The 113,290-nt window shown below is 63.2% G+C and carries 108 protein-coding genes and 2 tRNA genes (2 of these 110 running past the window's edge); 57 read left to right on the top strand and 53 right to left on the bottom strand.

Annotated features, from left to right (window positions below):
* The 6 genes from NKH93_RS01095 to NKH93_RS01070 all read left to right on the top strand — a co-directional run.
* Positions 1–191, top strand: the 3' end of a protein-coding gene (locus tag NKH93_RS01095; protein ID WP_352742062.1) for a homospermidine synthase. 1,255 nt of this gene lie to the left of the window's left edge; only the last 191 of its 1,446 coding nucleotides appear in the window; its start codon lies off the left edge, out of view; the stop codon is at positions 189–191.
* A gap of 187 nt (positions 192–378) precedes the next feature.
* Positions 379–753: an outer membrane lipoprotein Omp10 gene (gene omp10 / locus NKH93_RS01090; RefSeq protein ID WP_023720183.1), complete on the top strand. Its 375-nt coding sequence runs from the start codon at positions 379–381 to the stop codon at positions 751–753.
* A 190-nt stretch (positions 754–943) separates the two neighbouring features.
* Complete coding sequence (locus tag NKH93_RS01085; RefSeq protein WP_352767132.1) at positions 944–2,971, top strand: 5'-nucleotidase C-terminal domain-containing protein; 2,028 nt, start codon at positions 944–946, stop codon at positions 2,969–2,971.
* A 150-nt stretch (positions 2,972–3,121) separates the two neighbouring features.
* The gene (gene hemH / locus NKH93_RS01080) at positions 3,122–4,186 is read left to right on the top strand and encodes a ferrochelatase (RefSeq protein WP_352767130.1); all 1,065 of its coding nucleotides are present in this window, start codon (positions 3,122–3,124) and stop codon (positions 4,184–4,186) included.
* Between the two features lie 131 nt (positions 4,187–4,317).
* Positions 4,318–5,268 (top strand): SPFH domain-containing protein, encoded by a 951-nt coding sequence (locus NKH93_RS01075; RefSeq protein WP_352539357.1) that lies wholly within the window; start codon positions 4,318–4,320, stop codon positions 5,266–5,268.
* A 10-nt stretch (positions 5,269–5,278) separates the two neighbouring features.
* Positions 5,279–5,743 carry an NfeD family protein gene (locus NKH93_RS01070; protein ID WP_352454064.1) on the top strand — a complete coding sequence of 155 codons (465 nt, stop codon included), beginning with the start codon at positions 5,279–5,281 and terminating at the stop codon, positions 5,741–5,743.
* A gap of 7 nt (positions 5,744–5,750) precedes the next feature.
* On the opposite strand, the gene NKH93_RS01065 is transcribed toward NKH93_RS01070, so the two are convergent.
* A complete protein-coding gene (locus tag NKH93_RS01065; protein WP_352777220.1) occupies positions 5,751–6,752 on the bottom strand; it encodes a KpsF/GutQ family sugar-phosphate isomerase in 1,002 nt (333 codons plus the stop codon).
* Positions 6,753–6,929: 177 nt separating this feature from the next.
* Here NKH93_RS01065 and NKH93_RS01060 point away from each other — a divergent pair, with 177 nt between their 5' ends.
* Positions 6,930–8,669, top strand: coding sequence for an outer membrane beta-barrel protein (locus tag NKH93_RS01060; RefSeq protein ID WP_502896416.1), 1,740 nt, complete (start codon positions 6,930–6,932; stop codon positions 8,667–8,669).
* Positions 8,670–8,801: 132 nt separating this feature from the next.
* On the opposite strand, the gene galU is transcribed toward NKH93_RS01060, so the two are convergent.
* On the bottom strand, positions 8,802–9,707 hold the full coding sequence (gene galU, locus NKH93_RS01055; RefSeq protein ID WP_352469528.1) for a UTP--glucose-1-phosphate uridylyltransferase GalU: 906 nt from the start codon (positions 9,705–9,707) through the stop codon (positions 8,802–8,804).
* Between the two features lie 207 nt (positions 9,708–9,914).
* On the opposite strand from galU, the gene NKH93_RS01050 reads away from it, so the two are divergent.
* Positions 9,915–11,141, top strand: coding sequence for a lytic murein transglycosylase (locus NKH93_RS01050; protein ID WP_352564889.1), 1,227 nt, complete (start codon positions 9,915–9,917; stop codon positions 11,139–11,141).
* Between the two features lie 26 nt (positions 11,142–11,167).
* Complete coding sequence (locus NKH93_RS01045) at positions 11,168–12,415, top strand: SGNH/GDSL hydrolase family protein (protein WP_352818145.1); 1,248 nt, start codon at positions 11,168–11,170, stop codon at positions 12,413–12,415.
* A 22-nt stretch (positions 12,416–12,437) separates the two neighbouring features.
* Here the strand turns inward: NKH93_RS01045 and NKH93_RS01040 are convergent, their stop codons facing one another.
* Positions 12,438–13,892: a glutamate synthase subunit beta gene (locus NKH93_RS01040; protein ID WP_352818148.1), complete on the bottom strand. Its 1,455-nt coding sequence runs from the start codon at positions 13,890–13,892 to the stop codon at positions 12,438–12,440.
* A gap of 143 nt (positions 13,893–14,035) precedes the next feature.
* A complete protein-coding gene (gene gltB, locus NKH93_RS01035) occupies positions 14,036–18,766 on the bottom strand; it encodes a glutamate synthase large subunit (protein WP_352918243.1) in 4,731 nt (1,576 codons plus the stop codon).
* 475 nt (positions 18,767–19,241) lie between these two features.
* Between gltB and NKH93_RS01030 the strand changes: the two genes are divergently transcribed.
* On the top strand, positions 19,242–20,294 hold the full coding sequence (locus tag NKH93_RS01030; RefSeq protein ID WP_352767672.1) for a threonine aldolase family protein: 1,053 nt from the start codon (positions 19,242–19,244) through the stop codon (positions 20,292–20,294).
* Between the two features lie 90 nt (positions 20,295–20,384).
* On the opposite strand, the gene NKH93_RS01025 is transcribed toward NKH93_RS01030, so the two are convergent.
* Positions 20,385–20,849: an Hsp20 family protein gene (locus tag NKH93_RS01025; RefSeq protein WP_352918245.1), complete on the bottom strand. Its 465-nt coding sequence runs from the start codon at positions 20,847–20,849 to the stop codon at positions 20,385–20,387.
* Positions 20,850–21,321: 472 nt separating this feature from the next.
* On the opposite strand from NKH93_RS01025, the gene NKH93_RS01020 reads away from it, so the two are divergent.
* Positions 21,322–22,296, top strand: coding sequence for an alpha/beta fold hydrolase (locus NKH93_RS01020; protein ID WP_352918247.1), 975 nt, complete (start codon positions 21,322–21,324; stop codon positions 22,294–22,296).
* A 133-nt stretch (positions 22,297–22,429) separates the two neighbouring features.
* The gene (locus NKH93_RS01015) at positions 22,430–22,888 is read left to right on the top strand and encodes a styrene oxide isomerase (RefSeq protein WP_352469520.1); all 459 of its coding nucleotides are present in this window, start codon (positions 22,430–22,432) and stop codon (positions 22,886–22,888) included.
* A 145-nt stretch (positions 22,889–23,033) separates the two neighbouring features.
* Here the strand turns inward: NKH93_RS01015 and hisN are convergent, their stop codons facing one another.
* Together hisN and NKH93_RS01005 are read right to left on the bottom strand one after the other, a co-directional pair.
* A complete protein-coding gene (gene hisN, locus NKH93_RS01010; RefSeq protein WP_352564879.1) occupies positions 23,034–23,807 on the bottom strand; it encodes a histidinol-phosphatase in 774 nt (257 codons plus the stop codon).
* A 327-nt stretch (positions 23,808–24,134) separates the two neighbouring features.
* Positions 24,135–25,076, bottom strand: coding sequence for an N-formylglutamate amidohydrolase (locus NKH93_RS01005; RefSeq protein ID WP_352539364.1), 942 nt, complete (start codon positions 25,074–25,076; stop codon positions 24,135–24,137).
* A 153-nt stretch (positions 25,077–25,229) separates the two neighbouring features.
* On the opposite strand from NKH93_RS01005, the gene cpdR reads away from it, so the two are divergent.
* The gene (gene cpdR / locus NKH93_RS01000; RefSeq protein ID WP_006199474.1) at positions 25,230–25,592 is read left to right on the top strand and encodes a cell cycle two-component system response regulator CpdR; all 363 of its coding nucleotides are present in this window, start codon (positions 25,230–25,232) and stop codon (positions 25,590–25,592) included.
* 104 nt (positions 25,593–25,696) lie between these two features.
* Positions 25,697–25,771, top strand: a tRNA-Val gene (locus tag NKH93_RS00995).
* Between the two features lie 67 nt (positions 25,772–25,838).
* On the opposite strand, the gene fcl is transcribed toward NKH93_RS00995, so the two are convergent.
* Positions 25,839–26,801, bottom strand: a complete 963-nt coding sequence (gene fcl / locus NKH93_RS00990) for a GDP-L-fucose synthase (RefSeq protein WP_352767123.1) — start codon at positions 26,799–26,801, stop codon at positions 25,839–25,841.
* 162 nt (positions 26,802–26,963) lie between these two features.
* The gene (locus tag NKH93_RS00985) at positions 26,964–28,118 is read right to left on the bottom strand and encodes a dihydrodipicolinate synthase family protein (protein ID WP_352918248.1); all 1,155 of its coding nucleotides are present in this window, start codon (positions 28,116–28,118) and stop codon (positions 26,964–26,966) included.
* Between the two features lie 242 nt (positions 28,119–28,360).
* On the opposite strand from NKH93_RS00985, the gene NKH93_RS00980 reads away from it, so the two are divergent.
* From NKH93_RS00980 to NKH93_RS00920, 13 genes are all read left to right on the top strand, one after another.
* Entirely contained in the window at positions 28,361–29,416 is a 1,056-nt protein-coding gene (locus NKH93_RS00980; RefSeq protein ID WP_352448238.1) for a LacI family DNA-binding transcriptional regulator, read from the top strand.
* On the top strand, positions 29,413–30,429 hold the full coding sequence (locus NKH93_RS00975; RefSeq protein WP_352918249.1) for a Gfo/Idh/MocA family protein: 1,017 nt from the start codon (positions 29,413–29,415) through the stop codon (positions 30,427–30,429). The genes NKH93_RS00980 and NKH93_RS00975 overlap by 4 nt, the downstream gene beginning before the upstream one ends.
* The gene (locus NKH93_RS00970) at positions 30,426–32,027 is read left to right on the top strand and encodes an acyl CoA:acetate/3-ketoacid CoA transferase (protein ID WP_352918250.1); all 1,602 of its coding nucleotides are present in this window, start codon (positions 30,426–30,428) and stop codon (positions 32,025–32,027) included. Before NKH93_RS00975 ends, NKH93_RS00970 begins: the two co-directional genes overlap by 4 nt.
* Positions 32,020–32,796 carry an enoyl-CoA hydratase/isomerase family protein gene (locus tag NKH93_RS00965; protein ID WP_352918252.1) on the top strand — a complete coding sequence of 259 codons (777 nt, stop codon included), beginning with the start codon at positions 32,020–32,022 and terminating at the stop codon, positions 32,794–32,796. Before NKH93_RS00970 ends, NKH93_RS00965 begins: the two co-directional genes overlap by 8 nt.
* 15 nt (positions 32,797–32,811) lie before the next feature.
* On the top strand, positions 32,812–34,323 hold the full coding sequence (locus NKH93_RS00960) for an aldehyde dehydrogenase family protein (RefSeq protein WP_352682494.1): 1,512 nt from the start codon (positions 32,812–32,814) through the stop codon (positions 34,321–34,323).
* A gap of 59 nt (positions 34,324–34,382) precedes the next feature.
* Positions 34,383–35,636, top strand: coding sequence for an ABC transporter substrate-binding protein (locus NKH93_RS00955; protein WP_352918253.1), 1,254 nt, complete (start codon positions 34,383–34,385; stop codon positions 35,634–35,636).
* Positions 35,637–35,780: 144 nt separating this feature from the next.
* The gene (locus tag NKH93_RS00950) at positions 35,781–36,740 is read left to right on the top strand and encodes a carbohydrate ABC transporter permease (RefSeq protein ID WP_023675368.1); all 960 of its coding nucleotides are present in this window, start codon (positions 35,781–35,783) and stop codon (positions 36,738–36,740) included.
* On the top strand, positions 36,737–37,681 hold the full coding sequence (locus NKH93_RS00945; protein ID WP_023675367.1) for a carbohydrate ABC transporter permease: 945 nt from the start codon (positions 36,737–36,739) through the stop codon (positions 37,679–37,681). The genes NKH93_RS00950 and NKH93_RS00945 overlap by 4 nt, the downstream gene beginning before the upstream one ends.
* A gap of 4 nt (positions 37,682–37,685) precedes the next feature.
* Positions 37,686–38,801: an ABC transporter ATP-binding protein gene (locus NKH93_RS00940; RefSeq protein ID WP_023675366.1), complete on the top strand. Its 1,116-nt coding sequence runs from the start codon at positions 37,686–37,688 to the stop codon at positions 38,799–38,801.
* A gap of 5 nt (positions 38,802–38,806) precedes the next feature.
* Complete coding sequence (locus tag NKH93_RS00935) at positions 38,807–40,321, top strand: GMC oxidoreductase (protein ID WP_352767108.1); 1,515 nt, start codon at positions 38,807–38,809, stop codon at positions 40,319–40,321.
* The gene (locus NKH93_RS00930; protein ID WP_352767106.1) at positions 40,318–41,079 is read left to right on the top strand and encodes a 3-ketoacyl-ACP reductase; all 762 of its coding nucleotides are present in this window, start codon (positions 40,318–40,320) and stop codon (positions 41,077–41,079) included. Before NKH93_RS00935 ends, NKH93_RS00930 begins: the two co-directional genes overlap by 4 nt.
* A gap of 12 nt (positions 41,080–41,091) precedes the next feature.
* Positions 41,092–42,720, top strand: a complete 1,629-nt coding sequence (locus NKH93_RS00925) for a GMC family oxidoreductase (protein ID WP_352918255.1) — start codon at positions 41,092–41,094, stop codon at positions 42,718–42,720.
* Positions 42,721–42,730: 10 nt separating this feature from the next.
* Positions 42,731–43,042 carry a Dabb family protein gene (locus NKH93_RS00920; RefSeq protein ID WP_352918257.1) on the top strand — a complete coding sequence of 104 codons (312 nt, stop codon included), beginning with the start codon at positions 42,731–42,733 and terminating at the stop codon, positions 43,040–43,042.
* Here the strand turns inward: NKH93_RS00920 and NKH93_RS00915 are convergent, their stop codons facing one another.
* The 13 genes from NKH93_RS00915 to NKH93_RS00855 form a co-directional block, all read right to left on the bottom strand.
* Positions 43,043–43,888: an EamA family transporter gene (locus tag NKH93_RS00915; RefSeq protein WP_352918259.1), complete on the bottom strand. Its 846-nt coding sequence runs from the start codon at positions 43,886–43,888 to the stop codon at positions 43,043–43,045.
* 7 nt (positions 43,889–43,895) lie between these two features.
* Positions 43,896–44,810, bottom strand: a complete 915-nt coding sequence (locus tag NKH93_RS00910; protein ID WP_352918261.1) for an endonuclease/exonuclease/phosphatase family protein — start codon at positions 44,808–44,810, stop codon at positions 43,896–43,898.
* A gap of 89 nt (positions 44,811–44,899) precedes the next feature.
* Positions 44,900–46,450: a cation:proton antiporter gene (locus tag NKH93_RS00905; RefSeq protein WP_352918263.1), complete on the bottom strand. Its 1,551-nt coding sequence runs from the start codon at positions 46,448–46,450 to the stop codon at positions 44,900–44,902.
* A gap of 148 nt (positions 46,451–46,598) precedes the next feature.
* Positions 46,599–47,663, bottom strand: a complete 1,065-nt coding sequence (locus tag NKH93_RS00900) for an ABC transporter ATP-binding protein (RefSeq protein WP_352469503.1) — start codon at positions 47,661–47,663, stop codon at positions 46,599–46,601.
* Positions 47,664–47,679: 16 nt separating this feature from the next.
* Entirely contained in the window at positions 47,680–48,471 is a 792-nt protein-coding gene (locus NKH93_RS00895; protein WP_352454042.1) for an ABC transporter permease, read from the bottom strand.
* The gene (locus NKH93_RS00890; RefSeq protein ID WP_023675356.1) at positions 48,468–49,382 is read right to left on the bottom strand and encodes an ABC transporter permease; all 915 of its coding nucleotides are present in this window, start codon (positions 49,380–49,382) and stop codon (positions 48,468–48,470) included. Before NKH93_RS00890 ends, NKH93_RS00895 begins: the two co-directional genes overlap by 4 nt.
* A 64-nt stretch (positions 49,383–49,446) precedes the next feature.
* Complete coding sequence (locus NKH93_RS00885; protein ID WP_352918265.1) at positions 49,447–50,553, bottom strand: ABC transporter substrate-binding protein; 1,107 nt, start codon at positions 50,551–50,553, stop codon at positions 49,447–49,449.
* Between the two features lie 242 nt (positions 50,554–50,795).
* A complete protein-coding gene (locus NKH93_RS00880; protein ID WP_352469501.1) occupies positions 50,796–51,968 on the bottom strand; it encodes an iron-containing alcohol dehydrogenase in 1,173 nt (390 codons plus the stop codon).
* Positions 51,969–52,006: 38 nt separating this feature from the next.
* Complete coding sequence (locus NKH93_RS00875) at positions 52,007–52,492, bottom strand: DUF2569 domain-containing protein (protein ID WP_352918267.1); 486 nt, start codon at positions 52,490–52,492, stop codon at positions 52,007–52,009.
* A gap of 42 nt (positions 52,493–52,534) precedes the next feature.
* On the bottom strand, positions 52,535–53,923 hold the full coding sequence (locus NKH93_RS00870; RefSeq protein WP_352918269.1) for an aldehyde dehydrogenase family protein: 1,389 nt from the start codon (positions 53,921–53,923) through the stop codon (positions 52,535–52,537).
* A 180-nt stretch (positions 53,924–54,103) separates the two neighbouring features.
* Entirely contained in the window at positions 54,104–55,474 is a 1,371-nt protein-coding gene (locus NKH93_RS00865; protein ID WP_352918271.1) for a glutamine synthetase family protein, read from the bottom strand.
* Positions 55,475–55,574: 100 nt separating this feature from the next.
* Positions 55,575–57,137, bottom strand: coding sequence for an amino acid permease (locus tag NKH93_RS00860; RefSeq protein WP_352539379.1), 1,563 nt, complete (start codon positions 57,135–57,137; stop codon positions 55,575–55,577).
* A gap of 22 nt (positions 57,138–57,159) precedes the next feature.
* Positions 57,160–57,984, bottom strand: coding sequence for an N-formylglutamate amidohydrolase (locus NKH93_RS00855; protein WP_352918273.1), 825 nt, complete (start codon positions 57,982–57,984; stop codon positions 57,160–57,162).
* A 146-nt stretch (positions 57,985–58,130) separates the two neighbouring features.
* Between NKH93_RS00855 and NKH93_RS00850 the strand changes: the two genes are divergently transcribed.
* The 3 genes from NKH93_RS00850 to NKH93_RS00840 all read left to right on the top strand — a co-directional run bounded on the left by NKH93_RS00850 (position 58,131) and on the right by NKH93_RS00840 (position 60,814).
* The gene (locus NKH93_RS00850) at positions 58,131–58,958 is read left to right on the top strand and encodes a MurR/RpiR family transcriptional regulator (protein ID WP_352469495.1); all 828 of its coding nucleotides are present in this window, start codon (positions 58,131–58,133) and stop codon (positions 58,956–58,958) included.
* 506 nt (positions 58,959–59,464) lie between these two features.
* On the top strand, positions 59,465–60,280 hold the full coding sequence (locus tag NKH93_RS00845; RefSeq protein ID WP_352918275.1) for an SDR family oxidoreductase: 816 nt from the start codon (positions 59,465–59,467) through the stop codon (positions 60,278–60,280).
* Positions 60,281–60,319: 39 nt separating this feature from the next.
* Positions 60,320–60,814, top strand: coding sequence for a MaoC family dehydratase (locus NKH93_RS00840; protein WP_031211357.1), 495 nt, complete (start codon positions 60,320–60,322; stop codon positions 60,812–60,814).
* 41 nt (positions 60,815–60,855) lie between these two features.
* Here NKH93_RS00840 and NKH93_RS00835 read toward each other — a convergent pair whose 3' ends face one another.
* Positions 60,856–61,557 (bottom strand): hypothetical protein, encoded by a 702-nt coding sequence (locus NKH93_RS00835; RefSeq protein WP_352469493.1) that lies wholly within the window; start codon positions 61,555–61,557, stop codon positions 60,856–60,858.
* Positions 61,558–61,746: 189 nt separating this feature from the next.
* Between NKH93_RS00835 and NKH93_RS00830 the strand changes: the two genes are divergently transcribed.
* Together NKH93_RS00830 and NKH93_RS00825 are read left to right on the top strand one after the other, a co-directional pair.
* Entirely contained in the window at positions 61,747–62,388 is a 642-nt protein-coding gene (locus NKH93_RS00830) for a TetR/AcrR family transcriptional regulator (protein ID WP_352469491.1), read from the top strand.
* 177 nt (positions 62,389–62,565) lie between these two features.
* Positions 62,566–62,805, top strand: a complete 240-nt coding sequence (locus NKH93_RS00825) for a DUF680 domain-containing protein (RefSeq protein ID WP_352469490.1) — start codon at positions 62,566–62,568, stop codon at positions 62,803–62,805.
* Positions 62,806–62,906: 101 nt separating this feature from the next.
* On the opposite strand, the gene NKH93_RS00820 is transcribed toward NKH93_RS00825, so the two are convergent.
* The 6 genes from NKH93_RS00820 to NKH93_RS00795 are packed head-to-tail and all read right to left on the bottom strand — an operon-like array spanning position 62,907 to position 68,714.
* Entirely contained in the window at positions 62,907–63,131 is a 225-nt protein-coding gene (locus NKH93_RS00820; protein ID WP_023675341.1) for a hypothetical protein, read from the bottom strand.
* A gap of 53 nt (positions 63,132–63,184) precedes the next feature.
* Positions 63,185–63,763 (bottom strand): sarcosine oxidase subunit gamma, encoded by a 579-nt coding sequence (locus NKH93_RS00815; RefSeq protein WP_352918277.1) that lies wholly within the window; start codon positions 63,761–63,763, stop codon positions 63,185–63,187.
* On the bottom strand, positions 63,756–66,749 hold the full coding sequence (locus NKH93_RS00810; protein WP_352918279.1) for a sarcosine oxidase subunit alpha: 2,994 nt from the start codon (positions 66,747–66,749) through the stop codon (positions 63,756–63,758). Before NKH93_RS00810 ends, NKH93_RS00815 begins: the two co-directional genes overlap by 8 nt.
* Positions 66,746–67,042 carry a sarcosine oxidase subunit delta gene (locus tag NKH93_RS00805; RefSeq protein WP_023675338.1) on the bottom strand — a complete coding sequence of 99 codons (297 nt, stop codon included), beginning with the start codon at positions 67,040–67,042 and terminating at the stop codon, positions 66,746–66,748. The genes NKH93_RS00810 and NKH93_RS00805 overlap by 4 nt, the downstream gene beginning before the upstream one ends.
* Positions 67,042–67,452: a hypothetical protein gene (locus NKH93_RS00800; RefSeq protein ID WP_352767718.1), complete on the bottom strand. Its 411-nt coding sequence runs from the start codon at positions 67,450–67,452 to the stop codon at positions 67,042–67,044. Before NKH93_RS00800 ends, NKH93_RS00805 begins: the two co-directional genes overlap by 1 nt.
* Before the next feature lie 8 nt (positions 67,453–67,460).
* Positions 67,461–68,714, bottom strand: a complete 1,254-nt coding sequence (locus tag NKH93_RS00795) for a sarcosine oxidase subunit beta (protein WP_352448264.1) — start codon at positions 68,712–68,714, stop codon at positions 67,461–67,463.
* Between the two features lie 205 nt (positions 68,715–68,919).
* Between NKH93_RS00795 and NKH93_RS00790 the strand changes: the two genes are divergently transcribed.
* The 3 genes from NKH93_RS00790 (at position 68,920) to NKH93_RS00780 (ending at position 70,648) form a co-directional block, all read left to right on the top strand.
* The gene (locus NKH93_RS00790; protein ID WP_352469484.1) at positions 68,920–69,288 is read left to right on the top strand and encodes a DUF2568 domain-containing protein; all 369 of its coding nucleotides are present in this window, start codon (positions 68,920–68,922) and stop codon (positions 69,286–69,288) included.
* 106 nt (positions 69,289–69,394) lie between these two features.
* The gene (locus tag NKH93_RS00785; RefSeq protein WP_352814416.1) at positions 69,395–70,153 is read left to right on the top strand and encodes an SDR family oxidoreductase; all 759 of its coding nucleotides are present in this window, start codon (positions 69,395–69,397) and stop codon (positions 70,151–70,153) included.
* 108 nt (positions 70,154–70,261) lie between these two features.
* Positions 70,262–70,648, top strand: coding sequence for an SET domain-containing protein (locus tag NKH93_RS00780; protein WP_352454023.1), 387 nt, complete (start codon positions 70,262–70,264; stop codon positions 70,646–70,648).
* Between the two features lie 134 nt (positions 70,649–70,782).
* On the opposite strand, the gene NKH93_RS00775 is transcribed toward NKH93_RS00780, so the two are convergent.
* Both NKH93_RS00775 and NKH93_RS00770 read right to left on the bottom strand, forming a co-directional pair.
* Entirely contained in the window at positions 70,783–71,073 is a 291-nt protein-coding gene (locus tag NKH93_RS00775; RefSeq protein WP_352448268.1) for an addiction module antidote protein, read from the bottom strand.
* 1 nt (position 71,074) lies between these two features.
* The gene (locus tag NKH93_RS00770) at positions 71,075–71,362 is read right to left on the bottom strand and encodes a type II toxin-antitoxin system RelE/ParE family toxin (protein WP_352448269.1); all 288 of its coding nucleotides are present in this window, start codon (positions 71,360–71,362) and stop codon (positions 71,075–71,077) included.
* A gap of 207 nt (positions 71,363–71,569) precedes the next feature.
* On the opposite strand from NKH93_RS00770, the gene rpsU reads away from it, so the two are divergent.
* The 4 genes from rpsU to NKH93_RS00750 all read left to right on the top strand — a co-directional run bounded on the left by rpsU (position 71,570) and on the right by NKH93_RS00750 (position 75,327).
* Positions 71,570–71,842, top strand: coding sequence for a 30S ribosomal protein S21 (gene rpsU, locus NKH93_RS00765; protein WP_023675331.1), 273 nt, complete (start codon positions 71,570–71,572; stop codon positions 71,840–71,842).
* A gap of 161 nt (positions 71,843–72,003) precedes the next feature.
* On the top strand, positions 72,004–72,849 hold the full coding sequence (locus NKH93_RS00760) for a tetratricopeptide repeat protein (protein ID WP_352469482.1): 846 nt from the start codon (positions 72,004–72,006) through the stop codon (positions 72,847–72,849).
* Between the two features lie 136 nt (positions 72,850–72,985).
* Positions 72,986–73,459, top strand: a complete 474-nt coding sequence (locus tag NKH93_RS00755) for a DUF992 domain-containing protein (RefSeq protein WP_352918282.1) — start codon at positions 72,986–72,988, stop codon at positions 73,457–73,459.
* Positions 73,460–73,869: 410 nt separating this feature from the next.
* Positions 73,870–75,327, top strand: a complete 1,458-nt coding sequence (locus NKH93_RS00750) for an MFS transporter (RefSeq protein WP_352918284.1) — start codon at positions 73,870–73,872, stop codon at positions 75,325–75,327.
* Here the strand turns inward: NKH93_RS00750 and coaBC are convergent.
* From coaBC to ubiE, 3 genes are all read right to left on the bottom strand, one after another.
* The gene (gene coaBC, locus NKH93_RS00745; protein ID WP_352767729.1) at positions 75,324–76,781 is read right to left on the bottom strand and encodes a bifunctional phosphopantothenoylcysteine decarboxylase/phosphopantothenate--cysteine ligase CoaBC; all 1,458 of its coding nucleotides are present in this window, start codon (positions 76,779–76,781) and stop codon (positions 75,324–75,326) included. The genes NKH93_RS00750 and coaBC overlap by 4 nt on opposite strands.
* Positions 76,782–76,846: 65 nt before the next feature.
* Positions 76,847–78,421 (bottom strand): 2-polyprenylphenol 6-hydroxylase, encoded by a 1,575-nt coding sequence (ubiB, locus tag NKH93_RS00740; protein WP_352918286.1) that lies wholly within the window; start codon positions 78,419–78,421, stop codon positions 76,847–76,849.
* Positions 78,422–78,485: 64 nt separating this feature from the next.
* Positions 78,486–79,262, bottom strand: coding sequence for a bifunctional demethylmenaquinone methyltransferase/2-methoxy-6-polyprenyl-1,4-benzoquinol methylase UbiE (gene ubiE, locus NKH93_RS00735; RefSeq protein ID WP_352469477.1), 777 nt, complete (start codon positions 79,260–79,262; stop codon positions 78,486–78,488).
* A 167-nt stretch (positions 79,263–79,429) separates the two neighbouring features.
* Between ubiE and NKH93_RS00730 the strand changes: the two genes are divergently transcribed.
* The 3 genes from NKH93_RS00730 (at position 79,430) to NKH93_RS00720 (ending at position 81,823) form a co-directional block, all read left to right on the top strand.
* Positions 79,430–80,404, top strand: a complete 975-nt coding sequence (locus NKH93_RS00730; RefSeq protein ID WP_352918288.1) for an adenosine deaminase — start codon at positions 79,430–79,432, stop codon at positions 80,402–80,404.
* Between the two features lie 128 nt (positions 80,405–80,532).
* Complete coding sequence (gene upp, locus NKH93_RS00725; protein ID WP_023675320.1) at positions 80,533–81,162, top strand: uracil phosphoribosyltransferase; 630 nt, start codon at positions 80,533–80,535, stop codon at positions 81,160–81,162.
* A gap of 100 nt (positions 81,163–81,262) precedes the next feature.
* Entirely contained in the window at positions 81,263–81,823 is a 561-nt protein-coding gene (locus tag NKH93_RS00720) for a TIGR02281 family clan AA aspartic protease (protein WP_352767076.1), read from the top strand.
* A gap of 110 nt (positions 81,824–81,933) precedes the next feature.
* On the opposite strand, the gene deoA is transcribed toward NKH93_RS00720, so the two are convergent.
* Genes deoA through NKH93_RS00690 form a run of 6 tightly spaced genes read right to left on the bottom strand, consistent with a single transcriptional unit; the run spans position 81,934 to position 88,108 of the window.
* Positions 81,934–83,253 (bottom strand): thymidine phosphorylase, encoded by a 1,320-nt coding sequence (gene deoA / locus NKH93_RS00715; protein WP_352918290.1) that lies wholly within the window; start codon positions 83,251–83,253, stop codon positions 81,934–81,936.
* Positions 83,253–84,071, bottom strand: coding sequence for a purine-nucleoside phosphorylase (locus NKH93_RS00710; RefSeq protein WP_352539395.1), 819 nt, complete (start codon positions 84,069–84,071; stop codon positions 83,253–83,255). The genes deoA and NKH93_RS00710 overlap by 1 nt, the downstream gene beginning before the upstream one ends.
* Positions 84,068–84,460 carry a cytidine deaminase gene (cdd, locus tag NKH93_RS00705; protein ID WP_352488680.1) on the bottom strand — a complete coding sequence of 131 codons (393 nt, stop codon included), beginning with the start codon at positions 84,458–84,460 and terminating at the stop codon, positions 84,068–84,070. Before cdd ends, NKH93_RS00710 begins: the two co-directional genes overlap by 4 nt.
* A gap of 6 nt (positions 84,461–84,466) precedes the next feature.
* Positions 84,467–85,438 carry an ABC transporter permease gene (locus NKH93_RS00700; RefSeq protein ID WP_352469471.1) on the bottom strand — a complete coding sequence of 324 codons (972 nt, stop codon included), beginning with the start codon at positions 85,436–85,438 and terminating at the stop codon, positions 84,467–84,469.
* Position 85,439: 1 nt separating this feature from the next.
* A complete protein-coding gene (locus NKH93_RS00695) occupies positions 85,440–86,579 on the bottom strand; it encodes an ABC transporter permease (protein WP_352539396.1) in 1,140 nt (379 codons plus the stop codon).
* Positions 86,576–88,108, bottom strand: a complete 1,533-nt coding sequence (locus NKH93_RS00690) for an ABC transporter ATP-binding protein (RefSeq protein WP_352682437.1) — start codon at positions 88,106–88,108, stop codon at positions 86,576–86,578. The genes NKH93_RS00695 and NKH93_RS00690 overlap by 4 nt, the downstream gene beginning before the upstream one ends.
* Before the next feature lie 180 nt (positions 88,109–88,288).
* Between NKH93_RS00690 and NKH93_RS00685 the strand changes: the two genes are divergently transcribed.
* Entirely contained in the window at positions 88,289–88,498 is a 210-nt protein-coding gene (locus NKH93_RS00685) for a SlyX family protein (RefSeq protein ID WP_031211352.1), read from the top strand.
* A gap of 84 nt (positions 88,499–88,582) precedes the next feature.
* Here NKH93_RS00685 and NKH93_RS00680 read toward each other — a convergent pair whose 3' ends face one another.
* The 3 genes from NKH93_RS00680 to NKH93_RS00670 form a co-directional block, all read right to left on the bottom strand.
* The gene (locus NKH93_RS00680; RefSeq protein ID WP_352918293.1) at positions 88,583–89,572 is read right to left on the bottom strand and encodes a BMP family lipoprotein; all 990 of its coding nucleotides are present in this window, start codon (positions 89,570–89,572) and stop codon (positions 88,583–88,585) included.
* 215 nt (positions 89,573–89,787) lie between these two features.
* The gene (gene msrA, locus NKH93_RS00675; RefSeq protein ID WP_352918295.1) at positions 89,788–90,450 is read right to left on the bottom strand and encodes a peptide-methionine (S)-S-oxide reductase MsrA; all 663 of its coding nucleotides are present in this window, start codon (positions 90,448–90,450) and stop codon (positions 89,788–89,790) included.
* Positions 90,451–90,516: 66 nt separating this feature from the next.
* The gene (locus NKH93_RS00670; protein ID WP_352469464.1) at positions 90,517–90,840 is read right to left on the bottom strand and encodes a hypothetical protein; all 324 of its coding nucleotides are present in this window, start codon (positions 90,838–90,840) and stop codon (positions 90,517–90,519) included.
* Positions 90,841–91,270: 430 nt separating this feature from the next.
* Between NKH93_RS00670 and NKH93_RS00665 the strand changes: the two genes are divergently transcribed.
* Positions 91,271–91,360 (top strand) — tRNA-Ser (locus tag NKH93_RS00665).
* A 201-nt stretch (positions 91,361–91,561) separates the two neighbouring features.
* Here the strand turns inward: NKH93_RS00665 and NKH93_RS00660 are convergent.
* The 4 genes from NKH93_RS00660 to NKH93_RS00645 all read right to left on the bottom strand — a co-directional run bounded on the left by NKH93_RS00660 (position 91,562) and on the right by NKH93_RS00645 (position 94,114).
* Positions 91,562–91,969 (bottom strand): hypothetical protein, encoded by a 408-nt coding sequence (locus NKH93_RS00660; protein ID WP_352677553.1) that lies wholly within the window; start codon positions 91,967–91,969, stop codon positions 91,562–91,564.
* Between the two features lie 264 nt (positions 91,970–92,233).
* Positions 92,234–92,506 (bottom strand): hypothetical protein, encoded by a 273-nt coding sequence (locus tag NKH93_RS00655; RefSeq protein ID WP_352469463.1) that lies wholly within the window; start codon positions 92,504–92,506, stop codon positions 92,234–92,236.
* Positions 92,507–92,968: 462 nt separating this feature from the next.
* Complete coding sequence (locus NKH93_RS00650) at positions 92,969–93,568, bottom strand: YdeI/OmpD-associated family protein (RefSeq protein WP_352918296.1); 600 nt, start codon at positions 93,566–93,568, stop codon at positions 92,969–92,971.
* A gap of 120 nt (positions 93,569–93,688) precedes the next feature.
* Positions 93,689–94,114: a cupin domain-containing protein gene (locus NKH93_RS00645; protein ID WP_352465923.1), complete on the bottom strand. Its 426-nt coding sequence runs from the start codon at positions 94,112–94,114 to the stop codon at positions 93,689–93,691.
* Positions 94,115–94,435: 321 nt separating this feature from the next.
* Here NKH93_RS00645 and NKH93_RS00640 point away from each other — a divergent pair, with 321 nt between their 5' ends.
* The 13 genes from NKH93_RS00640 (at position 94,436) to NKH93_RS00580 (ending at position 107,258) form a co-directional block, all read left to right on the top strand.
* Positions 94,436–94,870 carry a DUF3597 domain-containing protein gene (locus NKH93_RS00640; protein ID WP_352539401.1) on the top strand — a complete coding sequence of 145 codons (435 nt, stop codon included), beginning with the start codon at positions 94,436–94,438 and terminating at the stop codon, positions 94,868–94,870.
* A gap of 372 nt (positions 94,871–95,242) precedes the next feature.
* Positions 95,243–95,473 (top strand): hypothetical protein, encoded by a 231-nt coding sequence (locus NKH93_RS00635; RefSeq protein ID WP_352469460.1) that lies wholly within the window; start codon positions 95,243–95,245, stop codon positions 95,471–95,473.
* Between the two features lie 233 nt (positions 95,474–95,706).
* A complete protein-coding gene (locus NKH93_RS00630; protein ID WP_352918298.1) occupies positions 95,707–95,895 on the top strand; it encodes a DUF3606 domain-containing protein in 189 nt (62 codons plus the stop codon).
* Entirely contained in the window at positions 95,895–96,077 is a 183-nt protein-coding gene (locus NKH93_RS00625) for a hypothetical protein (RefSeq protein WP_352814468.1), read from the top strand. The genes NKH93_RS00630 and NKH93_RS00625 overlap by 1 nt, the downstream gene beginning before the upstream one ends.
* Before the next feature lie 107 nt (positions 96,078–96,184).
* Positions 96,185–97,666: a hypothetical protein gene (locus tag NKH93_RS00620; protein WP_352918300.1), complete on the top strand. Its 1,482-nt coding sequence runs from the start codon at positions 96,185–96,187 to the stop codon at positions 97,664–97,666.
* A gap of 333 nt (positions 97,667–97,999) precedes the next feature.
* Positions 98,000–98,089 carry a K(+)-transporting ATPase subunit F gene (locus NKH93_RS00615; protein ID WP_023675300.1) on the top strand — a complete coding sequence of 30 codons (90 nt, stop codon included), beginning with the start codon at positions 98,000–98,002 and terminating at the stop codon, positions 98,087–98,089.
* Positions 98,090–98,114: 25 nt separating this feature from the next.
* Positions 98,115–99,818 (top strand): potassium-transporting ATPase subunit KdpA, encoded by a 1,704-nt coding sequence (kdpA, locus tag NKH93_RS00610; protein WP_352539403.1) that lies wholly within the window; start codon positions 98,115–98,117, stop codon positions 99,816–99,818.
* A 213-nt stretch (positions 99,819–100,031) separates the two neighbouring features.
* A complete protein-coding gene (kdpB, locus tag NKH93_RS00605) occupies positions 100,032–102,125 on the top strand; it encodes a potassium-transporting ATPase subunit KdpB (RefSeq protein WP_352539404.1) in 2,094 nt (697 codons plus the stop codon).
* A 12-nt stretch (positions 102,126–102,137) separates the two neighbouring features.
* Positions 102,138–102,707 (top strand): potassium-transporting ATPase subunit KdpC, encoded by a 570-nt coding sequence (gene kdpC, locus NKH93_RS00600; RefSeq protein ID WP_023675296.1) that lies wholly within the window; start codon positions 102,138–102,140, stop codon positions 102,705–102,707.
* Positions 102,708–102,760: 53 nt separating this feature from the next.
* Positions 102,761–105,502: a DUF4118 domain-containing protein gene (locus NKH93_RS00595; protein WP_352767753.1), complete on the top strand. Its 2,742-nt coding sequence runs from the start codon at positions 102,761–102,763 to the stop codon at positions 105,500–105,502.
* Complete coding sequence (locus tag NKH93_RS00590; protein ID WP_352818277.1) at positions 105,499–106,191, top strand: response regulator transcription factor; 693 nt, start codon at positions 105,499–105,501, stop codon at positions 106,189–106,191. Before NKH93_RS00595 ends, NKH93_RS00590 begins: the two co-directional genes overlap by 4 nt.
* A 121-nt stretch (positions 106,192–106,312) precedes the next feature.
* Positions 106,313–106,618, top strand: coding sequence for a hypothetical protein (locus tag NKH93_RS00585; protein WP_352818280.1), 306 nt, complete (start codon positions 106,313–106,315; stop codon positions 106,616–106,618).
* Positions 106,619–106,748: 130 nt separating this feature from the next.
* The gene (locus NKH93_RS00580; RefSeq protein ID WP_352469451.1) at positions 106,749–107,258 is read left to right on the top strand and encodes an NUDIX hydrolase; all 510 of its coding nucleotides are present in this window, start codon (positions 106,749–106,751) and stop codon (positions 107,256–107,258) included.
* A gap of 79 nt (positions 107,259–107,337) precedes the next feature.
* On the opposite strand, the gene NKH93_RS00575 is transcribed toward NKH93_RS00580, so the two are convergent.
* The 6 genes from NKH93_RS00575 to NKH93_RS00550 all read right to left on the bottom strand — a co-directional run.
* The gene (locus tag NKH93_RS00575; protein WP_352469450.1) at positions 107,338–108,189 is read right to left on the bottom strand and encodes a citryl-CoA lyase; all 852 of its coding nucleotides are present in this window, start codon (positions 108,187–108,189) and stop codon (positions 107,338–107,340) included.
* A 19-nt stretch (positions 108,190–108,208) separates the two neighbouring features.
* On the bottom strand, positions 108,209–109,393 hold the full coding sequence (locus NKH93_RS00570; RefSeq protein ID WP_352469449.1) for a CaiB/BaiF CoA transferase family protein: 1,185 nt from the start codon (positions 109,391–109,393) through the stop codon (positions 108,209–108,211).
* Positions 109,394–109,408: 15 nt separating this feature from the next.
* Positions 109,409–110,932: a tripartite tricarboxylate transporter permease gene (locus NKH93_RS00565; RefSeq protein ID WP_352469448.1), complete on the bottom strand. Its 1,524-nt coding sequence runs from the start codon at positions 110,930–110,932 to the stop codon at positions 109,409–109,411.
* 4 nt (positions 110,933–110,936) lie between these two features.
* Positions 110,937–111,470: a tripartite tricarboxylate transporter TctB family protein gene (locus NKH93_RS00560; protein WP_352469447.1), complete on the bottom strand. Its 534-nt coding sequence runs from the start codon at positions 111,468–111,470 to the stop codon at positions 110,937–110,939.
* 155 nt (positions 111,471–111,625) lie between these two features.
* Positions 111,626–112,603, bottom strand: a complete 978-nt coding sequence (locus tag NKH93_RS00555; RefSeq protein WP_352453995.1) for a Bug family tripartite tricarboxylate transporter substrate binding protein — start codon at positions 112,601–112,603, stop codon at positions 111,626–111,628.
* Positions 112,604–112,810: 207 nt separating this feature from the next.
* Positions 112,811–113,290, bottom strand: partial view of a GNAT family N-acetyltransferase gene (locus tag NKH93_RS00550; protein ID WP_502896413.1) — the 3' portion only. 66 nt of this gene lie beyond the right edge of the window; only the last 480 of its 546 coding nucleotides appear in the window; the start codon falls outside the window, past its right edge — the gene reads right to left on this strand; it ends in the stop codon at positions 112,811–112,813.

Genomic DNA, 113,290 nt, shown 5'->3' with positions numbered 1-113,290 from the left:
ATCCCGAGGCCGGCATCGTCGAGGCCGACGAGATGGATTACAAGCGCTGCCTCGACGTGCAGGGCCCCTATCTCGGGCCGGTCAGGAGCTATTATACCGACTGGACACCGCTCGACAATCGGCCTGGTCTGTTTCCCGAGGATCTCGATACCAAAGACCCGTGGCAATTCCGCAACATCCTCGTTCGATAGCAGCGTTGCCTCGACACTCGGCCAGCTTGCAATCGCCCGGAAATCGGGCGATTGAAGAGGGGCGGCCTAGAGCCACGTGCGTCCATTTGGACGCACAAAGTACGCTCTAGCACTTTGAATGTGCGCATCGTGCTTTCCGAAAATCGGATCGATTTTCGGGCCGATGCGAGAGGAGAGGATCTTGAAGATGACGATTGCGCAAAGACTGCTTTCGGCTGGCATTGCCGCGGCCGCTACGGTCGCGTTGGCGGCCTGCACGACAACCGGCCCAGGCGAGCCGCCGGTGATCACGGCCAAGGGGGTTGAAGGCTCCTGGATCGACGCGCAGGGCACGGGCTTGTCCACCTTCAAGGGCGGCAGCTTCGCGACCGTCGCAACCGACACCGGCCAGAAGCTTGCCGATGGCAGCTACACCATGACCGGCGGCACCTCGGTCGAGATTCATGGCACTTCGCTGATCCGCCAGACGCCGATCAGCTTCAACTGCCTGATGGTCTCCACCAGCCAGCTCAATTGCACCAGCGCGAGCGGGCAGAATTTTGTGCTGACCAGGCGCACCTGAAATCCGATTCCGAATTTACTTTGCACAAGGGCGGCGGCTTCAAGCCGCCGTCTTCTTGCGCCGGCAAAGCTGATGCCGATTTCCGCTTGCATCGACTGAAACGCGATGTGAACATAGCCCAAGAGGGCTGTTACATCCCAGTCAAACAAGAGCGTTAAACGCCTCTGGTCAAGTTATCCGGGAGACGAGAATGAAGAAGATTGCTGCCATCGCCGCGCTGTCGGCATCGGCGCTTGGCCTGTCGGCAGGGGTATCCTTTGCCGACTACACGCTCAACATCCTGCACATCAACGACTGGCACAGCCGCATCGAGAGCAACAACAAGTACGAATCGACCTGCTCGGCCGAGGAGGAGACCAAGGGCGAATGCGTCGGCGGTGCCGCCCGCCTGGTCACCGCGATTGCGCAGGAGCGCAAGAAGCTGGAGGGCCAGAACGTGCTGCTGCTCAGCGCCGGCGACAATTTCCAGGGCTCGCTCTTCTACACGACCTACAAAGGCAAGACCGAAGGCGAATTCCTCAACCAGATGAAATTCGATGCCGAGGCTCTCGGCAACCATGAGTTCGACGATGGCGAGTCGGCGCTGGCGCCGTTTCTCGACATGATCCAGTTTCCGGTGCTCGGCGCCAATGTGAAGGCCAATGCGCAATCCAAGCTCGGCGACCGCGTCAAGCCGTCGATCGTGGTCGAGGTCGGCGGCCAGAAGATCGGGATCGTCGGAGCGGTCACCAACGACACGCCGGAGCTTGCCACCCCTGGCCCGAACATTGCCATTGAAGATGACGTCAAGTCGATCACCGCTGAGGTCGAGAAACTGAAGCGAGAGGGCGTCAACAAGATCATCGCGGTCACCCATATCGGCTACAAGCGCGAGCGCGACGTGATCGCCAAGATCCCGGGCATCGACGTGGTGGTCGGCGGCCACAGCCATTCGCTGCTGTCCAACACCGACCCCAAGGCGGAAGGCCCGTATCCGACGATGGTCGACAATCCGGACGGTTACAAAGTGCCGGTCGTGCAGGCGGCGTCCTATTCGAAATATCTCGGCGAGTTCAAGGTCGTGTTCGACGACAACGGCGTCGTCAAGGAGGCAAGCGGGGATCCCATCCATCTCGACAAATCGATCACGCCCGACCCCGCCGTGCTTGCCCGCATCAAGGAACTCGGCGCGCCGATCGAGGCCTTGAAGAACAAGGAAGTCGCCGAGACCACCAAGGCGATCGACGGCAGTCGCGAAAACTGCCGCGCCCGCGAATGCGAGATGGGCAATCTGGTCTCCGACGCCGTCCTCGACCGGGTCAAGGGCCAAGGTGTCGAGATCGTCATCTCGAATGGCGGCGGCTTGCGCGCCTCCATCGACCAGGGCACCGTCACCATGGGCGAGGTTCTCACCGTCCTGCCGTTTCAGAACACGCTGGCGACCTTCCAGATCTCCGGCAAGGATTTGGTTGCCGGCCTCGAAAGCGGCCTCAGCCAGGTCGAGGACGGCGCCGGGCGCTTCCCGCAGGTTGCCGGCCTGAAATATGCGTTCGACAAATCGGCGCCGCCTAACGGACGCGTCAAATCGGTCGAGGTCATGGAAGGCGGCGCCTGGACGCCGATTAAGCCGGACAAGGATTACCTGGTCGCCACCAACAACTATGTCCGCCAGGGCGGCGACGGCTACAAGGTGTTCGCCGAGAAGGCCAAGAACGCCTATGATTACGGCCCGGGGCTGGAACAGGTCGTCGCCGACTACCTAGGCGCGCACCGGCCCTATACGCCGAAGCTCGACGGCCGCATCACCGAGATCGCCGCGACCGTGGCCCCGGCCGCAGAACCTGCCAACCCTGCCGAACCGCCAAAACCTGCTGAGGCTGCGCCGGCAAAGCCAGTTGAGCCGGCAATGCCCGAAATGCCGGCCGGCTCCGGCGACATTTCCAAGACGCCGCCGGCCGTCCCGGCTGAAACAGCGCCGGCACCCGCACCCGCCGAGCCGGCCCAGCCGGCGGCACCTGCGGCTCCGGCCACACCGGCTCCGGTGACCCCTGCTCCGGCTGAGCCGGCACCGGCCGAAAGCAGCCATGTAATCGTCGCCGGCGATACCTATTGGGATCTCGCGGTGAAGGCTTATGGCGACGGCACCAAATGGAAAATAATCTCCGATGCCAACAATGCCTACGAGCCACGCCGCCTTCCGGTCGGCGCAACCTTGACGATCCCGGCGGCCTCGAAGTAATCCGGCCGCAGGAACGCAATGCACCCGCCCGGCAGACCGGGCGGGTGTTGCATTTCTGGGATAAGGTGCGGCCAGACGCAGCATTTGAAAACCGGCGCGGCATCGCTACTTTCGCCGCGGCACCGTTGGTTCGCGGTGTTGGAGAACCTCATGACGCTTGCCAACCCTGCTGAAATCAAAGCCGAGCAGACTGCCGCCTCGCCGTCGGCAGGGCGCCCTCTGGTCAGGACCGGCAAGGTCGGTGTCATGCTGATCAATCTCGGCACCCCGGACGGCACCGGGTTCAAGCCGATGTGGCGCTACCTCCGGGAGTTCCTGTCCGATCCGCGCGTCATCGAGCTCAACAAGGCGATCTGGTATCCGATCCTCTACGGCGTGGTCCTCACCACCCGGCCGAAGAAATCAGGGGCCAACTATGCCAGGATATGGAACCGGGAGCGCAACGAGTCGCCGCTGCGAACCTACACCCGCGCCCAGGCCGAGAAGCTCGGGCTCGCGCTCGGCGAGCTACCCAATGTCGTCGTCGACTGGGCGATGCGCTACGGCAACCCTTCGACCGAGAGCGTGGCCGAGAGACTGGTCGAGCAAGGCTGCGACCGCATCCTGTCTTTCCCGCTCTATCCGCAATATTCGGCGACGACGACTGCGACTGCCAACGACCAGCTGTTTCGCGCGCTGATGAAGATGCGCCGCGCCCCGGCCATTCGCAGCGTGCCACCCTATTACAACGAGCCGGCCTATATCGAGGCGCTCGCCCGTTCGATTGAAAAGCATCTGGCTAGCCTCGACTTCGAACCGGAAATTGTCATCGCTTCCTATCACGGCATTCCGAAACCCTATTCCGACAAGGGCGACCCCTACCAGGCCCATTGCCTCGAGACGACCCGACTGCTGCGCGAAAAGCTCGGCTGGGATGAAAACAAGCTGATTACCACCTTCCAGTCGCGCTTCGGCGCGCAGGAGTGGCTGCAGCCCTACACCGACAAGACGGTCGAAAGACTAGGGCGCGAAGGCGTGAAATCGGTCGCCATCGTCAATCCAGGATTTTCCGTCGACTGCATCGAGACGCTGGACGAGATCGGCAGGGAAGCGTCCGAGACCTTCCATCATGCCGGCGGCGAAAAGTTCGCACACATCCCTTGCCTCAACGACAGCGCCGAGGGCATGGCGGTAATCGAGGCGATGGTGCGGCGCGAGCTGTCCGGCTGGGCCTGAACAGATCACCCGTCTATGCACCCGCAATCCGTGATCACCTGATTGTAACATTGCTGAAACACACTTAAGTGTTTGATGGGAATCGGTCGCGTGGAATATCCAACATGGCCGGCCTTTGAGGGGAGAGCCAAATGGGTTTCAGTGGTTTTGATATCGCGCTTCTTGTTCTTGTCGCCCTTGTCGTGCTGGTGCTTATCAAGGGCATCCGAACAATTCCGCAAGGCTATAATTATACCGTCGAACGTTTTGGCCGTTACACCAAGACATTGAACCCAGGCCTCAACCTGATCGTGCCTTTCGTCGACCGTGTCGGCGCCAAGATGAACATGATGGAGCAGGTGCTCGACGTTCCGACGCAGGAGATCATCACCCGCGACAATGCCACCGTTGCCGTCGATGGCATCGCCTTCTATCAGGTGCTCAACGCGGCGCAGGCCGCCTACCAGGTCTCCGGCCTGCAGAATGCGATTCTCAATCTCACGATGACCAACATCCGCACCGTGATGGGCTCGATGGACCTCGACGAACTTTTGTCGAACCGCGACGCCATCAACGAGCGCCTGCTGCGCGTCGTTGACGAGGCGGCGCATCCCTGGGGCATCAAGATCACTCGTGTCGAGATCAAGGACATCAACCCGCCGGCCAATCTCGTCGAATCGATGGGCCGACAGATGATGGCCGAGCGCAATAAGCGCGCGCAGATCCTCGCCGCCGAAGGCCTCAAGCAATCGCAGATCCTGGAGGCCGAAGGGCGCAAGGAAGCCGCCTTCCGCGATGCCGAGGCGCGCGAGCGCTCGGCCGAGGCTGAAGCACGCGCCACGCAGGTGGTGTCGGAGGCGATTTCCAAAGGCGACGTGCAGGCGCTCAACTACTTCGTCGCGCTGAAATACACCGAAGCGCTGACCAGGATCGGCTCAGCGACAAACAGCAAGCTCGTGCTGATGCCGATGGAGGCCTCATCGCTGATCGGCACGCTCGGCGGTATTGGCGAAATCGCCAAGGAAGTTTTCCGAAGCGAAGGCACCGCCGGTGCCGCACGACAGGCCGCCCGCCCGCCGGTCGTTCGTCCGAGCGAAACCTGAGGCCACAGCCATGCTCGACCGCATTGTTTCCGAACTCGGCCCGTGGAGCTGGATGGTCCTCGGCTTCGTCCTGCTGGTAATGGAGGTCATCGCGCCGGGCATTTTCATGCTGTGGATCGGCATTGCCGCGCTGTTGATCGGCGTCGTCTCACTGCTCATCTGGGATGCCGGTTTCTGGACCTGGCAAGTCCAGGTCCTCGCCTTCCTCGCTCTGTCGCTGGTCTCGGCCTATGTCGGCAAGCGGCTGGTGGGCGGGCGCCATGATGAAACCGACCAGCCCCTGCTCAACCGTCGCGGCGCACAGATGGTCGGCCGGACGGCGACCCTTGCCGAGCCGATCAAGGACGGGCGCGGCCGCATAAAGCTGGGCGACACGTTGTGGCGCGTCTCCGGCCCTGACCTGCCGGCCGGCACGCAAGTGCGCGTGACGGGCGCCGCTGATACCGACCTGGAACTGACGGTCGAGGCGGTCTAGAAGCCCGCTAGGCAGCACCGATGCGCAGCAGGTCGTGCAGATGGACGAGCCCGATCGGCCGCCTGCCTTCGACCACCATCAGGCTGGTGATAGCCGAGTCGTTGATTGTCTGCAGCGCCGTCGCAACAAGCGTGTCGGGCGAAGCCATTTTCGGCTCTCTGGTCATCACCTGATCGACGCTCATTGCCAGGAGATCGCTGCCGATATGGCGCCTGATGTCGCCATCGGTGATGATGCCGATCAGCTTGCCGTCCGCGGCAGTCACGGCCACGCAGCCAAACCCCTTGCGCGACAATTCGAGGATTGCCTCGCGCATGCCGGTACCTGACGACACCAGCGGCAGCCTGTCGCCGACATGCATGATCTCGCGGATCTGCGTCAGGTTGGCTCCGAGCTGGCCGCCGGGATGGAACGTGCGGAAATGGTCCGGGGTGAAGCCGCGTGCCTCGAGCAGCGCGATGGCCAGCGCATCGCCCATCACCATTTGCAATAGTGTCGAGGTCGTCGGCGCAAGCCCGTGCGGGCAGGCTTCCGGTGCTCGCGGCAGCAGAAGCACAACGTCGGCCGCGCGCGCCAGAGCCGATTTTTCACCCGCGGTGACCGCGACCAGCGGGATCGAGAAGCGCCTCGAATAGGCGATGATGCCCTTGAGCTCAAGGCTTTCGCCCGACCACGAAAGCGCGATTATGGCGTCGTTTCTGGCGATCATGCCAAGGTCGCCGTGATTGGCTTCGGCAGGGTGGACGAAAAAGGCCGGCGTGCCGGTCGAGGCGAGCGTTGCGGCGATCTTCGAGCCGATATGGCCGCTTTTGCCAACCCCGGTGACGATGACGCGGCCATCGATCTGCGACACCATGCCGACGGCTCGTGCGAACGGCTCGGCCAGCCCGTTTTCGAGAGCGTCTGCCAGTGCCGCGACGCCGGCCTGCTCCGTCGCCACGGTTCTCAGCGCCGAGGCAATCGCGGCCTGCCCGTCATGCCGCTTCCTGTCTGGGGATTTCACGTTCATGGACGATGCGATTAGCGCTTCGGCGCGCGCCTGTCCAACGGAATTGCCGTGCCGAACCTCCTGATGGGCCATGCCTCAACGCTCCGTTAACCATCCCCATTTACGGTTTCGTAAGTATGGCGCGCGTGCGCCGCGCAAGCAGTGGTGCCGATGTCCGGGTTTCAGCCTCAAAACAAAATGGGACGAAAGGGCAAGGCGGTCTGCGCTTTGCTGCTGGCAACCAGTGTCTTTGCGTTGTCGCGGCCGGCACTGCTTTGCGCCCAGGAAACCGAGCTGCGCGGCGAGGTTTCGGAATCGACAATCCTGGACGAACAGCAGTACAAGATCAGGCAATCGAGCATAGCCGGAACCCAAGCCGCGCAGGCTGCTGCAACCGCCAACGACAATACGCCGCTGCCTACCTATCGCCCGGCCAGCCAAGGGGCGTTGCCTGACGACGGCACGGGCGAGGCGGCCACAACCGGCGGCACTTTCGATCAACCAGCGGCCAGCGGCGACCCATTTCCCGACAACCCTGCTCCGCCACCCCGACGGCGGCCAAGCGCGACGCCACGCGCCGCCAATGCGGCCAACGCCGAAGACGAGACCGCTGACAGCCAGAAGCGCAAGAGAGCCGCGACTGCAGCCGCGGCGGCGACCGATGACACCGATACCGCCGCTATAGACGAGCAGGATACGGTCAACCGCCGTGCCGTCACCATCGATTCCGCCGAGAGGCTCAGGCTCGACCCCGGTGCCGAGCGCACCGAAGCCATCGAAGGCCAGAACAAAAAGAACGAGGACGACCCGTTCGCCGCCACCGGCATCAAGCTCGGCTCTTTCGTAATCCGGCCGACGCTCGAGCAAGGCCTGACGTCTTCGACAAACGCCGATTCGAGCAGCCTCGGCAAGCCGGCCTTGCTGTCGGAAACGACACTGCGCTTCAACGCCGTCTCCGACTGGAGGGAGAATTCGGCGACGGTTGAGGGCTATGGCATCTTCCGCGAAACCTTGTCCGGCTATGACATTCACGAGGCGCAAGGCCGCGTCGACGGCACACTCAACATCGATCTCGACAATGATCTGCGCGCCATCGCCAAGCTGGGCTATGAGGCCGTGCCCGAATCGGCCTCGGCGCCGGACGCGGTCGTCGGCGCCGTTGGCCAGCCGGTGCGCCAGACCGTGAACGGCAGTCTCGCCGTCGAGAAGGATGCCGGCAAGATGCGCTTCGCGCTGACCGGCGCGATCGAGCACGACATCTTTGGCGACGCCAAGCTTTCGTCGGGCGGATCGCTGTCGCAGAAGGGCCGCGACTCGACGCTCTACACGGCCATTTTGCGTACCGGTTACGAGATCTCGCCTGCCATCACCCCGTTCACCGAAATCGAGATCGGCCGGCGCGCTTATGATTTGCGCGTCGATCCAAACGGCTTCCAGCGCTCCTCGACCAGGCTTGGCGCACGGGCCGGCGTCGAGCTCGATCTCCGCGAGAAGCTTACCGGCGAGTTCTCGGTCGGCTGGCTGCGCGAAGCTATCGACGACGATGCCCTGCCGGCTATTTCGGGCGCGACGGTCAATGCCGATCTCAAATGGTCGCCGGAACGCGGCACCACGATCGGGCTCACCGCACAGACGACCGCCGAGAACACGACGAATGCGGGCGAAAGCGGCGACATGCTCTATTCCGGCAGCCTCACCGGCGAGCGGCAGATCCGCGCCAACCTGACCGGAAATGCCGCTCTCGGCCTCGAATGGCGCGACTATACCGGCTCCGACGATCATGATTTGACGCTGAGCGCCGAGGCTGGGCTGACGTGGTGGCTGAACCGCTACACCGGGCTCACCACCCGCGCCAGGACTGAAAAACTGACCAGCAACCTGATTGGGCGCGACTACACGGCCAACAGTATCTTCGTCGGCTTGAAGTTGCAGCGCTAAATGCATGTCGCGCAAAAGTGTGCAGCGGTTTTGCGATAACGACTTGCCTAAAACAAGAACCTAAAGCGCGTCGCATGAGGCCGGTCGAACGCGGCGCGCTTTAGCCGATCAGCGCGGCAACCGGTGTTGAAACTACAAGGCTATGCCGCGGCGTTCTGACGGCGCGAGTTCGTCGAGAAGCGTGCGAATGACACCGGCCATGCTCGCATTCATGTCTCTGCGCCACAGTGCGAAGGCAACGTTGGCCTCGACGAAGCCTTCGGGCGAGCCGCAGTCGAACGTCCGCCCGCGGTAGTGGTAGCCGTAGAAGGGCTGTTGCTTCTGCAGCTTCAGCATTGCATCGGTGAGCTGGATCTCGTTGCCGGCGCCTTTTTCCTGACCTTCGAGTATCTTGAATATCTCCGGCTGCAGGATATAGCGCCCGTTGATGTAGAGGTTCGACGGCTCCGTGCCGGTCTTCGGCTTTTCCACCATGCCGGTGATGCGGAAACCGTGATGCGCGTCCTCGCCGCGGCCGACAATGCCGTATTTGTGCGCCTCGGCCGGATCGCATTCCTGCACGGCGACGATGTTGTTGCCGGTCTCGGCGTAAAGCTCGACCATGTCCTTCATGCAGCTTTTTTCCGACTGCATGATCATGTCGGGCAATAGCAGCGCAAAGGGCTCGTCGCCGACGAGCTCGCGCGCGCACCAGACGGCGTGGCCAAGGCCGAGCGGTACCTGCTGGCGGGTGAAGCTGGTCTGCCCCGGCGCCGGTTGCAGCCGCTGCAGGCGGGCGAGCTGGTCGTCCTTGCCGCGCTGCGCAAGCGTGTCGTAGAGCTCGAACTGGACATCGAAGTGATCCTCGATGACCGCCTTGTTGCGGCCGGTCACGAAGATGAAATGCTCGATCCCGGCATCGCGCGCCTCATCGACCACATACTGGATGACCGGCCTGTCGACGACCGTCAGCATTTCCTTGGGAATGGCCTTGGTAGCAGGGAGAAAGCGCGTGCCGAGACCGGCAACCGGGAACACTGCCTTGCGAACTCTCTTCATGTGCCAATTATCCATTTGCATGCCTGTTCGGCAATCCCGATTCGAGACATTTTCATGCCGAAATCGAGGATTACTGAACGGCGGGTCATAAATCTCAGCTGGTAAAGCATTGACGCATCTTTTCACCCCGCACGGCACCTATGGTAAACCAAATGCTAACCGGGTTCGGCGATGAATAGTCTTCCTGAGATGAAGAAGGAGGAAAAGATGTCCGTTCGCAACGCCGCAAGGCGCTTCACCAGCGTCCTGACGGCCGCCAGCCTCTCGCTTGCTTTGCTCATGCCCAGCGGGCCGGCTTTTGCCGATGCCGGCTTCCGCCAATGGGTCGCCAGCTTCCGTGCTACCGCCGTGGCGAGCGGCGTTTCCGGCTCCGTCTACGACCAGGCATTCAAGGGCATCAACGATGCTGACCCGGTGGTACTGGAAAAGGCCCGTACTCAACCCGAATTCACCGCACCCGCCTGGGATTATTTCGACAACCGCGTCCATGACCAGTCGGTCGCCGTCGGCCAGCAGATGGCAAGGAAATGGAAGCCTTGGCTGGACAGGATCGAGGCAAGATACGGCGTCGACCGCTACATCCTGCTGGCCATCTGGTCTATGGAATCGAACTACGGCGAAACTCTCAAGCGCGATGATATCATGCGCAATGTCGTGCGCTCGCTGGCGACGCTTGGTTATGCCGATCCGAAGCGAGCGAAATTTGCCCGCACCCAGCTGATCGCGGCGCTGAAGATCCTGCAGACCGGCGACATCGACGAAAGCCATCTCAGCGGCTCATGGGCCGGCGCGATGGGCCATACCCAGTTCATCCCCACCAGCTACCAGTCCTATGCGGTCGATATGGACGGCAACGGCAAGCGCGACATCTGGAATTCGATTCCCGACGCACTGGCGACAGCCGCCAATTTGCTGAGGAAGAACGGCTGGCAGGCAGGCAAGACCTGGGGTTATGAGGTCAGCCTTCCGGACGGCAAGAAGCTGCCCGGAGGCTCAAAGTCGCTGTCGCAATGGCAGGCGCTGGGGGTCAGCCGTGCCAACGGCAAGCCGTTCAAGAACGGTGCGGACAAGGCGACGTTGAAGCTGCCCGGCGGCAGCGGCGGGCCGGCTTTCCTGATGATCAAGAATTTCTCGGTCATCAAGCGTTACAACAATGCCGACAAATATGCGCTCGCCGTGGGCCTTCTTGCCGACGAAATTGCCGGCTATGGCGGGCTTGTGCAGGACTGGAAGCGACCGTTTACCAAGCTCTCCTTCGAGGAAAGGCAGGAGCTTCAGAAGCGACTTTCCGAGCACGGCTATTACGACGGCAAGTTCGACGGCAAGATCGGTGACGGATCGAAAACCGCCATCATGGCCTTCCAGGCAAAGGCTGGCTTGACCCAGGACGGGTATCCGAGCAAGGAAGTGCTGAAATGGCTCAGGCAGAACTAGAGCCGGTTGCGGGATGGAGAGGGTGATTGGTTTCGGCTGCGCGCATCCGGTTAATCGTTCGTCGCGTGCCGATCCTCGTTCTGGCGATCGCCGTTCTGGCGGTCGGCGGCGCCAGTGCCTTTCATACCGCGGCCATGGCGCAGGAGCCGGAAAGTCGTGGCTGGTCGCTGCGCGACCTGTTGTTTCCGCGCAGAAGCGAGCGGTTTGAGCAGCCGCCGCCCGAATACCAGCGAGAATTCCAGAGAACAAAGCCCAGGCCCAAGCTGAGAAAGCCCCGGTCAGTTAGCCGGCCGCCGCCGGCCGAGCCGACAACCCCAGTGGCCGAGAAGGCGCCGGGTGCACGCGTCGTTCTGGTGGTCGGCGATTTCATGGCGTCTGGGCTGGCTGAGGGGCTCGACGCCGCGTTTGCTGAAAACACCGGCGTCAGGATCGTCGTCCGTGCCAACGGATCGTCGGGCTTCGTGCGTGACGATGTCTACAACTGGCCAGAACAGGTCAAGTCGCTGATCGCTGCCGAAAAACCGGCAGCCGTCGTCGTCATGCTCGGATCCAACGACCGGCAGCAGATGCGCGTCGGCGATGTACGCGAGCAGCCGCGATCCGAAAACTGGACCAAGGAATACGAGCGCCGGACCGATGCGTTCGGCAAGGCCATCGCCGCAACCAAGGTGCCGTATCTGTGGGTCGGCATGCCGGCCTTCCGGGTCTCGAAAATGACCTCCGACATGCTGGCCTTCAACGACATCTTCCGCTCGTCCGCCGAAAGCCACGGCGGCGAATTCGTCGACGTCTGGGACGGGTTCGTCGACGAGAACGGCGCCTTCATCACCAGCGGACCGGACATCAACGGCCAATCGGTGCGCCTGCGCTCCGACGACGGCATCAACATGTCGAAGGCCGGCAAGCGCAAGCTCGCCTTCTATACCGAAAAGCCGCTGATGAAGATCCTGGGGCTGGCCGCGCCAGGAAGCGTGGTGACGGCTTCTGCCCCGGCCGGCGCTCCCGTCGAGGCGCCGGCACCTGCCGCGGCACCGATAGCTGTCGATCGCACCGTGCCGATGCTGCTCAGCGATCCGGCGCTGGACGGCGGCTCGGAACTTCTCGGCGCCGCCCCGCCGGCAAAAGCTGACAAGAATTTGCCGGGCGAAAGGCTGATCGTCGAGGGCAAGGCGCCCGACGCCTCACCGGGCCGCGCCGACGATTTCTCCTGGCCGCCCAAGACACAGCCTGCGACGGCGGCCGCATCCGATACGACGACGGCGATCCGCCAGTAAACAGAACCTCTTCGGAACGGGCTCAGCGCGGCAGCACGCTCGATCCCATCAGCGCCTCGTCGATGGCGCGCGCCGCCTGGCGACCCTCGCGGATCGCCCAGACGACCAGCGACTGGCCGCGCCGCACGTCGCCCGCCGCATAGAGCCTTTCGACGCTGGTCCTGTAGTCCCGGTCATTGGCCTCGACATTCTTCGAACGGCGGCTGTCGATGACGATCTTCATCTGCCCGTCGAGTTCCGAGATCGGCCCGCGAGCGGCTGGCCCGGCAAAGCCGATGGCGATGAACGCGAGATCGGCGCGGATGACGAATTCCGTGCCCGCGATCGGCTTGCGCTTTTCGTCGACCTCGCAGCATTTGACCCCGGTCAGCTGGCCGTCTTCGCCGATGAATTCAAGCGTCGCCACCTGGAATTCGCGCTCGGCGCCTTCGGCCTGCGACGACGACGTGCGCATCTTGGTCGCCCAGTAGGGCCAGACCGACAGCTTGTCCTCCTTTTCCGGCGGCTGCGGCCGGATGTCGAGCTGGGTGACGCGCACCGCGCCCTGGCGGAAGGCGGTGCCGACGCAGTCTGAGGCAGTGTCGCCGCCGCCGACGACGACGACGTGCTGGCCGCCGGCGACGATCGGGCGCGACGGCCATGCCACCGACTGGATCGGCTCGCCGCCGATACGCTTGTTCTGCTGCACCAGATACGGCATGGCGTCGTGCACGCCGTCGAGATCGTCGCCCGGGATGTTGGCCGGACGCGGCGTTTCGGAGCCGCCGCAATAGAGCACGGCGTCATATTCGGCGAGCAGTTCGGCGACCGGCTTGTCGACGCCCACATTGACGCCACAATGGAAGCTGACACCTTCGCCCTGCATCTGCTCGATGCGCCGGTCGATATAATGCTTCTCGATCTTGAAATCGGGGATGCCGTAGCGCATCAGCCCGCCCGGCCGGCTCTCGCGCTCATAGACGTGAACGTCATGGCCTGCGCGGCCGAGTTGCTGGGCAGCCGCCATGCCTGCCGGCCCCGAGCCGATGATCGCGACGCGCTTGCCGGTCTTCCGTTCCGGCGGATAGGGCCGGATATGGCCGGTTTCATAGGCTTTGTCGGCAATGGCCTGCTCGATGGTCTTGATGGCGACCGGAATATCCTCGAGGTTCAGCGTGCAGGCTTCCTCGCAAGGTGCGGGGCAGATGCGGCCGGTAAATTCCGGAAAATTGTTGGTCGAATGCAGGTTGCGGATCGCGTTTTCCCAGTCGCCATTGTAGACGAGGTCGTTCCAGTCCGGGATCTGGTTGTGGATCGGGCAGCCGGTCGGTCCATGGCAATAAGGAATGCCGCAATCCATGCACCGCGCGGCCTGTTTCTCGACCTCCTTGTCCGACATCGGCAGCGTGAACTCGCGGAAATGCCGGATGCGGTCGGAAGCCGGCTGGTACTTGTGCACCTGCCGGTCGATCTCGAGAAACCCTGTTACCTTGCCCATAGTCCAGTCCCTGCTGTCCGGAAGGCACGCCTGGCGACGCACCCGTTAACCTCATAAGGCAGCTGTGGCAACCTTCAGTCCGAGGTCAGGATTGTTGATGAAGATGGTTGCCGGGACGCATGGCCTCCCGGCAATTTCCAAATCTATTCCGCCGCCACGTTCATGCGCATCCGCTCCATCTCGATCAGCGCGCGGCGGTATTCGACCGGCATGATCTTCCGGAATTTCGGCCGGAAAGTCGCCCAGTCGTCGAGGATTTCGCGACCTCGTACCGAGCCGGTGTAGTGGACGTGGTTGGAGATCAGCTGGTAGAGCCGCTCCTCGTCATGGCTGGTCATATCGCCGGATACGTCGACACGGCCCTTATGGTCGAGATCGCCGCCATGGTGGAGCAGCTTTTCCATCAGGTCGTCCTCTTCCGGAACCGGCTCCAGCTCGACCATCGCCATGTTGCAGCGTTCGGCGAAATCACCCGCCTCGTCGAGCACATAGGCGACGCCGCCCGACATGCCGGCGGCGAAGTTGCGGCCGGTCTGGCCGATGACGACGACGATACCGCCAGTCATGTATTCGCAACCATGGTCGCCGACGCCTTCAACGACGGCGGCGACACCCGAATTGCGCACGGCAAAACGCTCGCCGGCAACGCCGCAGAAATAGGCCTCGCCCTCGGTTGCGCCGTAGAGCACGGTATTGCCGACAATAATGGATTCGGCAGCAACGATTTTCGTGTTCTCCGGCGGGCGGATGACAATGCGGCCACCCGACAGGCCCTTGCCGACATAGTCGTTGGCGGCGCCCACCAGTTCGAACGAGACACCGCGCGCCAGGAAGGCGCCAAAGGACTGGCCGGCCGTGCCGGTGAGCTTGACCGAGATCGTGTCCTCGCGCAGGCCCTTGTGCTTGAAGCGCTTTGCCACCTCGCCCGACAGCATGGCGCCGGTCGAACGGTCGACGTTGCGGATCGGCAGTTCGATACTGACCGGCTGCCTGGCTTCGAGCGCCGGCTTTGCGAGTTCGATCAGCTTGCGGTCGAGCACGTCGTCGATCGGATGCTTCTGCCGCTCGGTCCAGTGCACCGCCTCGTGCGGCGCATCGGGCTTGTAGAACATCTTGCTGAAGTCGAGCCCGCGTGCCTTCCAGTGCTGGATCAGCTCGCGCTTTTCCAGAAGGTCGGTGTCGCCGATGATCTGGTCGAGATGGGTGTAGCCCATCTCGGCAAGCAGCGCCCGCACCTCTTCCGCCACATAGAAGAAGAAGTTGATGACGTGCTCGGGCGTGCCCTTGAAGCGCTTGCGCAGCACCGGGTCCTGTGTCGCGACGCCGACGGGGCAGGTGTTGAGATGGCACTTGCGCATCATGATGCAGCCGGCCGCGATCAACGGCGCAGTCGAAAAGCCGAACTCGTCGGCGCCGAGCAGTGCGCCGATAATGACGTCACGCCCGGTGCGCAGGCCGCCATCGACCTGCAGCGCGACGCGCGACCTGAGGCCGTTGAGCACGAGCGTCTGGTGCGTCTCGGCAAGGCCCATCTCCCACGGGCTGCCGGCATGCTTGAGCGAGGTCAGCGGCGAGGCACCGGTGCCGCCGTCATAGCCTGATATGGTGATGTGGTCGGCACGCGCCTTGGCGACGCCGGCCGCAACCGTGCCGACGCCGACTTCCGAGACCAGCTTGACCGATACGTCGGCCGCCGGATTGACGTTCTTCAGGTCGTAGATGAGCTGCGCCAGATCCTCGATCGAATAGATGTCGTGATGCGGCGGCGGCGAGATCAGGCCGACGCCCGGCGTCGAGTGCCTGACCTTTGCTATGGTCGCATCGACCTTGTGACCCGGCAGCTGGCCGCCCTCGCCTGGCTTCGCCCCTTGCGCGACCTTGATCTGCATCATGTCGGAATTGACAAGATACTCCGCCGTGACGCCAAAGCGTCCCGAGGCGACCTGCTTGATCGCCGAGCGTTCGGGGTTCTTGCCGCCGCCCGGCAGTGGCAGATAGCGATCGGCCTCTTCGCCGCCCTCGCCGGTGTTCGACTTGCCGCCGATGGCGTTCATGGCGCGCGCCAGCGTCGTGTGCGCTTCCCTTGAGATCGAGCCGAAGGACATCGCCCCGGTCGAGAAGCGCTTGACGATATCGGCCGCCGGCATCACCTCGTCGAGCTTGACCTTCTTACGCCCGGTCTCTTGCGCAAGCTTGATCGTGAACAGGCCGCGAATGGTCTGCGCCTGCGCCGTCTCGCTGTCGATCTGGGCGGAATAGTCCTTGAACGTCTCCCACGAGCCTTGGCGCACGGCGTGCTGCAAGGTCGCCACTGCGTCGGGCGACCAGATATGGGCCTCGCCGCGCATGCGGAACATGTATTCGCCGCCGACCTCGAGGCTGTTGCGCAGCACCGGGTCGTTGCCGAAGCCGTCGGTGTGGCGGCTGACCGTTTCGGCGGCGATCTCGTCCAGCCCGACGCCTTCGATCAGCGTCGCCGTGCCGGTGAAGTACTTCTGCACGAAGTCCGACTTGAGCCCGATGGCGTCGAAGATCTGCGCGCCGCAATAGGACTGGTAGGTCGAGATGCCCATCTTGGACATCACCTTGAGGATGCCCTTGCCGATCGACTTGATGTAGCGGGAGACGACCTCGTAGGCATCGACCTCCGCTGGCAATTCGCCACGCTTGTGCATGTCGAGCAGCGTGTCGAAAGCGAGATAGGGATTGATCGCCTCGGCGCCGTAGCCGGCGAGACAGCAGAAATGATGCACCTCGCGCGGCTCGCCGGATTCCACGACGAGCCCAACCGAGGTGCGCAATCCCTTGCGGATCAAATGATGGTGCACGGCCGCCGTTGCCAGCAGCGCCGGAATGGCAATGCGATCCGGGCCGAGCTGACGGTCCGAAAGGATGATGATGTTGTAGCCGCCGGCGACCGCCGCCTCGGCGCGCTCGCACAGCCGGTCGATGGCGCCCTGCATGCCGGCCGCGCCTTCATTCGAACCGTAAGTGATGTCGATCGTCTTGGTGTCGAAACGGTCTTCGGTGTGGCCGACGGAGCGCAGCTTCTCCAGATCGCCGTTCGTCAGGATCGGTTGGCGCACTTCGAGCCGCTTGCGGCGCGAATTGCCGACAAGATCGAAGATGTTGGGCCGCGGCCCGATGAAGGACACCAGGCTCATCACCAGCTCCTCGCGGATCGGGTCGATCGGCGGATTGGTGACCTGTGCGAAATTCTGCTTGAAATAGGTGTAGAGCAGCTTCGATCTGTCCGACATTGCCGAAATCGGCGTGTCGGTACCCATCGAGCCGACGGCTTCCTGGCCGGTGGTCGCCATCGGCGACATCAACAGCTTGGTGTCCTCCTGGGTGTAGCCAAACGCCTGCTGGCGGTCGAGCAGTGAGACATCCCTGCGCAGGGCGCGCGGCTCGACCGGGTTCAGATCCTCGAGGATGAGCTGTGTGTTGGCGAGCCAGCTCTTGTAGGGATGCCTGGTCGCGATCTCCGACTTGATTTCCTCGTCGGAAACGATGCGGCCCTTGTCCAGGTCGATCAGCAGCATGCGGCCGGGCTGCAGCCGCCACTTCTTGACGATCCTTTCCTCCGGCACTGGCAGCACGCCGGCTTCCGAAGCCATGATGACGCGGTCGTCATCGGTGACGATGTAGCGCGCTGGCCGCAGCCCGTTGCGGTCGAGCGTGGCACCGATCTGGCGGCCGTCGGTGAAGGCAACCGCCGCTGGCCCGTCCCACGGCTCCATCAGCGCTGCGTGATACTCGTAGAAGGCCTTGCGGTCCTGACCCATCAGCTTGTTGCCGGCCCAGGCTTCCGGGATCAGCATCATCATGGCGTGGGCGAGCGAATAGCCGCCCTGCGTCAGGAATTCGAGCGCATTGTCGAAGCAGGCGGTGTCCGACTGCCCTTCGTAGGAGATCGGCCACAGCTTCGAGATGTCGTTGCCGAACAGTTCGGAATCGACCGAGGCCTGCCGCGCCGCCATCCAGTTGACGTTGCCGCGCAGCGTATTGATCTCGCCATTGTGGGCGACCATGCGGTAGGGATGCGCCAGCTTCCACGACGGGAACGTGTTGGTCGAGAAGCGCTGGTGGACCAGGATCAGCGCCGTCTCGAAACGCGGGTCGGTGAGGTCCTTGTAGTAGGCGCCGACCTGATAGGCCAGGAACATGCCCTTGTAGACGATGGTCCGCGACGACATCGAGACGACATAGAAGCCGTTGTCGACGCCTTTGGTCTCCTCATGGATGCGACCGGAAATGACCTTGCGCAGGATGTAGAGCCGCCGCTCGTAGTCGTCGTCGTTCTCGATCTCGGCGCCGCGGCCCAGGAACACCTGCCGGTGCACCGGCTCGGAAGCGGCGATGTCGGGCGCCTTGGACAGCGACGAATTGTCGACCGGCACGTCGCGAAAGCCGAGCAGCGGCTGGCCCTCGAGTTGCGCCACCTCGGCGATGATGCCTTCGATATGCGCCTGCAGCTCCGGGTCGCGCGGCATGAACACCTGGCCGACGGCATAGTGGCCGGGCTTCGGCAGTTCGACCCCTTGCTTGGCCATCTCCTCGCGGAAGAAGCGGTCCGGCAGCTGCACCAGCACGCCGGCGCCGTCACCCATCAGCGGATCGGCGCCGACCGCGCCGCGATGCGTCAGGTTTTCGAGCACGGCAAGGCCGTCCTCGACGATCTGGTGCGACTTCACGCCCTTCATGTTGACGATGAAGCCGACGCCGCAGGCATCATGCTCGTTGCGCGGATCATAGAGGCCGTGCGCGGCATAGCCGGTGTTGGTTCGCCGAATATTGGTCAGGGACGGATTTTTGACGGCTGCCGCTGTCGTCTGCGCGGCCTTCGTCGCAGATGGCGTCATGTCCGTCATCGTCCTGTCCTCCGTTCCGTCCCCTTCGGGCGCTGGTTTCCGTCGGGAAGCGCGTGGCTCCCCTTTCAATCTGCGGCACGTCTTGCGAAATTCTTGCCGACCGTGCGGCTTTCCGCATGGTTCGCATATGGTATTCGTACAGGCCGGAGCCAGACTGTCTAGCTGTCGCTCGCGGCAATGGCCGCAGAGGCGCAATCATATGCCAATGCGGCCAGTTTTGTGCGACAAAATAAGACAGCACTACTGTCCTAAATTTTTATGACAGAAATTTTGGATGCACACAAGACCGATTCACAAATTTCTTGAAGCTTTCGCGACAGAAAATTGCGCGGAACGCCGTGTCAGCGTAACCTTCCGTCGCTGCATCTACGCTCATGCGTTTCACTGGCTTTAGCGGATTTTCGGTATCTGCCCCTTGCGGCCGGCATGCGAAAGCGGCCAAGCTCGCACCGATTTCCCCAGCATAGGCAGACGCATGATTTTCGCTTCCGACAATTGGGCAGGCGCCCATCCCCGTATCGCTGCCGGCCTGTCGGCCCATGCCGACGGCTTCTCCACCGCCTATGGCGACGGTGCCCTCGACAAGACCGTTTACCAGCGCTTCAATGAGATCTTCGAATGCGAAGTCGCGGTGTTTTTCGTCGCCACCGGCACCGCTGCCAATTCGCTGTCGCTGACTACCTATAACAAGCCAGGCGGCATTTCCTTCTGCCATCGCGAATCGCACGTCATCGAGGACGAATGCGGTGCACCGGAATATTTCACCGGCGGTTCGCGGCTTTATACAGTCGAAGGCGCACTCGGCAGGATCGATGCCGGCAATCTGGAACGGGCGGTGGACCGTTTCGCACCCGAAAACGTCCATTCCGGGCGGCCGGTTGCCGTTTCGATCACCCAGTCGACCGAAGTCGGCACCGTCTACACGCTGAACGAAATCGCCAGGATTTCGGCGATCGCAAAGCAGCATGGACTGCCGCTGCACATGGATGGGGCCCGCTTTGCCAATGCGCTCGTCGCGCTGGAAACGACGCCGGCCGAAATGACCTGGAAGCATGGCGTTGACATCCTCTCCTTCGGCGGCACCAAGAATGGCTGTTGGTGCGCCGAGGCGATCGTGCTGTTCGACCTCGAGCGAGCCAAGGAATTGGCCTTTTTGCGCAAGCGCGCGGCCCAACTGTTCTCGAAATCGCGCTTCATCGCCGCGCAATTCGATGCTTATTTCAGGGGTGGACTGTGGCTCGACACAGCACGGCACGCCAATGCGATGGCGGCACGGCTTGCCGCGGCGATAGAAGATTCCCCTTCGGCCCGGCTGGCCTGGCTGCCGCAGGCGAACGAGGTCTTCGCAGTCATGAAAAAGGCCGAGGCCGAAAGAATGCAAGCGGCAGGGGCGGCCTTCCACGACTGGCACAGGCCGCTCGGCTACGACGGCTACATTGGCGAAGACGAAGCGCTCTATCGGTTTGTCACCAGCTTCGCGACCACGCCCGACGAGGTCGACCGTTTCGGCTACCTGCTCGCCGGATAGCAAGCCTTGCCCACCAGCAAAAAGAGCGGCGCATTGCTGCACCGCCCTTTCTTCCCGGGGAGTTGGCGTCCCGGAGTTTAGCTGCCTGGCTTAGGCGGCAGTCTTGGCCTCGATCTGCTTGGCCTTGGTCGGAGCCGAGGTGATCGCGATCTTGCGCGGCTTCAGCTCTTCGGGGATGTTGCGCTTGAGGTCGACGAAGAGCAGGCCGTTCTTCAGCGCGGCGCCGACAACCTCGACGTGATCGGCAAGCTGGAAGCGGCGCTCGAAGGCTCGGCTGGCGATACCGCGATAGAGCAGTTCGGAGCCTTCGCCATTGCCTTCCTCCTTGCGCTCACCCTTGACGGTCAGCACATTGCGGTGAGCTTCGATCGAAATCTCATCTTCCGAGAAGCCGGCCACAGCCATCGAGATGCGATAGGCATCCTCGCCCGTGCGCTCGATGTTGTAAGGCGGATACGTCTGGCCTTCCGGCTGCGCAAGCGAATCGAGCATGGTGAACAACCGGTCAAAACCGACGGTCGAACGGTAGAGCGGGGAAAAATCAACGTGACGCATGGTGTGTTCTCCTGTTGAGCAACAAGGTTGCGTATGGCCGGTGCGAAACCCGTGACGGCGTTCCGGATGGGCCAGCGGCCCCGACATTGGCGACCGCATGACAAATTTGGGAAGCCGACGACGGCATTTCAAGATTTTCCCGCGCCCGAACGGGACCGGTCCCGGCCCATGTCCCGCCGATGAACGGCAGATGAACCGTGGCTTCGGCGAGCGTTCAGCCAGGCGGCATTAAAACTGTTCTCGAGATCACGAACAGGTCGCCGGAAAGGGCGACACGACGAGGCCGAACCGGGTGTAACGTCCCTTCCTCCCGGTCGACAGAGGCCGGAAGCACGCCAAGGCTGCTTCCGGCCTTACTTGTTCGCTGCCTGGCGGTCGACCTCCCCGGCGTCCCGAATTCCTTTGCTTTTGGCGCATGGGCGTTTATGCCTGACTTGCGCCCACGCCGGCACCGACACCAACCAAAAACCGCATGACCGATCTACTCCACCAGCCCCCTCTCTTCCAGGAAACTCCGGGCAATCCGCTGCCGGAAAACGCGGCCGGCGGCTTCTTCACCACGCGCGACGGCAAGAAGATCCGCTATGGGCTGTTTGCCGCGGTTGCCCGCCCGATGAAGGGCACCGTCGTCGTCCTGACCGGCCGCAACGAGTGCATCGAGAAGTATTTCGAGACCATTCGCAACCTTGCCGACCGGGGCTTTGGCGTGGCAACCCTCGACTGGCGCGGACAGGGCGCTTCCGACCGGCTGATCGGCGACCGACAGCGCGGCTTCGTCCGGAGCTTCTTCGATTACACCGGCGATCTGGAGCAGTTCTTCGAGGAGATCGTGCTGCCCGATTGCCGAGGACCCTACTACATACTAGCCCACTCGGCCGGCGCGGTGATTGCGCTGCTCGCCGCGCCCTCGATGGCGAACCGCGTGCGCCGCATGGTGCTGATCGCACCGTTCTTCACCGTGCCGGACCTGCCGGTTTCGGTAAAAACCGTCCGCCGCCTCTGTTCGCTGTTCTGCCTTCTCGGCCTTGGCCGGCTCTATGCCGCATGGGGGCCGCGGCCCAAGGAATCGGTGCCCTTCGCCATAAACAAGCTGACCAGCGACCCGGAACGCTATCGGCGCAACACGCTGATCTACGAAACCTATCCGCAGCTGGCGCTCGGCGGACCGACGATCCGCTGGCTGAAGGCGGCCACCGAGGCATCCTTGATCGTCAGCGACCCGGATTTCATGGCTAAGATCCAGGTGCCCTTGCTGATGATCGGCGCCGGCGCCGACCAGGTCGTCTCGACCAGGGCAGTCGAAGCCTATGCGAGGCGTCTGCGCGTCGGCTCGCTAGTGATGATCGACGGCGCCCGCCATGAGATCCTCCAGGAAGCCGACCTCTATCGCGAGCAGTTGCTTGCGGCATTCGATGCCTTCATCCCCGGAACCGGCGACGCTGTTTGACCGCTTTGCCGGCGCCCGCCAACAAAGCCCGCACGGGTCGCTTGTCCGGCGCAGCCCCTTATTCCCGTTAAGGCATCGAGCGCTAGGTTGCTGCCAAAGAGAATGGAGGCCATTTGCCGGGAGAAAAACGACCATGAACGCATCGAACACGCTGTCACGTCAGGGGCATCGGCTACTGCAGATTGGCGTCGCGCTGCTGCTGTTTTCGTCATTCGAAGGGTTTGCAATACCGTATCTCGCCGCACCGCGGCTCGGACTGTCCGCGCACACGCTCAGCGCCCTGGAGGGCGTTCTCTTGCTGGCTCTAGGCCTCACATGGTCTAGGCTCAATCTCGGCGCGGCGACGTCGCGGATTGCTTTCTGGCTGCTGATCTATTCGGCTTTGGCGATCCTGGCCGCCTACGTGATCGCCAGCGCCTGGGCGGCCGGCAACGAGACTATGCCGTTGGCGGCCGGAGCCTTCCACGGAAGTGCCTTTCAGGAAGCTGTGATCAAAGGTGTGGCGTATTCGTCCGCGCCGACCGGCCTCATCTCTTTCGTGCTCATTTTGTGGGGCCTGCGTCTCTCGGACGCTTGGCCTGCCGACAGCTAATGCATGTCGCGCAGCGGTTTTGCGATAACATGCATAAAACAAGCGCGTCCCATGAGTTCACTCAAACGCGACGCGCTTTGCTTTAGGACCGTACCGCGGTTTCCGTCGGATTTGCGCAAAACAGACGCGTGGGTGCACCGGATGCTCAGCCGCGCAGCGCCGCCATCGCGGCTGCGTGCAGCTCCGGTGTCGCCGCCGCCAGGATGTCGCCGCCGTTTTCCGCCGGCCCGCCTTCGAAGGTGGTGACAACGCCGCCTGCCTTCTCGATGATCGGGATCAGCGCGACGATGTCGTACGGTTTCAATCCGGGATCGGCAACGATATCGACGCTGCCCGCCGCCACCATCGCGAAGGCATAGCAGTCGGTGCCGTAACGGGCGAGCTGGACCTGTTGCTCGAACAGGTCGTAGCGCAGGCGCGCGTCTCCCTTGAACAGCGCCGGCGTGGTGGTGAACAGCGTCGCCTCGGCGAGATTCGTCGTCTTGCGCGTAGCGAGTTTTCGGGGGCCACCGGGACCTTCATAATGCGAGCCGGAGGCATTGGCGTAGAACAACTCGCCGGTGAAGGGCTGCGACATCATGCCGGCGACGGCATCGCCGTCGACCGTCAGCCCGACCAGCGTGCCCCATACCGGCAGGCCGGAAATGAAGGCGCGCGTTCCATCGATCGGATCGATCACCCAGACATGCCGGCTGGAGATGTTTTCGCTGCCATGTTCCTCGCCGAGAATGCCGTGATCGGGGTATTGCGCTGATATCAGCGCCCGGATGGCGCGCTCGGCCTCGCGGTCGGCCTCGGTGACCGGGTCGAAGCTGCCGCGCTCCTTGTTGGTGACCGCGCCCTGGTTGCGGAAGCGCGGCAAGGTCTCGGCTGCGGCGGCACGCGCAATGCGCCGCATGAACTCGATGTTGATGTCCAACTGATTCTCCCGCTCCAGCATGTTTGGAGATACCCGTTTGCCTACGGATTTATGCCGAAACAAGGGCGTTCGGAGCCTTTCGCATGGTGCCAACTGTTGCTCGAATGCAACGCCGCCGTCATGGAAATGCAGTTTCCACTTCACAGTGAATTAAAAAAGCCGGAACGCGCCTTGACATTTGTGCAGCGCACAATACGTTTGTTCTCGGACAGGGGTTCCTGTCCATGCCCTCCTTGGGCGTTTCCTCCCTAGACTTCGACCGTGTCGTGCAAACGATGCGGTCTTTTTTTACGCTGCCGCATGAGCGGCGGTACCGCGATTCCGCGGCTATTCGGCGGCCAGCGGCAGATCCATGAAATTGTGATCGGGCATCGCCATCAGTTCGGCCGAAAACCGCGCCAGATCGTCGGCCAGTGCGTCGAAACCAGCCGATCTCTGGAACGTCCGCTCATTCATGTAGAGCCCGCGATTGACCTCGATCTGCAGCGCATGCAGATGGCGCACGGGGCGGCCATAGTGCTCGGTAATGAAGCCTCCGGCATAGGGCTTGTTGTGGGCGACGCTGTAGCCCATGCCGGTGAGCAGGCCGATCGCCGTCTCGGTCAACGCCGCCGCGGCCGAGATGCCGAAACGGTCGCCGACGATGAAATCCGGCCGCAATCCGCTGTCGCCGACCCTTATGCTTGCCGGCATCGAGTGGCAGTCAATCAGCACGGCGTAGCCGAAGCGCGCATGGGTTCTGGTCAAAAGCCGTTTCAGCGTCTCGTGATAGGGCTTGTAGACCGCTTCGATGCGCGCCACGGCTTCCGCCAGCGGCAAGCGGCCGGAATAGATGTCGAGCCCCTCGCCGACCAGCTTGGGCACGGTGCCGAGCCCGCCGGCCACCCGCGCCGAGCGGATGTTGCAGAATGACGGCACCGGTTCGGCGAACATGCGCGGGTCGAGTTCCCACGGCTCCCGATTGACGTCGAGATAGGCGCGCGGGAAGTTTGCCGCCAGCATCGGCGCTCCGAGCGCGACGGCGCCGCCGAACAATTCCTCGACATAGCAGTCCTCGGAGCGGCGGATGGCGTTGCGGTCCAGCTTGGCCATAGCCATGAACCGGTCCGGATAGTAGCGGCCGCTATGCGGCGAGTTGAAGAGGAAGGGAACGCGCTGTTCGGCGCCCGATCGGATTTCGAAGGGTGGAACGACCGAAAAATCCTCGGCTGCCGTTTTCAATTTGGACGAACCCGGGAATACCAATGCATCATGATGGGAAAGTGCCACCTCGCCGCCCGCATGTCCAGCCGCCGAAGCGCCAGCCAAATCAGGATTGTGCGGCCAACGTTCACTTGATGTTTACCGTCACCTCCTCATATACAGCATGGTTAACGGGCTTGCCGCACGGCATTGTCGGTTGGGTGATTCGGACGGGACAACATGGCACGCATTCTGCTGGCGGAAGACGACGACGACATGCGCCGGTTCCTCGTCAAGGCGCTGGAGCGCGCCGGTTATCAGGTCAGCGATTTCGACAATGGCGCCAGCGCCTATGAGCGGCTGCGCGAGGAACCTTTTTCGCTGCTTTTGACCGACATCGTCATGCCCGAGATGGATGGCATCGAGCTCGCCCGACGCGCCACGGAGATCGATCCCGACCTCAAGGTGATGTTCATCACCGGCTTCGCCGCCGTCGCGCTGAACCCTGATTCCAAGGCGCCGAAAGACGCCAAGGTGCTATCGAAGCCGTTCCACCTGCGCGACCTGGTCAACGAAGTCGAAAAGATGCTGCAGGCCGCCTGACGCGCTTTTTGTCGCGTCTTGACCGACGCCGCAAGCCAGGCGTTCTTTCCCTTTTCCCGCTATTGACGTGCCGAACCAAAAATGGTGTATGCGCGGCTTCGGATGGGCGTGTAGCTCAGCGGGAGAGCACTGCATTGACATTGCAGGGGTCACAGGTTCAATCCCTGTCACGCCCACCATCCAAATAATCCCTCAATTGGCCGTCGGTATTTTTCGTCGACTGATGTTCCCGGCCAATACCGGCCCTCAGGCCGCACCGAGGCGCAGATCGCCGGTCTCGACGTGCTCCAGAAACCAGGCATAGGTCTGTTCCAATCCGCTGCGCAGCGAGTAACGCGGGCGCCAGCCGGTGGCGAACAGACGCGACACGTCCATCAGCTTGCGCGGCGTGCCGTCCGGCTTCGTCGCATCGAATGTTATTGCGGCATCGGCGCCGGCGACCGACACGATGGTGCGGGCAAGATCGGCAATGGTGATGTCTTCCCCCGAGCCGACATTGATGTGGCTCTCGCCCGAATAATTCTTCAGCAACCAGACCAGCGCGCCGGCGGCGTCGTCGACATGCAGGAATTCGCGCATCGGCGTGCCTGATCCCCACACCTCCAGGCTCTTGCGGCCGGCGCGCCTGGCCTCGTGCGCCTTGCGCATCAGAGCGGGCACGACATGGCTGGAATTGAGGTCGAAATTGTCGCCCGGGCCGTAGAGATTGGTCGGCATCGCCGAGATGTAGTCGACGCCGTACTGGCGCCGATAGGCCTGGCACAGTTTCAGCCCGGCGATCTTGGCGATCGCATACCATTCGTTGGTGGGTTCGAGCGGTCCGGTCAGCAAGGCGTCCTCGGAGATCGGCTGCGCCGCGAATTTGGGATAGATGCAGGATGAACCGAGAAACAGCAGCTTCTGCACCTCGTTGCGGAAGGCGCTGTCGATGACATTGTTCTGCATGACGAGATTGTCCTGCAGAAAATCGACGGGAAGCCTGTTGTTGGCCAGGATACCGCCGACCTTGGCCGCCGCCATCACCACTGCATCCGGCTTGCGGTCGGCCATCCAGCGCCGCACGCCGGCCTGGTCGAGAAGATCGAGCTCGGCGCGCGAGGCGGTCAGGACCTCGCAATCCTCATCGGCCAATCTGCGCAGGATAGCCGAGCCGACCATGCCGCGATGTCCGGCCACGAAAACGCGCTTGCCCTGAAGGTCGAAGGTCATCAGCTTACCCCAATGCAGAACGGCAGCTATGCCAGTTGGCCGGCGGAGCGCCGGATCGGCTTCTCTGTTGCCGGACGCATACCGCATACAGATTTGCCCAGACAAGGCAAATCGCAAAGCCACCCGAAGCAACCTTTGGATCGGACGCTGTAGCGCTCGCGATCAGACGCCCGCTACCGTGCAGAGGCTTGTCATTCTGGCAATGGCAAGCTCGGGGTCGGCCAGCAACCCTGCCTGGTCGGCAAGGCGAAAGACATCGGCATAGTGACGGATGCCGCGCGCCGATTGCATGCCGCCGACCATCGAAAAATGCTCCTGATGGCCGTTCAGCCATGCCATGAAGACGATGCCGGCCTTGTAGTATTCGGTCGGCGCCTCGAAGATCTTGCGCGACAGCGGCACTGTCGGAGCCATCAGCGCGTCGTAGCCCGCGCGGTCGCCGTCGGCCAGCTTTGCCAGCGCCGCATTGGCGACCGGCGCGATGGCATCGAAAATGCCGAGCAGCGCGTGCGAATGTCTGTCGCCGTCGCCGGCGATCAGCTCGGGGTAATTGAAATCGTCGCCGGTGAACATCAGCACGCCCTCGGGCAGCCGATCCCTGAGCGCAATCTCCTTGCCGGCATCGAGCAGCGATATCTTTATGCCTTCGACCTTGCCGGCATGGCGTTCGATGATCGCGACCAGCGTCTCCAGCGCAGTTTCGAAGTCGCTGCTGCCCCAGTAGCCTTTCAGCGCCGGGTCGAACATGTCGCCCAGCCAGTGCAGGATGACCTTGCCGGAGACCTGGGACAGGATGCGGTCGTAGACGCCGATATAGTCGTCGGGGCTTTTGGCGACCGCCGCCAGCGCCCGGCTGGCCATCACGATCGCCTTGCCGCCAAGCCCTTCGATGAAGCCGAGCTGTTCTTCATAGGCCGCGATGACATCGTCTAGCCTGCTGGCGCCCCCCGGCGCCAGATGGTCGGTGCCGGCGCCCGACGCAAGATCGGCGCCTTCGACGCTGTGCGCCTCGGCGATCGAGCGGCGGATCAATTCTTTGGCATTCGCCCAGTCGAAACCCATGCCGCGCTGAGAGGTGTCCATCGCTTCGGCGACACGGAAGCCAAGCCGCCAGAGGTGACGGCGAAACGCCATCGTCTTGTCCCAGTCGACCGCGGGCCTCGACCACGGATCGGTCATGGCGAGGGGATCGGCAACGACATGGGCGGCGGCGTAGGCGATACGCGAGAAGCGAGCGCCGGCCACAGGCTGCACCGGCTGGCCGACAAGCCGGTAGCGGACACGGCCGGCGCCTTCCCCGGGCAAGGTGATGTCCATGGCTCTCTCCCTTGCCAACGCCTATTAAATGGAACGTTCCAACAAATCAAGATATTTTGACTCCTGCCTCGTGCAGCGAAAATTGCTGCATCGCAGCAGCCGAAAGCCCTGCTTGCCGGAGAATTGCGCCACCGAGCCGCATTTTTCCCGGCTTCGCAAAAACGCGATTGACTCAAATGCGCCGCAGGGATTAGATCGTTCCAATAAAATCGCACAAGAAACCACCGGGAGGACAGATCTGGATGGCCAGCCGGGCCAAGGCAACGATACTCGACATCGCCCGTGAGGCGGGCGTGTCCAAATCGACGGTATCGCTGGTGCTGCAAGGCAGCGGGCTGATCCGGCCCGAAACCGCGCTCAAGGTGCGCAAGGCGATCGAGGACGTCGGCTATGTCTACAACCGCGGCGCCGCCAATCTGCGCAAGGCCCATTCCAACGTCATCGGCATGGTCATCAACGATCTCACCAATCCGTTTTTCGCCGAGCTCGCGGTCGGCATGGAGCGCGTCTTCCAGTCGGCCGGAGTCGTGCCTTTCATCGCCAATACGGCTGAAAACCCGGTGCGCCAGGAAGAGGTTCTGAAATCGTTGATGGAGCAGGGTGTCGCCGGGCTCGTCGTGTCGCCGGCGCGCGGCACCACGCCTGGTGCGTTCCGTCGCCTTGAGACCGCAGGCGTTCCGGTCGTCTTCGTCATGCGCCGGCTTCCCGAAAGCCGTATCCCGGTGATCACGCCCGACAATCATCGCGGCGCCTATCTCGCCACCGCCCATCTGATCGGCAAGGGCCACCGCCGGCTGGCCTTCTTCGGCGGCTCGTCCGACCTTGTCGTCTATCACGAGCGCCTGGGCGGCTTTCGCGAGGCCTGTGAAGCGCTCGGCATCGATCCGGCCGACAGGCTGGTCTTCGAGGGCGAAACCAGCCGCAAGGGCGGTATTGCCTGCCTGGAAACCGCACTTGCCATGGCCGCGCCGCCGACCGCGGCCCTTTGCTTCAACGATGCGGTCGCCTTCGGCGTCTTGCTGGCGCTGCGCAAGCGCGGCCTGGAACCCGGCGCGGACTTTGCCGTCGTCGGCTTCGACGACGTCGCCGAGGCCGAGCACTATATGCCGGCGCTGACCAGCGTCGCGGTGAACACCGCCGGCCTCGGCGAGCGCGCCGCCCATGTCGTGCTGAAGATGATCCAGTCGCGCACCACGCGCGCCGAGGATCATATCGGCGCCGTCAACCTCGTGGTCCGGGAAAGCTGCGGCCCCGATCGCAATGGAACTCGGCGTGCAGGAATGGGAGACGCGGCATGACCGTCCGATGGGGATTGATCGGCGCCAGCACGATCGCAAGACAGTTCATGATCGGCGCCATCCGCGCGCAGAAGGACGGCGAGATCGCCGCGGTGATGAGCTCCAGCCCGGAGCGCGCCGCCAATTACGCCGGTGAAAACCGCATTCCGGCGGCGGTCTCGACGCTCGACGCCCTGCTCAAATCCGATATCGACGCCGTCTACATCTCGACCACTAACGAATTGCATCTCGAACAGGCACTCGCCGCCATCGAGGCGGGAAAGCATGTGCTGTGCGAAAAGCCGCTGGCGCTGACCAGCGCCGACGCGCGCAAGATGGTCGCGGCGGCCAGGGCCGCCGGCGTTGTGCTCGGCACCAATCACCATCTGCGCAATGCCGGCTCGCATCGGGCGATGCGCGAAGCGATCGCTGGCGGCCGCATCGGCAGGCCGATCGCCGCGCGCGTCTTCCACTCTGTCTATCTGCCGGAACACCTGCAGGGCTGGCGCATCACCAGGCCGGACGCCGGCGGCGGCGTGGTGCTCGACATCACCGTCCACGATGCCGACACGCTGCGCTTCGTGCTCGGCGACGATCCGGTCGAGATCTCGGCGTTCACACAATCGGCCGGCATGGCCGCCGGCGGGCTGGAAGACGGCGCCATGTGCCTCTGGCGCTTCGCATCGGGCGTCATCGCCCAGTCGCACGAGGGCTTTACCACCAAATTCGCCGGCACCGGCTTCGAGGTGCATGGCAGCGAAGGCTCGCTGATCGCCAAGGACGTAATGACGCAGAAGCCAGTCGGCTCGGTGTTGCTTCGCACGGCACAGGGTGAGGAGGAATTGAGCTTCGACCGCGAAGACCTCTATGCCCGTTCGCTGCGCCAATACCACGCGGCGATCCGCGGCGAGGGCCAGCCTTCCGCCACCGGCGAGGACGGCGTCTGGTCGCTGACATCAGCCGAAGCGGCATTGCAGTCGGCCAGGTCTGGCAGGGCCGTTGCCATCGACCCGAAGCTCGGGAGCGCAGCGTGAGCAAGCTCGTTTCCGCGGCTGAGGCTGCCGGCCTGATCAGGGATGGCGTGGTCGTTTCCGTGTCGTCGTCGAGCGGCCTCGGCTGCCCGGATGCGGTGCTTGCCGCCATCGGCGAGCGCTTCGACGCCGACGGCCATCCCAAGGACATCACGACGCTGCACCCGATCGCCGCCGGTGACATGTACGGCATCAAGGGCATCGACCATGTAGCCAAGCCCGGCCTGTTGAAGCGCACTTTGTGCGGCTCCTATCCGTCCGGGCCTTCATCGTCGGAACCGCCGCAGATCTGGAAGATGATCGGCGACAATACGGTCGCCGCCTATAACGTGCCGTCCGGCATCCTGTTCGACATGCATCGCGAGGCCGCCGCCAAGCGCCCCGGCGTGCTGACCAAGGTCGGGCTCGATACCTTTGCCGACCCGCGCCATCAGGGTTGCGCCATGAACGCTGCCGCCAGCGAGCCGATCGTTTCGGTGCAGCAGTTCGACGGCGAGGAATGGCTCTATTTCCGCTCGATCGTACCGCAGGTCGCGATCATCCGCGCCACCACGGCGGACGAGCGCGGCAACCTTACCTATGAGCATGAGGGTGCCTATCTCGGCGGCCTCGAACAGGCGCTGGCCGCCCGCAACAATGGCGGCATCGTCATCGCGCAGGTCAAGCGCGTCGTCGAGAACGGCACGCTGAAGCCGCACGATGTGCGCGTGCCCGGCGTGCTGGTCGACCATATCGTGGTGGCGCCCGACCAGTTGCAGACGACGCTGACGCCTTACGATCCGGCCATCTCCGGCGAGATCTTCCGGCCGCTGTCGAGCTTTCGCAACGCCGAGATGAACGTCCAGAAGGTCATTGCGCGCCGCGTCGCCATGGAGCTTGCCGACGGCATGGCGGTCAATATCGGCTTCGGCATCTCGGCCAATGTGCCGCGCATCCTGCTCGAGGAAGGCCAGCACGGCAAGGTCACCTGGGTCATCGAACAGGGCGCGGTCGGCGGCGTGCCGCTGCTCGATTTCAAGTTCGGCTGCTCGTCGAACGCCGATGCCTTCATGCCTTCGCCGCACCAGTTCATCTATTTCCAGGCCGGCGGCTTCGACGCCTCGCTGCTGTCCTTCCTGCAGATCGACCGGCACGGCTCGGTCAATGTCTCGAAGCTTTCGGCGCGGCCGCATGTCACCGCCGGCGCCGGCGGCTTCGTCGACATCACCGCGCGGGCGAAGAAGATCGTCTTTTCCGGTTTCTTCAATGCCGGCGCCAAGTTGTCGCTTGCCGGTGGCGGCATCCGCATCGACCAGGAGGGCAAGGTCAAGAAGGTCGTCGGCGAGGTCGAGCATATCTCCTTCTCGGGCAAGCGTGCCGTCGCGCAGGGACAGGATATCACCTATGTCACCGAGCGCTGCGTGATGAAGCTGACGCCTGCGGGGCTGATGGTGACCGAGTTGGCGCCGGGCATCGACCTCGAGCGCGATGTGCTGGCGCAGGCCGAGATCCCGCTCGCCGTCGCCAACGACCTGAAAGTGACGCCGGATGCGCTCTACCGGGACCGGCCGATCGGCCTATCGCTCAATGGCGGCGCGTCGCTTGGAGGCGCACATGGCTGAGCGTCTGGTAACCTTTGAAACCGACGGCGCCATCGGCATTGTCACGCTGCGCCGGCCGGAGAAATTCAACGCGCTCGATATTCCGATGCTGCGGGCGCTGGAAGCGGCATTCGACGAGGCCGAGACAGCAACCGGCGTCCGCGTCGTGCTGGTCTGCGGCGAAGGCAAGGGCTTTTGCGCTGGCGGCGACGTCGAGGCTTGGGCGGAAATGAGCGCTGCCGATTTCCAGGTGCAATGGGTGCGCTACGGCCACCGCGTCTTCGACCGGCTGGCGCGGCTACGGCAGCCGACGATCGCCGTTCTTGCCGGCCATGCGCTGGGCGGCGGGCTGGAACTGGCGGCCGCTGCAGACTTCCGCGTGGCGGAAACACAGGTGAAGCTGGGGTTCCCCGAAACCTCGATCGGCGTCGTTCCCGGCTGGTCCGGCACCCAGCGCGCCGTGCGCCGCTTCGGTGCGCAGGCAGTGCGGCGGATGGCGCTCGGCGGCGAGGTGTTTCTGGCTACCGATGCGATGGCAGTGGGGATTGTCGACCGGGTGGTCGAGACCGGCAAGGCGTTCGCCGAAGCCAAGGCCTGGGCCGGCAAGATCGCCGAGCGCGGCCCGCTCGCGACCGAAGCCGCCAAGCTGATGATTGCCATCGCCGAGGGCGAAGAGAGTGCTGCCGCGACCGAAGCGCTGGCCAGCGGCTTCATCGCGCTGACAAGCGATCTCAGGACCGGCGTCGAGGCTTTCAAGGCCAAGCAGAAGCCGGCGTTCTCAAGATTTTAGGAACCTGGAAATCACATGAACGCACCCCTCAACATCGCCATGCCCGCCGAGGCAGCCGCAGCGCCGAAAAGCTACCGGCTGCTGATCGGCGGCAGGTTCGTCGACGCCCAGGACGGCCGCACGCTGGAGCGCAGCAGCCCTGGCCACGGCTTCACCGTCTCGCGCTATGCACAAGCCGGCGCGGCGGACGTGGAGGCTGCGGTACAGGCCGCGCACAGGGCCTTCGAGACCGGCCCGTGGCCGCGCATGAAGGCCGCCGAGCGCGCCGCGATCCTGCTCAAGGCTGCTGACCTGATCGAGGCGCGGCTGGACGAGATTGCCCGGCTCGACGCACTGGAATCCGGCAAGCCGATTGCGCAGGCGCGCGGCGAGATCGGCGGCGCCGTCGATATCTGGCGTTATGCCGCGGCACTTGCCCGCACGCTTCACGGCGAAAGCTACGCCAATCTCGGCGATGCCATGCTCGGCGTCGTGTTGCGCGAACCGATCGGCGTCGTCTCCATCATCACGCCGTGGAATTTCCCGTTCCTTATCGTCAGCCAGAAACTACCCTTCGCGCTCGCCGCCGGCTGCACGGCGGTGGTCAAGCCGAGCGAGATGACCTCGGCCTCGACCTTTGTGCTCGGCGAGATCCTGATGCAGGCCGGCCTGCCGGATGGCGTCGTCAACATCCTTGCCGGGTTGGGCGCCGATGTCGGCGCACCGATGGTCAGCCATCCGCTGGTCGAGATGGTGTCGTTCACCGGCTCCACCCGCGTCGGCAAGATGACCATGGCGTCTGCCGCCAACTCGCTGAAGAAAGTCGCGATGGAGCTCGGCGGCAAGAACGGCCAGATCGTCTTTCCCGATGCCGACCTCGAGGCCGCCGCCGACGCGGCGGTGTTCGGCGGCTTTTTCAATGCCGGCGAATGCTGCAATGCCGGCAGCCGGCTGATCGTCCATGAGGCGATCGCCGACGAGTTCCTCGGCGCCGTCAATGCCCTCACCGCCAAGGTGGTTGTCGGCGACCCGCTCGACGACCGCACCAAGGTCGGCGCGATGATCTCCGCCGACCATATGGCCAAGGTCACCGGCTACGTGACGGCAGCGGAAAACGGCGGCGGCCGGATCTGTAGCGGCGGCAATCAGCTTGCTTCGAGCGCCGGCCAGTATCTTGATCCGACCATCGTTCGCGATGTCACCGAAGACATGGCCATTGCACGCGAGGAAGTGTTCGGTCCGGTGCTCTCGGTGCTGACTTTTGAATCGATTGAAAGGGCGTTGCACATCGCCAACAACACGCCCTATGGTCTGTCGGCGGGCGTGTGGAGCGCCAGCATCGATACCTGCATGTCGGTGGCGCGGAATGTGCGTTCGGGAACCGTTTGGGTGAACACGTTCATGGAGGGTTACCCCGAGCTGCCTTTCGGCGGCTACAAGCAGTCCGGTCTCGGACGCGAACTCGGCAAGCGCGCCGTCGAGGATTATACCGAGGAAAAGACAATCCAGTTTCATCGCGGCCAGCGCACCGGATGGTGGGTCGGCTGAGTTGGGAAGAACCCGGCGGGCATCCGCCGGTCGTGTAAGTTCAACAAGGGAGGAAGTACATGTTGCGCAAACTGCTTATCGGGACGGCTCTCGCATCGGGCGTTGCGTTCGCGGCCCATGCCGAGGACGTCAAGGAAGTCCAGATGCTGCATTGGTGGACGTCGGGCGGCGAAGCTGCCGCTCTGAACGTGCTCAAGCAGGATCTGGCCAAGGAAGGCTTTGCCTGGAAGGACGTGCCGGTGGCCGGCGGCGGCGGCGACGCTGCCATGACCGCGCTGAAGGCGATGGTGGCAGCGGGCAACTACCCGACCGCCTCGCAGATGCTTGGCTATACCGTGCTCGATTACGCCGCAGCCGGCGTTATGGGCGACCTGACCGAGACGGCGATAAAGGAAGGCTGGGACAAGTCCGTTCCCGCGGCCCTGCAGAAATTCTCCGTCTATGACGGCAAGTGGGTCGCGGCTCCGGTCAATGTCCACTCGGTCAACTGGCTATGGATCAACAAGGCGGTGATGGACAAGATCGGCGGCACCGAGCCCAAGACCTTCGACGACTTCATTGCGTTGCTGGACAAAGCCAAGGCGGCGGGCGTCATCCCGCTCGCGCTGGGCGGCCAGAACTGGCAGGAAGCGACAATGTTCGACTCAGTCGTGCTGTCGACCGGCGGGCCTGAGTTCTACAAGAAGGCCTTCAACGACCTCGACGAGGAGTCGCTGAAGTCCGACACGATGAAGAAGTCGTTCGACAATCTCGCCAAGCTCGTCACCTATGTCGACCCGAACTTCTCGGGCCGGGACTGGAACCTCGCCACCGCCATGGTCATCAAGGGCGATGCGCTGGTGCAGGTGATGGGTGACTGGGCCAAGGGCGAATTCAACGCCGCCAAGAAGGTCCCGGGCACCGACTTCCTGTGCTACCGCTTCCCGGGCACCGACGGCAGCGTCGTCTACAACTCCGACATGTTCGGCATGTTCAACGTTCCGGAGGACCGCAAGGCCGCCCAGATCGCCCTGGCCACCGCCACGCTGTCGAAGAGCTTCCAGTCGGCCTTCAACGTCGTCAAGGGGTCTGTTCCGGCCCGCACCGACGTGCCGGACACCGATTTCGACGCTTGCGGCAAGAAGGGCATGGCCGACCTGAAGGCCGCCAATGAACGCGGCACGCTGTTCGGTTCGCTGGCGCAGGGCTATGGCGCGCCTCCCGCGGTTGCCAACGCCTACAAGGATGTCGTCTCGAAATTCGTGCACGGCCAGATCAAGACCTCGGACGAGGCCGTGACCCAACTGGTCAGCGCGATCGAAGACGCCAAGTAAGGCACCCGCCCATGTGAATGATCTCCCCGGCGCAAGCCGGGGAGATCCCCTGCGGCGATGTTTTGCGGTTGCGCCGACCGGCACGCTTTCGTGCCGCAGAGCCCGAGACAGCAGAATTCCGGACCCGCCATACGGAATGGACAGATGAGCACAGTTGCTGAAACCAGTATCACGCTGACGCCGGAGCACGATGCCCGTCCGGGCGCCACGGTGCGCTCGCGCCTTCAGGACGCGCTGCCGAAGCTCGTGCTGGCGCCGAGCTTCGCCGCCACAATCGTCTTCGTCTACGGCTTCATCCTGTGGACGATCTATCTGTCCTTCACCAATTCCAAGACCTTTCCCTCCTATGCGATCACCGGGCCACGCGCCTATCAGCGGCTATGGCGCTGGACTTTCGAAAGCGATCCGCCGTCCTCCTGGTACACGTCGATCACCAATATGGGGATTTTCGGCTTCCTCTACATTTCCATCTGCCTGGCGCTCGGCCTGTTCCTGGCGATCCTGCTCGACCAGAAGATCCGCGGCGAAGGTGTGCTGCGGCCGATCTACCTCTACCCGATGGCACTGTCGTTCATCGTCACCGGCGTTGCCTGGAAATGGTTTCTGGACCCCGGCCTCGGCCTCGAGCAGACACTGCACCAATGGGGCTGGACGAGCTTCCATTTCGACTGGATCAAGAACAAGGATTTCGTCATCTACACGGTGGTCATCGCCGGCGTCTGGCAGGCGTCGGGCTTCATCATGGCGATGTTCCTGGCCGGCCTGCGCGGCATCGACGGCGAGATCCTGAAGGCGGCGCAGATCGACGGCGCCACCACCTTCCAGCTCTACCGTCGCATCGTCATCCCGCTGCTGCGGCCGATCTTCCTGTCCGCCTTGATCGTCCTCGCGCATCTCGCCATCAAATCCTACGATCTGGTGGTCGCGCTGACCAGCGGCGGGCCGGGCGGTTCGGCCTGGCTGCCGTCCAACTTCATGTATGAGTACACCTTCAAGCGCAACGAGATGGCCGTCGGCTCGGCCAGCGCCGTGATCATGCTGATGACCATCACCGCGATCATCGTTCCCTATCTCTATTCCGAGCTTCGGGAGAAGCCGCGATGAGCGCCGTGGCCACTCCTGCTCGCCAGAGCACTGGCGGTATCAGCGCCAGGACGGTCAACCGTATTGTCATCTACGGGCTGCTGGCGCTGTTCGCGCTGTTCTATCTGATGCCGCTGTTCGTCATGCTTGTGACCTCGTTCAAGACCATGGACGAAATCCAGAACGGCAACATGCTGGCGCTGCCGCAGGAGCCGACCTTCGCACCTTGGATAAGGGCGTGGAGCGAGGTTTGCTCGGGTCTCACCTGCGTCGGCATGAAGGGTTATTTCTGGAACTCGATCAAGATGGTGGTTCCGGCCGTCATCATCTCGACCCTGCTCGGTGCGCTCAACGGCTATGTGCTGACGAAGTGGCGCTTTCGCGGGGCGACGCTGGTGTTCGGGCTGATGCTGTTTGCCTGCTTCATTCCGTTCCAGTCCGTCCTCTTGCCGATGGCAACGATCCTCGGCAGCCTCGGCCGGTTCGGCGTCAAGCTGCAGAACGCGACCGGCCTCACCTTCGGCTTCGGCAATCCGACCGTGAATCTGGTGTTCGTTCACGTCGTCTACGGCATCGGATTCACCACCCTGTTCTTCCGCAATTATTACGAAGCGTTTCCGAACGAACTGGTGAAGGCGGCGCAGATCGACGGCGCCAGCTTCTTCCAGATCTTCCGGCGCATCATGCTGCCCAACTCGCTGCCGATCATCGTGGTGACGGTGATCTACCAGTTCACCAACATCTGGAACGACTTCCTCTTCGCTTCCGCCTATGCCGGCTCAGGCGACGTGATGCCGATGACGGTGGCGCTGAACAATGTCGTCAACACCTCGACCGGCGTCGTCGAATACAACGTCAACATGGCGGCGGCGATGATCGCCGCGCTGCCGACGCTCCTCGTATACGTGCTCGCCGGCCGCTATTTCGTGCGCGGCCTGATGGCCGGCGCCGTCAAAGGATAATCGCATGGCTTTTCTGGAAATTGACGGGCTGAAGAAGCGTTTCGGAGCGGTCGAGATCCTGAAAGGCATCGACCTCGACCTGGAAAAGGGCGGCTTCCTCGTGCTGGTCGGGCCTTCCGGTTGCGGCAAGTCCACGCTGCTCAACACTATTGCCGGCCTGGAAACCATCACCGAAGGGGAAATCCGCGTCGACGGACGCACGATCAACGATCTCCACCCCTCCAAGCGCGACATCGCCATGGTCTTCCAGAGCTACGCGCTCTATCCGAACATGACGGTTGCCGGCAATATCGCCTTCGGCATGGAGATGCGCGGCGTGCCGGCCGGCGAGCGCCAGAAGGCAATCGACAAGGTGGCGAAGGTCCTGCAGATCGGCCATCTGCTGAAGCGCAAGCCAAGCCAGCTCTCCGGCGGCCAGCGCCAGCGCGTTGCCATGGGCCGGGCGCTGGTGCGTGATCCAAAGCTGTTCCTGTTCGACGAGCCTTTGTCCAATCTCGATGCCAAGCTGCGTGTCGACATGCGCATCGAGATCAAGCGCCTGCATGCCACCACCGGCACCACCATCGTCTACGTCACCCACGACCAGATCGAGGCGATGACGCTGGCCACCAAGATCGCGGTGATGCGCGACGGCGAGGTGCAGCAGTTCGGCACGCCAGCCGAAATCTATAACAATCCGGTCAACCTGTTTGTTGCCGACTTCATGGGCTCGCCGGCGATGAACCTGATCCCGGCGACGATCGGCAGCAACGGCAGCGGCTTCTCCGTCGTCATGGAGCGCGAGGCGCGCCAGCCGATCTCGCTGCCGCTGGGCAATGCGCCGGCCGGCCTGTCGGCATTCCAGGGAAAACCGATCATCTTCGGCGTCCGCCCGGAAGCACTGACCGATCCCGAGGGTGCCGAACGCAACGCCTCGAACATCGCCCGCGCCGACTGTCACATCGAGGTCATCGAGCCGGCCGGCTCGGATACGTTCGCGGTCACCAATCTCGGCGGCAAGGCGGTGGTGGCGCGGCTGCGCGCCGATGCCAAAATCCAGCCCGGCACGGTCACGCCGCTCGCCTTCAACCTGACCAAGGCGGTGTTCTTCGATCCGGCGACCGAGAAACGCATCGTCTAACGGCCATGACAAATCCCGACATCGTCATCATCGGCTCCGGTATAGGCGGCGCCACGATCGCCTCCGGCCTTGCCGGCGGTGGCGCCTCGATCCTGATGCTGGAGCGTGGCGAACCACTGCCGGCAACGCCGCACACACGCGACACCCACGCAATCTTCGTCGATGGTCATTATCGGCCGAAGGAGATGTGGCTCGAGGCCGGCGGAGCGCCTTTCAACCCGGGCAATTACTACTATGTCGGCGGCAATTCGAAATTCTACGGCGCGGTGCTGATCCGCTACCGCAGGGAAGACTTTTCGGAGATGGAGCACTATGGCGGCGTCTCGCCGGCCTGGCCGTTTTCCTACGAGGAATTCGAGCCCTGGTATTCCAGGGCCGAGCAACTTTTCCGCGTGCGCGGTGCACTCGGCGAAGACCCGACCGAGCCGTTCCACTCTACGCCCTACCCTTTCGGGCCGGTACCAGACGAGCCGTCGATCGCGCGTGCGCGCGCCGAGTTGAAGAGCCTAGGCCTGCATCCGGCATCGCTGCCGCTCGGCGTCGACATCGAAGCCTGGCTGAAAGACGGCAGCACGCCGTGGGACGCGTTTCCCAACACCGGGACCGGCAAGGTCGACGCCCAAACGGGACCGCTGGCCGCCGCCCTTGCCGACCAGAAGATCAAGCTCGAGACCGGCGCCCATGTCGAATATCTCGAGGCATCGCCGGATGCGAGGACAATCATCGCCGTCCATTATCGACAGAACGGTACGCTGAAGAAAGTCGCGCCGAAGCTGGTCATCCTGTCGGCCGGCGCAGTCAATTCCGCCGCCATCCTGCTGCGCTCGCCCACCCCTCAGGGCAGAGGCGGTGGCAAAGGCCTGGCCAACCGTTCCGACCAGGTCGGCCGCAACTTCATGAACCACAATTCGAGCGCCATGCTGGCGATCGATCCGCGCCGCAGGAACAAGTCCGTCTACCAGAAGACGCTGATGCTGAACGATTATTATCTGTCCGACGGCAAGGGCGGCAAACCGCTCGGCAACGTCCAGCTTCTAGGCAAGATCGACGGCAACATCCTCAAGGCCAATGTCAGGCGCGCGCCCAAATTCGCGCTGGATTTCATGGCCGGCCACGCCGTCGACTGGTATCTGATGTGCGAGGACCTGCCCGATCCCGAGAGCCGCATCATGGTCGACGGCAAGGACATCGTCATGCAGTGGCGGCGCTCCAACATGCAGTCGCTCGACGGACTGACCAAGGTGATGCGCGAGAATTTCCGCGCCTGCGGCTATCCGATCGTCCTGTCACGGCCGTTTGACAAGCGCACGCCCTCACATCAGTGCGGCACGGTGAAGATGGGCAACGATCCAGCGACCTCGCCGCTGGATCCGTTCTGCCGCTCCTTCGACCACAGCAATTTGTTCGTCGTCGATGCTGGCTTCCTGCCGAATTCGGCCGCCGTCAATCCGGCGCTGTCGATCGCCGCACAGGCGCTGCGCGTCGCCGATCATATCCGCAAGACGGAGCTTGCAACATGAGCCGCCCGGCAGCGATCGTCACCGGCGGCGCGCGCGGCATCGGCCTTGCCTGTGCCGAGGCGCTGGCCAGCGCCGGCTTCGATATTCTGGTCGCCGACCTTGCTGACGAAGCCGCAGACGGGCTCGCCGCCGACATCACCGGGCGCGGCGCGAAATTCGCCTATGTCAGCGGCGACATCGCCGACCTCGACGGCCACGCAGCGCTGATTGATGCCGCGACAAGCGCCTTCGGCCGCATCGACTGCCTGGTCAACAATGCCGGCATCGGCACTGTCCTGCGCGGCGATCTGCTCGAGCTCAAGCCGGAAAATTTCGACCGGGTGCTCGGCATCAATCTGCGCGGCACCGTATTCCTCAGCCAGGCCGTCGCCAAAGCGATGCTCGGCCTGCCAAGCGATGGTGCGAGATCGATCATCACCATCACTTCGGTCAGCGCCGCCATGGCCTCGCCGGAACGTTCCGATTACTGCATCTCCAAGGCTGGGCTTTCGATGTGGGTGAAGAACCTGGCACTGCGGCTCGCCGCCGAAAATATCGCCGTGTTCGAGGTGCGCCCGGGCATCATCCGCACCGACATGACCGCCGGTGTGACCGCCAAATATGACGGGCTGATCGACGGCGGGCTGGTGCCGGCGATGCGCTGGGGCGAGAGCGAAGATATCGGTGCCGCCGTGGCGGCGCTCGCCGGCGGCAAGTTCGGCTTTTCGACCGGCTCGGTCATCAATATCGACGGCGCGCTGTCGGTGCCGAGGCTATGAACAGGTGATGCCATGACCGACTACATAATCGTCGGCGCCGGCCCGGCCGGGTGCGTACTCGCCAACCGGCTGAGCGAAGATCCGTCGCATCAGGTGCTGCTGCTCGAAGCCGGCGGCAAGGACTGGCATCCGTTGATCCACATGCCGGCCGGTTTCGCCAAGATGACCAAGGGCATCGCCGCCTGGGGCTGGTCGACGGTGCCGCAAAAGCACATGCAGGACCGTGTCTTCCGATACACGCAGGCCAAGGTGATCGGTGGCGGCTCTTCGATCAACGCCCAGATCTACACGCGCGGCAACGCCCGCGACTACGACGCCTGGGAGAAGGAAGAAGGCCTTGCCGGCTGGGGCTATCGCGACGTGCTGCCCTATTTCAAGCGCGCGGAGAACAACCAGCGTTATGCCAACGATTTCCACGGCGACCAAGGCCCGCTCGGCGTATCGAACCCGATCGCGCCGCTGCCGATCTGCGAGGCCTATTTCCGTGCCGGACAGGAGATGGGCATCCCCTTCAATCCCGACTTCAACGGGGTAGCCCAGGAGGGCGTCGGTTATTATCAGCTGACGCAGAAGGACGCGAAGCGCTCCTCCGCCTCTGTCGCCTATCTCCGGCCGATCCGCGAGCGAAAGAATCTCACCGTCAGGACCGGCGTTCTGGTGACGCGCATCGTCGTCGACAAGGGCCGCGCCGTCGGCGTCGAGATCGTCGACAGGCCGGGCGGCCAGCCAACGATCCTGCGCGCCGAGCGCGAGGTGATCGTCTCGTCCGGCGCCATCGGCTCGCCGAAGCTTTTGCTGCAGTCGGGCATCGGCCCGGCCGACCATCTGAAGGCGGTCGGCGTGACACCGGTGCACGATCTGCCCGGCGTCGGCTCCAACCTGCAGGATCATCTCGACCTGTTCGTCATCGCCGAATGCACCGGCGATCACACCTACGACAACTACGCCAAGCTGCACTGGACGGCGTGGGCCGGGCTGCAGTATCTGCTCCTGAAGAAAGGCCCGGTAGCCTCCAGCCTGTTCGAGACCGGCGGCTTCTGGTACGCCGATCCGACCGCCGCCTCTCCCGATATCCAGCTGCATCTCGGCCTCGGCTCCGGCATCGAGGCCGGCGTCGAGAAGCTGAACAATCCGGGCGTGACACTGAACTCGGCGTTCCTGCGCCCGCGCTCGCGCGGCACCGTGCGGCTGAACAGTGCCGATCCGGCCGACCGCCCGCTGATCGATCCGAATTATTGGTCCGATTCCTATGACCGCGACATGTCGATCAAGGGGTTGAGGCTGGCGCGCGAGATCATGCGGCAGAAGGCGCTGGCCCCCTTTGTGCTGCGCGAGGTACTGCCGGGACCCGACCTGCAGAGCGGCGACGAGCTGTTCGACTACGCTTGCCGCAGTTCCAAGACCGACCACCACCCGGTCGGCACCTGCCGCATGGGCCACGATGCGATGAGCGTGGTAACGCCAGATCTCAGGCTGCGCGGTATCGAGGGCCTGCGCGTCTGCGACGCCTCGGTGATGCCGCGCATCCCCTCCTCCAACACCAATGCCCCGACGATCATGATTGGCGAAAAAGGCGCCGATCTGATCCTTGGCCGCGAGCCGCTGCCGCCGGCGGTGTTTTCCACCAACCGAGCGGCATGAGGGACAAAGAATGATCAGGCACTGTGTCTTCGTCAGATTTCGCAACGATGTCGCCGACGCCGAGCGCGCGGCAATCCATGCCGATCTCGAAGCGTTGCGGGCGGTGATCGACGGCATGGGCAAGGTCGAATTCAGCGCCAATACCAGCCCGGAACCCTTCGCCCGCGGCTTCACGCACGGCTTCACCATCGACTTTCGCGACCCTGCGGCACGCGATGCCTATCTGGAGCATGAAGCGCATCAGCGAGCCGGCGCAAAACTGGTCGCGGCGCTCGAAGGCGGCCCCGACGGGCTGATGGTGTTTGATCTGGAGATCGCGTGACTATCCCATTCTCAGCGCAACGACGCCGGCAACGATGCTAAGCACCGCGGCACCTCGCCATGCCGTCATCTTCTCGCCGAGCGCGAACACCGAGATCATCATGGCGAACAGGATCGATGTTTCGCGCAGCGACGCCACCGAGGCGATCGGCGCCTTGGTCATCGCCCACATCACGATCCAGTAGGCGCCGCCGCTGAGCACGCCGGTATAGGTTCCGGCCTTCCAGTCGCGCGCCAGCACCGGCAGCGCCTGTGGGCCGCGAAAGACGACGCATAGCACCAGCGCCCACAGCGCATCGCAGACGAACAGCCAGGCGGCATAACTCGACGCGGTGGCGGCCAGCCGCGCGCCGCTGCCGTCCGACAGCGTGTAGCTGGCGATGAAGATCGATGTGCCCAACGCGAAACCGACGGCGCGCAGGTTCAATTTCTCCAGATGCGCGCCGCCGCGAAACGACAGCACCAGCGTGCCCGCCGACAACAAGAGGATGCCGAGAATGGCGAGCGGCGCCGGCATCTCGGCAACCACCACAACGCCCCCCAAAGCGGCCAGCAATGGCGCGGTGCCGCGCGCCAGCGGATAGGTCTGGGCGAAATCGCCGGTCTTGTAGGCGCCGATCAGGAACGTCCTGTAGCCCATGTGGAAGACAACCGAGGCGAGGATGTATGGCCACACTTCCGGCTTCGGCACCTCGACGAAAGGCAACGTCACCAGCGCAGCGGCACCCATGCCGAGCGTCATCAGTGTGATCGACAGGAAACGGTCGAGGTGGACCTTGACCAGCGCGTTCCAGATCGCATGCATGGAAGCGGCGGCGAGCACCGCGAAAAAGACAAACAGGCTCATCGGCGGTTCATCCGCCGCCCGTCCCGATGACGATCGGCGTCTCCAGGTCGATATCGACCCAGAGCGGAAAATGGTCGGAAGCGATTTGGCCGATATCGGCGCTGACCGAGCGCACGCGCCCGGCAAACATGCCGCCGACGAAGCAATGGTCGAGCCGGCGCTTTGCCAGCCTGCCATCGATAGTCTTCACATGGGTGTGGAAATCCGCTGTCGGTTCCATTGCGACGGCGGCGGCATCGACAAAACCGTCGAGATAGGCGGCACCGCGATGATAGGGCGCGCTGCCGATAAGGCGCCGGTACTCGGCGCTGTCCGGCTCCATGTTGAAGTCGCCCAACCAGATCGCCGCTACGGGGTTTTCTGGCTCCTGTTCGCCATTGCTCCAGTTGCGCGCCGGCTCGTCGTCAGCGCCGCTCCATGGACCGCCCTGGGACGGCGCACGGCGATGCTCGGCGAGCAAATAGTCGATCTGCTCCAGCCGCTCCTCGGCCGCGATATGCGCCAGATGCAACGACAGCACCCGCACCGGACCGGCAGGGGTGCGGATCATGCATTCGAGTGCGGCATTGCGGGTGTTGAGCGGCCGCAGCGTGCGCCTGAGCGGCAGCGTATGCAGCCGCGACCAGACGATCGGAAGCTTCGACAGAACCATGGTGCCGAATTGCCGCCGCCGGTTGACGATGCGGCCTACACGCCGGTGGCTGGCATCCATGTCGAAGGCCGGCCCGTAGACCCAATGGTAGTCGGGCAGAAATTGCGAAAGAAGTTCCGGCTGGTCGTCCTCGTTGCTGCGCAACCAGTGCCGTTCCACCTCCTGCAAGGCGATGATGTCGGCGCCGGCCACGACCTTGGCGCAACGCGCCAGGTCGTAGCGGCCATCGCTGCCGAAGCCATACTGGATGTTATAGCTGACCAGCTTCATTGCTTATTCGGCTCAGTTTCCTGCTGGCAGTAGCCGTTCGCTGACAGCCTTGCAATGTGCAGCCGGGCGGAGGGAGCTTGGGCCAGATGCTAAGTGGTCAGCGGCTGGAACCGACCGGGCGGGGATGCTGCCAGTTCCGACCAGTCGATTTCTTCCTCAAGGCGGTGGTAGGCTTCGTCGCCGATCGTTCCGTCGATGCGCAAACGCTCCAGCGCATCGCGCTGGCTCTTGATGGCGTAGAGACGCAATCTGTCATACTCGGTCGCCGCCTGGGCATCCTCGGGGTTTTCGGCGATGGCGCGCTGGGCGGCATATTGCTCTCGCACCGCCCCGGCCGCGCTCGATGTCTTGCCGCTGAGCACGTCCAGCGCCGCCTGCATGATGGCGACGCGCGCCTGCGCCACCTCCCGGTCGACCGTCCGGTCGAGGTCGAGATTGAGCAGAAGCAGCAACGGTTTCAGGCTGACGCCTTGCAGCACCAACGTGCCGAGCACGACCGTGAAAGCGGCGAGCACGATCGGATCACGGCCCGGAAAGTCGGCCGGCAAGGCGAAGGCTGCCGCAAGCGTCACCAGACCACGCATGCCGCACCAGCCGATGAGCACGCCGCCGCGGAATGTCGGTGCGTCCTTCCGCCTGTCCTCGTCGCCCAGACGGGCCAGCGCTCTGAGGATCGCGCCGCAGCCCAGAACCCAGACGAGCCGTGATACGATGACGACGGCCAGCACAGCCAGGGCAAAGACGAACGCCTCGCTTTGTCCTTGCTCGGCAAGTCGCCCGACGATGGACCGCGCTTGCAGGCCCATCAGAACGAAGGCCAGCACGTTGAGCACGAACACCGCCGTCTCCCAGACCGAGTAGGAGCTGACACGATTCCTTGCCGGCATGCGGCGCGGCGATGTACGTGCGATCGTCATGGCATAGACGACGATCGTGATGATGGCGGAAAGCCCTATCCTGTCGGCCAGGATCCAGACGCCGAAGGTTGAGGCGAATTGCACCACGGTGCCGCTCGCCGGGTCGTCGATGCGGCCGAGTATGGCGAGAGACAACCGGCCGAGCACATAGCCTGCGGCAAGGCTGCCGACCGTCGACAGCAGGATCATTGGAACGGCACTGCTCAACAGGATGGAGCCGGCGGCTGCGGAAACCGACATCCTGTAGATCAACAGCGCCGTGGCGTCGTTGAGCAGGCTCTCGCCTTCCAGGATGGCGGTGATGCGGTGCGGCACCTTGAACTGTCCGAGCACGGCCGCCGCCGCCACCGCATCGGGCGGCGCCACGATCGCGCCGAGCGCTATGGCCGCGGCAATGGGCAGGTCTGCCATCGTCCAGCCGACCAGCGCGACCGTCACGGTGGTGAAGATGACGGCGCCAAGCGCCAGCAGGATGAGCGAAACCTTGTAGCGGTTGAGATCGCGCAGCGACGTGTCATAGGCCGCGTCGAGCAGAACCGGCGCGATGAACAGAGCGAGCGCCAGCCCCGGGTCGATCTCGATGGTCGGGGCAAACGGCAGGAAGGCGATGCCGGCGCCGGCCAGCGCCAGCAATGACGGATAGGGAATCTGCAGACGCCGCGACAGCGCGGTCAGGGCGACCGCGATGAGAAGCAGGACAAGGGTGAGTTCAAAAAGCGCCATGCCTTATCGTAGCGGTGAAGCCGGTCGATTGGCACTGCAAAAACGACGACGGCTTTGGCTGTTCGTGAATGGTGAATGGCTGCGTGCAGAGCAATTTCGGCGCGTAAAGCGCATTCTTACTATTCACTGTTCACTATTCACTCTTCTCCTAATGCAGCACCAGCATGTCGCCCGACGAGAACGAAATCTCGGCCTTTTCGCCGACGGCCGGCGGCGGTGTGGCCGGACTGTTGAACGTGTCGAGCGAGACCGTGCTGCCGCCGATGCCGACGCGAACCCGGATGACCGAGCCGAGGAAATGCACCTCGGCGATTTCGCCCCAAAGGCTGGAATCGCGACCGGGGTGTCGGCCGAGCGAGATCGCCTCGGGCCGCAACGCCAGCGACAGCGTGTCGCCGGATTTCGAGCCGTTGAGCTTGCCCTTGAGCGAGACCTCTTGCGAGTTGACGCGCACCTTGCCCGAAGCGGCGTCGGTGACCGTGCCTTCGAGCACGTTCAGCGTGCCGACGAAATTGGCGACGAATTTGGTTGCCGGCCGGTTGTAGATCTCGAACGGCGTGCCGACCTGCTCGGCCTTGCCGCCATACATGACGGCGATGCGGTCGGAGATCGACAGCGCCTCTTCCTGGTCGTGGGTGACGAAGATGGTGGTGATGCCGAGCTTCTTCTGGATCGAGCGGATTTCCTCGCGCAGCGACACGCGCACCTTGGCGTCGAGCGCCGACAGCGGCTCGTCGAGCAGCAGCAGTTTCGGCTTGGGCGCAATCGCCCGCGCCAGCGCGATGCGCTGCTGCTGGCCGCCGGACAGTTGGTAGGGATAGCGGTCGCCCATCTGCGGCAGCTTGATGATGTCGAGCATCTCGGCAACGCGCCTGTCGGCATCGGCCTTCGGCATACCGGCGACCTTCAGCCCGAAGCCGATATTCTGCGCCACGGTGAGGTTCGGAAACAGCGCATAGGCCTGGAACACCATGCCGATGTTGCGCTGGTTGGGCTTGAGCCGGGTGACGTCCTTGCCGGCCACGACGATCTTGCCGGCGGATGGCTCTTCGAAACCGGCGACCATGCGCAGCACCGTCGTCTTGCCGCAGCCCGACGGTCCGAGAAAGGAGACGAATTCGCCCGGCTCGACGTCGAGGTTGAAATCCTGCACCACAATGGCGGCGCCGAAGGATTTCTGCACATGCTGGATTGAGAGGAATGGCTCGGCCATGGCTTTTTCCTTCGGGTCAGTTCGGACGGTTCGCCGATCGCGGCGCGAAGCGCGACAGGATCTGGATCAGCGACATGCAGCCCCAGGTAATGGCAAAGGCGATGATGGCAAGCGCCGCCGGCTCATAGGCGCGATTGGCGCCGACGTTCTGCAGATAGGGTCCGAAAGCAGGCCGGTTGAGCAGGCTGGCCATGGTGAATTCGCCGATGACGATGGCGAAGGTCAGGAAGGCGCCCGACAGCACCGCGATCAGCACGTTGGGCAGGATGACCCGAGTGATGATCGTGCCCCAGCCGGCGCCCAGAATCTGTGCCGCCTCGGTCAGTGTTCGTACATCGATGGTGCGAAGCCCGGTATCGACGGCGCGATACATATAAGGCAGCGCCAGCGTCGCATAACCGATGACCAGCAAGGCATTGGCTCCTGTCTCGCTGGCCAGGAACGGCAGCGGTGAGTTCGACCCGTACATTCTGATGTAGCCGAAGACGATAACGATGGCCGGAATGACCAGCGGCAGCAGCGTGATGAACTCGACGACGGGCCTGATCTGCGGCAGCCGCAGACGAATCCAGTACGCCGCCGGCACCACCACCAGCACGCCAAGGACGATGGTGAAGATGGCTGCGACCACCGAATAGATGAAGGTCGCCTGGAAGCGGGGATCGCCGAGCACGACCTGATAGGCATCGAAGGAATACGCGCCGCGCCGCATGCGCATGGAGAATTCCACGGTCGCGATCAGCGGAATGAAGAAATAGGCCGCGCCCAGCGCGAAGACGATCCAGGCCCAGAATCTGCCGGACTTCATTTGAGCCACCTCTCAGAGCGCGTCCGGAACCAGATGTAGAAGACATTGGCCAGCCCAGTGATGACGATCATGCCGAAGGCGATGGCGTAGCCGAGATGGGCATTGTGCAGCACGTCACCGCGGATCTGCGCGTAGAGCAGGATAGGGACGATGTTAAGCGAGGAGCCGGTCAGAGCGTAAGCGGTGGCGATGGCACCGAAGGCGTTGGCGAACAAGAGGATGACGGTGCCGAGGAAACTTGGCCAGATCACCGGAATGACGACCATGCGCCAGAACTGCGCCTGGGTCGCGCCAAGCGTTGCCGCCGCTTCGCCCCATTCCTTCTTCAGCCCATCGATCGCCGGCACGATGATCACCACCATCAGCGGGATCTGGAAATAGACATAGGTCAGCGTCAGGCCCCAGAACGACAGGATGTTGAAACCATGGGCATAAATGTTGAAGCCGACCAAGACGTTGAGCAGCACCGTGGCGAGCCCGAGCCGGCCGAGCGTCGCGAGAAAGGCGAAGGCCAGCGGCACGCCGGCAAAATTGGAGGCCACGCCGGAAAAGGTCAGTGTCGCCGAGCGTATCCACTCCGGCAGCCCGCCGCGCACGATGGCGATGGCAATGGCAAGTCCCGCGAAAGCACCGATCAGCGACGAGGCGAGGCTGACCTTGATTGAGATCCAGTAGGCGGCAACGATCGACGGCTGCGCCAAGGCCGCTATGTTTTCGAAAGTGAATTCGCCGGCATCGTTCCGGAATGCGCCCAGCATCAGATAGAGCGTCGGCAGGATCAAGAACATGATGGCGAAGATGAAGAAAGGCGCAACGCCAAGCCATTGCGTCGGCAGCCGCATGCTGCGGGCGTCGGCAGGAGGCGCGGTCTTCCCGGCAACAGCGTGATCGGACAACGAGATATCGGTCATGCGCCGGCTACCGTCCTGGAGGTATGCCGGGCGGCGATCTAAGCCGCCCGGCTGATCTCAAGTCTTACTTGACGTTGGCGCCGACGACGGCATCCCAGTTCTTGGTGATGGCTTCCTTGGCCTTGCCCTGCTCGTCGAGCGTCGGGAACACCGCGGCTGCATAGGACTCGGCCGGCGGCAGCTTGGCCATCACGTCAGCCGGGAGCTTGCCATTCTTGGCGAGGTCGTTGAAGCGGATCGGGTGACAATAGCCCTTCAGCCAGCCGATCTGGCCTTCGTCGGAATAGAGATATTCCAGCCACAGCTTGGCAGCATTCGGGTGCGGCGCATAGGCGCTGATCGCCTGAACATAGACGCCGGCGACGACACCGGTCTTCGGCACGACGACGTCGACCGGCGGATTGCCCTTCAGCGTATCACGGCCGGCAAGCGCGTTATAATCCCAGGTCACCAGGATTGGCGTCTGGCCTTGAGCAAGCGTCGCGGGCTTGCCGATGACCGGCACGAAATTGCCGGCGGCGTTGAGCTTCTTGAAGAAGTCGAGACCAGCCGCGCCGGCGGCTTCGCCGGCAGCCGCACCGCCGGAAAGGCCGGCGGCATAGACTGCCTGGATGGCCTGGTTCGAAGCACGCGGGTCGCCGGCGAGCGCCACGGTATTGGCGAATTCCGGCTTCAGCAGATCGGCCCAGTCGGCCGGCGCTTCCTTGACCAGGTCCTTGTTCACCAGAAACGAAAGCACGCCGTAGTAGTCGCCGGTCCAAAAGCCTTCGGCATCCTTGGCGCTGTCCGGGATCGAGTCCCAGGTTGATACTTTATAAGCCTGGATCAGGCCATCCTTCTTGGCGGTCGGGCCGAAGCTCAGGCCGACGTCGATGACGTCGGGCGCTTGCGGGCCCTTGTTGTCCTTGTTGGCCTTGATCGCCTCGACCTCGTCGCCGGAGCCGGCATCGGGGTTGAGCTCGTTGACGGTGATCCCCGGATATTTTGCCTTGAAGCCGTCGATGACCGCGCCGTAGCCGCACCAGTCATGCGGCAGCGCGATGGTGGTGAGCTGGCCTTCAGCCTTGGCTGCGGCGACCAGTTCATCCATGGACTGGGCCGACGAGATGGCAGAGGTCGCCATCAGGGCGACGGCCGAAAGGGAAAGCAGTTTTCCCGTGAATTTGAACATGTGTTCTCTCCGTTGAACTGACGCCGTTGGACGCCTGCGATGCGGTATCGTTTTCGTGTGACAGCCAGATGAAAGCTTTGTGAAAGCGATGCCCCGCAGTATGAAAAAGTAAACTCTTTTTAACCGGCTGTAGCAATCGCTTCGCGATTCTTTTTCCGGCTAACTAGTTTCGATCTTGCCTTTCATCTTTCCCCCTTTCCTTTGCCTCTTTTCCCAAGTCGATTTCCGATGCGAAAATTGTCTCAGACGGTGCCGGCGATGGCGTTTTCGAGCAGCGTCAGCGCCGCCTTCTTGGTCAGCTTGACCGGGTTGCCGCCGGCGGTCGGATCGACCACCGCCATGTCGGCAATCAGGCCCTTGCGCTTCTTGTCCATGTCGAGCCCCTTGATCAGGCCGGGCAGCGCATGCGGCACCTTGAGCTCCTTGCGCAGCTTGATGATCGCCTTGGCAAAACCGTCGAAGCCGCCCTTGATGCCGCAATAGGCGGCAAGCCGGGCGATGCGCGGCTCGATCGCCTCGCGGTTGAAGGCCAGCACGTAGGGCATGAACACGGCGTTGGTCATGCCGTGGTGGCTATCGTAGAGCGCGCCGATCGGATGCGACAGCGAATGAATCGCTCCGAGCCCTTTCTGGAAGGCGGCCGCTCCCATGGCAGCGGCGCTCATCATGTTGGCGCGGGCGACCAGATCCTTGCCGTTGGCATAGGCTTTCGGCAGGTTTTCGAAGACCAGCCTTATGCCTTCCACGGCGATGCCGTCGGCCATCGGGTGATAGCCCGGCGCGCAATAGGCTTCGAGACAGTGAGCGAGCGCATCCATGCCGGTGCCGGCGGTGATGAAGCCCGGCATACCGACCGACAGCTCCGGATCGGCAATGACGATCGCCGGCAAGAGCTTTGGATGGAAGATGACCTTCTTGGTATGGGTCGCTTCATTGGTGATGACGCCGGCGCGGCCGACTTCCGAGCCGGTGCCGGCGGTGGTCGGCACGGCGATGATCGGCGCGATCGCATCGGCATCGGCGCGTGTCCACCAGTCGCCGACGTCCTCGAAATCCCAGACCGGCCGGGTCTGCCCGGCCTGGAAGGCGATCAGCTTGCCGAGGTCGAGCGCCGAGCCGCCGCCAAAGGCAATGACGCCGTCATGCTTGCCCTTCTTGAACACGGCAATGCCGGCGGTCAGGTTGGAATCCACCGGGTTCGGCTTGACCTCGGAAAATACGCCATAGGGCACCTTGGCGTCGTCGAGGATCTTCAGCGTCGAGGCCACCACCGGCAGCCTGGCCAGTCCCGGATCGGTGACGAACAGCGGCCGCTTGATGCCGGTCGCCGCCAGCACCTCCGGCAGCTCCTTGATGCGTCCGGCGCCGAAGCGGACGGTCGTCGGGTAATTCCATTTGGAAACGAGTTTTGTCATTTCGACCTTCTTGACTGCTTTCGTGCTCTCGGATGTCGTCAATTCACAAAGGTATTGGCCACACGGTCTGACCGCATCATGTACGGAATCCAGATGGCTGCGGCCCAGACGGAACGGTAAATTCCGCGCATCGTTTCGCTGTCGAACGCATCAGCCAAGGTTGGAAAGCTCTCGCGAAAAACCAGATGCGCAGCCCATGGGTCGAGGATGACATATACCGGCATCGCGACTGCCCAAATCATGTACCAGCCCGGGAATATCTCCCAGCGCTTGAACATGAAGAACAATAACAGGACCGGGGCTGTAAGGCTTAGAACGCCTGCTGTCACCAGTTCGGCAACGAGCAGCGCACCTTGAGAAAAACTGAAGGCCTGCCAGTCGAAGCCGAGATAGTCGGTATTGTGCAGTTGTACCAACCCCAGTATCGGCGTGAGCATCAACCCGAGCATCGGCAGGACAAGCCATCCGCCGATACCCTCGGGACGCTCACCATCTGGCAGCGCCGATTGTTGTGTATCCGCCATTACTCCCCCTCAACAGCGATCGCATGCCTGTCGATCGCCACCTTAGATCACCTCGCGCAGATGGTATGATTTCGGCCTGGTCAGATTATCGTAGCCGATGGCCGACAGTGCCGCGCCCTTGCCGGTGTCCTTGACGCCGGTCCAGACCAGCGCCGGGTCGAGATAGTCGCAGCGGTTCATGAACACGGTGCCGGTCTCGACACGATCGCCGATCGCCGCCGCATGCTCAATGTCGCGCGTCCAGATCGAGGCCGTCAGCCCATAGGGGCTGTCGTTCATCAGCGCGATCGCCTCCTCGTCGTTGCGCACCTTCATGATGCCGACGATCGGGCCAAAGCTTTCCTCGCGCATGACGCTCATCTGGTGGTCGACCTGGGTCAGCACTTCCGGCGCCAGATAGGGCGAACCTTGCCTGTCGTTGGCCACCTTCATATCGATGTGCGCCCTGGCGCCCTTGCGCAACGCCTCGGCCTTCTGCTCGCGGATCAGGTCGGCGAAGCGCGCCTGCGCCATCGGCCCCATGGTGGTCGCCTGGTCGAGCGGATTGCCGACGACGTAGTTCCTGGTCTCGGCAATGAAGCCCTCGACGAATTCATCGTAGACCGTCTCATGCACATAGACGCGCTCGATGCCGCAGCAGCACTGGCCGGAATTGTAGAAAGCGCCGTCGACCAGATTGGCAACGGCATGGTCCATCTTTGCGTCCGGCAGCACATAGGCCGGATCCTTGCCGCCGAGTTCGAGGCCGAGCGTCATGAAGGTGCCCGCCACCGCCTTCTCGATGGCGCGGCCGCCGGCGACCGAGCCGGTGAAGTTGACATGGTCGATCTTGCCGGAGCCGAGCAGCCTTTCGGTCTGCGCGTGGTTCAGGACGAGGTTCTGGAACAGGCCCTTGGGCAGGCCGGCCTTATCAAACGCCTGCTGAAACCGCTCGCCGACCAACAATGTCTGTGCCGCATGCTTGAGGATGACAGCGCTGCCCGCCATCAGCGCCGGCACGATGGTGTTGACGGCGGTGAGATAGGGATAGTTCCACGGCGCGATCACCATGACCACGCCGAGTGGCACCTTCTTCACATAGCGGCGAAAGCCGTCCTTCGGATTGGAGGCCATGACCGGCTTCAGGGCCGCCTCGGCGATCTCGACCATGTAGCTGACGCGTTCCCTGACGCCGCCGAACTCGCCGCCATAGCGCACCGGCCGGCCCATCTGCCAGGCGATCTCCGGCACGATCTCGTCGGTCATGGCGACCAGCGCTTCCAGCATGGCAAGCATGTATTTGCCGCGCTCGATGACCGGCGTCTCAGCCCACTTCTCCTGCGCCGCCTTGGCACGTTCGACCGCGGCACCGATCGCCTGGTCGGTGGCAAGAGGCCGTTCGGCATAGATCGAACCGTCGACGGGGGATTTTATCTTGACCGTTTCGGTCATGCCTTGGGTCCTCGCATTCTACAATAATGTCGTTGGTTAGCGCCGCCCCTCATCCGCCTGCCGGCACCTTTTCCCGTATACTGACGGGGAGAAGGGACAAGCTCAGCGCCGGGCCCCCTCTCCCCCGTTCTTCACGGGAGAGGCTGAGGGTGAGGAGCGGCGCCAACGTTGCCAGATTATTCAATACCGCTCGAACCCCCTGTGCAGTTCCCAGTCCGTAATCCGGCGGTCGTACTCGAACTGTTCCCAGTGTGCCGTGTGGACGTAATGTTCCAGCACATCGTCGCCGAGCGCCTGCCTCAGCATTTTCGATTCCGCCAGCGTCGCGGTGGCGTCGCGCAATGTCTTTGGAATTTCAGGCAGCTGCGAGGCCTGGTAGGCATCACCGACGAAGGGCTTCTGCAGTTCAAGCTTTTCATCGATGCCGGCAAGCCCGGCCGCGATCAGCGCGGCGAAAGCCAGATAGGGGTTCAAATCGGCGCCGCCGATGCGGCATTCCATGCGGATGCCCTTGGTGCCCTCGCCGCAAAGACGGAAACCGGCGGTGCGGTTGTCCTCGCTCCACATGATCTTGGTCGGCGCAAAGGTGCCGGCCTGGAAGCGCTTGTAGGAGTTGATGTAGGGCGCCAGGAACCAGGTGAATTCCTTGGCATATTTGAGCTGCCCGGCCGCCCATTGCTGGCCGAGCGCCGACAGCGTCCACTCGGCATTTTTGTCGTAGAACAACGGCGTCTTGCCGTCGGCGCTCCACAGCGAATTATGGATGTGGCTGGAATTGCCGGCGAGCCCGTAATTGTACTTGGCCATGAACGAGATCGCCTTGCCTTCGGACTCGGCGATTTCCTTGGCGCCGTTCTTCAGGATGACGTGGCGGTCGGCCATGTCGAGCGCCTCGGCGTAGCGGACATTAATCTCTTCCTGGCCTGGCCCCCACTCGCCCTTCGAATTCTCGATCGGGATGCCGGCCGCCTCCATCTCGTTGCGCAGCCGGCGCATGACGCCTTCTTCCTTGGTGGTGATGCCGATCTGGTAGTCGCCGATATAGGGCGATGCCGTCTCGAGGCCCTGCCAGTGCTTCTTGCGGGCGGAATCGTAGGTTTCGCTGAACAGATAGAATTCGAGCTCGGAAGCGAAATAGCCGATATAGCCGCGATCCTGCAGCCGCTTGACCTGCTTCTTCAGCATGGCGCGCGGCGAATGCGCCAGGTCATCATGGGTATGGTGGTCGAGCACGTCGCAGATCACCAGCGCCGTCTTCTCCAGCCACGGAACGCGCCGCAGCGTCGCAAGGTCCGGCTTCATGACGAAATCGCCATAACCCTTCGACCAGCTCGCCGCCTTGTAGCCGGGCACCGGTTCCATATCGATGTCTGCGGCCAAGAGATAGTTGCAGCCATGCGTCTCGTCATGCGCGGAATCGACGAAATAGCGGGCCAGGAACCGCTTTCCCGCGAGCCGCCCCTGCATGTCGACGATGCAGGCCAGCACCGTGTCGACCTCGCCGCCGGAGACCGCTTGCTTCAACTGATCGAACGAGAAATTTCCGGCCATTCCTTTGGCACTCCAGCGCTTGTCGTTTCGGGCTTGTCACTTTGAAAAGGAAACGGAAACCCATGGCCGGCACGATGCCGGCCATGCTCATCAGAGAGCGTCAGGCGCCGGCCTCGCCGACAGCTATCTCGGCTGCCTTGATCGCCGCCTGGCGCTTCGCGATCTGGTCGCCGATGGGCGGACCCTGGAAGCGGCGGTTCTCGAAACCGAACCAAAGCACCGCGGTCAGCACGATGAAGCCCAGGGTGATATAGAGCACCTTGTCGTTCGGCGGCTGGATGGCGATGTAGAAGATGATCGCCATGCCGATGATCGACAGGATGCAAAACAGCTTGAACAGGCCGGCGCCGAGATTCCATGGGCCGGGATTCGGCCATTTCGCCGTTCCGAAAGCCGTCATGCCGAGCGCGATCGGAATGGTGAAGGACAGGAACAGGAACACCAGCGTCGAATTGACGACGATGGTGTAGATGTTGGTGCCGCCGATCGAAATGAACTGGGCAAGAAAGACATAGATGATCTCGAGGATCGCAGCGGTCCAGATGGCATTGACCGGCGTGCGCCAGGTTGGGCTGACTTTGGCGAGCCCGGCCGAACCGACCGGCATGCCGCCGTCGCGAGAGAACGCAAACAGCATGCGCGAGGCCGAGGTCACCGTGGCGAGGCCGCAGAGGAACTGCGAGATCAGGATTGCCAGATAGAGAAGTTCTTTCAGCCAGCCCGGTAGGATTGCATCCATTGTCGAGAAGAATACGCTCCAACCCTGCTTGGCGCCTGCCGCCAGGTCCGGAATTGCCAGAACGATCGCGCAGACCATCGCCCAGCCGATCAGCGACGACCAGAGCACGGACGAAATGATCGCCCGCGGAACGGAATGCGCTGCCTTCAGCGTTTCTTCCGAAGTATGCGCCGACGCATCATATCCGGTGATGGTGTAGACCGGCAGCAGCAGGCAGAGCAGGAACAGGTAGCTCATGGAATCCGACTGTGGGAAGACACCGCCGCCGGCATCACCCGAATAGTTGGTGAAGGTCCACAGCCGCGTGATGTCGATTGCGGGCGCAAACACTAGGCAGGCAATGATCAGCACAGCTGTTGCGCCAAGGATCAGGAAGCCGGAAGCGTCAGTCAGCATGGCGGTCAGCTTGATGCCGAAGTGATTACAGAGCGCCTGGATCGCGGTGATGACGGCGACAAATCCGACAATCTCGCCCGGAGTACCGGTAATGCCGAACCAGCTCCCGAACGTTCCAACGAAGAAGAAAGCAGTACCGATGTTGATGGCGCCGAGCACGGTGATCAGGCCGAGCAGATTGAGCCATGCGGTGAGCCAGCCAGTGAAACGGTTCCCTAGGATGGATGCCCAGTGATAGAGGCCGCCGGCGGTCGGAAATGCAGAGGCGATCTGGGCCATGGCGAGCGCGAAAAATCCCGAAACCATGCACCCGACGATCCAGCCGATGCCAGCGCCGGCGCCACCGATGGACGACGTCGCCTGCGCGAAGGAATTGATGCCGCCTGAGAGGATGCAGATGATCGAGAACGAGATCGCGAAATTCGAGAAGCGGCTCATGCTTCGCGACAGTTCCTGAGCATAGCCCATTCCGTGGAGAACTTTCAGGTCCTCCTTCTTGTCAACTTCGCTGTAACCCGGTGCTACCATTTTAAAGTCCCCTTTTGGTTTCTTAGCTGGCCGATTGAACTGACTTTCCGACTGCGCTTGGTCTGGAGGCCTTGGCCGCTTCGGGCTCCAGATTGAGAAAAATACCTGCGAGCAGATCCGCCCATTTCCGCTGCCCGGCTGCGCCGGCGATCTCGTCGTTGCGGATTTCAATCATTGCGCAGGCCAGCCCGCGCGAGCGCGCATGGCGTTCCAGCGTGAAATAGACCCGGTCGGCCGGCGAATAGGGTTCGTTGACGCCGACGCTGACGCCGGCAAGCCGCTTCAGTGTCGCGATCAGCGGCGCCGCCAGCCGGCGATCCTCGTCGTGGATGATGCCGATGTGCCAGGGCCGGCTTTTGCCTTTGTAGAGCGGCGTGAAGGAATGGATCGAGACCAGCCTGGTCTCCCGCCCGGCCGCCAGGCGCTCGTCGATGACCGTTGCGATCCGCTCGTGAAACGGTCGCCACGCCAGCGCGATGCGCGCCTCCCGCTGGTCGGCCGAAAGTCCCTGGTTGGCCGGGACCACGGTTTTTTCGCTGGCGCTGACCGTCACTATCAGGTCCGGCGCGTCGAGCGGGCGGTTGCAGTCGATGATGAGCCGCGAGATGCAGGTCTCGACCAGCGTCGCATCGAGCGCCTCGGCCATGCGGCGCGCCACCGGCAAGGCGCCGGGATCCCAGGCGATGTGGCGGGAAAGTTCCTCGGCGGCAAGGCCGAGCGTTCCAAATTCCGGTGGAAGGAAATTGGAGGCGTGGTCGCAGGTCAGCACGAAAGGGCTTGATCCGCCGGGGTTCGTCACCCTTACGGTTTCAGGCGATGCAAGGCTGGCGGGCCGTGCTGTCTCCATTGTCTGCTGTCCCCGGGGAGCGCTGTATCGTATGTTACGTATTTTGCCTCATTGCGTCCCTGCGGATGATTTCATACAGTTTGGCCGGCTTTGTCAAACGCGATTTCGATAATGCGCTAACGGCACGGCCAGGGTGGGGAAAAAGCATGGTTTCGAGCATTGCCGAACTGATCTCCGACCGTATCGGCACCATGCCGGCCGGCGAGCGGCGCGCAGCGCAAGCGCTGATCGCCAGCTATCCGCTGATCGGGCTGAAGACAGTCGCCGAATTCTCGGCTACGGCCGGCGTATCATCGCCGACGATCCTGCGTTTCGTCGCCCGGCTCGGCTTCCAGAACTATCCGGAATTCCAGTCGGCGCTGCAAGACGAGCTGGCGGCACAATTGCAGTCGCCGGCTTCGCGCACGCTCAATCCCCCCTCGCAGGGCAGCAGCGCCGTGTCGCCGATGCTGGAGGCGACCCTCGACAACATGCGCGAGACATTCCGGCATCTCTCGGACAAACAGCTTGCCGACATCGTCGCCAAGCTAGCCGACCGGCGCGGCAAGACATTCCTGATCGGCGGCCGCTTCACCGACCCGCTGGCGCGCTACATGGCCGCCCACCTCGCCATCATCCAGCCCAACGTTTTTCACCTCGGCGGGCAGGAAAGCGTCTGGCGCGACCGACTGATCGACATGGGCAAGCGCGACGTGCTGGTGATCTTCGACATCAGGCGCTACCAGGACAGCTTGGTCCGTTTCGCCGAGACGGCCAACCAGCGCGGCGTGCAGATCGTGCTGTTTACCGACCAGTGGCTGTCGCCGATCGCCCGCTTCGCCCGCCATGTCATCGCCGGGCGCACCGCCGTGCCTTCGGCCTGGGACTCATCCGCCGCGCTTTTCGTCGTTGCCGAAGCCCTGATCGGCGCGGTCACAAGGCAGCTCGAAGCCGACGGCGCCAAACGCATCCGCGAACTGGAAAGCCTGCGGTAGAGCTCCTCCGGAAAGGCACGCCTTTCGCTTCGGTCTAGTCCACTAGAAAACTGATCATCTGCAGGATCAGGATCAGCAAAAGGACGCCAAAGACAGTCGCAACCACCGCTGCCAGCAGGACGGTGCGTTGTTTCTTACCCATGGCTTTCCCCCCGACAGCATAGTCCCCGTCCACGACTGCGAATATCAGTCCCGCCCCACTGCTCGGCCACCTCCCAACTCCCCAAGACCCGCCTGCGGCTTGGGCGGAGGAGTAATGACGACTGGTTCACGTGCGAAATGAACCGCTTACCAAGGTGCTCGCTAACGGGCACGGCCGCATCATTCATCCGACCCATGTCACGGCCGAATGACCACCTTGCATTTCGGGCTTAACCATTCAGCCGCTAAGCGTGCCCCACTCCAGCTACTTTACCCATGGCAAGCATGATCGAAGTTCGGCTAACCTTGTCGACGTGAAGCCGCTTCCTTGAACCAAAGCGCGGTGAACTGCGCGGAGGAATTCGATGAGCTATCTGGACGAGCTGTTCTCAGTCGCCGGCAAGACGGCGCTGGTCACCGGCGCCGCGACCGGCATCGGCCGCATGGCGGCGACCGCTCTGGTCATGGCCGGCGCCTCGGTGATGATTGCCTCGCGCAAGGGCGAGGACTGCGCCAAGGTTGCCGGCGAGTTGAACGGACTTGGCGCATCCGGCCGGGCGGAAGGTTTTGCCGGCGACGTCTCCAGCGAGGCCGGCATTGCGGCGCTTGTGGCCGAGGTCAGGGCGCGGACCGAGCGGCTGCATATCCTGGTCAACAATGCCGGCATCTCCTGGGGCGCGCCGCTGGAAAGCTTTCCCTACCATGCCTGGGCCAAGGTGTTCGGCGTCAACGTCACCGCGGTTTTCCACCTGACGCGCGAATTGCTGCCTCTGCTCGACGCCGCCGCCAGCGATGCCGACCCGGCCCGGGTGATCAACCTCGGATCGGTGATGGGCACGCAGCCGTTGGCCGAAGATGCCTACTCCTACTCGGCCTCGAAGGCCGCGGTTCACCACCTGACGCGCATCCTGGCGATCGAGTTCGCCGCCCGCCGCATCACCGTCAACGCCTTTGCGCCTGGCCCTTTCCAGAGCCGGATGACGGCCTTCGCCACCGGCACCGAAGACCAGGCAAGACATATCGGCAACCACGTTCCGATCGGCCGCATCGGCGCACCGGATGACATTGCTGGCGCAACGCTCTATTTGTGCAGCCGGGCCGGCAGCTATGTCACCGGCGCCATCCTGCCGATCGATGGCGGGCAGTCGGTGCAACACGGGCTGACATTGTTCAAGGAATGAGACGCACGCCATCCGGCGAGTGAAATGCCGGGGGTGAAGATGGAGGACATCAGCGTGGAACCGATCAGTCTCGATGTGCTTCTGGCCAACGTCGGCAAGGAAGTCGGCGTGTCGCCATGGCGGGTCGTCACCCAGCGCATGATCGACCAGTTCGCCGATGCCACCGACGACCATCAGTTCATCCATTGCGATCCGGAACGCGCCAGCCGCGAAACGCCGTTCGGCGGCACCATCGCGCATGGCTTCCTGTCGCTTTCGCTGTTGTCGGCGATGACCTTCGAAACCATGCCGCCGCTGGAAAACAGCAAGATGGGCGTCAATCATGGCTTCGATTCGCTGCGCTTCCTGGCGCCGGTGAAGACCGGCTCGCGCATCCGCACCCGTTTCGTGCTGGCCGACGTCAAGGTCAGGCCGTCGGGGTGGGTGCAGACGGCGCACGACGTGACGATCGAGATCGAGGGCTCGAAGAAACCGGCGCTGACCGCGCGCTGGCTGACGCTGACGCTGATCGAACGCCAGCCGGAAGCGGTCTGACTCTCGTCGGGCTGAGAAGCCCGAATCTATCTGTGCCAAATCTATTTGGCTTCGGCCGCGACGTACTTCATGTGGCGACTGACCTGCAGCGCAATGTAGACGACCAGTGAACAACCGATAGGGAACACGATCTCGTTGAGGCCGGTTGCGATCGCCTGCGGCATTGCGAGAGCAGCGTCGTTCGCCGCGGCCGTCTCGATGGTCAGCACCGTGATGCCGCCGCCGAATACCGCGCCTATCAGGGCGCCTGCCAGCGCGAAATGGAGCGGACGCGGTTCTTCCTTCGATGCCAGCGACGCCAGTGCCCAGCCGAGCAGCCCGTATTCGATCGCCCGCAGCACACCGAGCGTCGTGAGCGACAGGATGGCCGGCTTTGCCGCCGCGTCCAGCGCGCTGACCATAACCTTTTGCGTCCCTTTGGCGATGCCCATCGCCAGTGGCGCCGAAATCGCACCGATCAGGCCACCGAGCGAGGCTCGCACCTTGGTGAGCGCCGTGCCGAGGCTGACGCCGGCGCAGACGAAGAACGACCAGGTCACGCCTTGCGCCAGTTCGATCAGAACCTGCGTCGTCGCCGGGTAGGCACCTGCCGCAAATCTGACGGTCAGAATGAGAGCTTCCATGGCGAAGCCGAGCGCGATCGCCAGCCATGCGACCATGACGACGCGCCTGAGCGCCATCCTGGCGCGATGAGAAAGCGGGTCCACGTCCGGCACGCCGGACGAAAGCTCAGTTCCGGTCATAACGGCCTCCCGAAACGAAATTTTTGCAGAGCCGCGAATTAGTCTTTGTCTGTAACAGTCCGATGTTGCCGGCTTTATTGCCTGGTTACATCGTTTTGTGAGGTCAAGCCTCTGCTTCACACCGCCCTTGCCCGACGCCGTACAGCGTATATATGCTGCATCCAGCATCAGTCATAAGGCAGTAGAAAGTTGCAGCTAAGCGTCCAGGAGCGCCGCGAAAAACAAAAGGCCGAACTGCGTTCCGAACTTGTCGACGCCGCGCACAAGCTTGTCCAGGAAGAAGGCTATGACGGCCTCACCATCCGCAAGCTCGCCAAGCGCGTCGGCTATGCGCCGATGTCGGTCTATTCCTATTTCGCCGACAAGCAGGACATCCTGTTCGCGCTGGCCGAGGATGCCTTCGAGACCCTGGCCAGGCGCATCGCAAATCATACGGCCGACGACCCGATCGAGGCGCTCAAGGCGGTGCTTGTCGAATACGCCGCCTTCGGGCTGGAAAATCCCAACGAGTACCGCACCGTCTTCATGACCGAAAAAGTCAAGCCGCCGACCGGCAAGACCTTTGCCGAGATGGAAGGCGGCAACCCGGCGATGAAAGTGCTGATCGAGAGGGTCGAAGCCTGCGTTGCCGCCGGCAGGCTCAAAGGCGATCCACGCGCCATCGCCACCATGCTGTGGGCGGTCGGCCACGGCGCCATCTCGCTGCTGATCACCTTCCCGTTCTACCCGTTCGGCGACCAGACGACGTTCATCACACGGATCGGCGACATCATGCTCGAAGCCATCGCCGCGCACGAGATTGCGCCGCTCACGCCGCCCGTCAACTGCTGAAGAGCGGCGCTCCTCCCGATCTGCAGGATCTTCTCCGAACGATCCGCGCCACAGCGCCGAGCGTTCGGCAATTCTCCGTACGCGTACGATTCTGCTTGAACATCGGGAGTCCAGGGCGTATCTGTACGCAATACCGTACAAGTACGAGAAATTCAATAGCTGAACCGGAGACCGACGATGAAGAAGGCAATCCTCACGCTCGCCGCCCTGCTGGCGCTCTCTAGCGCCGCATTTGCCGGCAGCAGTCAGACAGGCAAGCAAGAAGCGGCCTGCATCGACACCAAGGCTGATGTGAAGCTCGATTGCGCGCCGACCGGATCGCTTGAAAAGGCGGACGCCGCGGCCCACAAGGCCGGCAGCAAGGGCCCGAGGCTCGGCATCGGCATCGACCCGTGGATCGTGCCAAGCAGCTTCTGAGCCGACGGGCGACAACACGCGGTGATGAACCGAAAGGGCGGCAGCAATTACCGGCCGCCCATCGTGCTGCCTCAGCCCTGCTTTTTGTCACCCCGCGCAGATCACTTCTTGCGCTTCTGTCCCACCACGCTTTTGGGCTTGCCGGGTCTTGCCGGTGCGCCGGGAATGGCCGTTCCGGTGATCGACACCGGATCGCTGGCCGGGAATGTATCCTCGAGGCCTTCCTCGAGTTCCTCTTCGATATCCGTCCCAGTGCGCTGCTCGTCTTCGAAAGAGCGCACGGCCGGCGTCTTGACCGGCGACTTCGGCGCGGAGTTCGGCGGCATTTGCGTTCTCCCTCGGCTCGCCGTCGCAGAACGGGCGGGCGCGGCGAACATGCCTATGCTGCCGCGTCGCGCGCCGCCTCCGACAGAAAAGTAAAGACATAATCGGAAAAGGAACGCCAGCATTCGACGCGGAACGCGTCGGCCGCCGTGCGCAACAGCACGATTTCGACCTTGCCGAGAATGGTATGCGACGCCGCCCCGACCGGAAAGACGTCGAGCGACAGATCCTGCGGGCAGCCGGCATTGATCGTCGCCGCGGCAGCCGGACCGGTAACCGATATGGCGACGTTGCGGTGCGAGATGCCGACCGCCGAATGCAGTACGGAAATGCTGGCGCAGTCGGCGAGCGGATCTTTTCCGCTCTCGTCGATGACCAGCCATTCGTCCGGCCCGAGCCACAAGGCCGTGCGTCCGGCCTTTGCCGCCGAGGTTTTCGGCCTTTGCGGCAGGACGACGCCGAGCGCTTTCGAAAGTGCCGCAATCGAGGCTTCCGGCGCGCGCAGCGATATGCGCTCGGCCTGCGGCAGCACGGCAAGTGTAACGCCGGCGGCGGAAAGCGACTGGCCGGCGAGAGCTGGACGGCGTTCGACTGAGGGTCCGGCGGCGTCGGTTTTCAAAGCGGCTTTAGCCATTGAGGCGCTCCCCCTTCTCGTCGAAGAACACCATGCCGGTGACCTCCACCTCGATCACCCCGTCCGGCATCGGCACATAGAGCGTCTCGCCCGTGCGATCGCGGCCGCCGGCGACCAGCCCCAGCGCGATCGAGCGGCCGCAATTTTGCGACCAATAGCTCGAGGTGACATGGCCAATCATCTTCATCGGGATTGCCTGCTTCGGGTCCGCAACGATCTGCGCGCCCTCCTCCAGCACCACCTTGGGATCCCTCGTCTTCAGGCCGACAAGCTGCTTGCGGCCCTTGGCAACCAGGTCCGGCCGCGCCATGCCGCGAATGCCGACGAAATCGGTCTTCTTCTTGCCGACGGCCCAGTCGAGCCCGGCATCGTTCGGCGTCACCGTCCCGTCGGTATCCTGGCCGACGATGATGTAGCCCTTTTCGGCGCGCAGCACATGCATCGACTCGGTGCCGTAGGCACAGGCTCCGTGCTTCTGGCCCTCGGCCCATAGCGCTTCCCAGACCGCCTCGCCATAATCGGCCGGCACGTTGACCTCGAAGCCGCGTTCACCGCTGAACGACATGCGAAACAGCCTTGTCGGCACGCCGCAGATCCTGCCTTCGCGCACCGACATATGCGGCAGCGCCTCATCCGACATGTCGATGCCCTCGACCAGCGGCGCAATGATGTCGCGAGACTTCGGTCCCTGCACGGCAATCACCGCCCACTGCTCGGTGATCGAGGTCAGCCAGACGTTGAGATGCGGGAACTCGGTCTGGAGATAGTCTTCCATATGGTTCATGACCCGCGGCGCGCCGCCGGTCGTCGTCGTCACATGGAAACGGTCGGGTGCAAGCCTGCCGACGACACCGTCGTCATAGATGAAGCCGTCCTCGCGCAGCATGATGCCGTACCGGCAGCGGCCGGGCTCGAGCTTCTCCCATGGATTGGTGTAGAGCAGTTCCATGAATTTGGCCGCATCCGGCCCGACCACCTCGATCTTGCCCAGCGTCGAGGCGTCAAACAGGCCGGCCGTCTTGCGCACCGTCACGCATTCGCGGTCGACGGCGGCATGTATGTCCTCGCCCGGCTTCGGGAAATACCAGGCGCGCTTCCACTGGCCGACATCCTCGAATACAGCGCCCTGGCGCTCGGCCCAGGGATGGATCGCCGTCTTGCGGGTCGGGTCGAACAGGGGACCCCGCGCGTGGCCGACGATCGAGCCGAATGTCACCGGCGTATAGGGCGCGCGGAACGTCGTCAGCCCGACCTGCGGGATCGGCTTGCCCAACGTCTCGGCGGCAATCGCCAGGCCGTGCATGTTGGAGGTCTTGCCCTGGTCGGTCGCCATGCCATTGGTGGTGAAGCGCTTGACGTGCTCGATCGAGCGCATGCCCTCATGCACTGCCTGGCGGATGTCCTTGGCGGTGACGTCGTTCTGGAAGTCGACAAAGGCCTTGACCGTCGTATCCGATCCGGCACCGGGTGCTGCACCCAGCATGCCGCGCGACCAGCTCTCGCCGGCGTCGACCTTCGGCTTGGAGCCCTTGGCCGGCCTGCTGCCGGCGTCCTTGGCCGCCTTGGCGCCCGCTGCATAGGCCTCGTCGATCGTCGCCGACAGCCCGTCGGTACCGTTGCAGGCGCCGACCGAGACGCAGTCCTGCGCATAAATTCCGGGCACGAAGCGCTTGGTCTCGTCATTGAAGGCGACCTTGCCGCGCGATTGCGAGAACAGATGCACCGATGGCGTCCAGCCGGCCGACATCAGAATCGCGTCAACCGGGATGGTGCGCTCGCCGCCGCCATTCTTCGGCTGCACGGTCATCGACGACACCCGCAATTTGCCGCCGGCGCGGATCACCGCGCGGCCGAAATTGACCTCGATGCCGAGCGCCCTCGCCTCGTCGATCGCCGGCCCGGTCGGGTTGTCGCGCAGGTCGACGATCGCCGCCACGTTGATGCCGGCCTTTTTCAGGTCGATCGCCGCCGCATAGGCGGAATCGTTCGCCGTATAGACGCCGATATTCCTGCCGACGGCGACGCCGTAATGGTTGAGATAGGTGCGCGCCGCCGACGCCAGCATGATGCCCGGCCGGTCGTTGTCGGCAAACACCATGTGGCGCTCGATGGCGCCGGTCGCCAGTACCACGCGTTTAGCGCGAACCTGCCACAGCCGCTCGCGCGGCAGGTCGCGGCCGGGGTTCTGCAGATGGTCGCTGACGCGCTCGACCAGCCCGACGAAATTCTGCGCGTAATAGCCGAAGGCCGTGGTACGCGGCAGCACGCGGACATTGTCCATCGCGCTCAACTTGGCGAGAGCCGATTGCGCCCAGGAAAAACCGTCCTGGCCTTCGATCTTCGCGCCGCTCTCGAAGCGCAGGCTGCCGCCGAATTCCGCCTGCTCGTCGGCAAGGATGACGCGCGCGCCGGTCTCGGCCGCGGCCAATGCCGCGGCGATGCCCGCGGCACCGCCGCCAAGCACCAGCACCTCGCAATGGGCGAAGCGCGCCGAATAGTGGTCGGGATCCGGCTGGTCAGGAGCGACGCCAAGACCGGCGGCGGCGCGGATCTTGGGTTCGTAGAGGTTTTTCCACGCAGCCTTCGGCCACATGAAGGTCTTGTAGTAGAAGCCGGCCGAAAGCATCGGCGAGGCAATACTGCTGACGGCACCGACGTCGAAAGCGAGCGACGGCCAGCGGTTCTGCGACTGTGCGGTCAATCCGTCATAGAGCTCCTGCACCGTGGCACGCACGTTCGGCGTCTTGCGTGCCGCGTCGCGCTTGATCTCGACCAGCGCGTTCGGCTCTTCGGCGCCGGCCGACAGCAAGCCGCGCGGCCGGTGGTACTTGAACGAGCGGCCGACGAGATGGACGCCGTTTGCAAGCAGCGCCGAGGCCAACGTATCGCCCTCGATGCCGGTATAGGGGCGGCCGTCGAAGCTGAAGCCAGCTATCTTTGCCTGTTTGAGCCGCCCGGCGCCGGCAATGCGGAACGTGGCGCTCATTTGGCGGCTCCCGGCAGCTTTACGGGCTTCGGCTCGCCGGCCTTGTAGGTCATCAGGAACCTGTCGCTGACGGTGTCGCGCACGGCGTTGAAGAACCGCGCGCAGCCATGCATGTGCCGCCAGCGCTCATAGATGATCCCCTTGGGGTTTGAGCGGATGAAAAAGAACTTTTCAAAATCGTCGTCGCTCTCGCTGGCGATGTTTGGGGAACGCGCGATATGCGCCTCGCCGGCGTTGCGGAATTCGAGCTCCGGACGCTCTTCCTCGCAATAGGGGCAGCGGATGAGAAGCATCAATCGACTTTCTTGGATTTAGTCGACCCATCATGTGCAGAGCCGTCATGTCTGCCACGATTGGTCACAACATTTTCTTCGGCAGGGCGGTCTTCGACGAGCAATCCTACCGCCCGCAAATTCACTTTGGCTCGATCGACATCAGCCTGCGTTCGTGGTCCAGAGAAGGTTCTTCGGGAACCGATATCCAGAAACGCGTTTTCGAGTATTTTCGGTATGGCAAACGCCCATACGCAGAAAAAAGTAGGTACGCCCACAATTACAAACATGGCCAACATGACGGGATCGACCCCGTTGGCCTCATACCCGACTATTCGAACCAAAATCTCCCTGACCACTAACAGCATGAAGAGCACCGTGGCGCCCACGAGGGCCAATCCGAAAAGCATGGTGTGAGTCTTGCGCGTCATTGCGGCCTTCAGTGCGCCACCGCCGCCGCCGCCGCCTCGTCGATGAGGCGGCCGGTGCGGAAGCGCTCGATGGTGAAGGGCGCGTTGATCGGGTGCGGATCGTCCCTGGCGATCGTATGGGCAAAGACATGGCCCGAACCCGGCGTCGCCTTGAAACCGCCCGTGCCCCAGCCGCAATTGACATACAGGCCGGGCACCGGCGTCTTGGCCAGGATCGGCGAACGGTCAGGCGTCACGTCGACGATGCCGCCCCATGAGCGCAGCATCTTCATGCGCGTGAAGATCGGGAACATCTCGCAGATGGCGTCCAGCGTATGCTGCAAAATGTGCAGGCCGCCGGTCTGCGAATAGGAGACATATTGGTCGGTGCCGGCGCCGATGACCAGCTCGCCCTTGTCGGACTGCGAGATATAGGCATGCACGGTGTTCGACATCACCACGCAAGGCACCACCGGCTTGACCGGCTCCGACACCAGCGCCTGCAGCGGATAGCTTTCCAGCGGCATGCGCACGCCGGCCATGTTCATGATCACCGATGAGTGCCCGGCGGCAACCACGCCGACCTTCCTGGCGCCGATGAAGCCGCGCGTCGTCTCGACGCCGGTGACCGCGCCGTTCGGCGCCCGTTTGACGCCGGTGACCTCGCAATTCTGGATGATGTGGACGCCGCGCGCCGAGGCGCCGCGCGCATAGCCCCAGGCGACGGCATCGTGGCGCGCCGTGCCGCCACGGCGCTGCAGGGAGGCGCCCATCACCGGATAGCGCGCATTGCGCGAAATGTTGAGCGGCGGGCAGAATTCCTTGGCCTGCTCCGGCGTCAGCCATTCATTGTCGATGCCGTTCAGCCGGTTGGCGTGGACGTGCCGCTTCAGCACCTGGATGTCGTGGATGTTGTGGGCGAGCATCATGACGCCGCGCGGCGAATACATGACGTTGTAGTTGAGTTCCTGGCTGAGCCCGTCCCACAGCTTCAGCGCATGGTCGTAGATGCCGGCGCTTTCGTCATAGAGATAATTGGAACGGATGATGGTGGTGTTGCGGCCGGTATTGCCGCCGCCGAGCCAGCCTTTTTCCAATACCGCGACGTTGGTGACGCCGTGCACGGTGGCGAGATAATAGGCGGTGGCCAGGCCGTGGCCACCGGCGCCGACGATGATGACGTCGTACTCCTTCTTCGGCTCCGGTGAGGACCATTGTTCCTCCCAGCCCTTGTGACCGCGCATGGCCTCGCGGGCGATGGCGAATACCGAGTATTTCTTCAACGTCGCAGGCCTCGCAAATGACGGCCGGGCATTCACTCGAACGCCGGCGCGCGAGCTGTATCACTAGCGAAACGGCGCTGCCAGCCTTGCACTGTTTGCGACGGCGCTTGCCGTTTTGCGCCGTGGTGAAAAAGCCGCATGCGGGCTGGTTGATGCAATTGCCATCCATCACTATCCGTCGCCTGGCGATCGGAGGATTATGGCGGTGGCTAACGTCTGGTGGAATCTGACATTGCGCTTCATGCTGGAACTCGCCGCTTTGCTCGGCCTCGGCATGGCGGGCTGGAGCCTCTCAGCGGGCATGTGGCGCTGGACCCTTGCCGCGGCATTGCCGTTCGTTGCCGCCGCGCTCTGGGGTACGTTCGCGGTGCCGAACGATCCGAGCCGGTCGGGGCGGGCGCCGGTTCCGGTGCCGGGCGGTTTGCGGCTGGTGCTCGAACTCGCCGTCCTGTTCGGCGGCGCTGCCGGATTCCACCTGGCCGGTTACACGACAGCCGGCATTGCCGTCGCCCTTCTGATCGCCGTCAGCTACGCATTTTCGCTCGATCGGCTCGGCTGGCTGCTTAGGCAATAGTCCAGGCCGACACCACCTCGCAGGTATCGGGTGGTCCGCACCGCCCCGATTTGCGACCAAGCATCCAATTGCCGGCCAGAACCGGCGCCAAAAAAGGATGCAGAAAATGTTCGCACTCGCCAACAAGGTCGCCATCGTCACTGGCGCCAGTTCCGGCATCGGCCGCGCCACGGCAAAGCTCTTTGCCGAGGAAGGCGCCAAGGTGGTCGTCGCGGCCCGCCGCCAGGCGGAACTCGATGCGCTGGTTGCCGAAATCGAAGACGCCGAGGGCACCGCCATTGCGCTTGCCGGCGACGTCCGCGACGAGGCCTACGCGAAAGTCCTGGTCGACCTGGCGGTCGAGAAATTCGGCGGGCTCGACATCGCCTTCAACAATGCCGGCTCGGTCGGCAGGATGGGGCCGGTCTCTGAGCTGTCGCTGGAGGGCTGGCGCGAGACGCTCGATACCAATCTGACCAGCGCCTTTCTCGGCGCGAAATACCAGGTGCCGGCGATGGTCGAACGCGGCGGCGGCTCGTTGATCTTCACCTCAACCTTCGTCGGCTACACGGTCGGCATGCCCGGCATGACCAGCTATGCCGCGAGCAAGGCCGGACTGATCGGATTGACGCAGGTGCTGGCCGCCGAATTTGGCGCCAAGGGCGTCCGGGTCAACGCGCTGCTGCCGGGCGGCACCGACACGCCTTCGGCGACATTCAACACACCTGAATCGCGGGCGTTCGTCGAAAACCTGCATGCCTTGAAGCGCGTCGCCGAGCCAGAGGAGATCGCCCGCTCGGCGCTTTACCTGGCTTCCGATGCATCGAGCTTCACCACCGGCACGGCACTGTTCGCCGACGGCGGTGTCTCGATCACCCGCACGTGAAGCGTTTCGCGGTTGGCGTCGGCCCGCCAGCCGCAATGCCGGAAAACCGGTCTTGCTTTTCCCGGCGATTTGACGATTCCGTCTTCTCCTCGAAAACGGGTTGGAAACATGCTGCTGATCAGGACCTATATCGCTGCAAGCGCAATCGAAGGCGTCGGCGTGTTCGCCGCCGAGCCGATCCGGAAAGGGGCGCAGATCTGGCGGCTCGATCCGGACTTCGACCGGCTGATCCCGATGGAAAGATACGAGACGGCGCCGCCGCACCTCAAGGAATTGCTCGACAGATATGCCTATCCCAGTCCGGACCGGCCGGGCTTCATGGTCTATGAGGTCGACAATGGCCGCTTCATGAACCACGCCGACAAGCCGAACACCGACTTTTCGCAATATGGCGGGGCCACCGCGACCCGCGACATCGCCGCCGGCGAGGAAATAACCTGCGACTACGGCGAGTTCTTCGAGGGTTTCGAGCAGCTCCACCTGGCCACGGCGTAGCGGCGCCTATCTGGCCCAAGGCGAATTTTGTTCTTGCTTTGTGCCGGCAGCTATGCTACTAATATCGGTATGATGCTGATTCACACCAAGGACCCGTCTCTGAGGCGGGTTTTTCGTTTCGGGATTCGGCGGCCTCAAGCTTCGGTCTTTTCGGCGGTGAGTTTCACCCCTAAGGCCTTCACCACGCCAAGCAATGTCGAGAGGCGCGGGTCGCCATCGGGGCTCAGTGCCTTGTACAGGGCCTCCCGGGTGACGCCGGCATCTTTCGCCACCTTGGACATGCCACGCGCGCGGGCAACTATGCCGAGAGCATTCGCGATATAGCCGGTATCGCCCGTGGCAAAGGCGTCGGCAAGAAGTTCGGCCTGGGCCTCCGCGCGGCCGAGATGTTCGGCAGGATCAAAAGGCAAGGTCTCGTGGGGCATTTCAGATCTCCTTGGCCATTTCAATGGCCTTCCTGATATCGCGCTTCTGCGAGGACTTGTCGCCGCCGCAGAGCAGGATAACGAGCGCGCTGCCGCGCTTGACGAAGTACAGTCGGTAACCGGGACCGTAGTCTATCCGAAGCTCGCCGATGCCATCGAAGAACTTCACGTCTCCCATCAGTCCGGACTGGATACGTGCCACGCGGATCGCAATCCGCTCGGCCGCCCGCATATCGTTTAGACCCTTGAGCCAGTCCCGGAACTCGGCGGTTTGCTCAACGATGGTCACTCGTGAACTATAGTTCACAGATTGAAAAAATCAAGCCGCCATGTGGGACTGTCGTGCCCGCCCGGACGGCACCGCCTCTCAATCGGCTGTGGACAGAGCCCCTTGATTCTGCTATCAGCCGCCCCAATTCGTGGTGTAACGCGCCGCGGAGGCTTGCGGCTATGGCCGCTTGCCTGTTGATTTCAAACCCGAAAGACAGGATTGCACGTGCAGGTACTCGTCCGCGACAACAATGTTGATCAGGCGCTTCGCGCGCTCAAGAAAAAGATGCAGCGCGAAGGCATCTTCCGCGAAATGAAGATGCGCGGACATTACGAAAAGCCCTCCGAGAAGCGCGCCCGTGAAAAGGCGGAAGCCGTGCGCCGTGCCCGCAAGCTGGCCCGCAAGCGCGCCCAGCGCGAAGGCCTGCTGCCGATGACGCCGCGTCCGGTCGCGGCCGGTGCTGCCGGTGCCGGTGCTCCGCGTCCGCCGCGGTTCTGACGTCAATTTTTCGTCCTTTTCCAAGGATATCCAAGGTGGCGCGATGCGGAATCGCCGCCACCTTTTTGTTGTGAGTTCGACCCGGTCCGAGAGGACCGGTTGGGAGAGATGCCGGTTCGGAGGGGGAACGGACCAGACGGCGCAGTAAGGACAGGGCAGACATGGACGCAATCACCGTAGAGCGCAGAACCGCGTGGCGCGGCCTCGCCCTGACGGCAGCCCTGCTTTCCGGGATGGCGCTTGCCAGCTGCCAGAGTGTTCCGACCGGCGAGTTCAACAACATCGACAAGGCGCAAGGCTCGAGCGAGAACATCTCCTCGCTGTCGGCGGTGATCCAGCGCAACCCCCAGGATCCGGAAGCCTACAATGTGCGCGGCTCGGCCTATGGCCGCGGCGGCCAGTACCAGGCGGCGCTGAAGGACTTCAACACCGCCATCCAGCTCAATCCGAATTTTTACCAGGCCTATTCGAACCGTGCGCTCATCCAGCGCTTCCTCGGCGATCAGGCGAGCGCGCTCGCCGACTACAATCGCTCGATCCAGATCAATTCCAACTATGACGCCGCCTATATCGGCCGCGGCAATCTCTACCGCAGGGCGGGCCGGGTCCAGGAAGCCTTCAACGATTTCCAGAAAGCCATCCAGCTCGACACGACCGATGCGCGCGCCTATCACAATCGCGGCCTGATCTACCAGAGTCAGGGCCAGCACGCCTTTGCCATCGAGGATTTCTCGACCGCCATTTCGTTGGCGCCGGACGCCTCCGAGCCTTACAACGGGCGCGGCCTCTCCTACCTTGCCATGAACGACGAGGACAATGCCTTCGCCGACTTCAACATGGCGATCAAGCTCGACGGCAAGAATGCTGAGGCCTGGTCCAACCAGGCGTTGATCTACGAGCGGCGCGGCGACAAGGTCAGGGCCGCGAAATCCTACCGCGAGGCCGTGCACCTCAATCCGACCTACCAGCCGGCCAAGGACGGCCTGGCCCGCACCAGTGCCGGCTGAGCGGCCGGTTAATCGGGCCTCCGTTTCCGCACTCCGACAACCCTGCGTTTAGCTTCGCCTTGCTGGCGCCAAGTTTTCGGCGGAACGCTCGGCGTGCTCAGCCGTTTGTACAAGGCAATTTCGAAAGGACCCTGCCATGATCAAGAAACTCGCTTGTGCCGCTGCTCTCGCCACGACCGTCGTTGCCGCTCCCGCCAGCGCCAGCAAACTCCAGCTCGGCGTGCTCGACTGCACCATCGACGGCGGCACGGCCTATCTCGTCACTTCCAACAAGGGTGTTTCCTGTATCTTTCGTCCGCATCGTGGCGGCCCCTCTGAAGTCTATACCGGTGTGATTTCCAAGCTCGGCGTCGATGTCGGCCGGACGCATCAGGGCCAGCTGGTATGGGCGGTTCTGGCGGCGACCCGCAACCACGATGAAGGCGACCTTGCCGGCAGCTACTATGGCGTGAACGCCGAGGCCAGCGTGGTCACCGGTGGCGGCGCCAATCTCCTGGTCGGCGGCCTCGACAGCGCCTTTTCGCTGCAGCCGCTCAGTGTCCAGGCACAGACCGGCGTCAACCTGGCGGTCGCCGTCACCTCGCTCGACCTGATCCACTCGTTCAAATAACGGCGCAGCATGGCTCCCGAGCGGCGGGGAGCGTAGGTGTCGGCCTGCGAATAGCTGCCGAAGGCTCATAGATTCCGGCAGGCCCACTCCGCAGAGGACGGGCCGCCCTGATGTTCAAAGTTGGGGCGCTCGAAGATCACGGCATGGCAACTGTGTTCATGCCGTTACCGTGACCGAAGATTGCGGCGATCCAATATTGCTTGTCTTCGGTCTGACCAGAATCTCAACGCCTCGTGATCGTCCCCCATCGCACAATTTTGAAATCCGCCACGTCAACGGCGATCAAGACCGCTTGATCTCAACTACGGTTGAGGTTCTAGAAGTCCTCCCATACTGCGGCATGTACTCATTTGGACGTGAAGAACGCTCCAATACTTCAGACCAGCGTCTGAGAAAGCCTGGGGGACCGGATGACCAAGACAAGCACAAACAGGGTCGACTGGCGCGCGCTGTGGGCGAGCGGCGACCTGGCGCGCTTCTGCTTCATCAGCCTCGGCATCCTGCTGCACGCCACCAACGAAACCATGGTGGCAACGGTCATGCCGGCCATGGTCGGCGAACTCGCCGGCGTGCAACTGGTCGGCTGGTCGCTGGCGATCTACGAGCTCGGCGCCATCGTTGCCGGTGCGGCCGCCGGACGGCTGGTGAGCTATGTCGCGCTGCGCACCAACATGATGGTCGCCGCAATGCTCTATGCCGCCGGCGCGCTGGTCTGCGCCACCGCGCCTTCGATGCCGCTGTTCCTCTGCGGCCGCCTGATCGAAGGGCTCGGTGGCGGCGCGCTGGTGTCGCTCGCCTTCGTCTCGGTCGAGCGGCTGTTTGCCCGCGCGATCTGGCCGCAGCTTTTCGGCGTCATGTCGGCGATCTGGGGCGTCGCCGCCTTCAGCGGCCCCGTGCTCGGCGCGGTCATGACCGAATTCTCGTCCTGGCGCTGGGCCTTCGGCGTCTTTACCCTCGGAGGCACGGCCATGGCGCTGGCAAGCTTCATCGTGCTCGACACACCGGAAGCAACAAGGCCGCAGGCGACGGGCGGCTCGGCGCCGCCCTTTCCCTTTGCGGCACTTGGCTGCCTCGCCGTCAGCGTCGTGCTGATTGCCACCGCCGGCGTCGACATCGCCCTGCTGCGCTCGTCGCTGCTGCTCACCCTCGGCCTGGTCGGCCTGGCGCTGTTTATCTACATCGACGCACTGAAGCCGCGCTCGCGCCTGTTCCCGTCGCGGCTGTTCTCATGGCGCTCGCCGGTTGGCGCGGGCATGACCATGGTCGCCGCGTTCTCGGTGGCGACCTGCTCCTTTACCGTCTACGGTCCGCTGCTTCTGACCAGCCTGCACGGCATTCCGATCCTGACCACCGGCTACATCATCGCCGCCGAATCGATCGCCTGGTCGATCCTGTCGATCCTCGTCGCCAATGCGCCGCCGGAACGCGAGCGGCTGATCATCGTCGGCGGGGCGCTGATGATCGCCACGGGCGTCGCCGGTTTCGCCTATACGGTGCCGGCCGGCTCTATCCCGTTGATCCTGCTTTGTGCCTTGCTGCAAGGCGGCGGTTTCGGCATCGCCTGGCCGTTCGTCACGCGTGTCATCGTGGCATCGGCCAAGGAAGGCGAGCAGACGATCGCCTCGGCCGCTGTGCCGACCATGCAGCGCATCGGTTATGCCGTGGGTGCGGCACTGACCGGCATCGTCGCCAACGCCAGCGGCTTTTCCGAAGGCCTGAACCGTGAGGCCGCGGCAAGTGTCGCCGCCTGGCTGTTCCTGGCGTTTATCCCGCTCGGAATCCTGGGATGCCTTGCCGCCTTGCGGATTTCGGGGGCGACCGACACGAAGCCGGCGAAGCTGTCAATCTCCGTGGGGGAGATTGACTAGACAACGACCGTCTTCATCCGGTCGGCGATCAGCGCCGCGAGCCGCGTCGCCACCTCGTCCTTGCTCATCTCCGGCCATTCCTCGACGCCGGCCTTCGAGACGATCCGCACCTTGTTGCGGTCGCCGCCCATCACGCCCGGGGAACCATCTTCATGCGAGACATCATTGGCAACGATAAGATCGGCGCCCTTTTTTGCAAGCTTGGCCTGGGCATTCCTGACCAGGTCCTGCGTCTCGGCGGCGAAACCGACCACCAGCATCGGCCGCTTTTTGTGATGCCCGACACCGGCGAGAATATCGGGATTTTCCACCATCTGCAGCGCCGGTGGCCCCTCGCCCGCCACCTTCTTGATCTTTTCCCCGGCCGAACTTTGAGTGCGCCAGTCGGCGACAGCCGCGACGAACACTGCCGCGTCGGCCGGCAGCAGCTGCTCGACGGCGTCCTTCATCTCGACGGCCGTTTCGACGTGCAGCGTGGCGACGCCGGCCGGATCGGCAATGCCGACCGGGCCGGAGACGAGACGCACGTCGGCACCGAGCCTGGCCAGCGCCGCCGCAATGGCGTGGCCCTGCTTGCCCGACGACCGGTTGGCGATGTAGCGGACCGGGTCGATCGGTTCATGCGTCGGCCCGGAGGTGACAATGATCTTCCTGCCCGCCAGCGGCTTTGGCCGGCTGTCGAGCAGCGCCTCGATCGCGGCGACGATCTCCAGCGGCTCGGCCATGCGGCCCTCGCCCACCTCGTTGCTTTCGGCCATCTCGCCCTTCGCCGGGCCGACGAATGCGACGCCGTCCTTGCTCAGCGTCGCGCGGTTGCGGCGGGCCGCCGGATGCGCCCACATTTTCGGGTTCATCGCCGGCGCCATCAAAACTCGCTTGTCGGTGGCGATGAGCACGGTCGAGGCAAGGTCGTTGGCATGGCCATTGGCGAGCTTTGCCATCAGGTCGGCGGTGGCCGGCGCCACGACCAAAAGGTCGGCCTCGCGCGACAGCCTGATATGGCCGATGTCGTGCTCGTCCTGCCGGTCGAACAATTCGGTGAAAACATGGTCGGCCGACAGCGCCCCGGCCGACAGCGTAGTGACGAACTCCTGCGCCGCCGCGGTCATCACCACCCGCACTGCCGCGCCGCGCTCGCGCAGCCGGCGGATCAGGTCGAGCGCCTTGTAGGCGGCGATGCCGCCGCCGATGATCAGCAGGATGCGCTTGCCGGAGAGGATGCCTCGCGGGCTGGAGACGGCGACCACCGGCGCTGCTGGACTCTGCGAACTCGTCAGTTCGCGCAGTGTTTTCTCGATCTGGTCGATGCGACCGGCCGAACCGAACTGACCTTCGACCGCTGCGCGGATCATCACCCGCGCCTGGTCTTCCATCGACCGGCCATTCTCCGCCGCCAGTCGGCGCAGCAGGTCCTTGACCTCGTCATCAAGGTTGCGGATCGTGATGCTGGCCATCTGATTGCACCTTGCCCGGAATTGCTGAGTGCAATGATAGCAATGCAATCACTTTGCAACAAGCGCTAGAAAATACGCCAGGCGATATACACGAGCGTCAATGCGATCACCCACAGCGCCAGCCGGCCGGAGCGGGTGTAGCGCGCCTCGGCCTTGCCGATCGCGCGTGCGGTCCTTTCGTCGAAACGCAGGCCGTGTTCGGCCATCAGGTCGATCTCACGCGACAGCCGCTCGGTGCGGGCGGCGAGGTCCGGTGCCTGGCGGGCCAGCGCCAGCAGCGCGTTGGCACCGTCGCGCGCATCGGCCAGCAGGGCGCGCGGGCCGAGGTTGCGGGCAATCCAGCCGCTCACCACCGGCTCCGACGTCTTCCACATGTTGAAGGCCGGGTCGAGCGTGCGGGCGACGCCTTCGACGACGACCATGGTCTTCTGCAGCAGCACCAGCTCGGACCGCGTCGCCATGTCGAAGAGGTCGGTCACTTCGAACAGCAGCGTCAGCAGCTTGGCCATCGAGATGGTCTCGGCAGGCTGGCCGTGGATCGGTTCGCCGATCGCCCGGATCGCCTGGGCGAAGGCCGCGACATTGTGCTGGCGCGGCACATAGCCAGCCTCGAAATGCACCTCGGCGACGCGCTGGTAATCGCGCGTGATGAAGCCGTAGAGAATTTCGGCGAGGAAGCGGCGCTCCTTTTTGCCGAGCCGGCCGGCAATGCCGAGATCGACGGCGACGATAGTGCCATTGGCTTCTATAAACAGGTTGCCCGGGTGCATGTCGGCGTGGAAGAAACCGTCACGCAGCGTATGGCGCAGAAACGACTGGACGAGGTTGGCGGCAATCGCCTTCAGGTCGTGGCCGGCGGCGGTCAGGCCGGCAATATCGTTCATCTTGATGCCGTCGACCCACTCCATGGTCAGCACGTCACGACCGGTGCGCTCCCAGTCGACCGACGGCACACGGAAGCCGGGATCGTCCTTGGTATTCTCGCCGAGCTCCGAAAAAGCCGCTGCCTCCAGCCTCAAATCCATTTCGATCTTGGTAGTCTGGGCCAGCGTCTCCGTCACCTCGACCGGCCGCAGCCGGCGCGACGACGGGATGTACTTTTCCTGCAGCCGGGCGGCGAGGAAATAGCTTTCGAGATCGCGAAAGAAGCGGTGGCGCACGCCCGGCCGGATGACCTTCACCGCCACTCGCCTAACGACGCCGTCCTGCAGCGTTTCGGCGGTATGGACCTGGGCGATCGAGGCGGCGGCGACGGCCTCGCCAAAACTGACATAGAGCTCGTCGACCCTGCGTCCGAGCGAGGCCTCTATCGCGGCGACAGCCTCGGCCTTGGGAAACGTCTGCATCTTGTCCTGCAGCATGGCAAGATCAAGCGCGATATCGTTGCCGACGACATCCGGCCGTGTCGCCAGGAACTGGCCGAGCTTGACGTAGGACGGGCCGAGCCGCACGACCGCCTTGGCCAGCCTGTCGCCGCGCTCATAGGCAAGCGCCCGACGGCGGGTGAACAGCCGGGCCATGCGCCAGCCGAATTTCGGCAAGCCGAAGAGCTCGTCACCGGGCAAAGCCGCGATGACACCCTCGCGCACAAGCACCCAGCCGGCCCGCACGAGCCTGAAACCAGCGCCGATGCTGCTCATGGCTGGCTTTGCCCTGCCGGTTTCCTGAACTGGCGCAAGGCACGTCGGAAAATGCGGGCCAGCCTCAAAGCTTCCAGCCCGAATGAAGCGCGGCGATGCCGCCGGAATAATTGCGGAATGAGGCGCGCTCGAAGCCTGCGCGCGAAATCATCGCCGCGAAATTCTGCTGATTGGGAAACTTGCGGATCGATTCGACCAGATAGGAATAGGGCTCGTCATCGCCGGTCACCACCTTGCCGATCCGCGGAATGGCGTTGAACGACCATGCTTCATAGACCTTGTCGAGCAGCGGCATCTCGACCTCGGAGAATTCAAGGCAGAGAAAGCGCCCGCCAGGCTTCAGCACGCGATAGGCTTCGGCAAGCGCCACATCGATGCGCGGCACGTTGCGGATGCCGAAAGCGATGGTGTAGGCGTCGAAAGTAGCGTCGGCAAAAGGCAGTTCCTCGGCGTTGGCTTCGACGAAATCGGTATTTGCCGACAGGCCTTTTTTCTCGGCCCGATCGCGGCCGACGGCGAGCATCGAGCCGTTGATATCGAGAACCGTTGCATGAGCGTGCCTGCCGCTCGCCTCGACGATGCGGAAGGCGACATCGCCGGTGCCGCCGGCAACGTCGAGAACGCTCCAGCCCGGCCGCTTCGGTGGATTGAGCCAGGCGACCATGGCGTCCTTCCACAATCGATGCAAGCCGGCCGACATCAGGTCGTTCATCAGGTCGTAGCGGTTCGCCACCTTGTGGAAAACATCATTGACCAGGGACTGCTTGTCGCCTGGCCCTACCCGCTTGAAACCATAGGAGGTTTCCATGCCGCCCGCAGCAGTGGTTCTTTCAACCGACATCGTTTTGATCCGCCATAAAATCGGCGGGACCATAGCCGATCGATGGTGCGGGCGCTATTGTTTAAGGCGCGGTGTTCGGCCGCGCTTCGAAGCAGGTTCCGGAAAAGTGTCACACGGTTTTTCGACAGGAACTTGCGTCATAAGAAAAAGCCTGACGGGATAATTGAATGCCTTTGAAAGCAGAACTGCACTGCCACATCGAAGGGGCAGCGGCGCCTGAACTCGTCCTCCGCCAGGCTGAGAAATACGGCAAGGATGCCTCGCCCTACATCCAGGACGGCTCCTTCGTCTGGCACGACTTCACCTCTTTCCTCGCCGCCTACGACTTCTCGTCGGACCTGTTCCGCACCGAAGAAGACTATGCGCGGCTGGCCGACCATTACCTGACCAGCCTCGCCCGCGACGGCGCCATCTATTCCGAGGTTTTCACCTCGCCCGACCATGCCAACAAGGCCGGGCTGTCGCCAAAGGCCTATACCGACGCGCTCGGCGAAGGCATGGCCCGCGCCAAGGCGAAGACCGGCATCGAAGGCCGCATGATCGTCACCGGCGTGCGCAATTTCGGTGTCGAATCGATCGAGCGGGCGGCGCGTTTCGCCGCGCGCTGCGGGCATCCGCTGGTGACCGGTTTCGGCGTCGCCGGCGACGAGCGGATAGGCGACCTGGAAGATTATGTCAGGGCCTTCGAGATCGCCCGCGAGGCCGGCCTCGGCATCACCGTCCATGCCGGCGAATTGATGGGCTGGGAGAGCGTCGAGGCGGCACTCGACCACATCCGCCCGTCTCGCATCGGCCATGGCGTGCGCGCCATCGAGAACCCCGAGCTTGTGCGGCGCATCGCCGACGAAGGCGTCGTGCTCGAATGCTGCCCTGGCTCCAACATCGCCCTGAAACTCTTCGACAGCTTCGCCGACCATCCCTTCCCCGCCTTGCGGGCAGCGGGCTGCAAGGTGACGCTCAACTCCGATGACCCGCCCTACTTCTGGACCTCGCTGAAACGCGAATACGACATCGCTGCCGAGCATTTTGCGATGGACGACAAGGCGCTCACCGCCGTCACCAGGACGGCCATCGAGGCAGCCTTCGTCGACAGGAAGACCAGGGCGGTGCTGCTGGGCAGGCTCGGCGCCAAGGGCAGGTGAATGGTGAATGGTTCACCCGGCGCTTCGGTTCGTCAGCCGCGAGTTTTTCCGCGCAACCAAGGACTCGCAAACCAGTTCACTATTCACTATTCACCATTCACCATTCACTTGCGCAGTTGGAGAACACCATGAAGGGCGTCACCGTCGTCGACCATCCGCTTGTCCAGCACAAGCTGACCATCATGCGCAAGAAGGAAACCTCGACGGCCGGCTTCCGGCGGCTGCTGCGCGAGATCTCGCTGCTGCTCGGCTACGAGGTCACCCGCAACCTGGAACTGACGACGACGACCATCGAGACGCCGATCGAGACGATGGAGGCGCCGACGCTGGAGGGCAAGAAACTGGTCTTCGCCTCGGTGCTGCGCGCCGGCAACGGCTTGCTCGAAGGCCTGCTCGATCTGGTGCCGGCGGCGCGTGTCGCCCATATCGGCCTCTATCGCGACCATGAGACGCTGGAAGCGGTCGAGTATTTCTTCAAGGCGCCAGGCGACCTCGCCGACCGGCTGGTGATCGTCGTCGATCCGATGCTGGCGACCGCCAATTCGGCGATCGCTGCGATCGACAAGCTGAAAGGCCGCGGTGCCACCAACATCCGCTTCCTCTGCCTGCTGGCGGCACCAGAGGGCCTCGAGCGGTTTACCCAGGCGCATCCCGATGTTCCGGTCTTCACCGCTTCCATCGACCGCCAACTCAACGAAAAGGGCTACATCATGCCGGGTCTCGGCGATGCCGGCGACCGCATGTACGGCACCAAATAGATCCGTTTACCGATTGTTTACGCAAACGGCTGGTTTCCGCACTCGTTAAAGCGGCAATCACCATGTCGGACTAAGGATCGGCAACCACAAAGGCCGGTCCATGCTGCGCAAGCTCCTCATCCTTGGCGTGTTTGCCGGAACGTCGGCATCGCTGCCGATCGTGTATCAGTCCAATTCACAGGTAATCGAGCGGCTGTTGAAATCCGCCATCGGAGCCAGGCCGGCCGACACACAAACCAACCTGAATCTCGCCGCCGTCCCGGACAGGCCGGCAACGCCGCAGCCGCTCGGCCGCAAGGTCGTCGTCACCGCGGACGCGCGCGGGCATTTCATGTCGGTCTTCAAGTTGAACGGTCGCCAGGTCGACGGCATGATCGACACCGGTGCGACGCTCGTCGCCATCAACACCTCGACCGCGCGCAGGATCGGCATCTCGCTCAATTCGACGGACTTCAGCCATCAGGTCAACACCGCCAATGGTGCGATCAAGGCCGCCGTGGTGACGATTGATCGCCTGCAGATCGGCAAGATCACCGTCGAGGGCGTCGAGGCCGTCGTGCTCGATGACAGGGCGCTGCACACCAACCTGATCGGCATGAGCTTTCTGCAGCGGCTCGAAAAATACCAGGTCGAAGGCGGCAAGCTGCTGCTGGTTCAGTAGAACGTGATCCCGAACCGCAGGTCCGCGCCAGCGAAAAGTTGGGGACCAGTCTTCGGACAAGATCGTGGTCCAAAGAAAGATAGAACCCATCCGATACCGTCGGAATGGCTCTACCCGCGGGGCAGGATCCGCCGGATGACGGTTTTCTCCGTGGCCGGTTTGGAAGTGCCGATGGTATAGGCCGAAAGCACGGCGGCCGCGGCCGCTTCGGCATCCCCGGCATTGCGGGCATGGACCAGCGCCAGCGCTTCGCCGGCCCGCACTTCAGCGCCGACCGGCAACAGCCTGGTGATGCCGACGGCGTGATCGATCCTGTCGTCGGGCCGCGTCCGCCCGCCGCCAAGCCCGACCACGGCAAGCCCGATCTCGCGGGTCGCGATGCCGGTGACAAAGCCGTTCGCGCTCGCCTTGACCGCGAATTCCGTTGCCGCTTTCGGCAGATATTTTTCCGGATTGTCGACAAAGTCGACGGGACCGCCCAGTGCCGCCACCATGCGCGCGAAGATGGAAGCGGCGCGGCCGCCGGCCAGCGTCTCGGCGGCGCGGCGCAGGCCGTCCTGGTTGGACGACACCAGGCCTGCCGATTGCAGCATCTCGGCGGCCAGCGCCAGCGTCACGTCCTCCAGCCGCCGGTCGCGAAAGCGGCCGGTGAGAAAATCGACTGCGTTGCGCACCTCGACCGCATTGCCGGCGGCGGACGCCAGCGGCTCGTTCATGCCGGTGACCAGCGCCGAGGCCTTAAGGCCGGCGCCATTGGCGACGTCGACCAGGCTGTTGGCCAGTGCGGTTGCGTCGCGCGATTTCTCCATGAAGGCGCCGTTGCCGACCTTGACGTCAAGCACCAGCGAATTGAGGCCGGCGGCCAGCTTCTTCGACAGGATCGAAGCAGTGATCAGCGGCACCGATTCCACCGTTCCCGTCACATCGCGGATGGCGTAGAGCCTGGCGTCGGCGGGTGCGAGATCGGCGGTCTGGCCGATGATGGCGCAGCCGGTTTCGAGCACCGTCTTGCGGAAGCGCGCAACATCCGGCTGGCTGATATAGCCGGGGATGGCATCCATCTTGTCCAGCGTGCCGCCGGTATGGCCCAGACCCCTGCCGGAAATCATCGGCACATAGGCGCCGCAGGCAGCGACGATCGGCGCCAGCATCAAGGAGACATTGTCGCCGACGCCGCCGGTCGAATGCTTGTCGGTGACCGGACCGGGCAGATCCGACCAGTCGAGCACATCGCCGGAATCGCGCATCGCCATAGTCAGCGCCACCGCCTCGTCGCGGCTCATGCCGTTGAAGAACACCGCCATGGCAAAGGCGCCGACCTGCGCGTCGGTGACTGTGCCGGCGGTCAGACCCTCGATGAAGAACGCTGTCTCCTCAGCCGAGAGCTTCTGGCCGTCGCGCTTGCGGCGGATGATTTCCTGGGGAAGCATCAGGCGTCGACCCTGTGCTCCGGAAGCCCGTCCTGAAAAACACGCTGCAGAATGGTCGCCAGCCGCGCGCCGCCGACCGGTGCCATGTCCTTGGTCTCCTGGTGCGACAGCTCGGCTCCGGTCATGCCGGCGGCAAGGTTGGTCACGACCGAACACGCGGCGACGCGCAGCCCGAGGAAGCGGGCGAGAATGACCTCCGGCACCGTCGACATGCCGACGGCGTTGGCGCCCATGACGCGCGCCATGCGGATCTCGGCGGGCGTCTCGAAGCATGGGCCGGAGAACCACATATAGACGCCCTTGTGCAGCTTGGTACCGGTGGCCTTCGCCGCCTGCTCGATGGCGGAGCGGAGACCGGCGTCATAGGCTTCGGTCAGGCCGACGAAACGGCGGTCGCTCGGTTCGCCGATCAGCGGGTTGGAGCCCGAGAAATTGATGTGATCGGTGATCAGCATCACCGAGCCCGGGCCCATCCCGGGATCGACCGAACCGGCGGCGTTGGTGAGGATCAGCCTGGAGATGCCGAGGCCGGCGAGCACCTCGAGTGCCGGCCGCATCGCCGCCGCGTTGCCGTGCTCGTAATAATGCGCCCGGCCGGACAGCATCAGCACCGGCGTGCCGGCAAAGAGCCCCGCCACCACCTCGCCGGCATGGCCGCTGACTCCGCTTCGGGGAAACCCCGGCAAGTCGGCGTAGGAGATTCGCACCGCATCCTCGACTTGGTCGACAAGCCCGCCAAGCCCTGACCCCAGCACCAAGGCGGTAGTCGGCGCCAGCCCGTCCAGCCTTTCGACGAGGTGATCGAGCGCTTCCTTCATTTCAGCACATCGCCTTCAAACCCGTATGGCAGCAACTCGCCCATGGTCACGGTCTCGACCACGCCGCTATCATCGCAGAGATAGAACTTCGTCTCCGGCCGGCAGAATTCCGCCAGCCGCTGCCGGCAGCCGCCGCAGGGCGAGCATTTTGCCACGCGTTCGGCGATCACGGCGATTTCCGTGATTTTGCCGCCGCCGCCCATGATGTAGTTGGCAAGTGCGGTGGTTTCGGCGCACCAGCCCTCCGGATAGGACGCGATCTCGACATTGGCGCCGGTGAAGACACGGCCGTCCTCGGTGCGCAACGCCGCGCCGACCGGAAATTTCGAATAGGGCGCATAGGCCTTGGCCATGGCGGCTTTCGCCGCTTCGAACAGATCATGAGCCATAATAGATCAGCGTTCCTTGACATAAGGCACGCCGCCGGCGCGCGGCGGGATTGCCTTGCCGATGAAGCCGGCAAGCAGGATGACGGTCAGCACATAGGGCAGCGCCTGCATGAATTGCACCGGCACCTTGCCGATCAGCGGCAGCGGCGTGCCTTGCAGGCGGATCGACGCGGCGTCGAGGAAGCCGAACAGCAGGCAGGCGAACATGGCGTTGACCGGTTTCCATTTGGCGAAGATCAGCGCGGCCAGCGCGATATAGCCCTTGCCGGCGGTCATGTCCTTCACGAAGCCGCCATTCTGCACCATCGACAGATAGGCTCCGGCAATGCCGGTGAGCACGCCGGTGCAGATCAGCGCCCGATAGCGCAGCCAGGCGACTGATATGCCGGCGGTGTCGACCGCGGCCGGGTTCTCGCCGACGGCGCGCAGGCGCAAGCCGAAGCGGGTGCGAAACAGCACCCACCAGGTGAACGGCACGGCCAGGAAGGCGAGATAGACCAGCACGGAATGGCCGGAGATGAGTTCCGAATAGATCGGCCCGAGAATCGGAACGCTCCTGAGCGCCTCTGCGCCCGGCCAGATGATTGCCTCGAAGCGCTCGCCGGCGGCCAGCGCCGGCGTGCGCCCGCCTTGCTGGAACCAGGCCTGGCCGAGCATGATCGTCGATCCGGCGGCAATGAAATTGATCGCGACGCCGGAAACGATCTGGTTGCCGCGATGGGTGATCGAGGCAAAGCCGTGGATCAGCGCGAAGGCAACCGAGATGAGGATGGCCATGCCGAGGCCGAGATAGGCCGAGTGGAAGACCGAGGCGGCGGCCGCACCGGCGAAGGCGCCGACAAGCATCTTGCCCTCGAGCCCGATGTCGAAGACGCCGGCCCGCTCCGAATAGAGGCCGGCGAGACAGGCGAGCAGCAAGGGCACAGACAGGCGGATGGTCGAGTCCAGGACCTGTACGATGGCGTTGAAGAAATCCATCTCAGGCGCCCTTCCCCTTGACCGCTTCCATGCCGACCGATTTCGGGCTGAGCGAGGCGAACAACGCCTGGACGTAGGGCCGGAACATATGCTCGAGCGCGCCGGCGAACAGGATCACGAGGCCCTGGATGATGACGATCATGTCGCGGCTGATCACCGGCATCTCGAAGGCGAGCTCGGCGCCGCCCTGGTAGAGCATGCCGAACAGGATCGCCGCCAGCACGATGCCGACCGGGTGCAGGCGTCCCATCAGTGCCACCGCGATGCCGACGAAACCGGCGCCCGAAACGAATTCGAGCGCGACATTGTGCTGGTCGCCCATCGTCGGGTTGAGCGCCATCATGCCGGCCAGCGCGCCCGAGATCATCATCGCAATGATGATGATGCGGATCTCCGAAATGCCGGCATAACGCGCCGCTTTCGGGCTGTGGCCATAGGTGCGCATCTCGTAGCCGAGCTTCGTGCGCCAGATCAGCACCCACACCAGAAAGGCCATGGCTAGCGCCAGCAGGGAACTGACGTTGAATGGCGCCGAACGGATTTTGGCGCCGAACAATTCGATGACCCAGTTGAGCTTCGGCAATTGCGCGCCTTCGAGGAAGGTGCGCGTCTGCGGCGCCATCGAGCCGGGCGGCTTCAGCATCCCCACCAGCGCATAGACCATGACGCTGGCGGCGATGAAATTGAACATGATGGTGGTGATGACGATGTGCGAGCCGCGCTTGGCCTGCAGATAGGCCGGGATCAGCGCCCACAGCCCGCCCATCGCCGCGGCGGCGATAATGGCGATCGGGAAGGTCAGCCACCAGGGCAGCACGCTGTCGAAGGCCAGGCAAACAATGCCGATGCCGAGACCGGCGATATAGCCCTGGCCCTCGCCGCCGATGTTGAACAGGCCGCAATGCGCCGCAACCGCCACCGAAAGCCCACTGAAGATGAAGGTGGTGGCATAGAAAAGCGTGAACGCGATGCCTTGGCCGCGGCCGAAGGCACCCTCGACCAGGATGACGGCTGCACGCAGCGGGTTCTCGCCGACCAATATGACGACGAAGCCGGCGACGACGAATGCGACGAACAGATTGATCAGCGGGATCAGCACGTAATCGGCCCAGGCCGGCAGCTTGGCATAGGGGGTGCTCACTCGGCGGCCTCCCGGTGCTCGACGCCGGCCATCAGCAGGCCGAGCTCGCCCTCGGTCGCGTCGGGGCCGCGTTCGCCGACGATGCGGCCGGCAAACATCACCAGGATGCGGTCGGACAGCGAGCGGATCTCGTCGAGCTCGACCGAAACCACCAGCACCGCCTTGCCCTGGTCGCGCATGGCGATGAGGCGCTTGTGGATGAATTCGATGGCGCCGACATCGACGCCGCGTGTCGGCTGGCCGACGATCAACACGCCGGGATCTTGTTCCATTTCCCGCGCCAGCACGATCTTCTGCTGGTTGCCGCCGGAGAAATTGGCGGTCTTGAGGCGGCAGTCCGCCGGGCGGATGTCATATTTGACGATCTTGTCCCGGGCATCGTTACGGATGGCGTCGATGTCAAGGAACGGCCCCTTCAGATAGCGCGCGTCGTCCTGGTAGCCGAGGATCGAATTCTCGTTTTCCTCGAAGGCCAGCACGAGCCCGACATGATGGCGGTCCTCCGGCACATGGGCGAGGCCGCGCTCGCGCAGCTCGCCAGGGTCGGCGGCGCCGGTGAGGTCGATCGGCTTGCCGTCGAGCATGACCGAGCCCGAAACGGCATGCCTGATGCCGGAAATCGCCTCGAGCAATTCGGACTGCCCGTTGCCGGCGACGCCGGCAATGCCGACGATCTCGCCGGCATGGACGTCGAAGGAGACGTCGTCGACCATGGTGACGCCGCGGGAATCCTTGACCGTCAGGTTCTTGACCGCAAGCTTGACGCCGCCGGCCTTCGCCTCGCCCTTTTCGACGCGCAGCAGCACGCGCCGGCCGACCATCAGCTCGGCCAGCTCCTCGACCGTGGTCTTCCTGGTTTCGCGTGTCGCCACCATCGTGCCCTGGCGCATCACCGACACCGTGTCGGTGATCGCCATGATCTCGCGCAGCTTATGGGTGATCAGCACGATCGTCTTGCCCTGCTCCTTCAGCTGCCTGAGGATGCGGAACAGGTGGTCGGCCTCGGCCGGCGTCAGCACGCCTGTCGGCTCATCGAGGATCAGGATCTCGGCGCCGCGATAGAGCGCCTTGAGGATTTCGACGCGTTGCTGCAGGCCGACCGGCAACTCCTCGATGATGGCGTCGGGATCGACTTCGAGCCCGTATTCGCGCTCGAGCCGCTCCAGCTCGGAACGCGCCTTGGCAATGCTCTTCTTCAGCAGCGCATCGCTTTCGGCGCCGAGAATGACGTTTTCCAGCACCGAGAAATTGTCGACCAGCATGAAATGCTGATGCACCATGCCGATGCCGAGCGCGATCGCATCATTCGGTGTCTTGATCGATGCCGGCTGGCCGCCGACACGGATCTCGCCGGAATCGGCTTGGTAGAAACCATAGAGGATCGACATCAGCGTCGACTTGCCGGCGCCGTTTTCGCCGACGATGCCATGGATGGTGCCGCGCATAATCTCCAGATTGATGTCGCGGTTGGCGCGCACGGCGCCAAAGCTCTTGTCGATGCCGATCAGCTCGATTGCGGCTTGCGCCATGCAGCCTGTTCCCACTGTTATTTTTTTACCGCTTGGTCAAACGCCTAGCATGACGCCCAGTCTGTGCCAATTGGGTCCGTAGCAATTGGCCGGAGCAGGTTCACTCTCGACAAATCCCGCCATGCTTGTCAATTTCCAACGTGGCCGCAGCCTGCACAATCGCCTGATCGAGGATTTCAAATGACCATGCCCGAGGACCGGCTGACGACGCTGGAAATCCGCGCCGCCGAGCAGGAGAAGACCATCGAGGAACTGTCCGGCCAGATCGCCGAGCAGTGGAAGGTGATCGAGCGCATGCAGCGCAAGCTCGACGCGCTGGCCGAGCGCTTCCTGGCGCTGGAGGAACAGGCCGCGCCCGACGTGCCGGTGACCAAGCCGCCGCACTGGTGAGCGGGCCGACAAGACAAAACCGCCGGGCTTTCACCCGGCGGCTCGTCACTTCAGCAGTGCCAGTCGATCAATAACAGCAATCGATCAATACGGGCAGGCATTGTCCGACATGTAGTCGTGCACCTTGATGGTGCCGGCTATGATGTCGGCCTTGGCTTTTTCGACCGCCGCCTTCATCGCATCGTCGACAAGCGCCTTGTTGTTGTCGTCCATGGCGTAGTCGACCCCGCCTTCCTTGAGGCCGAGATCGTTGACGCCCGCCGTGAACTTGTCGTTCTTGGCATCCATGAAGGTGTTGTAGACGGCAACGTCGACGCGCTTGACCATCGAGGTCAGCACCTTGCCGGGCTGCAGGCCGTTCTGGTTGGAATCAACGCCGATGCCGAGCTTGCCGGCGTCGGCCGCTGCCTGCAGCACACCGACACCGGTGCCGCCTGCCGCTGCGTAGATTACGTCGGCGCCCTGGTCGATCTGCGTCTTGGCGATCTCGCCGCCCTTGGCCGGATCGTTCCAGGCTGCCGGCGTATCGCCGGTCATGTTCTGGATGACGTCGGTGGCCCCGGCCGCCTTGGCGCCGCCGACATAGCCGCAGCCGAACCTGCGGATCAGCGGAATATCCATGCCGCCGACGAAGCCGACCTTCTTGGTCTTGGAAGCCATCGCCGCCATCACGCCGACGAGGTACGAGCCTTCCTGCTCCTTATAGACCAGGGAGCGGACATTGGGCTTGTCGACGACCATGTCGATGATGGCGAATTTGGTCTCGGGGAACTCGGTGGCGATCTTGTCAAGCGCGTCAGCCCACGAGAAGCCCGCCATGACGATCGGGTTGCGGCCGTCCTCGGCGAAACGGCGCAGCGCCTGCTCGCGCTGGGTGGCGTTGCTGACCTCGAATTCCACATAGGGGATGCCGGTCTCGGTCTTGAACTTTTCAGCGCCGTGGAAGGACGCCTCGTTGAACGACTTGTCAAACTTGCCGCCGAGATCATAGAGGATCGCGGGTTGAATGTCCGCGGCGAAGGCCGGAAGAACCATTGCAGCTGCGGCCATGAGGCCGAGAACGATACGTTTCATGTGATCCACACCCCTGTCGGTTATTTGTCCATTATGCACCGCATGCCGGCCCGGTTCTCCGGCAGGCATACGGTGTCGGGCAGGAGTGTCTTCCTCCCGCTTCGGGTCAATCTGGCACGGCCCGAAACAAAATTCACGTGGAATTTTGACCCTTTGGAAAAGCATGGCGCCGCATCGCGGCGCCACAGCATATTCCTTGCGTCGGGGGCATAAAATCAGGCGGAGACGGCGGCCGGAATGGCGCAGGTGACGCCGGTTCCCTGCAGGCCGCAATAGCCGTAAGGGTTCTTCGCCAGATATTGCTGGTGGTCTTCCTCGGCGAAGTAGAATTCCGGCGCCGGCGCGATCTCGGTGGTGATCTTGCCGCGTCCGGCACCGCGCAGCGAAGCCTCGTAGGCATCGCGCGAGGCGAGCGCCGCCTGGTACTGCGCGTCGTTGAACGTATAGATCGCCGAACGGTAGGTGGTGCCGACATCATTGCCCTGGCGCATGCCTTGCGTCGGGTCGTGGCTTTCCCAGAACAGCTTCAAGAGCTCGGCATAGGACACGATCTTGGGATCGTAGATGACGAGCACGACTTCGGCATGGCCTGTCAGGCCCGTGCAGGTTTCCTGATAGGTCGGGTTGGGCGTGACGCCGCCGGCATAGCCGGCCGCCGTGACCCATACGCCCTCGACTTGCCAGAACAGGCGCTCGGCGCCCCAGAAGCAGCCCAGCCCGAACGTCGCCATTTCCATCCCTTCGGGATAAGGACCCTTGAGCGGCCTGTTCGAGACAAAGTGCTTCGATGCCGTCGGGATCGGCCGGTCGCGGCCGGGCAACGCCTCGGAGGGTTTCGGCAGGTTGAGCTTCTTGTTCAGCATGTCGCTAAGAAACATGTGTGGCTTCCTTTTCTTCTTGGTTGAGCCTTCCTGGTACGGGATCACCGGGTCAGGCTGGAAATGTCAGGTTGCGGCGAACCGCCCGCTGGGGCGCTGCCGCCTGTAACCGATGGCATAAAGAATGAACGCCAGCACCGCGAACACGGCAAAGCCGGGCTGGCTGAGCACCCAGGCGATGGCACCGTCCCACAGCAGCGGGTTGACCTTGTCGCGGACGAAGCTTTCGAAGGCGCTGCGCGTATCCGGCGAAACCGCGAGCCAGCTGGTGTTGAGCGGAGTCATCACCAGCGCCGAAGCCGCCACCGAGCGGGTCGCATCGAGCACGGCCATGATGACCGAAACCGAAAGCGCGATCATTGCGGCAAGACGGAAGATAAAGCGGAACATCCGGACCCTTCCTCCCCAGGAGTTTATCAGAATGTCGTGTGGACTGTTAAATAGGATCTGCGTGCTTTATCCGCAATCGCGACACGCGAAGTTGAACCTGCGGCAGCCGGGTTCGCCGGGACCGGTGGCGCGCCGGGGACGGCAAGCACACCTCGGCCGCTCCTTTCGATAGGCTCCCAACGGGTGCCCCGGCGACATGGGCTGAGCATCCGTATCCGGCAAAGCGAATAGGCTGCTGTTATGTCTTGGCATTCGGCACCGGATCGACTAGATGAGCCCCGCGTCTGTTGCTTTGACGGCTCAGGCGCGGGAAAGGGTATCCGCTGGTTGACGGCGCCCACGGCCGGAATTCCGGCACCGGAATCCCAAAGGAGATGCATCTCCCCAACCGGCGCGGCGAAACCGGCCGCGTCGAAAATGCTAAAGAGACGGAGAGGTGGCCGAGTGGTTGAAGGCGCACGCCTGGAAAGTGTGTTTACGGGAAACCGTAACGCGGGTTCGAATCCCGCTCTCTCCGCCAGTTAAATCTCACCGGCTCGCCGAGTCTGAAGGGACACTGGACGGCGACTGCCGCTGCGATGCAGTATCTTGAGGCAGGCAGAGGGGGGCGCGAGCGGCTTTCATCTTCGCCGCACTCTTACCTCAGATCAGCCCACAACCGATCGGCCCGCGCTTCACCAGAAGCACGGGCTTAGTCGACACGGCACTGTCGCCGCCCCGTCTAGCGCGGGACCGCTTGTATTTCCGAGACTGAGCGCTCTGTTTCGGCGGAGAAAACCACGAAGGCAAAGATCAGCACGGCGGCAGCGACAATCATTGAGCCAGTGGCGACAATCGGCTCGAGCGCCGGATTTCCCTGCAGCATCAGGTAAAGCGCCGGCAGCATCACGACCAGGCCGAGATTGTAGACGCCGTAGTGGATCATCGCGCTCCTGCGGGCGGCCTTCGCCGGGTTCAGGGCATAGTAGCCGCCGAATATTGCACTGGTGACCCATCCCAGCAGGTTGATGTGCGCGTGAGCCGGAAACGCGCCGTGATCGCCTGAAATTGCCATCTGCAGGCCAGCTGCAATTCCCAGAATAAGAAAGACGATGGCTGTCTTGAAAAAGAGCTCCGAAACCTTAGGCATGTCATTCTCCCAAACCCGTTTTGCCGCCGCATCATGCTGTGGTTCCGGCGACCTTGCCAAGGGGACCGTCAGACCTGCATTTGTCGCCGGCCTGACAGCCCGTTGGCGGCCGGCCGCCGGGCCTGGCCGGTTGCGAGATCGGCCGGCAAAAAATATGCGCTCACGCTAATTTGATTGCAATATCACCCGCCAGGCTTCCATGTCGTTCTCACAAGGGAAGTGCCCTGCACGATGGTGGTGCCATACGCGCCAAAGGTCTGCCCGTCAGTGTTGCAGCAAGGCCTCGCCGAACTTCTCCCACAGCTGTGCGCAATCTGTTGCTCTGAGGCTGGGGGTTCCGACTGGGCCATATCTGATGACGGCGGCGTGAACATCATAGCCAACGATAGGTGCATTGGCGACAAAGTGGATAGCCTCGCCCAATCGGCGGGGGCCAATTGGCGCATCGGTTTTGTTGGTGATATCGAAGACACCACGAATATCCGCTTCCTGATTCCTGGCTGCCAACGCAGCCGCCATTACCCTTTCTTGCATCATCGAAATCTCTCCTATCGGTCTAAGTCTAAGAACCGCGGCTTGTGCCGGTCCGGCAGCTGACAACCGGCAAATCGAAGTGCCTTTTGCAGCATCTCGATTGGCTCTTGCTGCGAGCCACTCCGCCCGCTCCCGCGGCAAGCCGATAAGGCAACTGCCAGCGAAATCCGCAGGCACATCCACGGTCGCATCAAACACGGCCCACGTGCCAGTCGGCTCCTGAACGGGCAAAAACCTCATAACAGCGCCTGCTAATATACTATGCCGACTGTGAGGACGAGACTTTTTCCTGCATCAACTAAACGAATGAGAGCTGGTGTCGAAGTGCCGGGCGACGCTCGTCGAAAACAAATCGTCGGCGACATCGCCTGGATCGAAGGTGGGCCTGAGCAGCGATCCGGCCGCATTCGAGGTTCGCCGACAGGGACAAGCACAAGACGCAGCGCCGGCACGCCTCGTCAAATGTTACTTTCTGCCCTGCGGATAGATCGTCTCGCCGCGCTTCAGCATCTCCACGAACGCCGCGATCTTCTTCTTGCGTCCGGCTTCGGTTTTCATGTTGTGGATGCGGAAGGCGAGTGCGAAGCGGTTTTGGCCGCTGAGCTTTGCCAGCATCTCTTTCGCCGTGGGCTCGGCGTCTACTGCCGCCTGGAGGTCGTCGGGGATCTTCATCTCCTTGCCGCTCTTGTAGGCGCGCGCCCAGCGGCCGTCGGCCTTGGCCGCATCGACCTGCCTCAGCCCGTGCTCGGTCATCCGGCCCTCCTCGATCAGCCGGGCGACATTGTCGACATTGATCTGGCTCCAGGTGCTCTTCCTGCCGCGCGGGGTGTAGCGCTGCAGGTAGCTTTTGCCGTCCAAGGCCTTGCGCACTGCATCGATCCAGCCCCAGCACAACGCCGCGTCGATGGCTTGCTTCGGCGTGATCGACGGCAGTCCCGAATCGAGCTTATGGATCTTGATCCAGACTTCGTCCTCGCTGTCGTGATGCTCGCCAAGCCAGGCATGGAAGCTTTCGGCATCCCTGAACTCGCGCACCTTGGCGGGGTCGACCTTGACGGGCGCCATCAGCCGGTCCGCCCATGACGCGAGCGCGTAACGACGCCAAACCGCTTGCCGGCCGCGCGCGCGCTCACCTCAGCTCCGAGTTCGCAATCCGCAGGCCTGGTGATTCTCGCCGGCACGCATTCAGCCCGCACGATTGGGCGTTCCGAGGACATGGGATTTCGGCGGCAGCATGACGTTGTCGAATGTCTGCGTGAACATCGCCGCCGCAAAGAAAGCGACGGCGCGCAGGGTTTCGGTGCCGGTGTTGACGAGGTCGTGCCTGACCGGCGTCGGAAGTACCAGGACGCTGCCCGGCCCGACCGGGTGGGTGGTGCCGCCCTCAATGTGTAGCTCGCCGGTGCCGGCGATGATGTATTGCGTCTCTTCGGTGGCGTCGCTGTGCCAGCCGAGCCGCTTGCCGGGCTCGATCTCGTAGACAATGACCGAGGACTGGGTGGTGCCGTGCCCGCCGTAAACCGCGAAAGCGCCGGCCCATTTGACCGACGGATCGTCCTCTGCCCAAACCAGCGAACGTTCGAGCCTGTCGGATGCGACGACTGCTGTCATGGCTTCGTTCCTCTCAGCGAATTGCGAACACGAATCTAGATGATTTTTCTGGTCTGCGTCAGCAAAACTGGCTGCTGACCGTTCCCTCGTGCATTGCGCGTGACGATTTGTCGGGCCGCGATCCGACCTATTCTACTCTCGGGCCGGATCACTGAGCCGATACCCCAATGCAACCAAGCCTTTACCTTTTAGTCAGTTTTGAGTTGCCCCTGCGTTGCGTTCGTGGTCCGGTACAACCAGGGCGCTCAATGCGGCATTCGGCAACGGTCGCCTCACCGACCGTCAGGGCAACACACCGTCGAGCCAATACAGGAGATAGCAATGGGCATTTTCGACAGTATCAAAGGTGCGATTTTCGGAAACGCGGTTGCGGGCGAAGCGCCGCCGGCGCAACCGTCTCCCGCGCCTGCTTCGAGCACGGCCACCCAGCCGACGGCGCCTACCCGATCCGCCCCGGCTGCAACCCCGGCTCCGGCCGCGCCGGCCGCGCCGTCCTCTGCCCCTGACATCGCTGCCATTCTCGACAAGGCGGTGGCCGCGAGGGGGCAGAAACTCAACTGGAAGAATTCGATCGTCGACCTGATGAAGGCTCTGAATATCGACAGCAGCCTCGGCGCCCGCAAGGAGCTTGCCCACGAGCTGAACTACACCGGCGATATGAACGACACTGTAACGATGAATCTGTGGCTGCACGACGCACTGATGAAAAAGCTGGCCGAGAACGGCGGCAAGCTTCCGAGCGACCTGGCCGCCTAGAGTCACAAGACAAGCAATTCCAGGAAAACGTGTGAACGGTTTTCCGTCCGGAATTGCGTCAAACAAAAAAGACAGACCGGTTCTGCCCGCACCGTGGTTCTTGCTGCGCCGGCTTCGGCCGCAACCGAGCAGACCACACTGCCAAGCATCAGACTGCCCGTAAATAAAACTGAGACCGATCCCGGCCGCCGGGATTGGGTCCATGGCGAAGTCGCATGGCACAAAAGCGCTGCCCTCGCGCCCGGATTGCCTCCCGCAAAACCGACGATTTCGGTCGCTGCCCACGCGCTGGTAGGACCACCATTTTGCTGGCGAAACGCGACGTTCGGCGTATCATTCTCTCGGGAGAGGGTTGATGGTGGGAGGAAGCCAATGAACGTGGTGAAGCGGGTGACGGTCGCCGACTTGACAGCCCAAGAGCTTGTTTCATCTGCGCTTTCACGGTTCGGTGCCGGCGACACCATATCGACGAGGGCGATGCTGGACATCGTTCGCAGGACGGCTCCGGCCTGCGGCAACAGTGACGACGATCTGGTCGAGCTTATCGTCATGACGGCGGTTGGTAGGACCATGGGCGTCGTGTTCGACCATCGCTCCCATTAAAACAATCTGGAACGAACATCAGGCTGCGCCCAGGAGCAGTGGCGGGCGGTGGCAGCGCCGCCAAAGAGGCCGGCCTGTTTGTGCGTGAAGGTCGGCCTGGCACCAAGCCCTTGCTTTGAGCAAAACCGCTGCTCATGCCGGGTCATGCCCGAAGCCGGTAGTTGGGCGACACGCTCGAAGGAACTCGCTGAAATCTTGCCCGTTATGCTCTCGTTGAGATGAGGAGAGCTGCCATGGCCGACGACAAAACCGAGACCGACAGTCGCGACCGCTCACGAGTGGCGGGCGGCGAAGACTACGAGGTACGTCACTTCGCCGAGGAAGCGGGCATTACCCCTGAGCAGGCGCGCACGCTGATCAAGCGCCACGGCACCGACCGCAAGGTGCTGAACGAAATCGCCGAGAGCATAAGAGCGTCGTAATGGCTGACAAGAAAACCGCAATGGCCGACCGCAAGACGCGCGATCTGGACGAAAAGCAGGCTCTGCGCCTGGCCGAAACCACCGACGTTTCGCCGAAGCAGGCGAAGGATCTGATGCGCAAGCACGGCAAGGACAGCCCGAAGGTCGAGAAGGAAGCCAAGAACTTCAAGGCCGAGGGCTGAGCTGCCCAGCCGGTTGGACGCGCGGCATGGGGCCGCGATCCTGCGGCTTATCGGTTTTCTAACAAATTCGGCCTATCCCTTCCGCTATCGCGGCTCAGGGATGCCATATGCGCGGGATATCTGGTGGGGCGAGGCCGTCGATAGACGACATACGGCATGTGAGGCTGATGTTTTGCCTGGTGGCGGCGGTCGTGATGGCGGCGGCGCTCCTCGCCTTTGCCCACTCCCTCCTGCAGGATCCCGATAGCTGGTGGCACATCAAGGTCGGCATGGATATGCTGGCAAGCCGCACATTCCCCACCGTCGACATCTATTCCTACACTTTTGCCGGCCAGCCATGGATCGCCAAGGAATGGCTTAGCCAGGTTCTCCTTGCAATTGCCTTTCAAGCCGGCGGCTGGAACGGCGTGGTGCTGCTGGCGGCTGCAGTAATCGCGCTGACGGCCTTCTTGACGTCGTGGTATCTCAGCGCGTGGTTGAAGCCGACGCTGGCGATAGGACTGACGCTGGTTCTCGCGCTCTTGATCGGGCCAATCTATGTCGCCCGGCCGCACATCTTTACCTTGCCCATCATCGTCGTCTGGACCGCTGGTCTTTTCCAGGCCGCACGCAACGAGAAAGCACCGCCCTTATGGCTGCTGGCGCTGCTTTGCCTGTGGGCCAATCTCCATGCCACCTTCACCTTCGGTTTCGTCATCGCCGCCTTCGCCGGGCTCGATCTCGTCATGCGCACACGCTTGTCGAACCCCCGGCTGCTGGCCAAGTGGATCGCTTTCGGGCTGCTTTGCCCGCTGGTCAGCCTGCTCAATCCCTATGGCGTCAAGGCCATACTCGCCACATTCACCGTGGCCTATGGCAATGAGGCGGTGCCTTACATTGCGGAGTGGCAACCCTTCGACGCCGCGCGGCACACCCTCCAGGAGGTAGCCCTGCTGGTGGCGCTTTTCGGGCTGCTCGTGTCGAGATTGCGCATTGGCTGGGCCAAGGCGCTGTTCCTTGTCTTCACGTTGCACGTCTATCTCACCCACATACGGTTCATGTACCTGTTCTTTCTTCTCGTGCCGGTGGTCCTTGCCGTCGAGGTCGCGCAACAATATCCAGCGCTTTCAGCCGAGAAATGGGCGGCGGAAAAGCGTGACGGACTTGAACAATTTTTCGCACGGCAATTTTCCAGGATTTGTGCTGGACTTGCCGTTTTGCTGGTTTTGGCGGCTGCCGCCTTGACGAGCTATCCGGTCGCGCCGAGCCAGAAGACCTCGGCGAGGGATGCACTGGCCTTTGCCCAAACCCATAATCTGTCGGGCAATCTGCTGAACTCCTACGATTTCGGCGGCACGCTGATTTTCCATGGTATCAGGACGTTCATCGACGGCCGCGCGGATCAGCTCTTCCTGAATGGCTTTACGGAAACGGATGAGCAGACGGGGCACAGCCGGGGCAAGCCGATCCTGAAAGCCCAACTCGACAAATATACGATAGGCTGGGCGTTGTTGACCGCCGACGACAGCCGCATTCCGTTCTTCGACGAACTGGGCTGGAAGCGGGCCTATGCGGACGATTACGCGGTGATCTACACCCGCGCGGACTGAGCCCCGGCAGCTTCGCGCGCCGGTGCGCACCTCCCTCCTGAAGCTTCGGCCAGCGCCGAGGCGGCGAAATCCTTATGGGATTTTGATTTCTTTGCTCCGCGTCCCGTCTCGAACCTTTATGGCACTTTGATCCATATTCACAGGAGCGGTGTATCCAGCCGCCCATATGATGCGGCGACGGGTTGGGCAGTTTTGTCCAAATTAAAAGAACAAACACGATATAGGAAAATGCATTATGGACATATTTGTTGTCGCGATTGGAATCGCGTTCTTTGCTCTATGCTTCGGCTACATCAAAGCCTGCGACAAGCTGTAAGTTTAGGGGATCGTAACATGCTTTTCGACTATATCCTCGGCGGCGCCGTGACCTTGTTTCTTCTCGCCTACCTGACATACGCCCTCGTTCGCCCGGAACGCTTCTGATCTCCGCTGGCAAGGAGCCAACCCCATGACAATCAACGGATGGCTGCAGATCCTCGTCTATTGCGGGATCGTCGTTCTGCTGGCCAAGCCGCTCGGCGGCTACATGCATCGCGTTTTCAGCGGCGAGCGCACATTCCTGTCGTCAATTCTGGCCCCGCTCGAGCGCGGGCTCTACCGCATATCAGGGACCAGCGAGCGCGAGGAGCAGCACTGGACCTCCTATGCGGCCGCCCTGCTGTTCTTTAACCTGGCCGGCTTCCTGGTGCTCTATTTCCTGCAACGGCTGCAAGGCGGCCTGCCCTACAATCCGGCCGGCATGACCGCCGTCGAACCTGAGCTGGCCTTCAACACCGCCGCCAGCTTCATGACCAACACCAACTGGCAGAACTACGGCGGCGAAAGCACGATGTCCTATCTCGTGCAGATGGCCGGCTTGACCGTGCAGAATTTTCTGTCGGCGGCGACTGGCGTCGCCATTGCGGTCGCATTGATCCGCGGCTTTGCCAGAGCCTCAGGCAAATCGATCGGCAATTTCTGGGTCGATATGACCCGCGGCACGCTCTACCTGCTTTTGCCCTTTTGCATCGTGTTGACTCTCGTCTATGTCTATCTCGGCATGCCGCAGACGCTCGCTGCCTACGTCAACGCGACGACGCTCGAAGGCGCGCAACAGACTATCGCGGTCGGGCCGGTCGCTTCCCAGGTTGCCATCAAGATGCTCGGCACCAATGGCGGCGGTTTCTTCAACGCCAATGCAGCGCACCCGTTTGAAAATCCCGACGCGATCTCGAACCTGATCCAGATGGTGACGATCTTTGCCCTCGGCGCGGCGCTGACCAATGTCTTCGGCCGCATGGTAGGCAACCAGCGCCAGGGCTGGGCAATTCTGTCGGCGATGGGCGTGCTGTTCATCGCTGGCGTTGCCGTCTGCTACTGGGCGGAAGCCGCCGGCAATCCGCTTGTTCATGCGCTGGGTGTCGACGGCGGCAACATGGAGGGCAAGGAGAGCCGCTTCGGCATCGCCCTGTCGGCACTGTTTGCCGTCATCACCACGGCCGCATCCTGCGGCGCGGTCAACGCCATGCATGACAGCTTCACCGCACTCGGCGGCATGATCCCCATCATCAACATGCAGCTCGGCGAGGTCATTGTCGGCGGCGTCGGCGCCGGCTTCTACGGTATCCTGATGTTCATCGTCATTGCCGTTTTCGTCGCCGGGCTGATGGTCGGACGCACGCCCGAATATCTCGGCAAGAAGATCGAGGCCAAGGAGGTCAAGATGGCTATGCTGGCCGTGCTCTGCCTGCCGCTTGCAATGCTGATCTTCACTGCTATCGCGGTGGTGCTGCCGACCGGCGTTGCTTCCATCGCCAATGCCGGCCCGCATGGCTTCTCCGAGGTTCTCTATGCCTACACCTCGGCCGCGGCGAACAATGGCTCCGCCTTTGGCGGCCTCAGCGGCAACACGCCCTGGTACAACGTAACGCTCGGCATCGGCATGCTGATGGGCCGGTTCCTGGTCATTATTCCGGCGTTGGCGATTGCTGGCTCGCTGGTTGCGAAGAAGACCGTCCCTGCCTCCGCCGGCACCTTCCCGACCGATGGTCCGCTGTTCGTCGGGCTGCTGGCCGGTGTCATCCTGATCGTCGGCGGCCTGACCTTCTTCCCGGCCCTGGCGGTCGGACCGATCGTCGAGCACCTGGCGATGATTCACGGTCAGACATTCTGAAACGGCGATGCCCTGGTTCAAGATCATACCTCGAAAGGTCCGGCATCGCCCCGAGCCGGAGGGGGAGAAAACGCCCCCTCCTTTCCCGACGCTGTCCACATTCCTCGCTATTGCGGCAGCCTTGATCATGATCTGGCTGCTGGCTTACGGGCCGCCGCACCTTCGTTCGGCACACGATCGACCGGTCAACAACATCGACACTGGAGCTACCAAATGAGCCCGTCGAAATCCGTGAGCATCATGGATACCCGCATTCTGTGGCCCGCTATCGGCGGTTCCTTCAGAAAACTGAACCCGCGCACCTTGATGCGAAACCCGGTGATGTTCGTCGTCGCCGTCGTCTCGGCGCTCACCACCGTGCTGTTCGTCAAGGATCTCGTTACCAGCGGCGGCGATCTTGGCTTCACGCTGCAGATCATCATCTGGCTGTGGTTCACCGTGCTCTTCGCCAATTTCGCCGAAGCGGTGGCCGAAGGCCGCGGCAAGGCGCAAGCTGACTCGCTGCGTCGGGCGCGAACCGAGACGCAGGCCAAGCTGTTGAACGGTGGCGACCGCAGCAAGTTCAAACTGGTGCCCGGCACCAGCCTGAAGGTCGGCGACACCGTGCTTGTCGAAGCCGGCGACATCATCCCCTCGGACGGCGAGGTGGTCGAAGGCGTGGCGTCGGTCAACGAGGCGGCCATCACCGGCGAATCCGCACCGGTCATCCGCGAATCCGGAGGCGATCGTTCGGCGGTGACCGGCGGCACGCAGGTCTTGTCCGACTGGATCCGCGTGCGCATCACTGCGGCTGCCGGTCATACGTTCCTCGACCGCATGATCTCGCTGGTCGAGGGCGCCGAGCGCCAGAAGACACCCAACGAGATCGCGCTCAACATCCTGCTCGTCGGCATGACGCTGATCTTCGTGCTGGCGACGGCGACGATCCCGAGCTTCGCCTCGTATTCGGGCGGCTATATCCCGGTGACCGTGCTGGTCGCCCTGTTCGTTACCCTGATCCCGACCACAATTGGCGCCCTGCTGTCGGCTATCGGCATTGCCGGCATGGACCGCCTGGTGCGCTTCAACGTGCTCGCCATGTCGGGGCGCGCCGTCGAGGCGGCCGGCGATGTCGACACGCTGCTGCTCGACAAGACCGGAACCATCACGCTGGGCAACCGTCAGGCGACGGCATTTCGTCCGGTCAAGGGCGTCACCGAACAGGAACTGGCCGACGCGGCTCAGCTTGCCTCGCTTGCCGACGAAACGCCGGAAGGCCGCTCGATCGTCGTCCTGGCGAAGGAAAAATACGCTATCCGCGCCCGCGACATGGCAAGCCTGCACGCGACTTTCGTGCCCTTCACCGCGCAAACCCGCATGAGCGGTGTCGATCTGGAAGGCTCCTCGGTCCGCAAGGGCGCAGTCGATGCGGTACTTGCCCACGTCAACCTCTCGACCGTTGCCACAGGCAGTATGCGCCCCGGCAGCGACACCGTCCGCGACCTTCAGGCGATCGCCGACGAGATCGCCAAATCGGGTGGCACTCCACTCGCGGTCGAGCGCGACGGGCGCCTGCTCGGCGTCGTCCATCTGAAGGACATCGTCAAGGGCGGCATCGCAGAACGCTTTGCCGAATTGCGCCGCATGGGCATCCGCACGGTGATGATCACCGGCGATAATCCGATGACCGCGGCGGCGATCGCGGCGGAAGCCGGCGTCGACGACTTCCTTGCCCAGGCGACGCCCGAGGACAAGTTGAAGCTGATCCGCGACGAGCAGGCCAAAGGCAAACTGGTCGCGATGTGCGGCGATGGCACCAACGATGCGCCGGCCCTTGCGCAGGCCGATGTCGGCGTTGCCATGAACACCGGCACGGTCGCGGCGCGCGAGGCCGGCAACATGGTCGATCTCGACAGCGATCCGACCAAGCTGATCGAGATCGTCGAAATCGGCAAGGCGCTGCTGATGACGCGTGGCTCGCTGACCACCTTCTCCATCGCCAACGACGTGGCCAAGTATTTTGCCATCATCCCGGCAATATTCGCCGCCTTCTACATCGCCCCGGGCCAGACCGCCGGGCCGCTGCAAGCGCTCAATGTCATGCATCTGGCGACGCCGCAGAGCGCTATCCTCTCGGCCATCATCTTCAACGCGCTGATCATCATTGCGCTGATCCCGCTGTCGCTGAGGGGCGTCAAATACCGCGCGGTCGGCGCCGGTGCGCTGCTCAGCCGCAATCTCATTGTCTATGGCCTTGGCGGCGTCGTAGTGCCCTTCGTCGGCATCAAGATGATCGACATGGCCATCACCGCTCTCGGTCTCGCCTAAGGAACCACGTCGATGCTCAATCAAATCAGGCCCGCGATCGTCATGATCGTCTTCTTCACCATTCTGACGGGTTTGGTCTATCCGATCGGCATGACCGGCATTGCCCAGGCGCTGTTTTCGCGCCAGGCCAATGGCAGCCTGATCGAGAAGGACGGCAAGCTCGTCGGTTCCGAGCTGATCGGCCAGGCTTTCGAAAGCGACCGCTACTTCCATGGCCGCCCGTCGGCTGCCGGCGACGGCTACAATGCCGCCGCCTCGGGCGGCTCGAATCTCGGCCCGACCAACCCGAAGCTCATCGACAGGATCAAGAGCGACGCCGAAAAGCTGAGAGCCGAAAACCCGAGCCAGCCGGTACCGATGAATCTGGTCACCACGTCCGGCAGCGGCCTCGATCCGCATATCAGCCCCGATGCGGCCTATTTTCAGGTTGCCAGGGTGGCCAAGGCCAGGGGCGTCGATGAATCCAGGATCAAATCGCTTGTCGACAGCCATGTCGAAGATCGCGAATTGGGATTCATCGGCGAGGCGGTAGTCAATGTGCTGGCCCTCAACCTTGCGCTGGACGATGCCATGAAACAGTGAAGGACCGGCGCCGGGATCGACACCGAAGCCGGCGCCGTTCATGATTGACCCGTATGCCAGACGACAGACGCACCGCCGAAACCAGGCCCTCTCCCGACGCGCTGCTCGAGCATGCCGAGCGGGAGGAGCGCGGCCGCCTGAGGATATTTCTCGGCGCCGCCCCCGGTGTCGGCAAGACCTACGAGATGCTGATGTCGGGCCGCGCCAGGCTGGCCGACGGGGTCGACGTGGTGATCGGCATCGTCGAGACGCACGGCCGCAAGGAAACCCAGACGCTGGTCGAAGGCTACGAGGTCATTCCTCGCCTTGAGATCGATTACAAGGGGCGGATCCTTGAGGAGATGAATCTCGACGCCATCCTCGCCCGGCACCCGGCGCTAGTTCTGGTCGACGAACTCGCCCACACCAACGTCGCCGGCAGCCGTCACCCCAAGCGCTATCTCGACGTCCAGGAAATCCTGACGCACGGCATCGATGTCTACACGACGCTGAATATCCAGCACGTCGAGAGCCTGAACGATGTCGTGGCGCAGATCACCCGCGTCAGGGTGCGGGAAACTGTCCCCGACTCCATAATCGACCAGGCCGACGACATCGAGATCATCGACCTCACCCCCGACGATCTGATCAAACGGCTTGAGGAAGGCAAGGTCTACATCCCCAGCACCGCCCAGCGCGCCATCGAGAACTATTTCTCGCCGGGCAATCTGACGGCGCTCCGGGAATTGGCGCTCCGCCGCACTGCCCAGCGGGTCGACGAGCAGTTGCTGACCCACATGCGGGCCCACGCGATACCCGGGCCTTGGGCGGCGGGGGAAAGGGTTCTCGTCTGCGTCGATGCGCGTCCGGGCGGGGCGGCCCGTGTACGCTATGCGCGGAGGTTGGCCGACCGGCTCCGCGCCCCTTGGACGGCGCTTCATGTCGATACCCCTCATTCAGCGGCCATGCCCGAGGAGGACAAGGATCGGCTGGCGACGCAGCTGCGCCTTGCCGAGCAGCTCGGTGCCGAGGTGACGACCATTCCGGGTCAGAACGTCGCGCAAGACATCGTTCGGCATGCGACGGCGAACAACTTCACCCATATCGTGATCGGCAGGCCGACCCGATCGCGTTGGCGGGAATTGATCGAAGGCTCGCTCACTTACGATCTCATCCGCAATGCCGGCGACATCAGCGTCCATGTCATTTCGGGAAACGAACGCAACGCCGAGGCGACTTCGAGGACCGTCAAGGCGGCGGACGAGCAGTGGCAGTTCGAGATCTGGCCCTATCTCAGGGCCACGGCCTATGTTGTTGGCTCGCTCGCCTTCGCCGTCCTTCTCGACCAGTTTCTCGACGTCCGCAATCTGGCGATCATCTTTCTCATTGGGGTCCTGACGTCGGCGGTGACCGGCGGTCTCTGGCCGGCTTTGTATGCCTGCCTCATCAGCGCCATTGCCTTCAACTATTTCTTCCTAGAACCACGCTACACGCTGACGATCGAGGATCCGGAGAGCATCGTTGCGCTGGCTGTCTTCCTGGTTGTTGCGGTCATTGGCAGCAATCTAACAGCGCGCGTGCAGCGTCAGGCGGTCGCCGCGCGCTCGCGGGCACGCGCCACAGAAGATATTTATCTCTTCTCAAAGAAGCTCGCCGGCGCTGGGACGCTTGATGACGTTCTCTGGGCGACTGCCTTCCAGATCGCCTCGATGCTGAAGCTGCGCGTGGTGCTGCTTCTGCCGGAGAACGGCACGATTGCGGTCAAAGCCGGCTACCCACCCGACGACACGCTGGCCGAGGCCGACATCGCAGCAGCCCGCTGGGCCTGGGAGCATAACCGCGCCGCCGGGCGCGGCGCCGACACGCTGCCCGGAGCAAAGCGCCTCTATCTGCCCTTGCGGACCGGACGCACGGCGGTAGGCGTTGTCGGCCTCGACAACGACAAGCAAGGTCCGCTGCTGACACCCGAGCAGCAGCGTCTGCTCGATGCGCTCGCCGACCAGGCGGCGGTCGCCATCGAGCGCATCCAGCTCGTCGCCGATGTTGACCGGGCCAAGCTTGCGGCCGAGGCAGACCGTCTGCGCTCGGCCTTGCTCACCTCCATTTCCCACGATTTGAAAACGCCGCTTGCCGCCATCATGGGCGCGGCCGGAACACTCAGGGACTTCGAGGCCGCGCTTCCCGAGCAGGACCGGGCGGAACTGCTGTCGACCGTGCTCGATGAAGCGGAGAGGCTTAACCGCTTCATCGCCAATCTGCTCGATATGACCAAGATCGAATCCGGCACGATGGAGCCGAACTATGCGTTTCACTATCTCGGCGACATTGTCGGTTCAGCTCTGTATCGGGCCCGCAAAATCGTCGGCGAGCATAAGACCGAGATCGACATTCCATCGGATCTGCCGATGTTGCGGGTCGACCCCGTTCTGTTCGAACAGGTGCTGTTCAACCTCCTCGACAATGCTGCAAAATACGCGCCGCCAGGTTCGACGATCCGCCTGCAAGCCTGGGCCGACAACGGCTTCGTCATCCTGCAGATCATGGATGAGGGACCAGGCATTCCGCCAGCGGATCTAGAGCGCGTTTTCGACACTTTCTACCGTGTGCGCAAGGGTGACCAGGTGCGTGCCGGCACGGGGCTCGGCCTGTCGATTTGCCGCGGCTTCATCGAAGCGATGGGCGGGACGCTCTTGGCGGCAAACAGGTCCGACCGCTCGGGGGCGGTTTTCACCATCAGGATGCAACTGGTGCCGGCGGAACTGCCCAATCTCGGCGAACCCGAGACGGGCCATCAAAATATGGACGATCTGGCATGACGAGCCTGGACGTCAGGATATTGGTGGTCGACGACGAACCGCCGATCCGGAAACTGCTTCGCGTCGGGCTTGGCAGCCAAGGCTATGCGATCAGCGAGGCGCCGAACGCCAGGGCGGCGATTGAACTCATCGCGACGGAAAAGCCGGACCTTGTGCTGCTCGATCTCGGCCTGCCCGGCATGAGCGGGCATGAGCTGCTCCGCAAATGGCGGGATGATGGCCTGGACATTCCCGTGGTTATTCTTTCCAGCCGCACCGACGAGGCCGGCATCGTCTCGGCCCTCGAACTCGGCGCCGACGATTATGTCACCAAGCCATTCGGTATGAACGAGCTTGTCGCACGCATCCGCGTCGCGCTTCGCCACAAGTTCCAGCAGCAGGGTGAGAGACCGGTGTTCCAGACCGGCGACCTCTCCGTCGATCTGGTGAAGCGCGTCGTCAAGATCGAGGACAAGGAGATAAAGCTCTCGCCGAAGGAATACGACATTCTTCGCACCTTGGTGCAGCACGCCGGCAAGGTTCTCACCCACCAGTTCCTGCTGAAGCAGGTCTGGGGCGATTCCACCGACGTTCAATATCTCAGAGTCTATGTCCGGCAACTCAGGCTAAAGATTGAAAAGACGCCCGACCAGCCCCGCTATATCACGACCGAGACCGGCGTCGGATACCGGCTGCGCGAAGTCGATTGACGCGACGAGCATCCGAAGCCGAAATGCCTCTTCCAATCTGCTTCAAATCAGCGGCGGCCATGGCGTCGCCGGACAAAAGCCCTATATTAAAAGAAGATTGGTTTTGTGCGGGAATGAACGAATGCCACGGCTTCGTCTATTGACGTTTTTAGGGTCGGCAATGCTGACTGCGTCGATGCTGTCGGGCGTAAATCCTGCTGCATCGGCACAGGTCGGCAGTCCCGCCGATCGCAACGTGTTGATCCAGCAAGACCAGTTGCAGATGTTGGAGAACAGGCTGCGGCGGCAGCAATACCAGCAGCAGCAACAGCAGTACCGTGCCCTGGATCGCCAAATCCCAATACCGCAACGGCAGGAGGTGCCGCAGATGAGGCCAACTTGCCAGTTGCTGCCGTCAGGGAGCGGCTTTGTCAGCACCTGCCGCTGACGACCGGTCCCTTTCATTTATTTAGCCGACTTATATACTGGGGAAACCGCTCCGCCTGCGCCCCATTGAAAGCGGGCGAGTTTGCAACGCTGCCCTTGCCGTCTGGGCACCGATTCGACTGGATTATCGAATGGCAGCCAGCAAGAAGAAGGTTGTACGCAAGGCAAGGAAGGGCGACGGGGTTCGCCAGGTCGCGGCGATTCCCTTTCGGCTGAACGAGCATGGCGATGTCGAGGTGATGCTGGTCACATCGCGAACGACGAGGCGCTTCATCGTACCGAAGGGCTGGCCGATGAAGGGCAAGAGCGGCCGCAAGGCAGCCACCATCGAAGCACAGGAAGAAGCCGGTGTTCTCGGCAAGACACTGAAACAGCCTGCCGGCACCTACCACTACTGGAAGCGGCTGGCGAACCGCTTCGTTCGCGTCGATGTCGTCGTCTATTTGCTTGAGGTAACCGAGGAACTTGCCAAGTGGCAAGAAGCCAAGAGACGGCAGCGGGCATGGCTGACGCCGACCGACGCGGCGTTGCTGATCGACGAGCCGGATCTTTCGACGCTGGTGAGGAACATCAGGATTGCCGAACTGGAGCATAATCCCAAAAAGCAGAGTCCGGCGTTCGGAAAAGATCCCGCTCAATAGAAGATGGAGGCATGCCCCAACTGTGTCGGGATGGAATTGGTTTCCAGCGCCCGCCGCCCCCGTCTCTTGAACCGATGCCTCACTGACTGCCATCGTCTTCCTCGGGCAGAGGCCGCGCCGGCGTGCCGGTATAGGCCCACAGCCATTCGCGCGGCAGTGGCCCTTTGTTGCGTTCGCTCTCCTGCGACTGTTCCCATGCATGTGCGAGGATGCCGACGGAGCGCGACAGCACGAAAAGGCCCCGCGTCAGCGGCGGCGGGAAGCCGAGCTCGCCGTAGATGACGGCCGTGGCGCCGTCGATATTGAGCGGGATTTTTTTGCCCTTGCGCCGCGAAACCTCGGCCTCGACCATCTCGGCGATATCGGCGAAGCGCCCGCTGACGACGCCGCGCGCGGCAAAGTCACGGGTCAGCTCGATGAGGCGGGGCGCCCGCGGGTCGACCGGGTGGAAGCGATGGCCGAGCCCGGGCACATAACCGTCCTCCCCAGCAAGGAAATGATCAACCCGCAGCGACACGGCGCCCGTGAGGGGCACGCCGGCGTCCACTTCAGCGGCGATGTCGCCGTAGAAGGAAAGCGCCTGTTCGCCGGCGCCGCCATGCACATCGCCAAGCACGTTGATGGCAGATGCCATGGCGCTGTTGATGCCGACGCCGCACGTGATCGCCATGCGGGCGATGGCGATCGACGGCGCCTGCGGCCCATGGTCGACGGCAGCACCCAGCGCGATGCCGAGCAGCGCCGCCTGCTCCTCGCTCGGCAGTTCGCCGCGCAGCATGAGCCAGATCATTGCCGGAAAGCTGACGCGACCGATCAGATCCTGGATTTCATAGCCGCGCAGCCGGATGACGCCGGGGCGCATCTCGATGATGCCGGTCTGCCACCATTCCTCGCCGCGCGCGCGGCCAGCCTTGTTTTCCGTGTCGCTCATGGCTTCTTTTCCGTGCCGCTCATGCCTTCGCTCTTTTCTTGGCGCGTGGCGGCAGGTTGGCAAAAACTTCGTCCATATGCTCGCCCAGCCCCGGCGGCGGCCTGCTCGGCAAAGGTGCCTCGCCATCGACCATGAAGCCGCCGCGCACCACGGTCAGCGGCCTAGCCATCCCGGACACGGCCTGGAAGCGTACCGTCATGCCGCGCTCGATCACTTGTCTCTCTTGCAGTACCTGCGGGATTGTCAGCACCCGGCCTGCCGGCACGCCGGCGCGATTGAACGTCTCCTCCCAGGCGGCGGCCGAGCCGCTCGCCAAGGCATCCTCGATCAGCGCTTTCAATGCAATGCGGTTCTGCTTGCGCGTTTCGCGCTCGGCAAAGCGGACATCCGACGCCAACTCCGGCCGACCGATCAACCGGCACAGTGTGACGAACTGCTCTTGCTTGTTGGCGGCGATGTTGAGCAAGCCGTCGCCGGTGCGAAACGCGCCAGACGGTGCGGCCGTCATGTTTTCATTGCCCATCGGCTGCGGCTCGACGTCCGCCGTCAGATAGTTCGACACCGGCCAGCCGAGCGCAGAAAGCGTGCATTCGAGCATCGACACGTCGAGGAACGCGCCCTCGCCAGTCGTCTTCTGCTTGACCAGTGCGGCGGTAATGGCGAAGGCTCCGACCAGCCCGCCAAGCGTATCGGCGACGGGATAGCCGACACGCAGCGGCGCCGTTTCCGGTGTACCGGTGATGCTCATGATGCCGGAAAGACCCTGGATAATCTGGTCGTAGGCTGGATTGTCGCGCATCGGCCCGGTCTGGCCGAAGCCCGATATCGCACAGTAGACAAGGCTTGGCCGGACCTCCTTCAGCCTGGCATGGCCAAGCCCCAGCCGGTCCATTACGCCGGGGCGGAAATTCTCGACCAGCGCGTCGGCCGAAGCGACCAGATCGAGGAAGCGTTCGCGGTCGGCCTCCTGCTTGAGATCGAGCGCCACCGAGCGTTTGCCGGCATTCTGCGCCAGGAACGAAGCGCCCATGCCCGCCCGGTTGAGCTCCGGCGAGGCGCCGAGCTGGCGCGCCAGATCACCACCTTGCGGCGTCTCGACCTTGATGACGTCGGCCCCGAGCAACGCCAGCTGGTAGGCGCAATAGGGGCCGGCCAGCACATTGGTCAGGTCAAGGACGCGGATGCCGGAAAGCAGGTCTGTCATGACGTCACGAACAGCTCAGGCATCGCCCGGCACGTGCTCCGGTCCACGCATGCGCCTGTGCTCGATGTAGGCCCAGATATGCGGTCCAACCAGGCCGATGAAGGCCAGCGTCAGCAGCGTCAGCGACAGCGGATGCTTGTAGAACACCGTCCAATCGCCGTTCGAGATGGTCATCGCGCGGCGGAACTGCGTTTCCGCAAGCGGCCCGAGAATCATGCCGATGATGACCGGCGCGGTCGGGAAATCGAAACGCCGCATCAGGAAGCCGGCGGCACCGAGCAGATAGAGGATGACGAGGTCGATCGGCGATTGCGAGATACCGTAGGTGCCGACCGTGGCGAACACGAGGATGCCGGCATAGAGCTGCGGCGCCGGGATCTTCAGCAATCGCACCCAGAGCCCGATCAGCGGCAGGTTGAGGACGACGAGGATGACATTGGCGATGAACAGGCTGGCGATCAGCCCCCACACCAGGTCGGCCTGCGTCGTCAGCAGCAGCGGCCCCGGATTGATACCGTAGCTCTGGAACGCCGACAGCATGATCGCGGCCGTCGCCGAGGTCGGCAGGCCGAGCGTCAGCATCGGCACCAGCACGCCGGCCGCGGATGCATTGTTGGCGGCCTCCGGCCCGGCAACGCCCTCGATGGCGCCGACGGTGCCGAACTCCTCCTTGTGTCTGGAGAGTTTCTTCTCGATCGCATAGGAGAGGAAGGTCGGGATTTCGGCGCCGCCGGCCGGCATGGCACCGATCGGGAAGCCGATCAGGGCACCGCGCAGCCATGGCTTCCACGAGCGCGCCCATTCGGCCGCGGTCATGTAGAGCGAGCCCTTCAACGGCACGATATCGTCCTTGCCGGCATAGCGGCGCGAGGCCATGTAAAGCGTCTCGCCAACGGCGAACAGGCCAACGGCGACGACGATGACGTCGACGCCGTCCAACAATTCGCTCATGCCGAAGGTGAAGCGCGGCTGCCCCGTCTGCAGGTCGACGCCAATCATGCCGACGACGAAGCCGACGAACAGACTGGTCAGGCCGCGCACCGAAGACGAGCCGAGCACCGCCGAAACCGTGATGAAGGCCAGCACCATCAGCGAGAAATATTCGGCCGGGCCGAAGGCCAGCGCGAATTTGACGACGATCGGCGCCAGGAAGGCAACGCCGATCGTGCCCAGCGTGCCGGCGACGAAGGAGCCGATCGCCGAGGTCGCCAGGGCCGCACCGCCACGGCCGGAGCGGGCCATCCGGTTGCCTTCCAGCGCGGTGACGATGGTGGCGCTTTCGCCAGGCGTGTTGAGCAGGATCGATGTCGTCGAGCCGCCATACATGGCGCCGTAGTAGATGCCGGCAAACAGGATGAAGGATGCCTCCGGCGCCACCTGATAGGTGATCGGCAACAGCAGCGCGATGGTCAGTGCCGGCCCGAGGCCGGGCAGCACGCCGATGGCAGTCCCCAGCGTGGTGCCGACCAGGCACCATATGAGATTGATCGGCGAGAAGGCGACCGAAAATCCGTGCGCGAGATGGCCAAGCGTTTCCATGGCGTCAGCCCCTCAGCATGGCAACGATCGAATCGACGGTCGCATTCAGCTGGTTTTCGATGAAGCCGGCACCGATATTGACGCCAAGCGCCCTGGCAAAGCCGAAATAGGCGGCCAGCGCCAGGATCAGCCCGAGCAGCACGTCACGCAGCGGACGCCGGCTGCCGAAACCGTGGCAGATGAGAACGAACATGATGACAGATGCCGCGGTAAAGCCGAGCGGCTGGATCAGCACCAGATTGGCGATCAGTCCGAGGGCGACGATGCCCATCGCCTTCCAGTCGGTCGGCGTCTCCTTTTCGTCCTCCGGCTGCCATCCGCCCCGCAAGGCGGCAATGATGAGCAGCAGCGACAGGATCATCATCCCGGTCATGGTGATGTAGGGAAAGACGGTCGGACCGACCTTGGAATAGAGCGGCGAGACCGGGATTGCCAGCGTCTGCCAGGCAACCGCACCCGCACAGGCGAGGAGCCCAACGCCGATCAGCAGTTCGGGCACTGCAAGGCGCGGCGGCGCCTGCTGGTCGCTGGTGCTCATCATCGTCCTCCCAATGCCAGCCCCGAGGGCCGGTTCTCCCTGGACCGGTCTCACTCGGCCGATCTCGGCCTAGTTTCACCTCCGGCGCCGCGTATGTCCATGCGGCTGGCGAAAATCGGCAAGGGTTGGGCGCAGGCCGCCCCTTGCCGAGAGCATCACGCCAGGCCGAGGTCCTTGAGGATCGTCCCGATGCGGGCCGTGTCTTCGGCGACGAATTTCGCATAATCGTCACCGGTGAGCAGGATCTGCGTCCAGTTACGGTTCTTGCATTCGGTGGCCCAGGCGTCGCTCTTGGCCATGGTCTCGATCAGCTTGATCATTGCTGCCTTGTCGGCGTCCGAGACGCCGGGCGGTGCGAAGACGCCGCGCCAGTTGAACAGCTCGACATCGATGCCGGCTTCCTTCATCGTCGGCGCATCAATTCCCTCCTGGCGTTTATCCGCGGAGATGGCCAGCAGCCGCAGCGCACCCGCCTTGACCTGTTCGGCGAACTCGCCATAGCCGGAGATGCCGGCCGCGACCTGGTTGCCGAGCAGCGCCGACAGCGCCTCGCCGCCGCCGGCAAACGGCACATAGGAGAGATTGGTGGCCGGAACACCGACGGTCTTGGCGATGAGGCCGAACAAGATGTGGTCCGAGCCGCCAGCCGAACCGCCGGCGACCGGAACCTGCGTCGGGTCGGCTTTGAGGGCGGCAACAAAGTCGGCCGCAGTCTTGAATGGCGAGGCGGCCGGCACCACAAGCGCCTCGAACTCGCCAGTAAGGCGGGCGATTGGCGTGACTTCGGTAAGGTTGTTAGCCGCCTTGTTGGCGATGATCGCGCCGACCATGACCATGCCAGCCACCATCAGCGCATTGCCCTTGCCCTTCCACTGGTTGACGAATTGCGGCAGGCCGACAGTACCGCCGGCGCCGCCGACATTGGTGATCTGCGAGCCGGAGATCAGTTTTTCGCTGCGCAGCACCTGGTCCATGGCGCGCGCCGTCTGGTCCCAGCCGCCGCCCGGCGCCGCTGGCACGAAAATCTGCAGCTGCGGCGCGTCCTGCGCGAAGGCGGGAATAAAATGCGATGCCGCGAGTCCGGCAGCACCTGCTGCCGCGGTGCTCATCAAGAATCGGCGTCTGTTCAGCATGGGATTCCTCCAAATCGCGACACCTCCTCCGGTGCCTGCCAGAAACGTGGCCTGACTTCAGACCCGCTCGATAAAATTCATGCAGAGTTTGCGTCTTCCTGTCAAAGACAGAACACGCCGCATGCGGCACAATCGGCCTGCACGATTTTCAGGCTGGCGAACCGGACGCCCGAAGACGACGTGGCAGGCAGTGCCAAACAACATCCGTCAGGGTTGCCGCTCCAGCAGGATGGTCGGCTTGCCTTGGTAGACGGTTCGCAGCACTTCGCCATAACCACATTTTGCCGCGACGTTCAGCGATCCGGTGTTTTCCGGATCGATGATGCAGACGGTCTTCGCGGCGCCGAACGTCTCGTCGCCCCAGGCAAGCACCCGTGCGACGACTTCGCTGGCCAACCCGTGGCCATGCGCGCCCAAAACCAGAGCCCAGCCGGCCTCCGGAATGCCCTCGATCGACGGCGTCATGTCGCGTTTCAGATCGTGAAAGCCGGCCTCGCCGATGAAGCGGCCAGTCGCTTTTTCCTCGATCGCCCAGAAGCCGTAGCCCAGAAGCGACCACAGGCCGGCGTGGCGCAGGAAGCGCATCCAGCTTTCCTCCCGCGTGCGCGGCTTGCCGCCGATAAAGCGGGTGACGGCGGGATCGGCCCACATCGCGACATAGGCGTCGAAATCGTCAAGCCGGTGCGG

Origin of the sequence: Mesorhizobium sp. M0954 (assembly GCF_040319155.1) — a bacterium.
GTDB lineage: Bacteria > Pseudomonadota > Alphaproteobacteria > Rhizobiales > Rhizobiaceae > Mesorhizobium.
This window is presented reverse-complemented; position numbering and strand designations above follow the sequence as displayed.

Excerpts from the sequence above, each read along its gene's own strand:
- omp10 (WP_023720183.1), top strand. The coding sequence starts at position 379 with ATGACGATTGCGCAAAGACTGCTTTCGGCTGGCATTGCCGCGGCCGCT.
- NKH93_RS01085 (WP_352767132.1), top strand. The coding sequence starts at position 944 with ATGAAGAAGATTGCTGCCATCGCCGCGCTGTCGGCATCGGCGCTTGGC.
- hemH (WP_352767130.1), top strand. The coding sequence starts at position 3,122 with ATGACGCTTGCCAACCCTGCTGAAATCAAAGCCGAGCAGACTGCCGCC.
- NKH93_RS01075 (WP_352539357.1), top strand. The coding sequence starts at position 4,318 with ATGGGTTTCAGTGGTTTTGATATCGCGCTTCTTGTTCTTGTCGCCCTT.
- NKH93_RS01070 (WP_352454064.1), top strand. The coding sequence starts at position 5,279 with ATGCTCGACCGCATTGTTTCCGAACTCGGCCCGTGGAGCTGGATGGTC.
- NKH93_RS01065 (WP_352777220.1), bottom strand. The coding sequence starts at position 6,752 with ATGAACGTGAAATCCCCAGACAGGAAGCGGCATGACGGGCAGGCCGCG.
- NKH93_RS01060 (WP_502896416.1), top strand. The coding sequence starts at position 6,930 with ATGGGACGAAAGGGCAAGGCGGTCTGCGCTTTGCTGCTGGCAACCAGT.
- galU (WP_352469528.1), bottom strand. The coding sequence starts at position 9,707 with ATGAAGAGAGTTCGCAAGGCAGTGTTCCCGGTTGCCGGTCTCGGCACG.
- NKH93_RS01050 (WP_352564889.1), top strand. The coding sequence starts at position 9,915 with ATGTCCGTTCGCAACGCCGCAAGGCGCTTCACCAGCGTCCTGACGGCC.
- NKH93_RS01040 (WP_352818148.1), bottom strand. The coding sequence starts at position 13,892 with ATGGGCAAGGTAACAGGGTTTCTCGAGATCGACCGGCAGGTGCACAAG.
- gltB (WP_352918243.1), bottom strand. The coding sequence starts at position 18,766 with ATGACGGACATGACGCCATCTGCGACGAAGGCCGCGCAGACGACAGCG.
- NKH93_RS01030 (WP_352767672.1), top strand. The coding sequence starts at position 19,242 with ATGATTTTCGCTTCCGACAATTGGGCAGGCGCCCATCCCCGTATCGCT.
- NKH93_RS01025 (WP_352918245.1), bottom strand. The coding sequence starts at position 20,849 with ATGCGTCACGTTGATTTTTCCCCGCTCTACCGTTCGACCGTCGGTTTT.
- NKH93_RS01020 (WP_352918247.1), top strand. The coding sequence starts at position 21,322 with ATGACCGATCTACTCCACCAGCCCCCTCTCTTCCAGGAAACTCCGGGC.
- NKH93_RS01015 (WP_352469520.1), top strand. The coding sequence starts at position 22,430 with ATGAACGCATCGAACACGCTGTCACGTCAGGGGCATCGGCTACTGCAG.
- cpdR (WP_006199474.1), top strand. The coding sequence starts at position 25,230 with ATGGCACGCATTCTGCTGGCGGAAGACGACGACGACATGCGCCGGTTC.
- fcl (WP_352767123.1), bottom strand. The coding sequence starts at position 26,801 with ATGACCTTCGACCTTCAGGGCAAGCGCGTTTTCGTGGCCGGACATCGC.
- NKH93_RS00985 (WP_352918248.1), bottom strand. The coding sequence starts at position 28,118 with ATGGACATCACCTTGCCCGGGGAAGGCGCCGGCCGTGTCCGCTACCGG.
- NKH93_RS00980 (WP_352448238.1), top strand. The coding sequence starts at position 28,361 with ATGGCCAGCCGGGCCAAGGCAACGATACTCGACATCGCCCGTGAGGCG.
- NKH93_RS00975 (WP_352918249.1), top strand. The coding sequence starts at position 29,413 with ATGACCGTCCGATGGGGATTGATCGGCGCCAGCACGATCGCAAGACAG.
- NKH93_RS00965 (WP_352918252.1), top strand. The coding sequence starts at position 32,020 with ATGGCTGAGCGTCTGGTAACCTTTGAAACCGACGGCGCCATCGGCATT.
- NKH93_RS00960 (WP_352682494.1), top strand. The coding sequence starts at position 32,812 with ATGAACGCACCCCTCAACATCGCCATGCCCGCCGAGGCAGCCGCAGCG.
- NKH93_RS00955 (WP_352918253.1), top strand. The coding sequence starts at position 34,383 with ATGTTGCGCAAACTGCTTATCGGGACGGCTCTCGCATCGGGCGTTGCG.
- NKH93_RS00950 (WP_023675368.1), top strand. The coding sequence starts at position 35,781 with ATGAGCACAGTTGCTGAAACCAGTATCACGCTGACGCCGGAGCACGAT.
- NKH93_RS00945 (WP_023675367.1), top strand. The coding sequence starts at position 36,737 with ATGAGCGCCGTGGCCACTCCTGCTCGCCAGAGCACTGGCGGTATCAGC.
- NKH93_RS00940 (WP_023675366.1), top strand. The coding sequence starts at position 37,686 with ATGGCTTTTCTGGAAATTGACGGGCTGAAGAAGCGTTTCGGAGCGGTC.
- NKH93_RS00935 (WP_352767108.1), top strand. The coding sequence starts at position 38,807 with ATGACAAATCCCGACATCGTCATCATCGGCTCCGGTATAGGCGGCGCC.
- NKH93_RS00930 (WP_352767106.1), top strand. The coding sequence starts at position 40,318 with ATGAGCCGCCCGGCAGCGATCGTCACCGGCGGCGCGCGCGGCATCGGC.
- NKH93_RS00925 (WP_352918255.1), top strand. The coding sequence starts at position 41,092 with ATGACCGACTACATAATCGTCGGCGCCGGCCCGGCCGGGTGCGTACTC.
- NKH93_RS00920 (WP_352918257.1), top strand. The coding sequence starts at position 42,731 with ATGATCAGGCACTGTGTCTTCGTCAGATTTCGCAACGATGTCGCCGAC.
- NKH93_RS00915 (WP_352918259.1), bottom strand. The coding sequence starts at position 43,888 with ATGAGCCTGTTTGTCTTTTTCGCGGTGCTCGCCGCCGCTTCCATGCAT.
- NKH93_RS00910 (WP_352918261.1), bottom strand. The coding sequence starts at position 44,810 with ATGAAGCTGGTCAGCTATAACATCCAGTATGGCTTCGGCAGCGATGGC.
- NKH93_RS00905 (WP_352918263.1), bottom strand. The coding sequence starts at position 46,450 with ATGGCGCTTTTTGAACTCACCCTTGTCCTGCTTCTCATCGCGGTCGCC.
- NKH93_RS00900 (WP_352469503.1), bottom strand. The coding sequence starts at position 47,663 with ATGGCCGAGCCATTCCTCTCAATCCAGCATGTGCAGAAATCCTTCGGC.
- NKH93_RS00895 (WP_352454042.1), bottom strand. The coding sequence starts at position 48,471 with ATGAAGTCCGGCAGATTCTGGGCCTGGATCGTCTTCGCGCTGGGCGCG.
- NKH93_RS00890 (WP_023675356.1), bottom strand. The coding sequence starts at position 49,382 with ATGACCGATATCTCGTTGTCCGATCACGCTGTTGCCGGGAAGACCGCG.
- NKH93_RS00885 (WP_352918265.1), bottom strand. The coding sequence starts at position 50,553 with ATGTTCAAATTCACGGGAAAACTGCTTTCCCTTTCGGCCGTCGCCCTG.
- NKH93_RS00880 (WP_352469501.1), bottom strand. The coding sequence starts at position 51,968 with ATGACAAAACTCGTTTCCAAATGGAATTACCCGACGACCGTCCGCTTC.
- NKH93_RS00875 (WP_352918267.1), bottom strand. The coding sequence starts at position 52,492 with ATGGCGGATACACAACAATCGGCGCTGCCAGATGGTGAGCGTCCCGAG.
- NKH93_RS00870 (WP_352918269.1), bottom strand. The coding sequence starts at position 53,923 with ATGACCGAAACGGTCAAGATAAAATCCCCCGTCGACGGTTCGATCTAT.
- NKH93_RS00865 (WP_352918271.1), bottom strand. The coding sequence starts at position 55,474 with ATGGCCGGAAATTTCTCGTTCGATCAGTTGAAGCAAGCGGTCTCCGGC.
- NKH93_RS00860 (WP_352539379.1), bottom strand. The coding sequence starts at position 57,137 with ATGGTAGCACCGGGTTACAGCGAAGTTGACAAGAAGGAGGACCTGAAA.
- NKH93_RS00855 (WP_352918273.1), bottom strand. The coding sequence starts at position 57,984 with ATGGAGACAGCACGGCCCGCCAGCCTTGCATCGCCTGAAACCGTAAGG.
- NKH93_RS00850 (WP_352469495.1), top strand. The coding sequence starts at position 58,131 with ATGGTTTCGAGCATTGCCGAACTGATCTCCGACCGTATCGGCACCATG.
- NKH93_RS00845 (WP_352918275.1), top strand. The coding sequence starts at position 59,465 with ATGAGCTATCTGGACGAGCTGTTCTCAGTCGCCGGCAAGACGGCGCTG.
- NKH93_RS00840 (WP_031211357.1), top strand. The coding sequence starts at position 60,320 with ATGGAGGACATCAGCGTGGAACCGATCAGTCTCGATGTGCTTCTGGCC.
- NKH93_RS00835 (WP_352469493.1), bottom strand. The coding sequence starts at position 61,557 with ATGACCGGAACTGAGCTTTCGTCCGGCGTGCCGGACGTGGACCCGCTT.
- NKH93_RS00825 (WP_352469490.1), top strand. The coding sequence starts at position 62,566 with ATGAAGAAGGCAATCCTCACGCTCGCCGCCCTGCTGGCGCTCTCTAGC.
- NKH93_RS00820 (WP_023675341.1), bottom strand. The coding sequence starts at position 63,131 with ATGCCGCCGAACTCCGCGCCGAAGTCGCCGGTCAAGACGCCGGCCGTG.
- NKH93_RS00815 (WP_352918277.1), bottom strand. The coding sequence starts at position 63,763 with ATGGCTAAAGCCGCTTTGAAAACCGACGCCGCCGGACCCTCAGTCGAA.
- NKH93_RS00810 (WP_352918279.1), bottom strand. The coding sequence starts at position 66,749 with ATGAGCGCCACGTTCCGCATTGCCGGCGCCGGGCGGCTCAAACAGGCA.
- NKH93_RS00805 (WP_023675338.1), bottom strand. The coding sequence starts at position 67,042 with ATGCTTCTCATCCGCTGCCCCTATTGCGAGGAAGAGCGTCCGGAGCTC.
- NKH93_RS00800 (WP_352767718.1), bottom strand. The coding sequence starts at position 67,452 with ATGACGCGCAAGACTCACACCATGCTTTTCGGATTGGCCCTCGTGGGC.
- NKH93_RS00785 (WP_352814416.1), top strand. The coding sequence starts at position 69,395 with ATGTTCGCACTCGCCAACAAGGTCGCCATCGTCACTGGCGCCAGTTCC.
- NKH93_RS00780 (WP_352454023.1), top strand. The coding sequence starts at position 70,262 with ATGCTGCTGATCAGGACCTATATCGCTGCAAGCGCAATCGAAGGCGTC.
- NKH93_RS00775 (WP_352448268.1), bottom strand. The coding sequence starts at position 71,073 with ATGCCCCACGAGACCTTGCCTTTTGATCCTGCCGAACATCTCGGCCGC.
- NKH93_RS00760 (WP_352469482.1), top strand. The coding sequence starts at position 72,004 with ATGGACGCAATCACCGTAGAGCGCAGAACCGCGTGGCGCGGCCTCGCC.
- NKH93_RS00755 (WP_352918282.1), top strand. The coding sequence starts at position 72,986 with ATGATCAAGAAACTCGCTTGTGCCGCTGCTCTCGCCACGACCGTCGTT.
- NKH93_RS00750 (WP_352918284.1), top strand. The coding sequence starts at position 73,870 with ATGACCAAGACAAGCACAAACAGGGTCGACTGGCGCGCGCTGTGGGCG.
- coaBC (WP_352767729.1), bottom strand. The coding sequence starts at position 76,781 with ATGGCCAGCATCACGATCCGCAACCTTGATGACGAGGTCAAGGACCTG.
- ubiB (WP_352918286.1), bottom strand. The coding sequence starts at position 78,421 with ATGAGCAGCATCGGCGCTGGTTTCAGGCTCGTGCGGGCCGGCTGGGTG.
- ubiE (WP_352469477.1), bottom strand. The coding sequence starts at position 79,262 with ATGTCGGTTGAAAGAACCACTGCTGCGGGCGGCATGGAAACCTCCTAT.
- NKH93_RS00730 (WP_352918288.1), top strand. The coding sequence starts at position 79,430 with ATGCCTTTGAAAGCAGAACTGCACTGCCACATCGAAGGGGCAGCGGCG.
- upp (WP_023675320.1), top strand. The coding sequence starts at position 80,533 with ATGAAGGGCGTCACCGTCGTCGACCATCCGCTTGTCCAGCACAAGCTG.
- NKH93_RS00720 (WP_352767076.1), top strand. The coding sequence starts at position 81,263 with ATGCTGCGCAAGCTCCTCATCCTTGGCGTGTTTGCCGGAACGTCGGCA.
- deoA (WP_352918290.1), bottom strand. The coding sequence starts at position 83,253 with ATGCTTCCCCAGGAAATCATCCGCCGCAAGCGCGACGGCCAGAAGCTC.
- NKH93_RS00710 (WP_352539395.1), bottom strand. The coding sequence starts at position 84,071 with ATGAAGGAAGCGCTCGATCACCTCGTCGAAAGGCTGGACGGGCTGGCG.
- cdd (WP_352488680.1), bottom strand. The coding sequence starts at position 84,460 with ATGGCTCATGATCTGTTCGAAGCGGCGAAAGCCGCCATGGCCAAGGCC.
- NKH93_RS00700 (WP_352469471.1), bottom strand. The coding sequence starts at position 85,438 with ATGGATTTCTTCAACGCCATCGTACAGGTCCTGGACTCGACCATCCGC.
- NKH93_RS00690 (WP_352682437.1), bottom strand. The coding sequence starts at position 88,108 with ATGGCGCAAGCCGCAATCGAGCTGATCGGCATCGACAAGAGCTTTGGC.
- NKH93_RS00685 (WP_031211352.1), top strand. The coding sequence starts at position 88,289 with ATGACCATGCCCGAGGACCGGCTGACGACGCTGGAAATCCGCGCCGCC.
- NKH93_RS00680 (WP_352918293.1), bottom strand. The coding sequence starts at position 89,572 with ATGAAACGTATCGTTCTCGGCCTCATGGCCGCAGCTGCAATGGTTCTT.
- msrA (WP_352918295.1), bottom strand. The coding sequence starts at position 90,450 with ATGTTTCTTAGCGACATGCTGAACAAGAAGCTCAACCTGCCGAAACCC.
- NKH93_RS00670 (WP_352469464.1), bottom strand. The coding sequence starts at position 90,840 with ATGTTCCGCTTTATCTTCCGTCTTGCCGCAATGATCGCGCTTTCGGTT.
- NKH93_RS00660 (WP_352677553.1), bottom strand. The coding sequence starts at position 91,969 with ATGCCTAAGGTTTCGGAGCTCTTTTTCAAGACAGCCATCGTCTTTCTT.
- NKH93_RS00655 (WP_352469463.1), bottom strand. The coding sequence starts at position 92,506 with ATGATGCAAGAAAGGGTAATGGCGGCTGCGTTGGCAGCCAGGAATCAG.
- NKH93_RS00650 (WP_352918296.1), bottom strand. The coding sequence starts at position 93,568 with ATGGCGCCCGTCAAGGTCGACCCCGCCAAGGTGCGCGAGTTCAGGGAT.
- NKH93_RS00645 (WP_352465923.1), bottom strand. The coding sequence starts at position 94,114 with ATGACAGCAGTCGTCGCATCCGACAGGCTCGAACGTTCGCTGGTTTGG.
- NKH93_RS00640 (WP_352539401.1), top strand. The coding sequence starts at position 94,436 with ATGGGCATTTTCGACAGTATCAAAGGTGCGATTTTCGGAAACGCGGTT.
- NKH93_RS00635 (WP_352469460.1), top strand. The coding sequence starts at position 95,243 with ATGAACGTGGTGAAGCGGGTGACGGTCGCCGACTTGACAGCCCAAGAG.
- NKH93_RS00630 (WP_352918298.1), top strand. The coding sequence starts at position 95,707 with ATGGCCGACGACAAAACCGAGACCGACAGTCGCGACCGCTCACGAGTG.
- NKH93_RS00625 (WP_352814468.1), top strand. The coding sequence starts at position 95,895 with ATGGCTGACAAGAAAACCGCAATGGCCGACCGCAAGACGCGCGATCTG.
- NKH93_RS00620 (WP_352918300.1), top strand. The coding sequence starts at position 96,185 with ATGCGCGGGATATCTGGTGGGGCGAGGCCGTCGATAGACGACATACGG.
- NKH93_RS00615 (WP_023675300.1), top strand. The coding sequence starts at position 98,000 with ATGCTTTTCGACTATATCCTCGGCGGCGCCGTGACCTTGTTTCTTCTC.
- kdpA (WP_352539403.1), top strand. The coding sequence starts at position 98,115 with ATGACAATCAACGGATGGCTGCAGATCCTCGTCTATTGCGGGATCGTC.
- kdpB (WP_352539404.1), top strand. The coding sequence starts at position 100,032 with ATGAGCCCGTCGAAATCCGTGAGCATCATGGATACCCGCATTCTGTGG.
- kdpC (WP_023675296.1), top strand. The coding sequence starts at position 102,138 with ATGCTCAATCAAATCAGGCCCGCGATCGTCATGATCGTCTTCTTCACC.
- NKH93_RS00595 (WP_352767753.1), top strand. The coding sequence starts at position 102,761 with ATGCCAGACGACAGACGCACCGCCGAAACCAGGCCCTCTCCCGACGCG.
- NKH93_RS00590 (WP_352818277.1), top strand. The coding sequence starts at position 105,499 with ATGACGAGCCTGGACGTCAGGATATTGGTGGTCGACGACGAACCGCCG.
- NKH93_RS00585 (WP_352818280.1), top strand. The coding sequence starts at position 106,313 with ATGCCACGGCTTCGTCTATTGACGTTTTTAGGGTCGGCAATGCTGACT.
- NKH93_RS00580 (WP_352469451.1), top strand. The coding sequence starts at position 106,749 with ATGGCAGCCAGCAAGAAGAAGGTTGTACGCAAGGCAAGGAAGGGCGAC.
- NKH93_RS00575 (WP_352469450.1), bottom strand. The coding sequence starts at position 108,189 with ATGAGCGACACGGAAAACAAGGCTGGCCGCGCGCGCGGCGAGGAATGG.
- NKH93_RS00570 (WP_352469449.1), bottom strand. The coding sequence starts at position 109,393 with ATGACAGACCTGCTTTCCGGCATCCGCGTCCTTGACCTGACCAATGTG.
- NKH93_RS00565 (WP_352469448.1), bottom strand. The coding sequence starts at position 110,932 with ATGGAAACGCTTGGCCATCTCGCGCACGGATTTTCGGTCGCCTTCTCG.
- NKH93_RS00560 (WP_352469447.1), bottom strand. The coding sequence starts at position 111,470 with ATGAGCACCAGCGACCAGCAGGCGCCGCCGCGCCTTGCAGTGCCCGAA.
- NKH93_RS00555 (WP_352453995.1), bottom strand. The coding sequence starts at position 112,603 with ATGCTGAACAGACGCCGATTCTTGATGAGCACCGCGGCAGCAGGTGCT.